102 protein-coding genes, 1 tRNA gene, 3 rRNA genes and 3 pseudogenes (1 of these 109 running past the window's edge) are annotated in these 115,343 nt (G+C 72.5%); 88 read left to right on the top strand and 21 right to left on the bottom strand.

Translation table 11 applies throughout. The features are described 5' to 3' along the window. Window positions 1-776 carry the 5' portion of a thioredoxin domain-containing protein gene (locus IPK37_00545; GenBank protein ID QQS01034.1) on the bottom strand. It extends 1,240 nt beyond the left edge of the window, so the window shows 776 of its 2,016 coding nt (coding positions 1-776); the start codon lies at window positions 774-776; its stop codon lies beyond the left edge, outside the window. Window positions 777-918: 142 nt separating this feature from the next. Here IPK37_00545 and IPK37_00540 point away from each other — a divergent pair, with 142 nt between their 5' ends. Both IPK37_00540 and IPK37_00535 read left to right on the top strand, forming a co-directional pair. Then, entirely contained in the window at window positions 919-1,140 is a 222-nt protein-coding gene (locus IPK37_00540; GenBank protein QQS01033.1) for an addiction module protein, read from the top strand. After that, complete coding sequence (locus IPK37_00535) at window positions 1,137-1,508, top strand: type II toxin-antitoxin system RelE/ParE family toxin (GenBank protein QQS01032.1); 372 nt, start codon at window positions 1,137-1,139, stop codon at window positions 1,506-1,508. Before IPK37_00540 ends, IPK37_00535 begins: the two co-directional genes overlap by 4 nt. A 6-nt stretch (window positions 1,509-1,514) precedes the next feature. Here the strand turns inward: IPK37_00535 and IPK37_00530 are convergent, their stop codons facing one another. From IPK37_00530 to IPK37_00495, 8 genes are all read right to left on the bottom strand, one after another. After that, window positions 1,515-2,843, bottom strand: a complete 1,329-nt coding sequence (locus tag IPK37_00530; protein ID QQS01031.1) for a serpin family protein — start codon at window positions 2,841-2,843, stop codon at window positions 1,515-1,517. 274 nt (window positions 2,844-3,117) lie between these two features. Then, window positions 3,118-3,462, bottom strand: a complete 345-nt coding sequence (locus IPK37_00525; GenBank protein ID QQS01030.1) for a hypothetical protein — start codon at window positions 3,460-3,462, stop codon at window positions 3,118-3,120. Between the two features lie 13 nt (window positions 3,463-3,475). Next, window positions 3,476-3,973, bottom strand: a complete 498-nt coding sequence (gene tpx, locus IPK37_00520; GenBank protein ID QQS01029.1) for a thiol peroxidase — start codon at window positions 3,971-3,973, stop codon at window positions 3,476-3,478. 48 nt (window positions 3,974-4,021) lie between these two features. After that, complete coding sequence (locus tag IPK37_00515) at window positions 4,022-4,978, bottom strand: hypothetical protein (protein QQS01028.1); 957 nt, start codon at window positions 4,976-4,978, stop codon at window positions 4,022-4,024. 36 nt (window positions 4,979-5,014) lie between these two features. Continuing rightward, window positions 5,015-6,388 carry a Dyp-type peroxidase gene (locus IPK37_00510; protein QQS01027.1) on the bottom strand — a complete coding sequence of 458 codons (1,374 nt, stop codon included), beginning with the start codon at window positions 6,386-6,388 and terminating at the stop codon, window positions 5,015-5,017. Window positions 6,389-6,390: 2 nt separating this feature from the next. Continuing rightward, window positions 6,391-7,038 (bottom strand): copper chaperone PCu(A)C, encoded by a 648-nt coding sequence (locus IPK37_00505; protein QQS01026.1) that lies wholly within the window; start codon window positions 7,036-7,038, stop codon window positions 6,391-6,393. 174 nt (window positions 7,039-7,212) lie between these two features. Continuing rightward, a complete protein-coding gene (locus tag IPK37_00500; protein QQS01025.1) occupies window positions 7,213-7,893 on the bottom strand; it encodes a hypothetical protein in 681 nt (226 codons plus the stop codon). A gap of 37 nt (window positions 7,894-7,930) precedes the next feature. Further along, on the bottom strand, window positions 7,931-9,055 hold the full coding sequence (locus tag IPK37_00495; protein QQS01024.1) for a hypothetical protein: 1,125 nt from the start codon (window positions 9,053-9,055) through the stop codon (window positions 7,931-7,933). Between the two features lie 252 nt (window positions 9,056-9,307). Between IPK37_00495 and rimP the strand changes: the two genes are divergently transcribed. The 13 genes from rimP to IPK37_00430 all read left to right on the top strand — a co-directional run bounded on the left by rimP (window position 9,308) and on the right by IPK37_00430 (window position 21,956). Further along, entirely contained in the window at window positions 9,308-9,925 is a 618-nt protein-coding gene (gene rimP / locus IPK37_00490) for a ribosome maturation factor RimP (GenBank protein ID QQS01023.1), read from the top strand. Further along, the gene (gene nusA, locus IPK37_00485) at window positions 9,925-10,980 is read left to right on the top strand and encodes a transcription termination/antitermination protein NusA (GenBank protein QQS01022.1); all 1,056 of its coding nucleotides are present in this window, start codon (window positions 9,925-9,927) and stop codon (window positions 10,978-10,980) included. The genes rimP and nusA overlap by 1 nt, the downstream gene beginning before the upstream one ends. Before the next feature lie 18 nt (window positions 10,981-10,998). Beyond that, complete coding sequence (locus tag IPK37_00480) at window positions 10,999-11,358, top strand: YlxR family protein (protein ID QQS01021.1); 360 nt, start codon at window positions 10,999-11,001, stop codon at window positions 11,356-11,358. A gap of 96 nt (window positions 11,359-11,454) precedes the next feature. Further along, complete coding sequence (gene infB / locus IPK37_00475; protein QQS01020.1) at window positions 11,455-14,478, top strand: translation initiation factor IF-2; 3,024 nt, start codon at window positions 11,455-11,457, stop codon at window positions 14,476-14,478. Between the two features lie 140 nt (window positions 14,479-14,618). Next, a complete protein-coding gene (gene rbfA / locus IPK37_00470) occupies window positions 14,619-15,053 on the top strand; it encodes a 30S ribosome-binding factor RbfA (protein ID QQS01019.1) in 435 nt (144 codons plus the stop codon). A 3-nt stretch (window positions 15,054-15,056) separates the two neighbouring features. After that, window positions 15,057-16,001: a tRNA pseudouridine(55) synthase TruB gene (truB, locus tag IPK37_00465; GenBank protein QQS01018.1), complete on the top strand. Its 945-nt coding sequence runs from the start codon at window positions 15,057-15,059 to the stop codon at window positions 15,999-16,001. Window positions 16,002-16,062: 61 nt separating this feature from the next. Then, window positions 16,063-16,593, top strand: coding sequence for an ASCH domain-containing protein (locus IPK37_00460; GenBank protein ID QQS01017.1), 531 nt, complete (start codon window positions 16,063-16,065; stop codon window positions 16,591-16,593). 45 nt (window positions 16,594-16,638) lie between these two features. Next, the gene (locus IPK37_00455; protein QQS01016.1) at window positions 16,639-17,631 is read left to right on the top strand and encodes a bifunctional riboflavin kinase/FAD synthetase; all 993 of its coding nucleotides are present in this window, start codon (window positions 16,639-16,641) and stop codon (window positions 17,629-17,631) included. Window positions 17,632-17,784: 153 nt separating this feature from the next. Further along, complete coding sequence (locus IPK37_00450) at window positions 17,785-18,216, top strand: hypothetical protein (protein QQS01015.1); 432 nt, start codon at window positions 17,785-17,787, stop codon at window positions 18,214-18,216. 95 nt (window positions 18,217-18,311) lie between these two features. Continuing rightward, complete coding sequence (locus IPK37_00445; GenBank protein QQS02574.1) at window positions 18,312-18,770, top strand: DUF4442 domain-containing protein; 459 nt, start codon at window positions 18,312-18,314, stop codon at window positions 18,768-18,770. Window positions 18,771-18,886: 116 nt separating this feature from the next. Further along, window positions 18,887-20,842 (top strand): TIGR03960 family B12-binding radical SAM protein, encoded by a 1,956-nt coding sequence (locus IPK37_00440; GenBank protein ID QQS01014.1) that lies wholly within the window; start codon window positions 18,887-18,889, stop codon window positions 20,840-20,842. Then, window positions 20,839-21,399: a GNAT family N-acetyltransferase gene (locus tag IPK37_00435; GenBank protein ID QQS01013.1), complete on the top strand. Its 561-nt coding sequence runs from the start codon at window positions 20,839-20,841 to the stop codon at window positions 21,397-21,399. The genes IPK37_00440 and IPK37_00435 overlap by 4 nt, the downstream gene beginning before the upstream one ends. Then, the gene (locus IPK37_00430; protein QQS01012.1) at window positions 21,396-21,956 is read left to right on the top strand and encodes a GNAT family N-acetyltransferase; all 561 of its coding nucleotides are present in this window, start codon (window positions 21,396-21,398) and stop codon (window positions 21,954-21,956) included. Before IPK37_00435 ends, IPK37_00430 begins: the two co-directional genes overlap by 4 nt. Here IPK37_00430 and IPK37_00425 read toward each other — a convergent pair. The 3 genes from IPK37_00425 to IPK37_00415 form a co-directional block, all read right to left on the bottom strand. Further along, the gene (locus IPK37_00425) at window positions 21,953-22,798 is read right to left on the bottom strand and encodes a chromosome condensation regulator (protein QQS02573.1); all 846 of its coding nucleotides are present in this window, start codon (window positions 22,796-22,798) and stop codon (window positions 21,953-21,955) included. The genes IPK37_00430 and IPK37_00425 overlap by 4 nt on opposite strands. 85 nt (window positions 22,799-22,883) lie before the next feature. Then, window positions 22,884-24,212 (bottom strand): hypothetical protein, encoded by a 1,329-nt coding sequence (locus IPK37_00420; GenBank protein ID QQS01011.1) that lies wholly within the window; start codon window positions 24,210-24,212, stop codon window positions 22,884-22,886. After that, window positions 24,209-24,919: an ABC transporter ATP-binding protein gene (locus IPK37_00415; GenBank protein ID QQS01010.1), complete on the bottom strand. Its 711-nt coding sequence runs from the start codon at window positions 24,917-24,919 to the stop codon at window positions 24,209-24,211. The genes IPK37_00420 and IPK37_00415 overlap by 4 nt, the downstream gene beginning before the upstream one ends. A gap of 132 nt (window positions 24,920-25,051) precedes the next feature. On the opposite strand from IPK37_00415, the gene IPK37_00410 reads away from it, so the two are divergent. The 8 genes from IPK37_00410 to IPK37_00375 all read left to right on the top strand — a co-directional run bounded on the left by IPK37_00410 (window position 25,052) and on the right by IPK37_00375 (window position 35,304). Continuing rightward, window positions 25,052-25,792, top strand: a complete 741-nt coding sequence (locus IPK37_00410; GenBank protein ID QQS01009.1) for a DUF2344 domain-containing protein — start codon at window positions 25,052-25,054, stop codon at window positions 25,790-25,792. A 173-nt stretch (window positions 25,793-25,965) separates the two neighbouring features. After that, a complete protein-coding gene (locus IPK37_00405) occupies window positions 25,966-29,193 on the top strand; it encodes a ribonuclease E/G (GenBank protein QQS01008.1) in 3,228 nt (1,075 codons plus the stop codon). A gap of 154 nt (window positions 29,194-29,347) precedes the next feature. Further along, on the top strand, window positions 29,348-29,656 hold the full coding sequence (gene rplU, locus IPK37_00400; protein QQS01007.1) for a 50S ribosomal protein L21: 309 nt from the start codon (window positions 29,348-29,350) through the stop codon (window positions 29,654-29,656). 48 nt (window positions 29,657-29,704) lie between these two features. Beyond that, a complete protein-coding gene (gene rpmA / locus IPK37_00395) occupies window positions 29,705-29,965 on the top strand; it encodes a 50S ribosomal protein L27 (protein ID QQS01006.1) in 261 nt (86 codons plus the stop codon). A 99-nt stretch (window positions 29,966-30,064) separates the two neighbouring features. After that, on the top strand, window positions 30,065-31,591 hold the full coding sequence (gene obgE, locus IPK37_00390) for a GTPase ObgE (GenBank protein QQS01005.1): 1,527 nt from the start codon (window positions 30,065-30,067) through the stop codon (window positions 31,589-31,591). A 183-nt stretch (window positions 31,592-31,774) separates the two neighbouring features. Continuing rightward, entirely contained in the window at window positions 31,775-32,128 is a 354-nt protein-coding gene (locus tag IPK37_00385) for a hypothetical protein (GenBank protein QQS01004.1), read from the top strand. 41 nt (window positions 32,129-32,169) lie between these two features. Beyond that, window positions 32,170-33,297, top strand: coding sequence for a glutamate 5-kinase (locus tag IPK37_00380; protein ID QQS02572.1), 1,128 nt, complete (start codon window positions 32,170-32,172; stop codon window positions 33,295-33,297). 126 nt (window positions 33,298-33,423) lie between these two features. After that, window positions 33,424-35,304, top strand: a complete 1,881-nt coding sequence (locus IPK37_00375; GenBank protein ID QQS01003.1) for a glutamate-5-semialdehyde dehydrogenase — start codon at window positions 33,424-33,426, stop codon at window positions 35,302-35,304. Here the strand turns inward: IPK37_00375 and IPK37_00370 are convergent. Next, window positions 35,289-36,353 (bottom strand): glycosyltransferase family 2 protein, encoded by a 1,065-nt coding sequence (locus tag IPK37_00370; GenBank protein QQS01002.1) that lies wholly within the window; start codon window positions 36,351-36,353, stop codon window positions 35,289-35,291. The two genes, IPK37_00375 and IPK37_00370, sit on opposite strands and share 16 nt — an antisense overlap. Window positions 36,354-36,465: 112 nt before the next feature. Between IPK37_00370 and IPK37_00365 the strand changes: the two genes are divergently transcribed. From IPK37_00365 to IPK37_00345, 5 genes are all read left to right on the top strand, one after another. After that, entirely contained in the window at window positions 36,466-36,717 is a 252-nt protein-coding gene (locus IPK37_00365; GenBank protein ID QQS01001.1) for a hypothetical protein, read from the top strand. Continuing rightward, window positions 36,665-37,360: a nicotinate-nucleotide adenylyltransferase gene (locus IPK37_00360; GenBank protein ID QQS01000.1), complete on the top strand. Its 696-nt coding sequence runs from the start codon at window positions 36,665-36,667 to the stop codon at window positions 37,358-37,360. The genes IPK37_00365 and IPK37_00360 overlap by 53 nt, the downstream gene beginning before the upstream one ends. Window positions 37,361-37,479: 119 nt before the next feature. Further along, window positions 37,480-37,881, top strand: coding sequence for a ribosome silencing factor (gene rsfS, locus IPK37_00355; GenBank protein ID QQS00999.1), 402 nt, complete (start codon window positions 37,480-37,482; stop codon window positions 37,879-37,881). Beyond that, window positions 37,878-38,534 carry a histidine phosphatase family protein gene (locus IPK37_00350; GenBank protein ID QQS00998.1) on the top strand — a complete coding sequence of 219 codons (657 nt, stop codon included), beginning with the start codon at window positions 37,878-37,880 and terminating at the stop codon, window positions 38,532-38,534. Before rsfS ends, IPK37_00350 begins: the two co-directional genes overlap by 4 nt. Before the next feature lie 133 nt (window positions 38,535-38,667). Further along, window positions 38,668-38,740: transfer RNA gene (locus IPK37_00345), tRNA-Ala, on the top strand. A gap of 52 nt (window positions 38,741-38,792) precedes the next feature. Here the strand turns inward: IPK37_00345 and IPK37_00340 are convergent. The 3 genes from IPK37_00340 to IPK37_00330 all read right to left on the bottom strand — a co-directional run bounded on the left by IPK37_00340 (window position 38,793) and on the right by IPK37_00330 (window position 44,227). Next, window positions 38,793-41,201, bottom strand: coding sequence for a transglutaminase domain-containing protein (locus tag IPK37_00340; GenBank protein ID QQS00997.1), 2,409 nt, complete (start codon window positions 41,199-41,201; stop codon window positions 38,793-38,795). After that, a complete protein-coding gene (locus tag IPK37_00335) occupies window positions 41,198-42,745 on the bottom strand; it encodes a DUF58 domain-containing protein (GenBank protein QQS00996.1) in 1,548 nt (515 codons plus the stop codon). The genes IPK37_00340 and IPK37_00335 overlap by 4 nt, the downstream gene beginning before the upstream one ends. A gap of 75 nt (window positions 42,746-42,820) precedes the next feature. After that, window positions 42,821-44,227 (bottom strand): AAA family ATPase, encoded by a 1,407-nt coding sequence (locus IPK37_00330; GenBank protein ID QQS00995.1) that lies wholly within the window; start codon window positions 44,225-44,227, stop codon window positions 42,821-42,823. Window positions 44,228-44,334: 107 nt separating this feature from the next. Here IPK37_00330 and mraZ point away from each other — a divergent pair, with 107 nt between their 5' ends. The 21 genes and pseudogenes from mraZ (at window position 44,335) to IPK37_00225 (ending at window position 66,567) form a co-directional block, all read left to right on the top strand. Next, window positions 44,335-44,766, top strand: a complete 432-nt coding sequence (mraZ, locus tag IPK37_00325; GenBank protein QQS02571.1) for a division/cell wall cluster transcriptional repressor MraZ — start codon at window positions 44,335-44,337, stop codon at window positions 44,764-44,766. Between the two features lie 205 nt (window positions 44,767-44,971). Then, the gene (gene rsmH, locus IPK37_00320) at window positions 44,972-46,042 is read left to right on the top strand and encodes a 16S rRNA (cytosine(1402)-N(4))-methyltransferase RsmH (protein QQS00994.1); all 1,071 of its coding nucleotides are present in this window, start codon (window positions 44,972-44,974) and stop codon (window positions 46,040-46,042) included. Continuing rightward, window positions 46,039-46,692: a hypothetical protein gene (locus IPK37_00315; protein ID QQS00993.1), complete on the top strand. Its 654-nt coding sequence runs from the start codon at window positions 46,039-46,041 to the stop codon at window positions 46,690-46,692. The genes rsmH and IPK37_00315 overlap by 4 nt, the downstream gene beginning before the upstream one ends. Window positions 46,693-46,776: 84 nt before the next feature. Next, window positions 46,777-48,597 (top strand): penicillin-binding protein 2, encoded by a 1,821-nt coding sequence (locus tag IPK37_00310; GenBank protein QQS02570.1) that lies wholly within the window; start codon window positions 46,777-46,779, stop codon window positions 48,595-48,597. A gap of 9 nt (window positions 48,598-48,606) precedes the next feature. Then, complete coding sequence (locus IPK37_00305; GenBank protein ID QQS00992.1) at window positions 48,607-50,190, top strand: UDP-N-acetylmuramoyl-L-alanyl-D-glutamate--2,6-diaminopimelate ligase; 1,584 nt, start codon at window positions 48,607-48,609, stop codon at window positions 50,188-50,190. After that, on the top strand, window positions 50,187-51,566 hold the full coding sequence (locus IPK37_00300) for a UDP-N-acetylmuramoyl-tripeptide--D-alanyl-D-alanine ligase (protein QQS00991.1): 1,380 nt from the start codon (window positions 50,187-50,189) through the stop codon (window positions 51,564-51,566). Before IPK37_00305 ends, IPK37_00300 begins: the two co-directional genes overlap by 4 nt. Next, window positions 51,563-52,678: a phospho-N-acetylmuramoyl-pentapeptide-transferase gene (locus IPK37_00295; GenBank protein ID QQS00990.1), complete on the top strand. Its 1,116-nt coding sequence runs from the start codon at window positions 51,563-51,565 to the stop codon at window positions 52,676-52,678. Before IPK37_00300 ends, IPK37_00295 begins: the two co-directional genes overlap by 4 nt. A gap of 5 nt (window positions 52,679-52,683) precedes the next feature. Further along, the gene (locus IPK37_00290; GenBank protein ID QQS02569.1) at window positions 52,684-54,189 is read left to right on the top strand and encodes a UDP-N-acetylmuramoyl-L-alanine--D-glutamate ligase; all 1,506 of its coding nucleotides are present in this window, start codon (window positions 52,684-52,686) and stop codon (window positions 54,187-54,189) included. A 51-nt stretch (window positions 54,190-54,240) separates the two neighbouring features. Further along, on the top strand, window positions 54,241-55,584 hold the full coding sequence (locus tag IPK37_00285; GenBank protein QQS00989.1) for a cell division protein FtsW: 1,344 nt from the start codon (window positions 54,241-54,243) through the stop codon (window positions 55,582-55,584). Beyond that, a pseudogene (gene murG, locus IPK37_00280) lies at window positions 55,581-56,788 on the top strand (undecaprenyldiphospho-muramoylpentapeptide beta-N-acetylglucosaminyltransferase). The gene IPK37_00285 and the pseudogene murG overlap by 4 nt, the downstream one beginning before the upstream one ends. Then, window positions 56,785-58,215: a UDP-N-acetylmuramate--L-alanine ligase gene (locus IPK37_00275; protein QQS00988.1), complete on the top strand. Its 1,431-nt coding sequence runs from the start codon at window positions 56,785-56,787 to the stop codon at window positions 58,213-58,215. The pseudogene murG and the gene IPK37_00275 overlap by 4 nt, the downstream one beginning before the upstream one ends. Before the next feature lie 82 nt (window positions 58,216-58,297). After that, complete coding sequence (locus IPK37_00270; GenBank protein ID QQS00987.1) at window positions 58,298-59,011, top strand: FtsQ-type POTRA domain-containing protein; 714 nt, start codon at window positions 58,298-58,300, stop codon at window positions 59,009-59,011. A 203-nt stretch (window positions 59,012-59,214) separates the two neighbouring features. Continuing rightward, the gene (ftsZ, locus tag IPK37_00265; protein ID QQS00986.1) at window positions 59,215-60,579 is read left to right on the top strand and encodes a cell division protein FtsZ; all 1,365 of its coding nucleotides are present in this window, start codon (window positions 59,215-59,217) and stop codon (window positions 60,577-60,579) included. Between the two features lie 148 nt (window positions 60,580-60,727). Then, window positions 60,728-61,456, top strand: coding sequence for a peptidoglycan editing factor PgeF (pgeF, locus tag IPK37_00260; GenBank protein QQS02568.1), 729 nt, complete (start codon window positions 60,728-60,730; stop codon window positions 61,454-61,456). Continuing rightward, complete coding sequence (locus IPK37_00255) at window positions 61,456-62,202, top strand: YggS family pyridoxal phosphate-dependent enzyme (protein ID QQS00985.1); 747 nt, start codon at window positions 61,456-61,458, stop codon at window positions 62,200-62,202. The genes pgeF and IPK37_00255 overlap by 1 nt, the downstream gene beginning before the upstream one ends. 74 nt (window positions 62,203-62,276) lie before the next feature. After that, window positions 62,277-62,813: a cell division protein SepF gene (locus tag IPK37_00250; GenBank protein ID QQS00984.1), complete on the top strand. Its 537-nt coding sequence runs from the start codon at window positions 62,277-62,279 to the stop codon at window positions 62,811-62,813. A 92-nt stretch (window positions 62,814-62,905) separates the two neighbouring features. Continuing rightward, window positions 62,906-63,184 (top strand): YggT family protein, encoded by a 279-nt coding sequence (locus IPK37_00245; protein ID QQS00983.1) that lies wholly within the window; start codon window positions 62,906-62,908, stop codon window positions 63,182-63,184. Between the two features lie 181 nt (window positions 63,185-63,365). After that, the gene (locus tag IPK37_00240; protein ID QQS00982.1) at window positions 63,366-64,466 is read left to right on the top strand and encodes a DivIVA domain-containing protein; all 1,101 of its coding nucleotides are present in this window, start codon (window positions 63,366-63,368) and stop codon (window positions 64,464-64,466) included. 127 nt (window positions 64,467-64,593) lie between these two features. Continuing rightward, a complete protein-coding gene (locus IPK37_00235) occupies window positions 64,594-65,037 on the top strand; it encodes a TraR/DksA C4-type zinc finger protein (GenBank protein QQS02567.1) in 444 nt (147 codons plus the stop codon). Window positions 65,038-65,108: 71 nt separating this feature from the next. Further along, complete coding sequence (gene lspA, locus IPK37_00230; GenBank protein ID QQS02566.1) at window positions 65,109-65,645, top strand: signal peptidase II; 537 nt, start codon at window positions 65,109-65,111, stop codon at window positions 65,643-65,645. Beyond that, on the top strand, window positions 65,638-66,567 hold the full coding sequence (locus tag IPK37_00225) for an RluA family pseudouridine synthase (GenBank protein ID QQS00981.1): 930 nt from the start codon (window positions 65,638-65,640) through the stop codon (window positions 66,565-66,567). The genes lspA and IPK37_00225 overlap by 8 nt, the downstream gene beginning before the upstream one ends. Window positions 66,568-66,661: 94 nt before the next feature. Here the strand turns inward: IPK37_00225 and IPK37_00220 are convergent, their stop codons facing one another. Then, window positions 66,662-67,519, bottom strand: a complete 858-nt coding sequence (locus IPK37_00220) for a hypothetical protein (GenBank protein ID QQS00980.1) — start codon at window positions 67,517-67,519, stop codon at window positions 66,662-66,664. Between the two features lie 24 nt (window positions 67,520-67,543). Beyond that, the gene (locus IPK37_00215) at window positions 67,544-67,738 is read right to left on the bottom strand and encodes a hypothetical protein (GenBank protein QQS00979.1); all 195 of its coding nucleotides are present in this window, start codon (window positions 67,736-67,738) and stop codon (window positions 67,544-67,546) included. Between the two features lie 268 nt (window positions 67,739-68,006). Between IPK37_00215 and dnaE the strand changes: the two are divergent. From dnaE to IPK37_00200, 3 genes and pseudogenes are all read left to right on the top strand, one after another. Continuing rightward, window positions 68,007-71,613 (top strand): annotated as a pseudogene (dnaE, locus tag IPK37_00210) (DNA polymerase III subunit alpha). 164 nt (window positions 71,614-71,777) lie between these two features. Continuing rightward, window positions 71,778-71,975 (top strand): type II toxin-antitoxin system VapB family antitoxin, encoded by a 198-nt coding sequence (locus tag IPK37_00205; protein ID QQS00978.1) that lies wholly within the window; start codon window positions 71,778-71,780, stop codon window positions 71,973-71,975. Further along, window positions 71,972-72,385, top strand: a complete 414-nt coding sequence (locus IPK37_00200; GenBank protein QQS00977.1) for a PIN domain-containing protein — start codon at window positions 71,972-71,974, stop codon at window positions 72,383-72,385. Before IPK37_00205 ends, IPK37_00200 begins: the two co-directional genes overlap by 4 nt. Before the next feature lie 58 nt (window positions 72,386-72,443). Here IPK37_00200 and IPK37_00195 read toward each other — a convergent pair whose 3' ends face one another. Continuing rightward, window positions 72,444-74,135: an SDR family oxidoreductase gene (locus IPK37_00195; GenBank protein QQS00976.1), complete on the bottom strand. Its 1,692-nt coding sequence runs from the start codon at window positions 74,133-74,135 to the stop codon at window positions 72,444-72,446. Between the two features lie 96 nt (window positions 74,136-74,231). Between IPK37_00195 and IPK37_00190 the strand changes: the two genes are divergently transcribed. The 4 genes and pseudogenes from IPK37_00190 (at window position 74,232) to IPK37_00175 (ending at window position 78,160) form a co-directional block, all read left to right on the top strand. Next, window positions 74,232-76,367: a S9 family peptidase gene (locus tag IPK37_00190; GenBank protein QQS00975.1), complete on the top strand. Its 2,136-nt coding sequence runs from the start codon at window positions 74,232-74,234 to the stop codon at window positions 76,365-76,367. An 87-nt stretch (window positions 76,368-76,454) separates the two neighbouring features. Further along, window positions 76,455-76,874, top strand: a complete 420-nt coding sequence (locus IPK37_00185; GenBank protein ID QQS00974.1) for a DNA-binding protein — start codon at window positions 76,455-76,457, stop codon at window positions 76,872-76,874. After that, complete coding sequence (locus tag IPK37_00180; GenBank protein QQS00973.1) at window positions 76,871-77,515, top strand: transcriptional regulator; 645 nt, start codon at window positions 76,871-76,873, stop codon at window positions 77,513-77,515. Before IPK37_00185 ends, IPK37_00180 begins: the two co-directional genes overlap by 4 nt. Beyond that, a pseudogene (locus IPK37_00175) lies at window positions 77,512-78,160 on the top strand (histidine phosphatase family protein). The gene IPK37_00180 and the pseudogene IPK37_00175 overlap by 4 nt, the downstream one beginning before the upstream one ends. Here the strand turns inward: IPK37_00175 and IPK37_00170 are convergent. Further along, window positions 78,093-78,998, bottom strand: a complete 906-nt coding sequence (locus tag IPK37_00170; GenBank protein QQS02565.1) for a VanW family protein — start codon at window positions 78,996-78,998, stop codon at window positions 78,093-78,095. The pseudogene IPK37_00175 and the gene IPK37_00170 sit on opposite strands and share 68 nt — an antisense overlap. 154 nt (window positions 78,999-79,152) lie before the next feature. Between IPK37_00170 and IPK37_00165 the strand changes: the two genes are divergently transcribed. Continuing rightward, the gene (locus IPK37_00165) at window positions 79,153-80,148 is read left to right on the top strand and encodes an SPFH domain-containing protein (protein QQS00972.1); all 996 of its coding nucleotides are present in this window, start codon (window positions 79,153-79,155) and stop codon (window positions 80,146-80,148) included. 25 nt (window positions 80,149-80,173) lie between these two features. Next, window positions 80,174-80,383, top strand: coding sequence for a hypothetical protein (locus tag IPK37_00160; GenBank protein QQS00971.1), 210 nt, complete (start codon window positions 80,174-80,176; stop codon window positions 80,381-80,383). 197 nt (window positions 80,384-80,580) lie between these two features. Here the strand turns inward: IPK37_00160 and IPK37_00155 are convergent, their stop codons facing one another. After that, window positions 80,581-81,372, bottom strand: coding sequence for an ABC transporter permease (locus IPK37_00155; protein ID QQS00970.1), 792 nt, complete (start codon window positions 81,370-81,372; stop codon window positions 80,581-80,583). A 35-nt stretch (window positions 81,373-81,407) separates the two neighbouring features. On the opposite strand from IPK37_00155, the gene hisD reads away from it, so the two are divergent. From hisD to rrf, 30 genes are all read left to right on the top strand, one after another. Then, on the top strand, window positions 81,408-82,745 hold the full coding sequence (gene hisD, locus IPK37_00150; GenBank protein QQS00969.1) for a histidinol dehydrogenase: 1,338 nt from the start codon (window positions 81,408-81,410) through the stop codon (window positions 82,743-82,745). Next, window positions 82,742-84,034, top strand: a complete 1,293-nt coding sequence (locus IPK37_00145; GenBank protein ID QQS00968.1) for a histidinol-phosphate transaminase — start codon at window positions 82,742-82,744, stop codon at window positions 84,032-84,034. The genes hisD and IPK37_00145 overlap by 4 nt, the downstream gene beginning before the upstream one ends. Continuing rightward, on the top strand, window positions 84,031-84,684 hold the full coding sequence (hisB, locus tag IPK37_00140) for an imidazoleglycerol-phosphate dehydratase HisB (GenBank protein QQS00967.1): 654 nt from the start codon (window positions 84,031-84,033) through the stop codon (window positions 84,682-84,684). The genes IPK37_00145 and hisB overlap by 4 nt, the downstream gene beginning before the upstream one ends. Window positions 84,685-84,772: 88 nt before the next feature. Continuing rightward, window positions 84,773-85,378, top strand: coding sequence for a hypothetical protein (locus IPK37_00135; GenBank protein ID QQS00966.1), 606 nt, complete (start codon window positions 84,773-84,775; stop codon window positions 85,376-85,378). 26 nt (window positions 85,379-85,404) lie between these two features. Next, a complete protein-coding gene (gene hisH / locus IPK37_00130; protein QQS02564.1) occupies window positions 85,405-86,031 on the top strand; it encodes an imidazole glycerol phosphate synthase subunit HisH in 627 nt (208 codons plus the stop codon). 45 nt (window positions 86,032-86,076) lie between these two features. Further along, window positions 86,077-86,817, top strand: a complete 741-nt coding sequence (gene priA / locus IPK37_00125) for a bifunctional 1-(5-phosphoribosyl)-5-((5-phosphoribosylamino)methylideneamino)imidazole-4-carboxamide isomerase/phosphoribosylanthranilate isomerase PriA (protein QQS00965.1) — start codon at window positions 86,077-86,079, stop codon at window positions 86,815-86,817. Continuing rightward, window positions 86,814-87,587: an SseB family protein gene (locus tag IPK37_00120; protein QQS00964.1), complete on the top strand. Its 774-nt coding sequence runs from the start codon at window positions 86,814-86,816 to the stop codon at window positions 87,585-87,587. Before priA ends, IPK37_00120 begins: the two co-directional genes overlap by 4 nt. Before the next feature lie 84 nt (window positions 87,588-87,671). Further along, window positions 87,672-88,880, top strand: coding sequence for an MFS transporter (locus tag IPK37_00115; GenBank protein ID QQS00963.1), 1,209 nt, complete (start codon window positions 87,672-87,674; stop codon window positions 88,878-88,880). A gap of 380 nt (window positions 88,881-89,260) precedes the next feature. Further along, window positions 89,261-90,454 (top strand): translation initiation factor IF-3, encoded by a 1,194-nt coding sequence (locus IPK37_00110; protein ID QQS02563.1) that lies wholly within the window; start codon window positions 89,261-89,263, stop codon window positions 90,452-90,454. Between the two features lie 74 nt (window positions 90,455-90,528). After that, window positions 90,529-90,723, top strand: a complete 195-nt coding sequence (gene rpmI, locus IPK37_00105; protein QQS00962.1) for a 50S ribosomal protein L35 — start codon at window positions 90,529-90,531, stop codon at window positions 90,721-90,723. Window positions 90,724-90,761: 38 nt separating this feature from the next. Further along, window positions 90,762-91,139, top strand: a complete 378-nt coding sequence (gene rplT / locus IPK37_00100; GenBank protein QQS00961.1) for a 50S ribosomal protein L20 — start codon at window positions 90,762-90,764, stop codon at window positions 91,137-91,139. 18 nt (window positions 91,140-91,157) lie between these two features. Next, window positions 91,158-92,063, top strand: coding sequence for an RNA methyltransferase (locus IPK37_00095; protein ID QQS00960.1), 906 nt, complete (start codon window positions 91,158-91,160; stop codon window positions 92,061-92,063). Beyond that, the gene (locus tag IPK37_00090) at window positions 92,060-93,160 is read left to right on the top strand and encodes a PAS domain-containing protein (GenBank protein QQS00959.1); all 1,101 of its coding nucleotides are present in this window, start codon (window positions 92,060-92,062) and stop codon (window positions 93,158-93,160) included. The genes IPK37_00095 and IPK37_00090 overlap by 4 nt, the downstream gene beginning before the upstream one ends. Window positions 93,161-93,367: 207 nt before the next feature. After that, window positions 93,368-93,817, top strand: a complete 450-nt coding sequence (locus tag IPK37_00085) for a DUF1648 domain-containing protein (protein ID QQS00958.1) — start codon at window positions 93,368-93,370, stop codon at window positions 93,815-93,817. Window positions 93,818-94,063: 246 nt separating this feature from the next. Beyond that, the gene (gene pheS, locus IPK37_00080; GenBank protein ID QQS00957.1) at window positions 94,064-95,188 is read left to right on the top strand and encodes a phenylalanine--tRNA ligase subunit alpha; all 1,125 of its coding nucleotides are present in this window, start codon (window positions 94,064-94,066) and stop codon (window positions 95,186-95,188) included. Beyond that, complete coding sequence (locus IPK37_00075) at window positions 95,188-97,779, top strand: phenylalanine--tRNA ligase subunit beta (protein ID QQS00956.1); 2,592 nt, start codon at window positions 95,188-95,190, stop codon at window positions 97,777-97,779. Before pheS ends, IPK37_00075 begins: the two co-directional genes overlap by 1 nt. Beyond that, entirely contained in the window at window positions 97,772-98,659 is an 888-nt protein-coding gene (locus tag IPK37_00070; GenBank protein QQS00955.1) for an SDR family oxidoreductase, read from the top strand. The genes IPK37_00075 and IPK37_00070 overlap by 8 nt, the downstream gene beginning before the upstream one ends. Before the next feature lie 65 nt (window positions 98,660-98,724). Next, a complete protein-coding gene (locus IPK37_00065; protein ID QQS00954.1) occupies window positions 98,725-99,768 on the top strand; it encodes an N-acetyl-gamma-glutamyl-phosphate reductase in 1,044 nt (347 codons plus the stop codon). 88 nt (window positions 99,769-99,856) lie between these two features. After that, window positions 99,857-100,306 carry an ACT domain-containing protein gene (locus IPK37_00060; protein ID QQS00953.1) on the top strand — a complete coding sequence of 150 codons (450 nt, stop codon included), beginning with the start codon at window positions 99,857-99,859 and terminating at the stop codon, window positions 100,304-100,306. Beyond that, window positions 100,303-101,454, top strand: coding sequence for a bifunctional glutamate N-acetyltransferase/amino-acid acetyltransferase ArgJ (gene argJ / locus IPK37_00055; protein QQS00952.1), 1,152 nt, complete (start codon window positions 100,303-100,305; stop codon window positions 101,452-101,454). Before IPK37_00060 ends, argJ begins: the two co-directional genes overlap by 4 nt. Continuing rightward, the gene (gene argB / locus IPK37_00050; protein ID QQS00951.1) at window positions 101,451-102,524 is read left to right on the top strand and encodes an acetylglutamate kinase; all 1,074 of its coding nucleotides are present in this window, start codon (window positions 101,451-101,453) and stop codon (window positions 102,522-102,524) included. Before argJ ends, argB begins: the two co-directional genes overlap by 4 nt. Beyond that, window positions 102,521-103,768, top strand: coding sequence for an acetylornithine transaminase (locus IPK37_00045; protein QQS00950.1), 1,248 nt, complete (start codon window positions 102,521-102,523; stop codon window positions 103,766-103,768). The genes argB and IPK37_00045 overlap by 4 nt, the downstream gene beginning before the upstream one ends. 5 nt (window positions 103,769-103,773) lie before the next feature. Continuing rightward, window positions 103,774-104,721: an ornithine carbamoyltransferase gene (gene argF / locus IPK37_00040; protein ID QQS02562.1), complete on the top strand. Its 948-nt coding sequence runs from the start codon at window positions 103,774-103,776 to the stop codon at window positions 104,719-104,721. A 13-nt stretch (window positions 104,722-104,734) separates the two neighbouring features. Then, window positions 104,735-105,232, top strand: coding sequence for an arginine repressor (locus IPK37_00035; protein ID QQS00949.1), 498 nt, complete (start codon window positions 104,735-104,737; stop codon window positions 105,230-105,232). Window positions 105,233-105,298: 66 nt separating this feature from the next. Then, window positions 105,299-106,744: an argininosuccinate lyase gene (argH, locus tag IPK37_00030; protein QQS00948.1), complete on the top strand. Its 1,446-nt coding sequence runs from the start codon at window positions 105,299-105,301 to the stop codon at window positions 106,742-106,744. Between the two features lie 52 nt (window positions 106,745-106,796). Next, window positions 106,797-107,498, top strand: coding sequence for a DNA-3-methyladenine glycosylase (locus IPK37_00025; GenBank protein ID QQS02561.1), 702 nt, complete (start codon window positions 106,797-106,799; stop codon window positions 107,496-107,498). A 90-nt stretch (window positions 107,499-107,588) separates the two neighbouring features. Beyond that, window positions 107,589-108,845 (top strand): tyrosine--tRNA ligase, encoded by a 1,257-nt coding sequence (locus IPK37_00020; GenBank protein ID QQS00947.1) that lies wholly within the window; start codon window positions 107,589-107,591, stop codon window positions 108,843-108,845. Window positions 108,846-109,442: 597 nt separating this feature from the next. Then, window positions 109,443-110,963: ribosomal RNA gene (locus IPK37_00015) — 16S ribosomal RNA — on the top strand. Between the two features lie 411 nt (window positions 110,964-111,374). After that, window positions 111,375-114,492, top strand: a 23S ribosomal RNA gene (locus tag IPK37_00010). 81 nt (window positions 114,493-114,573) lie between these two features. Beyond that, window positions 114,574-114,690 (top strand): 5S ribosomal RNA (gene rrf, locus IPK37_00005). Together the 16S, 23S and 5S rRNA genes form the textbook arrangement of a ribosomal RNA operon. The last annotated feature ends 653 nt before the right edge of the window (window positions 114,691-115,343 follow it).

Genomic DNA, 115,343 nt, shown 5'->3' with positions numbered 1-115,343 from the left:
CAGTCGGCGTCGGTGCTGTAGCGGGCGAAGCCCCCAGCCAGCTGATCGTTGATGCCGCCGCGGGCCATCGCCTCGAACGACCCCGCGGCCATCGCGCGCGCCGGGGCGGAGCCGGTGCGGCCGTGGTGCGCGAGCAGCCAGTCCAGCACCATGCTCGGCGGGAACTTGGGTGCGCCGCCGAAGCCGCCCCGCGCCGCGTCGTACGTCGTGGCCACGGCGGACAGCGCTTGCTCCAGCAAGCGGGTATCGATCGGCGTCGTCTCGGATCCGGTCCGCCCTCCGTCCTCGGCGCGCCCCGACTCGCGCAGCGCCGCAGCGATCTGGCCCGCGCTGGACTCGATATCGCCCCGCCGCTCGCGCCACGCCTGCCAGGCGGCGTCGAGCAGGCCGATGAGGTGGTTCTTGGGCAGATACGTGCCGGCCCAGAACGGCCGCCCGTCGGGCGTGAGCAGCACCGTCATCGGCCAGCCGCCGCGCCCGGTCAGGGCCACCGTGGCGGCCATGTAGACGGCGTCGATGTCGGGGCGGTCTTCCCGGTCGACCTTGATGGCGACGTACCGGTCGCGCAGCGCCTCGGCCACCTGCTGATCCTCGAACGACTCGTGCGCCATGACGTGGCACCAGTGGCAGGCGGCGTACCCGATCGACAGGAAGATCGGCAGGTCCCGCTCGCGGGCCTCGGCCAGCGCGGCGTCCTCCCACGCCCACCAATCGACCGGGTTGTCGGCGTGCTGGAGCAGGTACGGCGACGCGGCCCCGCGCAGTCGATTCATCACGCCCGCTAGCTACCCCCTTGCCAGCGAACCGAATCCGCCCAACCGACGGCCCTTGGGGGGTGCGGCGAAATCACTCGCGTGCCGATCGTGCGTGAACGCGGACCCCAGGGTCCCCTCTGGGCGCACGGATTAGACTTGCGGGATGACGACTGCCGAGCTGTTGGAGCAGGCACGCAAGCTCTCCCGCGAGGAGCAGCTCGAGCTTGCCCATGCTCTGTGGGTTGAGGCCGGCGGCCCTTACGAGGACGCTGGAGAGGTCGAGTCCGCCTGGGCGACCGAGATCGGGCGGCGTCTCGGGGGGATCGTGGACGGGACGACGAACGGGATCCCGGACGCCGAGGTCCGCCGCCGCTTCGGCCTGTGAATCAGGAACCTCGTTGGGTCCCCGAAGCCGTCGAGGATCTTCGGCGCGCCCGCGACTGGTACGACGAACGGGAGCCAGGTCTCGGCGGCCATCTCGCGACTGAAGCCTTCCGGGCCCTCGACTACGCTCTCGGCTTTCCAAAGACCGCTCGCCGGTACGAGTGGGAGGGGTCGCCGCGGGAGCCCGTGGTTCGCAAGGTTCCTTTGAAGCGATTTGACGAATACAGCCTCTTGTATGCGGTGGTGGACGACATCGTGTGGGTCGTGGCGTTGGCTCATGTGAAGCGGAAACCGGCCTTTTGGGCTGGCCGAGTCGTGCGCCTCCCCGGTGGCCAATCGGGCGAGGCGGCCGGTGGCGATCCGGTCTGACCTGAGTCAACGGCGCGAGGGGTCCGCGACATAGGTGAGGAAGAGGGGCGTCGCGGTGGGCGCGTCGTAGACGACGGCGTAGAACGGCCGGTCCAATCGGAGCACCGGCGGAGGGATCCGGGCGCTGACGGCCTGAGCTCCGACGGCGGATACCGCCGCCGCCTCGGTGCCCTCCTCGTCCACGACGATCGTCGCCTTCTGGATCGCGAAGGACAGCTCCAGCCGCTCCTGCGTCGTCAGGCCCGTCAGGTCGGCGGCACCCCCCTCGCCGAACGCCAGGCCGGCGCCCCGGGCGATCAGCGGCTTCGCGAGGTCGTGGGTCGACTCGATGCGGAACCGCGGCATGACGAGGTCCGCGGAGTCGGCCTGGTCCCAGCCGCGCAGCAGGTCGCCGAGGCCACCCGAGGTGACGAGCTTCGGGACCGTGGCCTCCGCCCCGGTGGCGCGGTCGGGCAGCACGACCAGCATCGCCAGCTTGCCCCCGACGTACGGGATCGAAGCCGCCTGCCACCCCGCGCCGGTGCGGTGGGGGACCGACTCGGCGCCGTACATCATCGGCACCCGTACCTCGCCCCCGGCGGCGCGAGCGAACGGTTCGTCGCGGGTGCGGGACTTCTCGAGGGGCACGTTCCAGTCGGCCTTGAGGTAGACCGCGTTGGCGAGGACCAGTCGGGTCTCCCGCGTGATCTGGTTCGGGCCGACGATGCGCTCGATGAGGCCCTGCGTCGCCGCCGCGCACCAGGCGTTGATGGCGGCGATCGCCGCGGCGGGGTCGGCCCGATAGTCGGCGAGGGTGAGGCCGGTGCCGAAGTACTCGGCCAGCGCATCGAGGAACGGCGCCTCCCAGGTCAGGTCGCGCTGGGCCCACACGGCGTTGGCCTCCGACCAGGCGAGGTGACCTGTGCCGCCGCGCTTCTTGGCATGGTCCCCTGCGCGCGAGGCGAGGTCGGCGGCGAGGGTGCCGAGTCCGGCGGCGAGCCGCTGGTGATCGGTCGTGGCGAGTGCGGCGTCGAGGCCGGCGCCCGTGGGCCCCTTGGCGCCGAAGCGGACCATCGCCAGGGCACGTTCCAGGGAGTAGGGGGAGAAGACGCTGTTCGCGGTCGGCTCGGCGGCGGTCAGCGCCGCCCAGATCGCGCCGCCCGCGGCGGTCAGGGCGGCGACGGCGGGCCCGACCGCGGTGGGGTCGGCCGGGCGGCGGGCGCGCGTCGAGGTGGCCATCGGTACGGCGGCGGCGGCCCCGGGGGAGCAGCGGGCGAGGGCCGGGGCGAGGGGAAGGACGAGGCCTGCAGCGAGGGCGGCGCGCAAGGCGGTACGGCGGGTGACGGCGGCGCTCATACCTCCCAGGAGCGCCTTGCGTCCCTCGTGGGTTGCCGCGCCGTATGGGCCGCCGCCGTCATGGGCCGCCGCGCCGTCATGGGCGACCGCGCCGTCATGGGCCGCCGCGTCCCCCGTGGGTTGCCGCACTACCATGGGTTGCCGCGCCGTCATGGGCCGCCGCCAGACGCCCAAGGCGTGGCATAACGCGATACGACCGTTCGTGACCTGCGCAAAGGGTGCCATGGCACCAAAAGGGCAGGTCGGGAACGGTCGTGCTGTGGATAACTCGCGCCTACAGCGCCTCGCGGGGGATCGTGGCGTACACGTGGTAGGCGGGTTCCTCGTAGGGATGCGCGGCCAGCATCGCCTCCAGCGCCGCTCGGGCCGCCGACCGCGGGCAGACCACCTCGATGCGCTGCTCGGCCACCACCTCCGGCGTACCGATCGCACCGATCGCCGGCGACGCCCCCGCCATCGGGAGGAACCGGCCCTCGCCGGCCGCCGAGAAGCTGCACGCCCGATAGCGACCGATCGCCCCGGCACCGGCGGAGGCCGCTGTGTCGCGGACGACGTCGGCGGCCTCCACCGGGGCGAACATCACGATGACGACAAGCGCATCGTCATCGCGGTCACTCATGACGGACCCGAGCTCACTTCAGCGCGGCGACCGCCGCGTCGTAGTTCGGCTCCTGCGTGATCTCGGGGACCAGCTCGGTGTAGACGACGTCGCCGGACTCGTTCACGACGACGACCGAACGCGCGAGCAGGCCCTTGAGGGGACCGTCGGTCATCGTCACGCCGTACGTGCTGCCGAAGTCGGACCGGAAGCTGCTCGCCGCGGTGACGTTCTCGATGCCCTCCGCGCCGCAGAACCGGCCGAGCGCGAATGGCAGGTCGGCCGAGACGCAGACGACCGCGGTGTTGTCCATCGACGCCGCGAGCTCGTTGAACTTGCGCACGCTCGCCGCGCAGACGCCGGTGTCGACGCTGGGGAAGATGTTGAGCACGACGCGCTTGCCCTTGTGCCCCGCGCCGGTCACGTCGGACAGGTCGGTGCCGGTCAGCGTGAAGTCGGGAGCGTCGGAGCCGGCCGCGGGCAGGTCGCCGGAGGTCTGGACGGGGGAGCCCTTGAATGCAGTGGTAGCCATGCGGCCTTGTCTAGCAGACCCCTTCGGCCCTGCGCGCCCCCGGGTCGCTCACCGGTCGCTGGCCATGGCCTTCATCGCGGCGACGAAGGCCGTCATGGGGGCGGGGCCGCCGTTCGGGTCGCCGGCCGCGGCGTACCAGTGCGCGACCGCGACCAGCCGGATCAGGCTCCACGCGCGGGCGCGGGCCTCGTCGACGCCCGCCGCCTCGGCCAGCCAGCCCAGCCGGCACTTGAGGTGCCAGTTCGGGTCGCCACTGGCCACGGCGTCGTGCCAGCGGTTCCACAGCGCGGGGGCGAGGGCGAAGGCGGACTCCGCGGCCAGCGGTTTGGGGTCGATGGCCAGCCACGGGCTGAGTTCGGCGGCCAGCACGTTCGCGTCGTGCAGGTCGGTGTGGACCAGGCGCCCGTCGATGCCGGGCTCGCCGGCCAGGTCGCGCGCCGATGATCGCGCCTGCTCGACGAAGCGCCGGGGCAGGCCCGCCGCCGCGACCGCGCGGACGTCGGCGGTGGCGGCCAGGAAGCCGCGCGTCCAGTCGGAGAGGCGGTCGAGCTGCGGGAAGGCCGGTACGTCGAGCCGGGCGAGCAGCCGCCCGATCACCGCACAGGACGTTTCGACATCCTCGGTGCCCAGGTCACGGGCGGCGTCGAGCCGCTCCAGCAGCAGGGCGTCGCGCGCCGGGTGGGCTGCCACCAGGTGCACCGCGCCCCGCCCTGCCCAGGCCCGCAGGGCCAGGTGCTCGTGGCGGGCCTCGGGGTGCGGCCAGCCGAGCTTGAGCACCAGGCGGTCCCCGCGGCGGCGTACCGGCAGGACCAGCGCGCAATAGCCGTGCATCGGTATGCCGTCCGGGGTGAGCTCCCAGCGGTCCAGGGCCTCCGCCGCGCGCGCCGGCAGCTCGGCCAGCCAATCGTCGCCGGGCAGCCCGCCGTCTCCCTCGGCGGGCCGCCCGGTCATGCGCGCGACGAGCCCCGGCGGGACGCCCAACCAGTCCTCGCCCATCAAGCGCACGGGCGCGACCGGCGAGCCGCAGGCGAGAACACGGGCTCAGCCCTCGAACAGCGTCTGGCCGACGTAACCGCCCGGCTTCGGGCCCGGCGGCACGGCGTACGACGCCGATCCGACGTGCGTCGCCCAGATGTTCAGCGCGTCCTTCTCGGCGAGCCGCTGCTGCACCGGGATGAACGCCTTCGCCACGTCCTTCTGGTAGCAGACGAAGATCAGGCCCGCGTCGGGCGTGCCGCTGGGCAGGTACCCGTCGTCGTAGTTGTAGGCCCGGCGGATGATCCGCTCGTCGGCGGTCCGTGCCTGCGCGCGGGCCGCGTGCGAACCGGGATCGACGACGTAGAAGCCCTTGTCGTCCTTCTTCTCCCGATCCACCACGTCGAACTCGGTCTTCCCGGTGAGCGGCGCACCGTTCCCGATCCGCCGCCCGAACGCGATCTCCTTGCCCTCGCCCTCCACGTCGTCCCAGAGCCCCAGGTCGATCCGCATCCGCCGAATGACCAGGTGTGAGCCGCCGACGAGCCAGCCATACGCCGGATCCGTGCACCACACCACCGCCGCGGCCTGCTCAGGGTCGCGCTCGTTGGCGGTGCCGTCGCGCATCCCCATGAGGTTGCGCGGGGTGGTCCCCGGCGGCTCGGTGCCCAGGGAGTTGACGAACCCCGCCTGCACCCAGGCCACCGTCGCGAACGGCTCGGCGTCGCGGATCAGCCGACGCTGCGCGTAGGACAGCGTCACCGGCTCCTCGCAGCAGATCTGCAGGACGAGGTCGGTCTGTCCCCACGCCGGTTCGAGCTTGTCCGTGGCGAACGCCGGCAGGGTGGCCAGTGCGGGCGGCATCGCCGCGGGCTTGCCGATGGCGGCGAACAGGCCGCGCCCGAACCCGAACGTGACCGTCAACCGGGCCGGGTTGGCCGCGATGTCCGGCTCGAGGGCCGTGAGCGGCTTCTCCCCGGCGACGAGGTGCGCCACGTCGTCAGACAGCATCTGCAGCATGATGCGGACCTTGTCCGCCCCCAGGCCGGGCCGCAGATTGAGCCCCACGAAGACGCCGTGGGCCTGCTGGCCCGTGAGGATGCCCGCCTGGTGGTCGCCGTAGAACGGGACCGTGTCCTTGCCGAACAGTGCGATCGCCTCCGCGGGGCGAGCGACCCCGACAGGACCGCCGCCGCTGGCCGTCGACCCGGCCGCCGACCCCGACCCGCCAGCGGCGGCACCGGTGGCGCCCGCCGAGCCGGCGGGAACCTGGGAGCAGGACGTCGCCCCGGCCAGCGCCGCCCCCGCGGCGAGGGCGCCCCCGCCCAGGAGCGAGCGGCGGGAGATCCCGCCGGCAAGCTCCTGGGCAGGGGGCCGGGACGACGCGCCCACGCCGGTGGTGCCCGAGCCGCGGGAACCGTCTGCGCGTGCGCGTCCCATGGTCACTTCGAGGTGCTCGCGGTGGCGGCGGAGGTGGCCGACATCGTGCCGGACGTGTTGGCGTACGGCTCGTTGCCACCGCCCGGGAACGCCCAGGCGACGGCGTCGAAGGCGAGGGTCTTGCCGTCCTTCGTGGTGAGCGTGACCTTCGCGGTCGAGCCGGCCGGGAGCGGCTTGGTCATGTCCATGATCATGACGTGGTTGCCGCCCGGCTTGAGCTCGAACGTGCCGCCGGCGGGGATCGTGTAGCCGCCCTGCACGGGGCGCATCTGCATGGAACCGTTGACCATCGCGGTCTCGTGCAGCTCGGTCCTGGCGGACTGGTCCTGGCTGCCGGAGACGATGACGATCTCCTTGTCGGACGTGTTCTTGATCGTCCCGAAGATGCCGGTCATCTTGCCCTTGGTCACGTCGGGGATGGCCTTCACCCAGGTCTTGGTGATCTCCAGGCCGTCCCCCTTGAACGTCTTGCCGTCCGGGGTGGGCGCGCCGGCCGTCCCGCTGGACGTGCCGGAGCCGGCGCTGCTGGAGCTGGCGGCCTTCGCCGTGGTCGAGCTGGAGGCGGCCGTCGAGCCGGACCCGCCGCAGCCCGCCAGGGCGAGTGCGGCGCAGCAGGTGGTGATGGCGAACAGGGTGGTACGTGTCGTCATATCGAGTGGTGTCCTCACGGAAAGGCCCGCGGGGTGCGGGCGGCAGTCGGGCTGCAGGGTGGGGGGGCGCCGGGCGAGCCGACGCCGGACGCGGGGGCCCAGGACGCGGTACGATGTCGCGCGGCCCCACCCGGCGTACCGCGAGGCGCGGTCCGGGGGAGGCGACGGCGGGTCCTAGGCGAGCCGCGGCTCCGCCGGAGGTCCGCGCACGGGAGCCAGGTACCGAAGGTCGAGAGACCGGAGCCGTCCCGGCGCCGCGGCGCAGCAGATCGCAACCACCGCACGCGGTACGGCGGGCGCCGCGGCAAGAACCGGGAGCAGGCGCCGCGCCGCGGCCCAGATGGACCGGTCACCCCAGCCCAGCGCCAGGGCTGTGAGGGCGATCGCCAGAAGATGCGCGGCCGCCATCGACGGCGAGGGGAGCAGGCTCAACGAATCGAGGGATTGGCCAGCGTGCCCGCCGCCGGCCAGACCGAGGGTATGGCCGGGGTCGGCGTGGCTCACCTGGCTCACCTGGCTCGCCGCGGCGGCACGTCCGTGCCCCGCGTGGCCCGTGAGCAGCGCAGCGTCTAGCCCCGAGTTCAGCGCTGGCGCACCGTGGGCGGCGAGGTGGAAGTACGCGTGCAGCGCGGCCTCGACGCCGACCAGCACCGCGAACAGGGTCGGGATCGAGCGCTCGCGGCGGGTGAACCACAGCGCGACGAGGCCCAGCGCGGGCAGGGTCAGCGCGAGGGTCGACGCCGACGGCAGGCCGCCCCCGCCGAGCGCGTGACCCCCGGCTGCGAGCCCCAGGCAGGCGGCGACGACCGCGCCCAGGCGCGCGCATCGAAGGCCCCCACGGGCTGGCTGCGGCATGCTCCCAGGCTACTGGCCTGGCAGGCGACCTCGCCTGTCAGCGTCCCGCCGGTGTGCTCTGGCTGGACAGGCCCGGAAACGCCCGCAGTTCGGCGCCGAGGTCTCGGGCCTGACCCTCGGCGACGGCCGCCAGCGACAGGACGGCGAGCAGGCCCGGGGTGCTGCCCGCCGCGGCGGGGGCGCCGCTGAGGACGCCATTGGTCAGGCCGGCGAGCACCGTCTGCGCCAGCCCGATCGCGGACGCGTCGTCCGTCACCGGGAACGGCAGGGCATACCCGGGCGGAACGTTCATGGGTTTCTCGCCCGCCTGCGGCTCCAGGATGAGGCGGGCCGCCGTGGTCCAGCTCAACGGCCCGAGCAGCCGGGTCCGGGTGGCGCCGGCGCTGCGGGCGGCCGCCACGCGCAGCCCGTATTCGGCAGCCCGGAACAGGCCCACGAGGCGGGCCGCTTCGCCTTGCGTGGCGATCGTCGGGGTGGCCCACGTCGGGGCGCTCCCGCCGACCAGCGGGAGCGCGACCGCGCGCTGGACGCGCAACGACAGCAGCAGCGGCGTCTCGTCGGGGGGCAGTCGATCGAGGGCGCCGAGATCGTCCGCCGCCAGCCCCGCCGCCTCGGCCGCCGCCATACTCACAGGCACCGGCGGTGGCTGGGTGGCGAGGGGAGACGCGGCAGAGGACGACCCAGCCGAGGACGCCGCAGGGGCGGGGGCCGACGACGGCGTAGCGACGGACGCCGATGGCGAGGCGGCGGACGCCGACCGTGACATCGCGCTGGACGCGCTGCTGCCGAGCGCGGCGTCGAGTCGGGCGGTGTCCTTCGGGTCCTCGCCCAGTTCGGTCAGCCGGCCGGTCAACACGCTCTCCTGCACGCGGTGCAGCCCCGCCAGGGTCGCGGCGATCCCGCCAGCGGCGCCGGTCGGGGCGGTCGGGCCAGCCCCCGCCGTACCCACCGCCGCGTTGGCCGCCGCCAGGGCCGTGCGGACGCGGCGCAGCTCGGCGTACACGGCGACCGCGCGCGGGTCCACCGCCCGTGGGGCGAGCAGGGGCAGGTCGGTCTCGCGGCGGTCCCAACGCACCCCGCACCCGGCGAGCGTGGCCGCGCCGAACGTCGCGCCGAGCAGGCCGAGGACCGTACGGCGCGTGGGCGCGCAGTCTTCGGCCACGTCGGCCGGGGCCCCGGAACGGGCCGGCAGGGAGCGCGGGGGAGGCGACGTGGATCCGGCGGAAGGAAGCGGCAACATCGCGGGTCATCCTCCCATCGCGCGCCGGCCGCCCCGCGCTGCCGCCCCGACCGGTGCCCGTCGATTCCCGTCCCGCGCACAGCTACAGTGGCCCAAGCGGCCGGCCTTCGTCCCGACCCGCCGCCCCGGCGCGCTGCCCGCAGCGCGCACATTCGAGAAGAGCAGGAGCACCCCATGGCCGCCAGCGATCGCCACGGTCGGGTCGCCGAGGTCATCGCCGGCCTGCTGGGGCCCCTGCTGACGCCCATGGGGCTCGTCGTCGAGGACGTCGCCGTGACGCCAGCCGGCAAGCGCCGACTCGTGCGCATCAGCGTGGACCGCGACACCGGCGCGCTGCCGCCGCAGGACGACAGCAGCCCGGTGCCCCCCATCAGCCTCGACGAGGTCGCGGAGGCTGCTCGCGTCATCGACGCGGCGCTGGATGAGCGCGAGCCGTTCGGCGACGCGCCGTACGTCCTGGAGGTCACCTCCCCCGGCGTGCAGCGCCCGTTGACCGAGCCGCGGCATTACCGCCGCAACGTCGGCCGACTGGTGGAACTCTCGCTGCGCGAGGGCACGATCGTCGCGGGGCGGCTGGTGGCGGCCGGGCCGGCGCAGCTCACGGTGGCGGGGGCGGACGACGTACGCCGCGTGCTCGAGCTCGCCGACGTCGCCCGGGGACGCGTCCAGGTCGAGTTCGCGCGGGCCGACGAGTCGGCGGATGACCTGGCCGAGGACCCGGACGAGGACCTGGCCGACGGCCTGGCCGAGGACGCGGCCCCCGGCGAACCCGCAGAAGACGAGGAGTTCTGATGGACATCGACCTTGCCGCGCTTCGCGCGCTGGAGCGGGAGCGCGACATCTCCCTCGACGTCATCATCCCGGCGATCGAACAGGCTCTCCTGCTCGCCTACCACCGCACGGAGGGGGCCTACAAGACGGCGCGGGTCGACCTCGACCGCAAGACCGGCCACGTCGTCGTCTGGGTCCGCGAGGACGCGCCGCTGTTGGAGGACGGCACCCGGGGTGACCCGGGCCCCGAATTCGACGACACGCCTGCGGGGTTCGGCCGCGTGGCCGCGTCGACGGCCCGCCAGGTGATCGTGCAGCGCCTGCGGGAGCTGGAGGACGACGCGGTGCTCGGCGACTTCCGCGGCCGCGAGGGCGACATCATCACGGGCGTCATCCAGCAGAGTCAGGGGCGCACGGTCCTGGTCGACCTCGGCACGGTCGAGGGCGCGCTGCCGCAGGCCGAGCAGGTGCCGGGGGAGACCTACAAGCACGGCGAGCGGATCCGCTGCTACGTGGTCAGCGTCAAGCGCGGCCCGAGCGGGCCGCAGATCGGGCTGTCGCGCACGCACCCCAACCTGGTCCGCAAGCTGTTCGCGCTGGAGGTGCCGGAGATCGCGGACGGCACCGTGAAGATCGAGGCGCTGGCCCGCGAGGCCGGGCACCGGACCAAGATCGCCGTCCACGCGAGCACCCCCGGCATCAACGCCAAGGGGGCCTGCATCGGGCCGATGGGGGCGCGGGTCCGGGCCGTCATGGCCGAGCTGCGGGGCGAGAAGATCGACATCGTCGACTTCTCCCCCGACCCGGCCGAGTTCGTCGCGGCCGCGCTCTCGCCCGCGCGGGTCTCCTCGGTCGAGGTGGTCGACCCTAAGTTGCGCTCGGCCCGGGTGGTCGTCCCCGACTATCAGCTCTCCCTGGCCATCGGCAAGGAGGGCCAGAACGCGCGGCTCGCGGCCAAGCTGACCGGCTGGCGCATCGACATCAAGCCGGACACGGGCGCGCCGCCGGCGGGGGACCGCGCAGGTCGTGCCGCCGAAAGCCCCGGCGGTCAGGGCGCGGACCCGGGTACGTCCTGACCCGTGGGAGCGGGTAGCATGGTCGAGGCCGATTTTCCTGGGCCCTCAGTCAGTCTGCGCACCTGCGTCGGTTGTCGTGCCCGGGGGGAGCGGTCACAGCTCCTGCGGGTCGTCGCACGCGACAGCGGGGACGGTCTCGTCCTCGTGCTCGACGTACGGCGCCGCCTGCCCGGACGCGGCGCGTGGCTGCACGCGCGGATCGAGTGCCTCGATCAAGCCGTACGCCGTAAGGCGTTCGGACGCGCCCTGCGGGTCGGCGCGGCCATGGACCCGGGCGACCTGGCGGCGCAGATCTCGGCCCTGGCCGAGGGGAGTGGCACGACACCGGAGCCGTCATCCACGGCGGCCTCGGCCGATGAGAACCGGAAGCGGGTTTGACGCTGATGAGCACGCGATGAGTACTCAGCAATGAGCACCGCCCAGCTTTAAGCATGGTTCGAGGCCTCGACGGCGCGGACCATAGACAGGAGAGATGTGGCTAAGGTCCGGGTCTACGAGCTCGCCAAGGAGCTCGGAGTCGAGAGCAAGGTCTTGCTCGACCATTTGAAGAGCAGCGGCGAATTCGTCCGATCGGCGAGTTCGACCATCGAACCCCCCGTGGTTCGCAAACTGCGTGAATCCTTCCCCGCGGAGCTGGCCGGCAAGTCCGGCGCGGCCGCCCCGGCGGCCCCCGCCGCCAAGGCGCCATCCGCGACGTCCGCGCGTCCCGGCCCGATGCCGCGCGCGCCGAAGGCGGCGGACCCGGCGCGTACGCCGAGCGCCCCCGCCACCCCGGCGGCCCCGCCAGCGTCGGAAGCTCCCGTGGAGTCGGCGCCGTCGGCTCCCGCGGCCGCGCCCGCCCCGAGCGACCCGCGGCCCCCGGTGTCCACCGAGCCGTTCTCGCCGGCCGCGTCGGCAGCGCCGGCGGCCTCGGACACCGCTGCGGCGCCGGCCGCACCGGCTCCGGCCAAGCCCGGGATGCCCGGTCCGCGGCCGGCCGGCAAGCCGGTCCCGAGCGCTCCCGAGTCCCGCGAGACGCCGGCGGCAGCCGCATCCGCGACGCCCTCGGCGGCCCCGAGCCGCCCCGCCGGGCCGACCCCCGGCCCGCGGCCCTCGGCCCCGCGTCCGGGTGGCGACGCCCGTCCCGGCCCGCGTCCGGGCGGCTCGCCTCGGCCCGGCAACAGCCCGTACGCACCTCAGCAGGGCATGCGCACCGGCCGCGAGGGTGGCCCTCGCCCCGGCAACAGCCCGTACGCCGCGCAGCAGGGGATGCCCCGACCCGGTCAGCCCCGGCAGGGCGCGCCCGGCACGGCAGGTCCCCGACCCGGCGCACCGCGCACCGGGGCACCCGGCGCGGGTGGCCCGCGTCCCGGGGCCGGCGGCCCCCGTCCCGGCGGTCCGCGTCCGAACCCCGGCATGATGCCCGACCGCGCGTCGGTGCCCAGGCCGGGCGAGCGTCCGGCGCGTCCCGGCGGTCGGCCGGGCCCGGGTGGCGCGGGCGGTCGGCCAGGCGCCGGTGGCGGCGGCTTCGGCAACCGCCCCGGTGGCGGCGGCGGACGTCCCGGCGGTCCCGGTGGTCGCGGCGGCACGCAGGGCGCGTTCGGTCGCGGCGGCGGCAAGAGCAAGCAGCGCAAGAGCAAGCGCGCGAAGCGGCAAGAGTTCGAGCAGATGCAGGCGCCGACGATCGGCGGCGTGCAGGTTCCCCGCGGGGACGGCTCGACGATCGTGCGGGTTCGCCGCGGCGCCTCGCTGACGGACTTCGCCGACAAGATCAACGCGAACCCGGCGAGCCTGGTCACCGTGCTTTTCCACCTGGGCGAGATGGCCACCGCGACGCAGTCCCTCGACGAGGACACGTTCAAGATCCTCGGCGAGGAGCTGGGCTACGACATCCAGGTCGTCTCACCGGAGGACGAGGAGCGCGAGCTGTTCGAGTCCTTCGGCATCGACCTGGAGGCCGAGGCCGAGGAGGAGGACGAGAGCCTGCTCGAGCCGCGGCCGCCGGTCGTGACCGTGATGGGCCACGTCGACCACGGTAAGACGAAGCTGCTGGACGCCATCCGGCACGCCAACGTCATCGACACCGAGGCCGGCGGCATCACCCAGCACATCGGTGCCTACCAGATCACCGCCGAGCACGAGGGCAACCAGCGGGCCATCACCTTCATCGACACCCCGGGTCACGAGGCGTTCACCGCCATGCGAGCCCGTGGTGCCAAGGTCACCGACATCGCGATCCTCGTGGTGGCGGCGAACGACGGCGTGATGCCGCAGACGATCGAGGCGCTGAACCACGCCCAGGCGGCCGACGTGCCGATCGTGGTGGCGGTCAACAAGATCGACGTCGACGGCGCGAACCCGGCGAAGGTGCGTCAGCAGCTCACGGAGTACGGCCTGATCGCCGAGGAGTACGGCGGCGACACCATGTTCGTCGACGTCTCGGCCAAGCAGCGCCTCAACATCGACGACCTGCTCGAGGCGGTCCTGCTCACGGCGGACGCCGCCCTGGACCTGCGCGCCAACCCCGACAAGGACGCGCGTGGTGTCGCGATCGAGGCCAACCTCGACCGTGGCCGTGGTGCGACCGCGACGGTGCTGGTCCAGTCGGGCACGCTGTGCGTCGGCGACTCGATCGTCGCGGGCAGCGCGCACGGCCGCGTGCGGGCCATGCTCGACGAGCACGGCAACAACCTCGACGTGGCGTTGCCCTCGCGGCCGGTGCAGGTGCTGGGTCTGTCCAGCGTGCCGCGCGCGGGCGACACGTTCATCGTCGCTCCGGACGACCGCACGGCCCGCCAGATCGCCGAGAAGCGCGAGGCGGCGGACCGGCAGGCGAGCCTGGCGAAGGCCCGCAAGCGGATCAGCCTGGAAGACCTCAACGAAGCCCTGGCCGCCGGCAAGGTCGAGACGCTCAACCTCATCCTCAAGGGCGATGTCTCCGGTTCGGTGGAGGCCCTGGAGGACGCGTTGCTGCAGATCGACGTGGGCGACGAGGTGGACCTGCGGATCATCGACCGCGGCGTCGGCGCGATCACGATGAACAACATCAACCTCGCGGTGGCCTCCAGCGCGGTCATCATCGGCTTCAACGTGCGGGCCGAGGGCCAGAACGCGGAGTACGCCGAGCGCGAGGGCGTCGAGATCCGCTACTACAGCGTGATCTACCAGGCCATCGAGGAGATCGAGGCCGCGCTCAAGGGCATGCTCAAGCCGGAGTTCGAGGAGCACGAGCTCGGCACGGCGGAGATCCGCGAGATCTTCCGGTCCAGCAAGTTCGGCAACATCGCCGGCTCGCTGGTGCGCTCCGGCGAGATCAAGCGCGGCGCCCGCGCCCGCATCACCCGCAACGGGGTGGTGGTCACCGAGAACCTGGAGATCGCCGGGCTGCGGCGCTTCAAGGACGACGTGACGGAGGTCCGCGACGGCTACGAGTGCGGCATCAACCTCGGATCGTTCAACGATCTGCAGGTGGACGACCTGATCACGACGTACGAGATGCGCGAGAAGCCGCGGGCCTGACCAGCGGAAGGCGCGCGGCCGACACCGCGCGCCTGACGAAGGCCCACGGACGAACGGTCGGCGGCCCCTCGGCGCAGCACGCGCCGTGGGGCCGCACCGTGCGGTAGCCCGCAGCAAGCAGCGAACGAAAGGAACTCGCCATGGCCGACCCGGCACGCGCCCGCAAGATCGCCGATCGGATCAAGGTCATCGTCGCGGAGACGCTGGAACACCGGACCAAGGACGAGCGGCTGGGGTTCGTCACCGTGACCGACGTACGGGTCACGGGCGACCTCCAGCAGGCCTCGATCTTCTACACGGTCCTCGGCGGCGAGGAGGAGCGGGCGGCGACGGCGGAGGCGCTGGAGGCCAACAAGGGGCGGATCCGCTCCGCGGTCGGGAAGGGCCTTGGCATTCGGTTGACCCCGAGCATCGCGTTCCACGCGGACGCGATCCCGGAGGGCGCGGCGCACCTCGACGAGCTGCTCCTGGCCGCGAAGGCGCGCGACGAGGAGGTGGCGGCGGCGGCGCGGGGCGCGAGCTTCGCGGGCGACGCCGACCCCTACAAGAAGCCCGCCGTCGACGACGAGGAGTAGGCCGTGGCTCGGCCGCCGGATCCCCTGGTGGGCGACGGCGTCCTGCTGGTCGACAAGCCGGCGGGGCTGAGTAGCCACGCGGTCGTGGGGGCCTGCCGGCGGATCTGCGGCACGCGCAAGGTCGGCCACGCGGGCACCCTGGACCCGATGGCCACGGGGTTGCTGCTGGTCGGGGTGAACCGGGCGACGCGCCTGTTGACGTTCCTGGTGGGCTGCGACAAGGCGTACAACGCCACGATCCGACTCGGCGTCAGCACCGTCACCGACGACGCGGAGGGCGAGGTGCGCGCCGTCGCCCCGGCCGGGCACCTGTCGGACGCGGCGATCGAGGCGGCGGTCGCCGACCTCACCGGCGACATCGAGCAGGTCCCCAGCGCCGTGAGCGCGATCAAGGTCGACGGTGTCCGGTCGTACGCGCGGGTGCGCGGCGGCGAGGAGGTGGCACTGGCGGCGCGGCCCGTGCGCGTCGACCGGTTCCTGGTGCGTCGCCGGCGCGACGTGGTGCTGCCGGACGGTACGTCGTCCGTGGACCTCGACGTCACCGTGGACGTCTCGTCCGGGACCTACGTGCGCGCCCTGGCCCGCGACCTCGGGGCGGCGCTCGGCGTCGGCGGGCACCTGACGGCGCTGCGGCGCACCCGCGTGGGCTGCTTCGACGTGGCCGCCGCCCACCCCCTCCCCGCGCTGGAGGAGGCCCGCCGGGTGGCGCCGCCCGGCGCCTCCGGGCTGCCGATGGTCGGGCCGGCGGAATTGACGCGGGCCGTCATGCCCGGCAGAGAGCTCGACGAGGTCGACGCCCGCCGCCTGGCGCACGGCGCCGCGCCCCCCGTGTCGGGCCCCTTTCGTGGCCTGCTGGCGGCCTATGATCCCGCGGGCAGGCTCGTCGCCGTTTTGGAGCAAACGGACCAAAAGGTCAATGTCAAGGCGGTATTCGCCAACGATTGGTAAAAGACGTCAGTTCTGTCGATGCCATTGTCATGCTTCTCGTCATGCCTGTTATGGTCCGAATATGGAGCAAGCCGAGGTCGAGGCGTTTTGGGCGGACGCGCGCCTGCGGACCCGGTTGGCCCGGCCCGTAGGCTCCGCGGACAGCCAGACCCTCGGCCCGATTCCCCCGCGGGCGTGGGCTTTCGGCGGGTCGCCGGAGCAGGCGGACGAGCTTCTCGACCTGGTGTTGCGGGGCCTGAAAACGGCGACGGCCTCGTCGCTGTGGGATTACGAGCATGAGGGCGAGGAGCTGCCCCAAGTCGGTCGCTTGACTATCATCCTCGACGGCGACGAACGCCCCCGGGCTCTCATCCAGACCACCTCGGTGGACATCGTTCCCTTCGATCAGGTCGGGCAGGAACACGTCGTCGCCGAGGCCGAGGGTGACCTTTCGGTGGCGCATTGGCGTGAAGTGCACGAATGGTTCTTCCGGGAAAACTCCTCGAGCCCGCGCCGATTCGAGCCGGACATGCCGGTGGTGCTGGAGCGGTTCGCGGTGATCTACCCGTCGGCGGCCGAGCGTGCCGCCGGAGGGCTGACTGCGAGCTGGTGAGCCTGCTGAAAGCGGCCACGCCTCGGCGTGGCTAGAGTGAGCCGCGTGTTGCGCTGGAATGCCGTGGACGAGATCCCCGATGACCTGGGTGGCTGTGCAGTCACCCTGGGCAACTTCGACGGGGTCCACCGCGGCCATCAGGCGGTGCTGGCCGAGCTGGTGATGCGGGCCCGAGCGGACGGCGTACCGGCAGTCGCCGTGACCTTCGAGCCGCACCCGCTCGCCGTGCTGCGTCCTGACGCGGCCCCCCCGATGGTGGGCACGCTGACGCAACGGCTCGAGCTGCTGGAGGCCGCGGACCTCGACGCGGTCCTCGTCATGGAGTTCACCCACGAGCTCGCGGCCTGGACGCCGGAGCAGTTCGTCCGGCGCGTCTTCTGTCGCGGCCTGCACGCGCGCGTGGTGGTGGTCGGGCAGGACACCCGGTTCGGCGCCCGCAACGCCGGGGACGTCACGACGCTGCGCGAGCTGGGGGCCGACTGCGGCTTCGACGTCGTCGTCGTCAACGACCGGGGGGATCGCGCCGACGCCACGGAGGCGACCCGATGGTCCTCCTCCCAGGTCCGCCGGCTCGTGGCCGAGGGGGACGTGGCGTTGGCCGCGCACGTGCTCGGCCGCCACCACGAGGTGGCCGGCGTCGTCGTGCACGGCGACCACCGGGGGCGCTCGCTGGGCTACCCGACCGCGAACCTGTGCCAGGACCCGGAGGGGCTGATCCCGGCCGACGGGGTCTATGCCGGGTGGCTGGTCCGGTGCGCCGCGCCCGCCGACGATCCGGACCGCAGGATGCCGGCGGCCATCTCGATCGGCACGAACCCGACGTTCGACGGGCACCAGCGCCGCGTGGAGGCGTACGTGCTGGACCGCCTGGATCTGGCCCTGTACGGCGAGCGGGTCTCGATGGAATTCGTGGAGCGGCTGCGCCCGACGTACAAGTTCTCGGGGGTCGAGGAACTGCTCGAGGTGATGGCCGGCGACGTGCGGCAGTCCCGACGCATCCTCGGCGTCGCCGACCCCGGACCGGCCCCGGGGCGCTGAGCCGTGCCGTCCCGCGGCTACGGGTCCTATGAGCCGCTGCGGCCAGCCCCACCATGGTGGCGCCGTCGGCCCCGCCCGGGCTGGCATTCCGCCTGGTTGCGGACGGCCATTCTCGGCCCGCTCGGCTGGGCGGCCTTGATCGGAGCGTGTCTGGTGGCCGGCGCCCTTGGCGCCCTGTTCGCGATCTGGCGGGGCTGGCCGGTGCCATGGGCCGCGCTTGCCGCAGCAGCGGCGGTCGTGGCGGGGCTCGTGCTGGCGGACCGGCGGAAGTGGGCCGGGATGACCACTCGCACGGGGTTCCCCGCGCCGGCGGGCAGCGGCGGGGCAGAGGTGTTCGCCGACCGGATCCGCCGCGGGCTGGAGGAGGCCCGGGTGGCCGCCGACGTGACAGTGGTGACCCCTCCCGGCCCGGGTCCGGAGATGATCGCCGGAGGCCACCCCGATCGACCCGGTGCGGGTGCCCACGTCCAGGTGTCCTACCGCCGCGCCGACCGTCTTGAGGTCGGCCGGGTCCTCCACGGGCTCGGCGTGCGCCTCCCCGACCCGGGGAACTCCCGCCTCCGTCACCGGCGTACCGGCGGGTAGGGCAGAATCGGGGCATGTCGCCACGACGCACGACCCAGGTCTCGCTCCCGCCCATCCCGCGCACCTGGCAGGACATCGCGGCCAGCCCGGCCGTGATGCGCCGGGCGCTCAACCTGTGGCCGCCGTACCTGGCCGCCGGGGTCCGGATCACGGAGCTGCTGCCGGGTTTCGCCGGCGCGACGGTAACGCTGCGGGTGCGGCCATGGAACGCGAACTACTTCGGGACGGCGTTCGGCGGCACCCTGTTCGCGATGTCGGACCCGTTCTGGGTCCTGCTGCTGATCAACCGGCTCGGGAAGGACTACTCGGTGCTCGATGCGAAGGCCGAGATCGAGTTCCTGGCGATGGGCCGGGGGGACCTGCGCACCACCTTCGAGGTGCCGCAGTCCCTCGTGGATGAGCTGCGCGCGGAGGCGGATTCGGGGGAGAAGGTGCTGCACTGGCTGACCAACGAGGTGGTCGACCGGCAGGGCACCGTGGTCGCTCGCATCCGCAAGCAGATCTACGTCAAGCACCGCCCGCGTCGCGCGTCGGTCACCCGGAACGATCAATAGGCCCCGATCCGGCCCGGACCCGGAGCGATTGCGAGGTATTGATCGCCGCGCGTGACGTCGCGCGGGGCGGCAGGGCGCTGCGGCCCGTAGGGAGAGGCTCGCCTAACCTGGGGGGCATGCCTGGAGAGAACCGGTTCGCCGACCTGGAGCCGCTGCTGGAGCGCGTGGCCAAGCCGATCCAGTATGTCGGGGGCGAGCTGAACTCCCAGGTCAAGGACTGGGACTGCGGCGGCGTCGGGCCGGGTGGCGAGGAACTGACCGTCCGGTGGGCGTTGATGTACCCCGACGCCTACGAGGTCGGCCTGCCCAACCAGGGCGTCATGATCCTCTACGAAGTCCTCAACGAGCGCGCGGACGCGCTGGCTGAGCGGTCCTACGCCGTGTGGTCGGACCTCGCGGCGCTGATGCGCGAGGCGGGGGTGCGGCAGCTCACGGTGGACGGGCACCGGGCGGTGCGCGACTTCGACCTGTTCGGGCTGAGCTTCCCGACGGAGCTCAACTACACGAACATGCTCGAGGCGCTCGACCTGGCGGGTATCCCGCTGCATTCCGCCGACCGCGCCGATGACGACCCGCTGGTCGTCGTCGGCGGCCACGCCAGCTTCAACCCCGAGCCGGTGGCGGACTTCGTCGACGCCGTCATCGTCGGCGACGGCGAGCAGGCCGTGCTGCGGGTGACCGACCTGGTGGGGGCCTGGAAGTCCGAGGGCCGACCGGGTGGCCGGCGGGAGATCCTGGAGCGGCTGGCCCGCGACGGGGTCGCCTACGTCCCGGCGATGTACCGGGTCGAGTACACGCGTGACGGGCGCATCGAGCGCGTGGTGCCCACGGCACCCGGCGTCCCGGCGCGGGTCGCCAAGCACACGGTCATGGACCTCGACGAATGGCCGTACCCGAAGACGCCGCTGGTCCCGCTCGCCGAGACCGTGCACGAGCGGATGAGCGTGGAGATCTTTCGGGGCTGCACGCGCGGCTGCCGGTTCTGCCAGGCGGGCATGATCACGCGGCCGGTGCGGGAGCGCTCGATCACGGGCATCGGCGCGATGGTCGAGCAGGGGCTGGGGGCGACGGGGTACGAGGAGGTCGGCCTGCTGTCACTGTCGTCTGCGGATCACTCCGAGATCGCGGAGATCACGCGGGGGCTGGCGGATCGGTACGAGGGGACGCAGACCGGGTTGTCGCTGCCGTCGACCCGGGTGGACGCGTTTAACATCGACCTGGCCAACGAGCTGTCCCGCAACGGGCGGCGGTCGGGGCTGACGTTCGCGCCGGAGGGGGGCTCTGAGCGGCTGCGCCGGGTCATCAACAAGCAGGTCAGCGAGCAGGACCTGATCGACACGGTGGCGGCGGCGTACGCGGCGGGCTGGCGGCAGGTGAAGCTCTACTTCATGTGCGGGCTCCCCACGGAGACCGACGAGGACGTGCTGGGGATCGCGGAGCTGGCCGCCAAGGTCATCGACACCGGCCGGAGGGTGAGCGGCCGCAAGGACATCCGCTGCACGGTCTCGATCGGGGGGTTCGTGCCCAAGCCGCACACCCCGTTCCAGTGGGCAGGGCAGCTGTCCGCGCCGGAGACCGACGCGCGGCTGCGCAAGCTGCGCGAGGCGATCCGGGCGGACCGGCGCTACGGGTCCAGCATCGGGATCCGCTATCACGACGGCGAGCCCGGCATCGTCGAGGGCCTGCTGTCCCGGGGCGACCGCCGGGTGGGCGGCGTCATCGAGGCGGTCTGGCGCGACGGCGGCCGGTTCGACGGGTGGAGCGAGCACTTCAGCTACGAGCGGTGGATGCGGTGCGCCGCGGAGGTCTTCGGCGAGCTCAACGCGGCGCATGGGTGGGAGCTGTCGGCGGACTGGTACACCACCCGCGAGCGCGACCGCTGGGAGGTCTTCCCCTGGGACCACATCGACAGCGGGCTGGACCGGGACTGGCTGTGGGACGACTGGCAGGAGGCGCTGGAGGAGGCCGGGCAGGAGGACTGCCGGTGGACGCCGTGCTTCAACTGCGGGGTCTGCCAGGAGCTCGGCACGCACATCCAGGTCGGGCCGACCGGCGGGTCGTTGCGGTCGTGAGCGCGCCGGACGACTGGGCGGATCCGCGGGGCGGGTATCCCCAGGCCTCGCCCCGCAAGACGGCCGGCGGGGTTCGGGTGCGGGCGGCCGACCTGCTGAATCTGGGCGATGTCGCGGACATCGCCCGGCTGCGGGGGCAGTGGTCGGAGTACCTGGGGTACGGCGCCGACCCGACGTACGAGGAGCGCGTCGCGGACTTCCTGGCGCGGCACCGCGACGTACGCCGGATCTGGCTGGCCGACGTCGCCCCGATGAGCGGGTTCGCCCCGATCGGCGGAGGGCGTCAGGCGGTGGGGATGACGAGCCTGGAGGTCTTCGAGCGGCTGCCGCACCGGGGGCGGCCGACGGCGCGGTGGGGCTACGTGGCCAACGTCTGGACCGACCCGAGCTATCGACGGTTGGGGATCGCCCGGGCGCTGATGGCGGCGTTGCTGGCGTGGTCGCGGGAGGAGCGCTTGGTGCGGCTGGTGCTGAACCCCAGCGAGATCTCCAAGGACCTGTATGCCGGGTTGGGGTTCCGTCCGGCGGACGACCTGATGCGCCTCGACCTGCGGTGAGGACGATCCATTACGAGTTGTCGCAGGCCCACCGGGAGCAGCTCTTCGCGTTCTACTTCGCGCAGTGGTGGTGCGCCGGCCGGACCCGCGAGCAGGCGGAGCGAGCGCTCGCGGCCAGCTATGTCGTGGTGGTTTGCGACGAATCGGATCGGCTGGTCGGCTTCGCTCGGATGCTGAGCGACGGGGCGCTCTTCGCCTGGCTGGGGGATGTGACGGTGCGGCCCGAGCTGCGCGGCACCGGCCTGGGCGCCACGGTCGTGGAGGCTGCGCTCGCGCACCCCGCGCTGCGCGCGGTGGGGAAATGGGACCTGACCTGCGTGCCGGACATGGACGCGTTCTACGCGCGCTGGGGATTCGCCGACCCGGCGCCGTCGCTCGCACACGCTGCGCCTGACGCGCCCCTGACGCGTGACGCGGCGGAGGCGCCGACCGACATCCGGCTCGGCATCTTTCGGCTGACGCCCGCGGCCAGACCAGCGAATACCGGTCGGATGCCGGCTGACCTGCCCCGGGGGACATGCTGCCGGAGCGACACGCCCCATCGCCCAACGGCCTAACCGCCCAACCGCAGGCCGGACCAGTAGGGCACGTCGCACTGACCGGCGTCGTTGAGTCCCGTAGCGAGGGCGGTGCCGTCCGCCCGAAGCCCGACCGTGTGGGCGGCGCCCGCGGCCACCGCCACGATCCCCGCCCACCCGGCCACGTCGCATTGGCCGTGGCTGTTGTCGCCGGTGGCCAGGACGCGCCCAGACGCCGTCACCGCGACGGTGTGGTGACTCCCGGCCGCTACCGCCGTCACCTCGCGCCAGTCCGCGACCGCGCAGGCCCCGGCGGCGCCCGCGGCGACGACGCGGCCGTCGCTCGTCACTCCGACCGAGTGCAACGAGCCGGCCGCCACCTGCACCAGTCCGGCCCACCCCGCGACGTCGCCCTGGCCGCGGCGGGTGAGGCCGGCGGCCACCGCCGTACCGTCGGCCCGCAACCCCAGGGAGTGCCAGTCGCCGCAGGCGACGGCGACGATCTCGCGCCACGAGTCGACGTCGCACGCGCCCTCGTCGGCCCGCCCGGCCGCGCGGACGCGGCCGTCGCGCAGCACGGCGAGCGTACGCCGCCACCCCGCGGCAACGCCGACGACGTCGCCCCAGGACCGTACGTCGCACTGCCCGGCACCGTTCCAGCCGGTGGCCAGGACCGTCCCGTCGGCGCGAAGGCCGACCGTATGCGAGCGCCCCGTGTTCGCGGCCGCGTGGACGTTGCCGGCGGCGACGGCCACTACCCCCGTCCAGCCGCCCACGTCGCACTCGCCGCCGGACCGGCGTGACCGGGTGGATGCGCCAGACCCGCCGGGCTCGCCGGACCCGCCGGACCCGCGGGGCCCGGCGCCGCAGGCGAGCACCATCCCGTCGGCCCGGATCCCCACCGTGTGCCGCCGCCCGGCGGCCAAGGTCTGACGGCGCACCCTCCGATCATGGCCCACCGTGCCCTCAGGCCGACGCGGCGTACCGGTTCACCAGCCCCCGGGAGAGCTGCACCGACCCGGCGAGCGCCAGGACCGACACCGCGATGGCCAGCGCCGCGCGGACCACCACCCACGGACCCAGCAGCGTCGCCATGGGCACCAGGATGAGGATCGGCAGCGTGGCCCCGAGGGCGACCGTGACGACGAGGGGGACCGCTAGCTCCAGCAAGCGCGCCCGGTGCAGGACCCCGAGGGGGGTGCCGGCGAGCGCCAACGCCCGGTAGGTCTCCCGCTGGTCGACGACGCGGGCCGCCTGCCCCACGCCGGTCGAGGTGACGCCCACGGCCAGCAGGATGACCAGGGCGACGAGCGCACCCGTGCCGAGGTCGGCGGCGAACTGGATCTCGCCGGGGTCGCCGGCTGGCGCCGCATCGGCAAACGACGACAGCGCCGCCACGCAGATCGCGAGGCCGAGAACGCTCACCGCCCGCCACGTCGCACGCGGGTCGTCGACGATGCGCCGCGCCGCGACGAGCCCGGCGGCCGACCTGGCCACCCGGGCGTACCCGCGCCCGGCGAGCTGGACGAACAGCGGCCCCACGAGGTTCACGCCAGCGACGACGCCCGCCAGCACCGCCAACAGCACGCCGAGGCCCGCCCGGCCCAGCAGCTGGGTGCCGAAGAGCCACAGCGCCAGCAACCCGCCCGCGAGCGCGAGCCGCCACAGGCGCAGCCGCCCGGGCGTGGTCCGGCGGCCCACCCCGAGCGGCCCCACCACGACCCCCGCCATGCTGATCAGGCCGGAGGCGACGGCGAGGGCCACCACCGAGAAACACGCGCCGAGCAGCGGCGCCGCGCCGAGCCACAGCTCGGCGGCCGCGAGGCGGCGGCCCTGGAAGCTCACGAGGGCCAGGCCCGGGATCGCCAGCGCGTAGCCGCCCACGCCGAGCACCGCCCCCAGCGCCGCCTGCGCCGCCGCGTCCGCGAGTGCCATGACGCCGACCTGGCCCGACGTGGCGCCGGCCAGCCGCAGCGCCGCGAGCCGGGCATCGCGTCGACCCAGCGTCAGCCGGGCCGCCACCCCGCCGAGGGTGAGGATGGGCACCACGAGCAGCGCGGTCGCCGTGGCCGCGAGGGCGACGTACGCCGAGGAGTCCGCGGTGGGCGCGGCCAGGTGTCGGATCCAGAACGCGTGCAACCCCCCGAGGGTGACGAGGAGGGCGGCGGTGGCGACCGCGTACGCCGTCACGGCCAGCGCCTCCACGCCCCGAACGGCCGACCCGTCGCCCGGCGTACCCGCCCGACGCAGCCGCCACCACAAGCGCAGCGCCGCGCGGGTCGTGCCCACCCTCATCGACGCGGACCGTCCGCGACGACCCGGCCGTCGCGCAGCCGGATCACCCGGGGGCACCACCCGGCGACCGCCTCGTCGTGCGTGACCACGACCAGCGCCGCCCCGGCCGCCGCGGTCGCGTCGGTGAGCAGCCGCATCATGGCGGTGCCGGTGTCCGAGTCGAGCGCGCCGGTCGGCTCATCGGCGAAGACGACCGCGGGGTTGGTCACGAGGGCCCGGGCGATGGCCACCCGTTGGGCCTGCCCGCCCGACAGCTCGCCGGGTCGCCTCCCCTCCAGGCCGTGCAGGCCCAGCGGCCCGAACAGCCGGCTCGCCGCGTCGATCGCCTGCGCGCGCCGCACGCCGCCCACCAGCAGCGGCAGCGCGGCGTTCTCCACCGCAGGCAGCTCGGGGAGCAGGTGACCCGACTGGAAGACGAACCCGAAGTCGGTGCGCCGCAACGTCGTCCGACGCCCGTCCCCGAGCCGGGCCAGGTCCTGGCCCGCCCACCAGACGGACCCCCGCGTCGGGCGGACGATCCCCGCCAGCACGTGCAGCAACGTCGTCTTGCCCGAGCCGGACGGCCCCATGATCGCGAGCTGTTCACCCCGTCGGATGGTCACGTCGACGCCGCGCAGCGCCGCCTCGGGGTCGCGCGGCGAGTACCACACGACCAGGTCCCGCCCCACCAGGGTGTCCTTGACTGCCTGCCCTACCAGTGTGTCCATGTGCGCCAGGGTCGCCGGCACCGGCGTACGGCCGCATCGGGCCACGGTCCGAGCCCGCGCCTGCGACCCGGGTCGTAGGCCTTGCTGTAGGCCGCGTCGTGGCGCGCGCCGGACGCCGTACCCTGTCGTCCCATGGCCCGTCAGCGCGTCCCCCCCGGTCCCCCCGCGGCCCCGCCCGTGCAGCGGCTGCGGTTGCGGTACGCCAAGCGGGGCCGGCTGCGGTTCTCCAGCACGCGCGACTTCCAGCGTGCCCTGGAGCGGGCGCTGCGGCGCGCCGCCGTGCCGATGGCGTTTTCCTCCGGGTTTCACCCGCACCCGCGGATCTCGTACGCCAACGCCGCGCCGACGGGGACGGCGAGCGAGGCGGAGTACGTCGAGATCGCGCTGGTCGAGCGCGTCGACCCCGAAGCCGTACGTCGTGCGCTGGACGACGCGCTGCCGGACGGGCTCGACATCCTGGAGATGCGCGACTGCGGGCCGTCGCCCGCCGCATCGCTGGCGGACCTGCTGCAGGCCAGCGAATGGCGCGTCGAGCTGCCCGGGGTGAGCGACGCGGCGGCGCGGGCGGTGCGGGCCGAGTTCCTCGGGCTCGACACGGCGGAGGTCCAGCGCATGACGAAGACGGGCGAGAAGACCCTCGACGTGCGCGCCGCGGTCGCCGCGCTGGACGTCGTGAGCACGGCCGATGCGGCGTGTGCGATACTGCGAGTGGTCGTGCGGCACACCACACCCGCCGTACGCCCCGATGATGTCCTCACCGCGTTGCGGTCGTACGCCCAGCTGACGCTCCTGGCGCCCCCCAAGGTGACCAGGCTCGCGCAGGGGCCGTTGACCGGCGCGGGGGTGGCCGATCCGTTGGCCGCTCTGGAGTGACGTCACCGGCGTCCGGCACGGTGCCGCGCGTGCGCGAGCCTTGCGGGACGCAATGACACGACTTCCGTACTCGACGCGACCTGCGTCGGTGACGAGCAGCGACTGCACACCGTGCGGCGGTGCGGATCCCCGGGTGTGGCCGCCGCCGCGATGGTGTGGGAAGGACGCCACCCATGGCCTCCGAACAAGACAACCCCCCGGGTCAGGAGAACACTCCGGCCGATACCCCGGCCGACACCGGGGTCGACGCCCCGCCCGCCGCAGAGGCCGCCGGCGCCCCGGCAGCCACCCGGACCCCGGCGCGCAAACGCGCCACCCGGCGGGTCGCCGCGCCGGCGGCGAGCCCGGCACCAGCCCCGGCCGCGGCAGCAGCACCGGCCGGACCGGCCGAGGCGACCGAATCCGACCAGTCGGCGACCGCTGCCGCCGGGCCGGACGCCCCCGCGGCGCCCGCGCCGCGCAAGCGCGCCACCCGCAAGAAGGCCGCGGCGCCCGCTCCTGCCGCCGAGCCTGATGCCGCCGCCGCTTCGCCGAACGCCGAGCCCGCGGCGACCGCCGAGACGACCCCGGCACCGCGCAAGCGCGCCGTGCGGAAGCGGGCCGCCGCCCCCGCGTCCGCCCCCGCCACGTCCGCCTCTGATCCCGCCGCGTCCGCGGGGCCTGGCGCCTCAGATGTCCAGGAGGCCCCGGTCTCCGACCTCGCCATCGCGGCACTGACCGACGAGGACGCCGAGGCCTTGCTCGCCGAGGGCGCCGCGCTCGCCGCCGCCGCCGAGGCCGAGGCAGCCGGCGAGCAGCCCGCCGCCCTGAACACGTTCGGGCTACTGTTCCAGGCGCCTGACCCAGCGGCCGTCCCGACCCCCCGGCGTCGGCGCGCGACCGCGCCCCAGCAGGCAGCCCCCGAGCCTGCCGCCGCCGAGACGGACGCCGAGGAGACGTCCGCATCGACCGAGGACGCCGCGGAGGCGCCGGCCCGCCCGACCCGCCGCACCCGCGCCACCCGCGGCGCCGCGTCCGCCCGCGCGCCGCAGGCCGACGACGAGGCCGCTCAGGAGATGGACGTCGCCGAGGACACCCCCGGTCAGGACGGCGACTCCGACGCCGAGGGCGGTCGCCGCCGACGCCGCCGGGGCGGCAAGGGGCGGCGCCGTACCGGCTCGGGCGACGACACCGAGCCCGGCACCGACGGCGACGCCGCCGACGACGGGGACGCGGGCCAGGAGCCCGCGGACGACCGCGATCGATCTGACACGGGCGACGATGACGCCGCGCCCAGCGGCCGGCGTCGGACGCGGCGCCGCCGCCGCAGCGGCTCGGCCGGCGAGGAGCAGGACCCGCCCGGCACCGTCACCCGCGTGCGGGAGCCCCGGCGCGAGCGCGACGAGGCCACCGGCATCAAGGGCAGCACCCGGCTGGAGGCGAAGAAGCAGCGCCGCCGCGAGGGTCGCGAGGCCGGTCGCCGCCGCACGATCATCACCGAGGCCGAGTTCCTCGCCCGGCGCGAGAGCGTCGAGCGGGTCATGGTCGTCCGCCAGGACGGCGAGCGCACCCAGATCGGGGTGCTCGAGGACGGCGTGCTCGTGGAGCACTACGTGAGCAAGGCCGACTCGGCGCAGTCCGGTTCGATGGCGGGCAACGTCTACCTCGGCCGCGTCCAGAACGTGCTGCCCAGCATGGAGGCGGCGTTCGTCGACATCGGCAAGGGCCGCAACGCGGTGCTCTACGCCGGCGAGGTCAACTGGGACGCCGCCGGGCTGGAGGCGCACAAGGCGCGCCGCATCGAGAACGCGCTGAGCTCCGGCCAGGGCGTCCTCGTGCAGGTCACCAAGGACCCGATCGGTCACAAGGGCGCGCGCCTGACCAGCCAGGTGAGCCTGCCGGGTCGCTACCTCGTCTACGTGCCCGAGGGCCGGATGACGGGGATCAGCCGCAAGCTGCCCGACGTCGAGCGCGCCCGGCTGAAGAAGATCCTCAAGGAGGTCGTGCCGCCGGACGCGGGTGTGATCGTCCGTACGGCGGCCGAGGGCGCCTCCGAGGCCGAGCTGCGGGCGGACGTCGAGCGGCTGGCCAAGATCTGGGAGAACATCGGCCGCAAGGCAAAGAACGGCAACGCCCCCGCGCTGCTGCACGGCGAGGTGGACCTGACCGTTCGGGTCATCCGGGACGTGTTCAACGAGGACTTCGCCTCGATGGTCGTCGCCGGAGACGAGGCCTGGGCGACGGTCAACGACTACATCGCCTCGGTGGCCCCGGACCTCGCCCCCAAGCTGACCCGCTGGACCGGCACGGGGGACGCGTTCGCGGAGTACCGCATCGACGAGCAGCTCGCCAAGGCCATGGACCGCAAGGTGTGGTTGCCGTCCGGCGGTTCGCTGGTCATCGATCGCACCGAGGCCATGACGGTCATCGACGTCAACACGGGCAAGTTCGTGGGCGCCGGGGGCAACCTCGAGGAGACCGTCACCAAGAACAACATCGAGGCGGCCGAGGAGATCGTGCGGCAGCTTCGGCTGCGCGACATCGGCGGCATCATCGTCATCGACTTCATCGACATGGTGCTGGAATCCAACCGCGACCTCGTCGTCCGGCGGCTTCTGGAGTGCCTGGGCCGGGACCGGACCAAGCACCAGGTCGCCGAGGTCACCTCCCTCGGCCTCGTGCAGATGACGCGCAAGCGGGTGGGCGCCGGGCTCATCGAGGTCTTCTCCGAGCCGTGCGAGCACTGCGCCGGCCGGGGCATCATCGTCTCGACCACCCCGGTCGACCGTCCCGCCGCGCCCGCCCCGGAGCAGGGGAACGGCCGGCGCCGCCGGGGCCGCGGCAACGGCACCTCCTCCGGGGGGACGTCGTCGGGGTCGGGCCCGTCGGGCGGCTCTGGTGAGCCGGTCGGCGGTTCGGCGTCGTCGGGACCTGGCGCCGCCGAGCCGGCCAAGGGTGGACCCACGCCCGCCCAGATCGCCGCGGCGGCGTACGCCGCCCTGCACCATGACCGCAAGCCCGCGCCCGTCGACGCTGAGGTCGAGGCCGGTGTTGATGCAGGCGCCGACGACGCGCCCGCAGCCGACGCGCCCGAAGCAGCTGACGCGGCGCTCGCGCCCGCGCCGGTGCCCGCCGGCGACGATGCCGCCGGTGTCGCTACCGAATCCGCTCGCATGGGGTGGCCGCAGGACGGCGAGGAGCACCTCGTCGCGGGCAGCCCGACCGGTCTGGGGTGGCCGCCCGCGGACGACGTACCGCTCGGGCCGCCCAGCCCGGCGCCGGCCACCGCGTCCCGGTCTCGGCGGCGCCGCGGCCGCGTCAGCGCCCCCGCGGGACCGCCGCCGCGTCTGGACGAGGAGACAGCGCAGGATGTCTCGCAGGCCGGTTCCGACTCGGGTCGCTACGAGGGCGACCAGGGCTGATGCGATTCGGACCGGGCGGTGCCGAGGGGATTTGGGTCTGCTCGGCGGCGTCCCGTAAGCTAGGTCGTCGGTGCGCTCACCGTGCCCCGCACGCGCCGGGCCGGTTCCGAAGAAGCGCCGAATCTAAAGCAGCGTCAAGGAGAGTGGGTTCAACGTGTACGCGATCGTTCGCGCCGGCGGCCGCCAGGAGAAGGTGTCCGTGGGGGACGTTCTCATCGTCGACAAGGTGGACGCCCAGCCGGGTGCCGCCGTTGACCTCACCCCGCTGATGCTCGTGGACGGTGGGACGGTCACCACCGAGGCGGCGAAGCTGGCCAAGGTGAAGGTGACGGCCGAGGTCGTGAAGGCGACCAAGGGCCCCAAGATCACCATCCTGAAGTACAAGAACAAGACGGGCTACCGCAAGCGCCAGGGGCACCGCCAGCCGACCACCCAGATCAAGGTCACCGCGATCGAGGCCTGAGGCCCGACGCGACGAGCCTGACCCACCAGAGCAAAGGCAGACACTGACATGGCACACAAGAAGGGTGCGAGCAGCTCGCGGAACGGCCGCGACTCCAACCCCCAGTTCCTGGGCGTCAAGCGGTTCGGCGGCCAGGTCGTCAACGCGGGCGAGATCCTCGTCCGCCAGCGCGGCACCCACTTCCACCCCGGCGAGAACGTCGGCCGCGGCGGCGACGACACGCTGTTCGCGCTGTCCGCCGGTGCGGTCCAGTTCGGCACCAAGCGGGGTCGCAAGACCGTCAACATCGTGCCGGCCGAGACGGCCTGAGCACGTCCGAGTTTCGCGCGCGAGGGGTGGGCGGCAACGCCCACCCCTCGGCGTTTTCCCCGGTAGTTCCGGCAGTTCCGACAGAGAGATCCTGACCTGATGGGCGCGAACTTCGTCGACCGCGTCGCGCTGACCGTGGCCGCCGGCAAGGGCGGGCACGGCTGCGCCTCCGTGCACCGCGAGAAGTTCAAGCCCCTGGGCGGCCCGGACGGCGGCAACGGCGGGCACGGCGGCGATGTCATCATCCGGGTGGACCCGCAGGTCACGACCCTGCTGGAGTACCACCACAGCCCCCACCGCCGGGCCGCCAACGGCCGCCCCGGCGAGGGCGAGGAGCGCAACGGCGGCGCCGGCGAGTCGCTGGTCCTGCCCGTGCCCAATGGCACCGTCGTCAAGGACCGCGCGGGCCGCGTGCTCGCGGATCTGGTGGGGGAGGGCACCGCGTACGTCGTCGCCCGCGGCGGCCGCGGCGGCCTCGGCAACAAGGCGCTCGCCAGCCCGCGCCGCAAGGCGCCCGGCTTCGCGTTGCTCGGCGAGCCCGGCGACGAGCTGGACATCGTGCTGGAGCTGAAGACCCTCGCCGACGTGGCGCTCATCGGCTTCCCCAGCGCGGGCAAGTCCTCGCTGGTCTCGGTGCTGTCCGCCGCCCGTCCGAAAATCGCCGACTACCCCTTCACCACCCTCGTGCCCAACCTCGGGGTCGTCACCGCGGGGGACGAGCGATTCACGGTCGCCGACGTCCCGGGCCTCATCCCCGGCGCGCACGAGGGCAAGGGCCTCGGCCTGGAGTTCCTGCGCCACGTCGAGCGGTGCTCCGTGCTCGTGCACGTGGTCGACTGCGCCACGCTGGAGCCCGGCCGCGACCCGCTCACGGACCTCGACGTCATCGAGCACGAGCTGCGCCAGTACGTCCCCGACGAGGCCCTCGGCGGCCGGCCCCTGGCCGAACGCACCCGCATCGTCGTGCTCAACAAGGCCGACGTCCCGGAGGCCCGCGAGCTGGCGGAGCTCGTCCGGCCGGACCTGGAGGAGCGCGGCCTGGAGGTGTACGTCGTGTCCGCGGTGGCCCGCACCGGGCTGCGGGAGCTGTCGTTCGCACTGGCCCGACACGTGGCGCAGGCGCGGGCGCAGCACGCCCTGGACCAGGACGACGCCCCGCGGCGCCGCGTCGTCGTCCGGCCGGTGGCCGTGGACGACGAGGGCTTCGAGGTCCGCCGCGTCGAGACGCCCGAGGGCACGGCGTACCGCGTTCTCGGCGAGCGCCCCTCGCGCTGGGTCCGGCAGACGGACTTCGCCAACGACGAGGCGGTCGGCTATCTCGCGGACCGCCTGGCCCGCGCCGGCGTCGAGGACGCGCTGTTCGCCGCGGGCGCCGTCGCGGGCTCGACGGTGCTCATCGGTCCCGAGGAGGACTCGGTCGTCTTCGACTGGGAGCCGACCCTGTCGGCGGGAGCCGAGCTGCTCGGCCGTCGCGGCACCGACCCGCGCCTGGACGACCACTCCCGCCCCACCCGGGGGGCCAAGCGCGAGGACTACGACGCCCGCCGCGCCGCCAAGCAGGCCGCCCGCGACGAGCTCGCCGCCGAACGCCAGGCGGGGCACTGGACGGACGCCGGCGAATCCTGACCGCTCGCCGCGCGCCAACGCACCGCCCGGCGCGCGGTGCTGCCGCCGATGTGAGCAAGGCCACGACGGGCGACCTTCGTCCCGGGCACACTTCGTGACGAACGTTCACCATAAAGGGGTTAGCCCTGTTTCCCAGCTCTCCAGTCCCCAGGGGAGGATGCGATGACCGTCACCGTTACTGAGGTGAACCAACGAAGTGTGCTGCGGGCGGACACCGCCGCTCGCGCCGCCCTCGTCCGCGAGGCGTTTCGCAGCGACCTCGATCACCTCACCGACGCCGATCGCGAGCTGATCCGGGCCGTGACGGGCGAGGGGATCCAGCGGGGCCAGACGCCCCAGGAGCGGCCCCTGTCCGCCTTCGCCATGCAGATCGCGGTGGATCGCCGTTCCGGCGTCCTCCCGGCCGAGCAGGCGATCTCGGTGGGCTACCTGCAGCGCACCCAGGTGCGGCTCGCGGCGCTGGGCGTCCCGGTCCACCCGTTCGCGGGAGCCAACTTCACCCGGGCCGTCGCCTACCTGTCCAGCCGGGGGCGCTGAGCGCAGTCCGCCGCGTCACCTATCCTGACCGGGTGACACTGCTGCAGGCCGGACCCGCTGCCGTACGAAGCGCAGTCGCCACCGCCCATCGCCTCGTCGTCAAGGTGGGCTCGTCCTCCCTCACCAACGCCGCCGGCATCCTCGACCGGGACCGGCTCGGCGCCCTCGCGGACGCCCTGGCGCACCGGCGGCTCGCCGGCGCCGAGGTCGTCCTCGTCTCCTCCGGCGCGATCGCCGCCGGCATCATCCCCCTCGGGCTGGCGGCGCGGCCGCGGGACCTCGCCACCCAGCAGGCCGCGGCCAGCGTGGGCCAGGGTGCCCTCGTCGCGGCCTACACCGAGGCCTTCGGCAGGCACGGCCTCACCGCCGGCCAGGTGCTCCTCACCGCGGCGGACCTCAACCGCGGCCAGCACTACGTCAACGCCCGGCGCGCCCTCGTGCGGCTGCTGCGCCTCGGCGTGGTCCCCGTCGTCAACGAGAACGATGCGGTCGCGACCGACGAGATCCGGTTCGGCGACAACGACCGGCTCGCCGCGCTGGTGGCGCACCTCGTCCGCGCCGACGCGATGGTGCTGCTCACCGACACCGACGCGCTGTACGACGGGCCGCCGGCAGAGCCTGGCAGCAGCCGGCTGCCCTTCATCGGCACGGAGGCCGACCTGGTCGGGGTGCGCATCGGCGGCACCGGCAGCGGCATCGGCACCGGGGGAATGGTCACCAAGGTCGAGGCGGCCCGGATCGCCACCGGCGCCGGCGTACCGACCCTGCTCGCCGCGGCCGCCGACGTCGCCGCGGCGCTGGCCGGCGCGAACGTGGGGACGCTGTTCGCGCCGCGCGGGCGGCGGCCCTCCAGCAAGCGCCTGTGGCTGGCCCACGCCAGCGAGCCCGAGGGCCGTCTCATCCTCGACGACGGTGCGGTGACGGCGGTGTTGGGCGGGCGGGCCTCGCTGCTGCCCGCGGGGATCGTCGCCGTCGAGGGCGAGTTCGGCGAGGGCGCGCCCGTGGAGCTGGTGGGGCGCAACGGGACGGCGGTGGCTCGCGGGCTGGTCGCGTACTCCAGCGACGAGCTGCCCAGGCTGCTGGGGCGCAGCACCCGGTGGCTGGGCGAGGTGTTGGGGCCGCAGTACGCCCGCGACGTGGTCAATCGGGACTACCTGGTGCTGTTGTAGCCGCGGGCCGCGGTCGACGGCCGCCCGGAGGCCGCCCCGAGGCCGCCCGGCGCACGCCCGGTGGTCTGGCCGCACGTGGCCGCACCCGCTCGCCCGGGGGCCGGGCGGCCAGGCTAGTTTCGTGCCATGTCGTACGTCATCGCCCGCGCGCACATCCGCGACCTGCCCAGGGTGAAGCCGTTCTGGAAGGCGATGCTGCAGTCCTACGTGCGGCTCGCCAGCGCCGACTTCCCGGTGCGCGATCCCAACGAGGCCTGGGCGCGGCGCCACGACGAATACCACATGTGGCTCAACGAGGGCGCGGGGATGCTCTTCCTCGCCACCGACCCCGAGCAGGACGACAAGATCGTCGGCTATGCCGCGGTGAAGTTCACCGCGTCCGGCTCGGCCTTCGACATGGGGGAGCGGTTCGGCGAGCTGGAGTCCCTGGCGGTCAGCGAGGAGGCCCGCGGGGAGGGGCTGGGCACCCAGCTCATCGAGGCCTGCCGCAAGGAGCTGGAGAAGCGCGAGATCTCGTACTGGTCGCTCGACGTGCTGGCCGTCAACGACGACGCGCAGCGGCTCTACGAGCGCTCCGGCTTCCACCCCTTCATGCTGCGGATGATCCGGCGCACCGATGCGCTCTCGACGGGCATGCCCGTGGACCCGTTGACCGCGCCCCTCATGGTGTCCACCGGCGAGGCGGCGGCGCAGGCGCAGCCGGCCGAGCCCGATGTGCCGCCGGCCCGCGCCGGCCTGACGGCCACCCTGGCCCCCGGCGTACGGCATGCCGGGGAGGCTGCCCGCGTCGCCGCGCGGCGGCTGGCCGTGGCCACGACGGGGGAGAAGGACCGCGCGCTGCACGCGATGGCCGATGCGCTGCAGGCCCACATGGGCGAGATCCTGGAGGCCAACGCCCGCGACGTCGAGCGCGCTCGCGCGGCGGGGACGTCCGAGAGCACGGTGGACCGGCTGAGCCTGACCGAGGACCGGGTGTGGGCGATCGCCGACGCCGTTCGCCAAGTCGCCGCGCTGCCCGACCCCGTCGGTCAGGTGGTCCGTGGTTCGACGATGCCGAACGGGTTGCAGATCAAGCAGGTCCGGGTCCCCTTCGGGGTGGTGGGCATGATCTACGAGGCCCGCCCCAATGTGACCGCGGACGCTGCGGCGCTGTCCCTGAAGAGCGGCAACGCGGTGATCCTGCGCGGCGGGTCCGCCGCCGCGGACAGCAACCGCGCGCTCGTCGCCGTCCTGCGCGCCGCCCTGGACCGGGCGGGCCTGCCGGCGGACGCGGTGGCGCTGCTCGACGGCGATCGCAGCGAGGCGACCTCGCTGATGAAGGCGCGCGGCCTGGTCGACGTCATCGTGCCGCGGGGCGGCGCGGACCTGATCGCCTCGGTCGTCACCAACTCCACGGTGCCGGTCATCGAGACCGGCAGCGGCAACGTGCACGTCTACGTGGACCTGCACGCCAACCTCGACAAGGCGCTCGACATCGTGCTCAACGCCAAGACCCAGCGGCCGAGCGTGTGCAACGCGGCGGAGACGCTGCTGGTGCACGAGGCCATCGCCGCCCGGTTCCTGCCCGAGGTGCTGCCGGCGCTGGCCGCGGCGGGCGTCGTGCTGCACGGTGACGCCGACGCGCGCGACGCGGCCGACGCAGCGGGGGTGTCGATGACCGAGGCGACGGACGAGGACTGGGCCACCGAGTACCACGGCCTGGAGATGGCCGTGCGCGTCGTCCCGTCGATCGACGCCGCGATGGAGCACGTCGCGCGCTGGTCGAGCGGGCACACCGAGGCGATCGTCACCGAGAACCGCGCGGCCGCGCGCCGGTGGACGGCCGAGGTCGACGCCGCCGTGGTGATCGTCAACGCCAGCACCCGGTTCACCGACGGCGGCGAGTTCGGGTTCGGCGCCGAGATCGGGATCAGCACCCAGAAGCTGCACGCCCGCGGGCCGATGGGTCTGCCGGAGCTGACCAGCACCAAGTGGATCGTGGACGGGGACGGTCAGATCCGCGGCTGACCGGCCGGGGCCTCGTCGGTGATCGCGGGGCGGGCGGCCGCTGCGGGCGTGCCGGGGCCCTCGTTCGCCCCGCCGCGGCCGGGCGGCTCGAGGGAGTCGTAGGCGACGTAGTACGACGGGCGCCGCTGCAGCATCGTGTACATCCGCCCGACGTACTCGCCCAACACCCCCAGGCAGAGCAGCTGCACGGCCCCGACCGCCGACACCGCGACCACCGTGGACGTCCACCCCGCAACGACCGCGCCCATCGCCCGCGCGATCAGCGCGTAGGCGAGCACGCCGAGCGCCGCGACCCCACCGAGCAGCCCGCACCAGGTCGCTAGCCGCAGCGGCGCCATCGAGTGCCCGGTCAGGGAGTCAACGGTGAGCCCGATCATCGTGCGCAGGGGGTACTTGGAGGTGCCCGCCGCGCGGGCCTCGCGCTCATAGGGGACCGCGGCGCTCGGAAAGGCGAGCGTCGGTACGACGAGGCGCAGCACCCGATGCTGCTCGGGCAGTGCGTTCACGGCCTCGACCGTGGCGCGGCTCATCAGCCGGAAGTCGCCGGCCTGGTCCATCACGCGACGCCCGGTCACGCCCCGCATCACCCGGTAGTAGGCCTGCGCGGTCGAGCGCTTGAACGCGGTGTCGGAGCTGCGGTCCGCCCGCACGCCGTACACGACGTCCACGTCCTCGTTCCGCGCCACCTCGAGCATCGTCGCGATCACCTCGGGCGGGTCTTGCAGGTCGGCGTCGATCGTGACGACGTACGCGCCCCGCGCCCGCCCCAGCCCGGCCGAGATCGCCGCCTGATGGCCGGCGTTCGCGCGCAGTCGCACGACCCGCAGCTGCGGCCACTCGCGCCGGTAGCGCTGCAGCAGCACCGGCGAGTCGTCCGTGGACCCGTCATCGACCGCCAGCACCTCGTAGCTCGCGCCGATCGCGGTCAGCACTGGCCGCAGCCGCGCCACGAGGAGCGGCAGCACCTGCTCCTCGTTGTAGACGGGGACCACGACGGTCAGCTCCGGGGCGGTCGCCGGCACGTCGTACGGCGGGTGCGGCGCGGACATGAGCCCAGGTTAGCCGCCGTTCGGCGCGCAAGGGACACCCCTCGGCGGCGGCGCGAGATCCCAGCGGAGCGCGAAGGGTTCGCCTTCCGGCCCGACCGGTAGGCTGACCCGCATGTCGTTGACGTCCTTTGCGTACCTCGTGGCCGAGGGCGGCGAGTCTGGCGGCCACATGGAGTGGCACCTGCCGATGCCGAACTGGCTGTACGGCGCCGTGGCGCTGGCCATCTTCATCATCCTGCTCGGCGTCGTGTGGTCGTTCCGCAACTCGGGGCACACCTACATGACGCAGCCGGACGTCGTGGACCACGGCCATGGAGCCGGGCAGGGCGGCGCGGCCACAGGCGGTCACGGTTCCGCCCACTGAGCCGAGGGCCCCGCGCCTCGGAGTGATGGGTGGCACGTTCAACCCGATCCACCACGGCCACCTCGTGGCGGCCAGTGAGGTGCAGCATCTCCTCGGCCTCGACGAGGTGGTCTTCGTCCCCACGGGACAGCCGTGGCAGAAGGACGTCGACATGCTCGCGCCGGCCGAGCATCGCTACCTGATGACGGTGATCGCGACCGCGTCCAACCCCCGATTCTCGGTCTCGCGGGTCGACATCGAGCGCGACGGCCCGACGTACACCATCGACACCCTGCGCGACCTGCGCCGCGAACGTCCCACCGCGGACCTGTACTTCATCACCGGCGCCGACGCCCTCGCGCAGATCCTGTCCTGGAAGGACGCCGACGAGCTGTGGGATCTCGCCCACTTCGTCGGGGTCACCCGGCCGGGCCACCACCTCTCCGACAAGGGTCTGCCCCAGGAGGGCGTCACGCTGACGGAGATCCCCGCCATGGCGATCAGCTCCACCGACTGCCGGCTGCGCGTGGCCCGGGGGGAACCCGTGTGGTACCTGGTCCCGGACGGTGTGGTCCAATACATCGGGAAGTACCGGCTTTATCGCAATCCGAGCAGGCCGGCGCCGACTCAGCCCGGTCTGATCGTGCCGAGCCCGGACCGTTGACCTGCTGGGATTCGCGTTGACTCGCCGTGGATCGCGTGCGATTCGCGGTGCGTTGATGGAGGCCCCGCACCAAGCTCACCAGCCCGACCCCCCCGCAGTCCCCAGGAGGACCGTCCCCCGTGCCTGCGCCCGAGCGCTCCCTCCAATTGGCCCAGGTGGCCGCCTCAGCGGCCGAAGACAAGCTTGCGACGAACATCGTGGCCCTCGACGTGAGCGAGCACCTCGCGCTCACCGACATCTTCCTCATCGCGTCCGCCCCGAACGACCGTCAGGTCTGGGCGATCGTCGACGGCGTCGAGGAGAAGATGCACGAGGCGGGCGTCAAGCGGGTCCGCCGCGAGGGCGACCGCGACGCCCGCTGGGTGTTGGTGGACTTCGGTGACCTCGTCGTCCACGTCCAGCACGAGGACGAACGCGCCTTCTACCAGCTCGAACGGCTCTGGCGGGACTGCCCGACCGTGCCCCTGGGGCTGGGCCCGCCCGAGGAGGACTCCGCGGTCGCGGACGGCACCGACCGATGACCGCCGCGCCACGCCGCCTGGTCATCCTGCGCCACGGGGTCACCGGCCACAACGCGGCGGGGATCTGGCAGGGCCACCTCGACACCGAGCTCACGCCGGACGGGTTGAACCAGGCGCGAGCCGCGGCGGAGGTGCTGGTGGGGTACGGCTTCGCCCGCATCCTCGCCAGCGACCTGCGCCGGGCATCCGCCACGGCGCGCATCATCGGGGAGCGGTGTGGGCTGCCCGTCGGCATCGACCCGCGGCTGCGGGAGATCCACGTCGGCGCGTGGCAGGGCCTGGACGCCGCCGGCGTCGAGGCGGCCTTTCCCGGAGCGCAGGCGCGGCTCTCGCTGGGGGAGGACTTGCCGCGCGGCGGCGACGGGGAGCGGGTGGCAGACGTCGTACGCCGGGCGCGGCCGGCTGCGGACGACCTGATCGAGGCCCTCGCGCCCGGGGAGACCGGGCTGATCGTCACCCACGGCGTGTGCGCGCGAGCGATCGCGGCCGACCTGGCGGAGGTGGATCAGCGCACCGCGTGGCTGTCCCTGGCCGGGCTCGGCAACTGCGCCTGGGCGGAGCTGACCCAGACGGCCGTCCGGTGGCGGATCTCGCTGTGGAACGGGCGTGCGTCGTCGCTGGCCAGGCCCATGCGGGAGGCGCACGGGTACTGACCTCTCGGGGTCTGTTGGGGACCTCGTCGAGGGGCTTTCGGGCGCCCGGCGGCGGCCGCTGGTGGGGGTGCCCGAGGATTTGGCTTGCGGGTGCCCGACCGATAAACTCGACCAGTCCTCGCGATGAGGACGCGGGGCTGTAGCGCAGTTGGTAGCGCACCTCCATGGCATGGAGGGGGTCAGGGGTTCGAATCCCCTCAGCTCCACAACGTAGAGAAGGGTCGGGCCCGAAGGGTCCGGCCCTTCTCTACGTTCTGCTCAGTGCCGTGGGGGTGGGCGGTTCTCCGGGACGGGCAGGTGCATGGCGCGCAGGCCCGCGCGGGGCAGCAGGGCGGCGCGCGCGCGCATCGTGCCCGACCGCAGGGACGCCGCACCCCGGACGACGGTGCGGGCGTCGGTCCTTAGCGCCCGCGCCGCCGCGCTCGACGTACTCGTCTCGCCGCCGGCCGCGCCCGACGTACCCGCTCTGCTCGACGTACCCCCTTGGTCGTCCGCAGCCCCCGCGGGCGACGAACCGGGGCGAGACGCGCCGCGGGGCGGCGCGTACCGCGCCGTCTCCACCGCGAGCAGCACCCGCTGCAGCGCGGTGGAGGCTTCCCGGTCGAGCACGGCCGTGTCCGTGACGCGCGCGTGCAGCTGGCGGGGGGTGGCGGCGGCCGGTACGTCCAACCCCAGGTCCTGCAGCCGCTCCGTGAGGATCAGCCATTCCGCCTCGGCCGCCTCGCTCGGGTCGCGGGCGCTGGCGCGGCGTCGGGCCCGCACCGCCGCCGCCACGGCGGGCACGATGGCCAGCAGGAGCACGAGGCCACCGCCGAGGCGCCACCAGAACGCCCAGACCGACTCGGCCGCTCCGGCGTCGACGGCGCCCGTGTCGGTGTCGGGCCGCTCCGTCGCCTGGCTGGGCGTGGGCGTGAGGGGGGCGGTGGAGGTCTGCGAGGCCGAGGTCGTCGTGGTCGCGCTGGGTGCGGCCGTGCCAGTCGCATAGCGCGGGACTGGTCCGCTGCGGTCGGAGGGCGTCGGCTCGAATCGGAGCCAGCCGGCACCCTCGAAGTACAGCTCCGGCCAGGCGTGGGCGTCGCTGGCGTGGACCACCCGCGTCGTGCCCTGCGAGGTCCCCGGCAGGAACCCCGTCGCGAGCCGCGCCGGGATGCCCTGCGCGCGGGCCATCATGACCATCGCCGTGGCGAACTGGACGCAGTAGCCCTGCTTGGTCTCTAGGAATCGGTCCAACGCGGTCCGCTTCGCCGTCGTCTCGTCCATTCCCGGGGGCGCCGGGGCCAGGTCGAGGGAGTAGCGGAAGCCGCCCGATGCGCGCAGCCACTGCTGGATGCGGACGGCCCGCTCGTACGGCGCCACGGCGTCCCCGATGGCCTCCTGCGTCGACGCCGCAAAGCGCGGGGTGAGCACCTCCGGCGCGGGCGTTGTGTACTCGCGGAAACCCCGACCCGCCGGCGGCGCGGCGGCGAGCGCCTGCGGGGTCGGGTTGAGGGCGAGGTAGGTGATGTCGTACGAGCGGGGCGTCGCGTCCACGACCGGGACGCCGGTGGGGTCGTCGACGGCCCAGCGAGCCCCGACGACCGTGCCCCAGACGATCGGCACCGGGCTCGCCAGATAGGGGAACCGCAAGGCGGTCTGGCTGACCTTGAGGTGGACCTCCGTGGTGGGCACCTGCTCGGTCAGCCCGAAGGGCCGGGGCAGGACGGGAGCCTGCGACGGCGTGGCGGCGGGCGTGCGGGGCGACCAGTGCCCGTCGCTATAGGCGCTGGAGACGATGACGCGCAGCGGCGGGCTCTCGGGGTCGTCCGAGGTGTACGTCAGGATCGGCGTCCGGTCACCGCTGCGCAGATCCTGCAGCAGATCCGTGTCGGGGGAGAAGCCCACCCGGTTGCCGGTCCCGAACTCCCCGCGCCCGAGCCCGTCGGCCAGGTAGCGCTGCGGCAGATGCGGCAGCGCGGCCGCCGCACCCAGGCCGCCCAGAAGCCCCACGGCGAGGACGGTCGCCCCGGCGAGGAGCCGGCGGCCCCGGGCGGGAAGCCGGTGGGCTCCGGCGAGGTCGGGCCGCCACGAGGCCAGCCAATCCCGCTCCTGTTCCAGGAGCATGGCCCCCCAGAGGAGCAGCGGCAGCGCCACGGCGCCCGCGTCGAGCGTCCCCGAGCTGTTGGCGACGGCCGTGAGCAGGGGCGTGAGCAGCGGCAGGCCCGCGACGGCCGGCATGCGCGAGCCGACCGCGACGACGTCCACGGCCCAGGCGACGAGGCCGATCGCGGCCGAAAGGAGGAAGGCGATCCCCGTCGGGGCGGGCGCCGGCGCGGCGTTCTCCATGATGGTCCGCCCGGCCGCGGCGGCGAGGTCGCGCCAATGGGTGAGCGTCGACCAGGTGGGGACCAGCCCGCCGAGGAGCGGCTCGCGGGGAGCGAACGCGACCGAATGGATGATGACCAGCAGCAGCAGCTGGGCCCCGGCCGTCCCGGTCGGCCCCACGCGGCGGGCCCGCAGGACCAGGCCGGCTATGGCCACGGCGGCGATCGCGACGAGCGCCGACGGCCACCAGGGCGACTCCTGGAAGAGGCGTCCCAGGGGCCACGAGGCCGCGACGAGGGCCAGGACCGCCAGCACGGTGGCGGTCGGCTGGGCGCCGGAGTGCATCGCGGGGTGAGTCTTGGTCACCACGTCGCCTCCGCTCGCGGCCGCGCTGCCTCCGGGCCGTCCGGCGCGGCCACCCAGGCCCGGGGCCCGCCGAGCAGCCTCGACCACGCGACGGCCGGCGTCGTCGAGGCCCCGGCCGGCACGGCGCGCCACCCGCCCGAGCGCGCGTAGGCGCACAGCCGGCGCGCCTCCTCGCTCGTCCCCTCGTCCCCGTGCGTGGTCGCCTCGCCGTCCGTGACCCGGGGTGCCGCAGCCGATCGGCCGGGCGCCGACCCGTCGGTCGCCGTCTCCTTCGGCAGCCACCAGTCGCGCCCCGCGGCCCGCGCGAACGCGCCGGTGTCGACGACCACGGCGAGACCCGCGAGTCCCGTGCGCAGCACCCCGAAGGTCTCGTGCGCCGCGTGCGGGGAGCGATCCCCGGTGACGAGTACCACGAGGCCGCCCGCCCCGGCGACCTCGCGGGCGGTGGCCGACAGCGATCCGGACAGGGGAGCCGCAGGGTGCTCGGTTCCCGCCGCTCGGTCCCCGGCCGCCGCGGGCGAGGCGGTTCCGCCGGGCATCGCCAGGGCCAACCGGGTCAGGACGTCATCGAGCAGCAGAGGCCGCGCCGGGTCCTCGGCACGGCCCGCCTCGCTCGGCGCGCCGCCCGCGACCACGAGGTGCAACGTGAAGCCCAGCCCGGCCAGGTGGGCCGCGATCGAGGCGAGGGTCTCGACGGCCCACTCGAAGGCGGCGCCCGGGTCGGCGTCTGCCGCGCGCCGAGCCGCCGCCGCGAGCTGGTCGGCCGAAGCGCCCGACGCGCCCGACCCTCCCGACTCGCCGGACTCGCCCGGCGGGCGCGGCCGCGCGTCGAGGGACAGGCCCCAGGTCGGCGCGGAGGCGTCCAGCAGCAGGACCGCGCGGCGCAGCCGCGGGAGCGCCTCGTGCCGCACCATCAGCCGGCCCCGGTGCGCGGTCACCCCCCAGTGGACCCGCCGAAGGTCGTCGCCCTGCCGGTACTCCCGCACCGACACGTCGTGCTCGCTCCCGGCCAGCACGCTCGCCGGCGCGTCGCCCTCGTGGCCCATGCCGAGACCGATGGGGTCCCCGCCGGACAGGTCGTGCACGGGCGGGAGCACGAGGACCTCCAGGGCCGATCCGACGGCCGTGCTCAGGTGCGTCAGGCCCAGGGCGTCCCGCCCCACCACGCGCAGCGGCCCGGCCAGGTGCCGGCCGCGTCGGGTGGGCCGTACGTCGTAGCTGCCGGTCGTCTCCTCGCCCGGCCGCAGCGGCGGCAACACGAGCCGCGCGGTCGACCCGAGCCACGGCGAGACCTGCTCGGCGGCCGCCAGCGGGTCGCAGCCGCGCGGGCCCACGTTGCGCACCGTGAGCGAGATGCGGCCCGGCCGTCCGGCCACCAGCGGCGCCGGCTCCAGCGAGCGCTCCACAGCCAGGCGCGGTCGGCGCCGCCAGGTCACGAACCGGGTGACGACGGGCATGGCCAGGCAGAACAACCCGATCCGGGTGAGGTCCAGGAAGCCCAGCAGCAGCCCGCCGGCGGCGAGCAGGACGCCCGCGCCGAGCAACGCCCGACCGCGATCCGTGAGCCCCCGCGATCGAGTCGGACGGGGCCGGGCCTGCCGGCCGAGGCGGCGCACCCGTCAGCCCCCGTGCACCGGCACTCGGCGCAGCAGATCGGCGAGGACGTCCCGCGGGGTCCGCCCCGCGAGCTGGGCCTGCCCCGAGGGCAGGACGCGGTGCTCGACGACCGGCGTGAAAAGGGCCTGGACGTCGTCGGGCAGCACATGATCGCGCCCGGCCATCGCCGCCCGGGCGCGTGCCGCGCGCAGCAGGTGCAGGGCCGCCCGGGGCGACGCGCCGAGGCGAAGCCCCTGGTCAGCACGGGTTGCGGCCACCAGGTCCACGACGTACCCCTTGAGCGCCGGGCTCGCGTGGACCTCTCGCGCGGCGACGATCGCCGCCAGCACCCCCGCCGCGTCGGTGACGGGGCGCAGCCGGGTCAGTGGCGAGGGGCCGCCGTGCACATCGAGCATTTCCAGCTCGGCGGCTCGGGCCGGGTAGCCCATCGACAGCCGGGCCATGAACCGGTCCCGCTGCGCCTCCGGGAGCGGGTAGGTCCCCTCCATCTCCAGCGGGTTCTGGGTCGCCACCACGAGGAACGGGGCCTCCAACGCGTACGTCGTGCCGTCGACGCTGACCTGGCCCTCCTCCATGCACTCCAGCACGGCGGACTGGGTCTTGGGGGAGGCGCGGTTGATCTCGTCGCAGACCACGACGTTGGCGAAGATCGCGCCCGGGCGGAAGTCGAACCGGTGGGTCTGGGTGTTGAAGATGCTCACCCCGGTGATGTCCGAGGGGAGCAGGTCGGGCGTGAACTGGATGCGCCGCATGGGGCAGTCGATCGAGGCCGCCAACGCCTTGGCCAGGGTGGTCTTGCCCACCCCGGGCACGTCCTCCAGCAGCAGGTGACCGCCGGCGAGCAGGACCACCAGGGCGGTGTCGATGACCTGGTGCTTGCCCTCGATGACGGTCCCGATGCTGGCGCGCAGCGCCTCGGCCAGGGTTGCGACGTCATCGAGCGAGGCGGTCGCGGCCGGCGCGGTCGCGGTCGGCGCCGGAGCGCCGGCGGCATCCGCGCGGGCGTCGCGCGCCGCCGCCCGGGGCGACGGCCGCGCGCTCGCTGCGGCGTCGGCTTCGCTCACGTCCACGGAACCCTCCTCGTTGCGGCGGTGCGGACATCCTCCCTCACATTGCTTGCAGTCGAGGGCTAACCGGCGGTTCCGGACCGGCCGGGATGCCGTCGCCGGCCCCGGGGGAGGGCCCCTCCACTGTCCTCCACTCGCCCTCCACTCGCCCTCCACTCGTCCTCCAGTCGTCCCGCCCGGCACGTTCGATCGCCCGGCATCGCCCGAGGTCAGCGCCTCTCGCCCGCTAAGCCCCCAGGCTTTGCCGTCGAGCGGGTGCCGCAGGGCCGTGGGGTTGCACCACCACAACCTCCACTTCCCACCACCGCAATTGACCAGCAGAAACGCCTCAGATGTCGCCATGACCGACCGATCCGAACGTTGACGGTGGAGGGAAGTGGAGTATCGTGGAGGAGTGGGGGGAGGCGTGGCGTCCCCCCGCCCGGTCAGGACGGGAGGTGGTGCCGGTCATGTTCCTCGGCACGCACACCCCGCGCCTGGACGAGAAGGGCCGGCTGATCCTGCCCGCCAAGTTCCGCGACCGGCTCGCCGCCGGCCTCGTGGTGACCCGCGGTCAGGAGCGCTGTCTCTACGTCTTCCCGATGGATGAGTTCGTGCGGTACGCCGAGGGCCTGCGGGCCGCCCCGGTGACGAACAAGGCCGTCCGGGACTACACGCGCGTCCTGCTCTCCGGGGCCTCCGACGAGATCCCCGACAAGCAGGGTCGCGTCACCATTCCCGCGAACCTGCGGGAGTACGCCGGCCTCGGTCGCGAGGTCACCGTCATCGGCCAGGGCAGCCACGTCGAGGTGTGGGACACCCCCTCCTGGGAGGCCTACCTGGCCGGCACCGAGCAGGCCTTCGCGGACCAGTCCGAGGAGGTGATCCCCGGCCTGCTCTGAGCCTGCTCGCCACGTCGGTGCCCCCGGCACCCGACGTACGCGCGACCGGCGTCGCCGCGGGTCCTGCCGTGCGGTCTCCTGCCGCCTCGATCGTCCCGGGATACTTCCCCGATCCCGGGCCGAAGGGGGCGGCGGGAGACCGGACGCCAGGACCCGTCGCCTTCCCCGGGTATCCCGTCCTCGCGGCCCTCGAAAGGAGGCCATCGTGAGCACGTCCGCCATCGAACGGCACGTGCCGGTCCTGCGCGACCGCATCGTGGCCCTTCTCGCTCCTGCGCTGGCCCAACCCGAAGCCGTCTGCGTCGACGGCACCCTCGGCCTGGGCGGGCACGCGCAGGCGATCCTGCAGGCCTGCCCGCAGGCTCGGGTCATCGGCATCGACCGGGACACCCAGGCGCTGGACCTGGCCCGGGAGCGGCTCGCGTCGTACGGCGACCGGTTCGTCGGGGCGCACGCGCGGTACGACGAGATCGGCGAGGTCCTCGCCGACCACGGCCTGGCGAGCGCCCAGGCGGTGCTGCTCGACCTCGGGGTGTCGTCCCTCCAACTGGACGAGCTCGACCGCGGATTCGCCTACCGCGTCGACGCGCCGCTCGACATGCGGATGGACCCCGACCTGCCGACCACCGCCGCGGACGTGCTCAACACCTACCCGCCGGCGGAGCTGGCGCGGATCCTGGCCGCGTACGGCGAGGAGCGCTTCGCCCGCAAGATCGCGGCGGCCGTCGCGGCGGAGCGGGACCGGGCGCCGTTCTCTTCCTCGGGGCGGTTGGTCGAGCTCCTGCAGCGCGTGGTTCCCGCGGCCTCCCGGCGTACCGGCGGGCATCCCGCCAAACGCACGTTCCAGGCCCTGCGCATCGAGGTGAACGGCGAACTGGACTCCCTCGCGGCCGCGTTGCCGCGCGTCATCGAGGTTTGCGCGCTCGACGGGCGTGTCGCAGTCCTGTCCTACCACTCCGGTGAGGACAGGATGGTCAAGAGGGTTTTCGCGGCGGGAACGACCAGCTCCGCACCGCCGGGGATGCCGGTCGAACTGCCCGAGCAGGCGCCGTACCTGGAGAACCTCACGCGGGGGGCCGAGACCCCCGACGAGGCGGAGGTCGCACGCAACTCTCGGGCCGCCTCGGCCAAGCTCCGGGCCGTACGCCGCATCGCGTCGACGCCGCCGCGGCCCGCGCACGCACCACCAGGCCCACCCGCACGACCCGCCAGATCCAGCAGAACCGCCACAGCGACCGGAACCACCCGAACCACCGGAAAGGGGCAGCGCCGATGAGTCAGAGCGCAGCGACGACCGCACGCCCGGCCCGTCGACCCGTGCCGCAGCGGCCCACGCTGCAACTCGTCACGCCGGTGGCCCGGGCGAGCAGCAACCTGCCGTTCGTGCTGCTCTGCTCGTTCGTGCTGGCGGCCGGCCTCATCGCCGTCCTGTTCCTCAACATGCAGCTCTCCGCGGGCTCCTATGAGATGGACCGGCTGCAGAAGCGGTCCGCCCTCGCCGCCGACCAGGAGGCCAAGCTGCGCGAAGAGCTGGCGGTGGAGTCCGCCACCGGCAAGCTTGCGCAGCGCGCGACGTCCCAGGGCATGGTCCCCGGCGTCGCCGCCATGTTCCTCTCCCTGCCCGACGGCAAGATCCTCGGCGTGGCACCCAAGGAGGCCGCCAAGGACCCTCTTACGGTGGTCGGGGACGCGGGAACGCCCGTCAAGCCGGGCGAGAACCCGACCGCGAAGCCGGGTGAGGCGGCATCCAACCAGCCGACGGCGACGCCGACGAACGTGGCGGGCGGGGCGCCGAGCCCGGCGTCCGCGGGGGAGCAGGCGCCGCGCGCGCCGCAGCCCACGACGACGCGGCAGGGGTCCGCCCAACCGACCCAGGCGCGCCCGTCGACCGCCCGCGCCACCGCCACCCAGACCAGCCGCCAGTAGACCGATCAGCCGACGAGGACCAGGGAGGCGACCCGCGTGACGCAGGACCGAAACCGGGGGGTCGCGGCCCGCCTCACGCCCGGCGTGCCCCACCGGCCCCGGCTGGCCAACGGCCGGCGCCGGCTGGCCAACGGCCGGCGCCGGGCCCGGGCGCTCTTCGTGGCGACGCTGTTCATCTTCAGCATCTTCGCGGCCCAGCTCGTCCGCCTGCAGGCCGTCGAGGCCAGCGCCATCGCCGAGAGCGCCCGCGACCAGCGGATGGGCGGCAAGCCCGCCATCCTGCCGGCGGTTCGGGGGCAGTTCACCGACGCCTCCGGCGTGGCGCTGGCCGAGAACGTCGACCGTTACACGGTGCTGGCCTGCCCGAAAGAGGTGGCCAAGTGGCTGAAGGACGGCACCGAGGTCGGCGTCGACGGGGCCGCCCGCGAGCTGGCGCCCGTGCTCGGCATGGCCGAGGGCGACCTCAAGGCGAAGCTCACGCCCAAGGACAGTAAGGACTGCTACCGCGAGCTGAAGAAGGGCCTGGAGCCGATGACCTGGCGGCGGGTCAGCGAGCTGCGCGTCAACGGGCTCTGGGGTGAGGCGACGCAGGAGCGGACCTACCCCGGCGGCGCGGCCTCCGCGCCCCTGGTCGGCTGGGTCGGCGTCAACGGGCAGGCGAAGGAGGGCGAGGGCGGCGGCGGGCTGGAACTCGTCCACAACGAGGCCCTGACCGGCAAGCCCGGCCAGATCACCGCGGAGTACTCCGTCACGGGCCAGGTCATCCCGATGGCGGACCGGGAGGTCATCAAGGCGGTGCCCGGCACCGGCGTACGACTCACGATCGACAACGACCTGCAGTGGTATGCCTACAACGCCATCGCCGCCAAGGTGGCCGAGCAGAAGGCCCGCTGGGGCGAGATCGTCGTCCTCGACAAGCAGGGCCGGATCAAGGCGGCCGCGCAATACCCCGCGTTCGACCCCAAGAACATCGGCAGCAAGGACATCACCGGGGCGCTGCCCTTCCAGGCCACCTTCGAGCCCGGCTCGACGGCGAAGGTCATGTCGATCGGCGCCAGCCTCGACCAGGGCGTGACGGAGCCGGAGGCGCAGTACACCGTGCCGAACGTGCTGCAACGCCCCGGCTTCGTCAACGGCATCAGCGACATGCACGGGCACGCGACGCTGTCCCTCACCGCGACCGGCATCCTGGCGCTGTCCAGCAACATCGGCACCACCCTGATCGCGGAGAAGCTCTCGGAGCAGACGCTGTACGACTACCAGAAGAAGTTCGGCCTGGGCTCGACCTCGGCCACCGACTTCCCCGGGGAGTCCCCGGGCCTCTTCTTCACACCGGACAAGATGAGCGGCAGCCAGCGCTACACCGTCATGTACGGCCAGGGCCTCGCCGTGACCGCCGTCCAGGCCGCCGGTGTCTTCCAGACCGTGGCGAACGGCGGCGTGCGCGTGCCGGCCACCCTCATCGCGGGGACCACGGACGCCGACGGCACCTTCCACCCGGCGAAGCTCCCCGAGAGCACCCGGGTGCTCAAGGAGGAGACGAGCAAGACCCTGCTGAAGATGATGGAGAACGTCACCAGCGAAGGCGGTACGGCGGTCGGGGCGGTGATCCCGGGCTACCGGGTGGCCGGCAAGACCGGCACCGCCGACATCGCCGAGAACGGCGGGTACGCGGGCAAGAACACCCTGTCGTTCATCGGCATCGCCCCCGCCGACGACCCCCAGCTCATCTGCGCGGTGATCCTGCAGGCCCCGGAGAGCAACAGCAGCGCGATCGTCGCCCCGCCGTTCAAGTCCGTCATGACCTATGCGTTGCAGAAGTTCAAGATTCCCCCCACCGGAAGCGCCCTCACCCCGTTCCCGAACTACTGGGGAGCCCAAGCTGACCGCAACCGGACGCGATAGGTTCGATCGGTGCGCACCACCCCCCGCCCGGCGCGGGCGCCCCATGCCTCCGCGCGCGATATCGCCGAGGTCGCGGGCGGTCAGCTCGCCTTCGTCGACGGCCCCGCCGGCCCCGCAGGGCCCGACGCGGCCGAAGCGGCCGACGCGGACGTCACCCTGAGCGGGGTGACCCTCGACAGCCGGCTGGTCGTCCCGGGAGACCTGTACGCCGCGCTGCCCGGCAGCAACGCGCACGGCGCCTCGTTCGGGACCGGTGCGGCGGCTGCGGGGGCCGCGGCGGTGCTCACCGATCCGGCCGGCGCCGACCTGCTCCGGGCCGCGGGCGTCCGGCTCCCGCGGATCGTGGTGCCCGACCCTCGCGGGGTCCTCGGCGCCGTCTCCGCCGCGCTCTACGGTCGCCCCGCGGATGACATGGTGCTCGTCGGGATCACCGGGACCAACGGCAAGACGACCACGGCGTACATCCTGGAGGCCGCGCTGCGCGCCCTCGGTCGGCGCACGGGCCTGATCGGCACCATCGAGATCCGGATCGCGGACGAGGCCATCCCGGCCGTGCGGACGACGCCGGAGTCCTGCGATCTGCACGGGCTGTTCGCCGCCATGCGGGAACGCGACGTGACCGCGTGCGTGATGGAGGTCAGCAGCCACGCGCTGGCGCTGCACCGGGTGGACGGGGTGCGCTACGACGTCGCGGTGTTCACGAACATGAGCCAGGACCATCTGGACTTCCACGGCACCATGGCGGACTACTACGCGGCCAAGGCCAGCCTGTTCACGCCGCAACGCGCGGTGCGCGGCGTGGTGTGCGTCGACGACGCGTGGGGCGCGCGGCTGGCGCAGGAGGCGACGATCCCGGTGACGACCCTGGCCACCCGCTCCGGGGCCGACGCGGACTGGACGCTGAGCACTCCTGATTCGGGCGGGGTCGGCGGCGAGTTCGACCTCGTGGAGGCCGCCACGGGCCGACGCCTGCGGCTGCGCGCGGCCCTCCCCGGGGACTACAACCGCGCCAACACGGCGATGGCCGCCCTCGTGCTGCTGGCCCGCGACGTGCCGGCGGACGACGTCGAGCGCGCGGTGGCCGCCGGGGCCACGGTGCCCGGGCGGATGGAGCGGGTCGACCTGGGCGCCGACGCCCCGACGGTGTACGTCGACTTCGCCCACACGCCCGAAGCGATCCGGGCCACCCTCGCGGCGCTGCGGCCGACCGTCGGCGGCGGGCGCCTGATCGCGGTCGTCGGGGCCGGCGGCAACCGGGATCGCGGCAAGCGGCCCCTGATGGGCGAGGCGGCCGCTCGTGGTGCGGACGTGGTCGTCGTGACGGATGACAATCCGCGAGACGAGGATCCGGCCTCGATCCGCGCCGACATAGCCTCGGGGGCGCGCGCGGCCGGCGGGGCGGACGCGCAGGTGTTCGATGTCGACCGCCGGGCGGAGGGCATCGCGACCGCCCTGCGAGCGGCGGCGCCGGGGGACGTCGTCGCGGTGTTGGGTCGCGGCCACGAGACGAGGCAGGAGGTCATGGGCAGCTATCGGCCCTTTGACGACCGGCAGGCGGTTCGGACGGCGTGGGCAGAGGTGAGGGGTTCATGATTCGGCTGGAGCTGGGGCGGGTCGCGCAGATCACCGGGGGGCGGCTGATGCCGCCGGACGCGGGCGGCCTGGTGATCGATGGCCCCGTGGTCACCGACAGCCGGGAGGCCGCGGCCGGGTCGCTGTACGTCGCCCGCATCGGCGAGCACGCCGACGGCCACGCCTACACCGGCGACGCGGTCCGTCGGGGAGCCGTGGCGGCCCTGGTCACGGCGCCGGTCGACGCGGCGCCGTACGTGCTCGTCCCCGACGTCCAGCAGGCGTTCGCCGCGCTGGCCACGGCCGTCATCGAGGACATCGACGGGCTGCTCGTGGTCGGCGTCACCGGCTCCTCCGGGAAGACGTCGACCAAGGACCTCATGGCCGCCGTGCTCGCCGAGCACGCCCCCACCGTCGCCAACGTCGGCTCCCTCAACAGCGAGGTCGGGGTGCCGCTCACGGTGTGCCGGGCCACCGCCCACACCCGGCACCTGGTCCTGGAGATGGGCGCGCGCGGGATCGGCCACATCCGCTATCTCACCGACATGACCCACCCCCGGGTGGGCGTCGTGCTCAACGTGGGCACGGCCCACGTCGGCGAGTTCGGCAGCCGGGAGGCCATCGCCGCCGCCAAGGGCGAGCTGGTCGAGGCGCTGCCCGCCGACGGTCTCGCCGTGCTCAACGCCGACGACCCGCTGGTCGCGGCGATGGCGAACCGTACGGCGGCGCGGGTCGTCCGCACCGGCCGCCGCAGCCCGCAGGCCGACATCGGGGGCGTCGACGTGCGGATGGGTGCCGACGGATGCGCCGCGTTCACCCTCCTCACGCCCGAGGGGTCGGCCCCCGTCCAGCTCGTGGTCCTCGGGGAGCACATGGTCGACAACGCCCTGGCGGTGGCCGCGGTGGCCCGCGAGGCGGGCATGTCGGTGGCCGCCATCGCGGCGGCCCTGTCGCGCGCCCACCTGGCCAGCCGCTGGCGCCTGGAGCGGCACGACCGGCCCGACGGGGTGACCGTGCTCAACGACGCCTACAACGCCAACCCCGACTCGCTGGCCGCCGCGCTGCGCACGCTGGTCGCGATGGGGTCGGGCCGCCGCACCTGGGCGGTCGTCGGCGAGATGCTCGAGCTCGGCGCCGGATCCGCCGCCGCGCACCGCGAGTGCGGGGCGCTTGCCGCATCGCTCGGGGTGGATCGCGTCCTCGCGGTCGGCGCGGGGGCCGGACCGGTGGCCGAGGGTGCCGGCGGGCGCGGCGCGACGACGCCGGACGTCGACACGGCGTACGACCTGCTGCGCGACGAACTCGCGCCCGGCGACGTGGTCCTGCTGAAGTCGAGCAACGCGAGCGGCCTGCGGCATCTCGGGGACCGCCTGGTGACATCGGAGGTCGGAGCATGAGGTCCGTCGTCGCGGCCGCGGCGCTGTCGCTGTTCCTGGCGTTGCTGGGAACTCCGCTCTACATCAAGTTCCTCGTCAAGCGCGGCTACGGACAGTTCATCCGGGACGACGGACCGACCACGCATAAGACCAAGCGGGGAACCCCGACCATGGGCGGCGTCGTCATCATCGGCGCCACGATCGTCGGATACTTCGGCTCGCACCTGCTGACGATGACCAAGCCGGACGGGACCGTGAGCCTCGGCCTGACGCCGAGCAGCCTGCTCGTGCTCGGCCTCATGACCGGCCTTGGCTTCGTGGGCTGGCTCGACGACTTCATCAAGATCAGCAAGCAGCGCAGCCTCGGCCTGCGCTCGGCGCAGAAGCTGTTCGGCCAGCTCCTCGTCGGCAGCGCCTTCGCCGTCGCCGCCGTCACCCTGACCAACGCGCGGGGCACGCCACTGGCCTCGACGAAGATCAGCTTCGTCCGCGACATCGGCTGGCTGGACCTGTTCGCCGCCGGGTCGGTCGTCGGGCTGATCCTCGTCGTGCTGTGGATGAACCTCATCGTGGCCGGCACCTCCAACGGGGTGAACCTCACCGACGGCCTCGACGGGCTGGCCACCGGGGCGTCCAGCATGGTCTTCGGCAGCTACGTCCTGATCGGGATCTGGCAGTCCAACCAGGCCTGCTATCCCGTGGCGACCTCGCAGCACTGCTACGACACGCCGTACCCCTACGACCTGGCCATCCTCGCCGCGGCCGTGGCCGGGGCGTGCTTCGGCTTCCTGTGGTGGAACGCCTCGCCGGCCAAGATCTTCATGGGCGACACGGGCTCGCTGGCCCTGGGCGGGGCGCTCGCCGGGCTGGCCATCATGACCCGCACCGAGCTGCTCGTGATCCTGCTCGGCGGCCTGTTCGTCATCATCACGCTGTCGGTCATCATCCAGGTCGCCAGCTTCAAGATGACCGGCAAACGGGTCTTCCGCATGGCCCCCCTGCAGCACCACTTCGAGCTCAAGGGCTGGAACGAGGTCACCATCGTCATCCGGTTCTGGATCATCGCCGGCGTCTGTGCCGCCCTGGCGCTCGGCCTCTTCTACGCCGAGTGGGTGGCCGGAGGCACGATTTGACCCCCATCGAACCGGTTGGTGCCGCGCCCGACCCGGCGTACGAACCCCGTCCCGGCCTGACCTGCCGCGAGGCGGACTGGTCCGGCCTGCGCGTCCTCGTCGCCGGCCTCGGCGTGTCCGGCTTCGCGGCCGCCGACGCCCTCCTGGACCGCGGCGCGTCCGTGATCGTCGTGGACGGCGCCAGCACGGGGGAGCAGCTGACCCAGCGCGCCGAGATCCTGCGGATGCTCGACGCCGATGTCCGGTTGGGTCCCGAGCACGTGGCGGCGCTGCCGACCGACGCCCCCGTCGAGCTCGTCGTGACCTCGCCGGGCTGGCGCCCCGACCAGCCGTTGCTCGCCGCCGCGGCGGCCGCGGGGATCCCGATCTGGGGTGAGGTCGAGCTGGCCTGGCGAATGCGCCCGCGGGAGGGCGCGGCGCCGTGGCTGGCGATCACCGGCACGAACGGCAAGACGACCACGGTGCGCATGGTCGCCGCGATCCTCGCGGCCGCCGGGTTGCGCGCGGTCGCCGCGGGCAACGTCGGCACGCCGATCATGGAGGTCGTCCTCGACCCCACGCCGTACGACGTGATCGCCGTCGAACTGTCGAGCTTCCAACTGCACTGGCAGCGCTCGCTGGCCCCGCTGGCCTCGGTCTGCCTCAACCTCGCGCCCGATCACGTGGACTGGCACGGGTCGGTCGAGGCCTACGCGGCGGACAAGGCCCGCGTCTATGCCCACACCAAGGTCGCCTGCGTCTACAACGTCCAGGATCCCGCCACCGAGCAGATGGTGCGCGACGCCGAGGTGCAGGACGGCTGCCGCGCGATCGGCTTCACCCTCGGGGTGCCGGCGGTCAGCATGGTGGGCCTGGTCGACGACGTGCTCGCGGACCGGGCGTACGTCGCGGAACGCCAGACGTCGGCCGCCGAGCTGGGCACCCTGGCGGATCTGCGCCGCGGCGCCACGGACCCCGCACCGCATTACGTCGCCAACGCCCTCGCCGCCGCCGCGCTCGCCCGCGCCGTGGGCGTCCCCCCGGCCGCGGTGCGCGACGGGCTGCGCGGCTTCCGCCCCGACGCCCACCGCATCGCCGAGGTGGCCACCCAGGACGGGATCACCTGGGTCGACGACAGCAAGGCCACCAACCCGCACGCGGCGGCCGCCTCGCTCGCGGCCTATCCCTCCGTCGTGTGGATCGCCGGCGGCCTGCTCAAGGGGGCCGACGTGGACGACCTCGTCCGGGACCGGGCCGATCGGCTGCGCGCGGTCGTCCTGATCGGCCGTGACCGTTCACAGATCGCCGCCGCGCTCGCTCGACACGCGCCGCAGGTCCCCGTGGTCGACGTCGCGGCGACGGACACTGGTGCCATGGACCTCGTCGTCGCGAGGGCGGCCGAGTTCGCCCAGGCCGGCGACGTGGTGCTGCTGGCGCCGGCCGCCGCGTCGATGGACATGTTCCCCCACTACGGGGCCCGGGGGGACGCCTTCGCGGGCGCCGTCCGCCACCACCTCGGTCTGGCGGACTGACCTGGCGGGCCGAGGGGAAGGCCCACCGCCGGACCGAGCGCAGGATCGAGCATGTCGAGCAACATCGAGCCGGATCGAGCACGCGAGGGGCGAGCTGACGTGACGACGAGTACCGATCGCCGCGAGGGGGCGTTGGCGGGGGCGACCGCGGCCCCCGCGCCCGACGCGGACCAGGCAGGGGGGCGGCCGCCGGAGCCGCATCCGCTGCTGGCACGCCTGGACAGCCCGCTATCGACGTACTACCTCTTAGTCGGCTCCATCTCCGCACTCCTCGGCATCGGCCTGATCATGGTGCTCTCGGCCTCCAGCGTGTCCTCGCTGCGGGACAACAACTCCATGTTCACGGTGGGCCTGAACCAGGCCAAGTTCGCGGCGATCGGCGTCGTCGGTGCCGTGGTCGTCAGCAGGCTCCCCGTGCGCACCTGGCAGCGGCTGGGCGTGGGGGTGATCGCCGGGGCCATCGTCATGCAGCTGCTCGTCTTCACCAGCCTCGGCCATGAGGTTCTCGGCAACCGCAACTGGCTGCGGTTCGGCGGCTTCAGCGTGCAACCGAGCGAGTTCGGCAAGCTCGGCATCATCCTCTACGGGGCGCACATCCTCACCGTCAAGCGGCGGTTGCTGGGCGATTGGCGACACGCGGTCATCCCCCTGGTCCCAGCGGCGGGCCTCGTCATCGCGCTGGTCCTTGCGGGAGGCGACCTCGGGACGACGATCGTGCTGATCGGGATCCTCTTCTCGATCCTGTGGACGTCCGGGTTATCGGCCCGGTTGTTCGGCTTCGCCGCCGCCGGCGGCGCGGTGCTCGTGCTCATCATGGCCCGCGCCAGCCAGAACCGCATGGCGCGCATCACGAGCTGGCTGAGCTGCGACACAAACTCGGACGACGCCCTGTGCTGGCAGTCCAAGAACGGCGCCTTCGCCCTCGCCGACGGAGGGCTGCTCGGCCAGGGTCCCGGCGCCAGCCGCGAGAAGTGGGGCTGGCTGCCCGAGCAACACAACGACTTCATCTTCGCGATCATCGGGGAGGAGCTCGGCCTGGTCGGTACGCTGACCATCCTGCTGCTCATCGGGCTCATCACCTACGCCTGTTACCGGGTGATCCTGCAGACCGACGACCGGTTCGTCCGCATCGCCACGGCCGGCGTGATGGGATGGATCGTCGTCCAGTCGGTGGTCAACATCGGCGCCGTGCTCGGCCTGCTTCCGGTCATCGGCGTGCCGCTGCCGCTCGTCTCCGCCGGGGGGTCCGCGTTGATCACCACGCTGCTGGGCCTCGGGATGGTCATCTCGTTCGCCCGCAGCGAGCCGGCCTGCGCCCGCGCCCTCGCCGGCCGGCCCCGCGTCCTGGCCCGGTCCCTGTCGGTCATGTCCCCGCTACGGAAGCGCACTCGATGACGCCGGCCACCCCCGACGTGCCCCCCGCGACCGCCGACGCGCCCGGACCCGCGCCGGAATCTGTGCCGGAACCCTTGCCCCTGAGCGCCGCCCGCGGGCCGCGCTCCGTCGTCCTGGCGGGGGGCGGCTCCGCGGGGCACGTCTCGCCGCTGCTGGCCCTCGCCGACTGCCTGCGCCGGCGCGATCCCCAGGTGCGGATCGTGGCGCTCGGCACCCAAGCGGGCCTGGAGGCTCGGCTCGTGCCCGAGCGCGGCTACGCGCTGGCGACGATCCCCAAGGTGGTCTTCCCGCGCAAACCCTCGGCGGCCGCGCTGCGGCTCCCCGGGGCACTCAAGGCCGCCGTGGACGCCGCCGGGGCGGCCCTCGACGAGGCCGGCGCGGAGGTGGTGGTGGGCTTCGGCGGCTACGTCTCCTCGCCCGCTTATCTCGCCGCCCGCGCCCGGCGCATCCCCATCGTCGTGCACGAGCAGAACGCCCGGCCCGGGCTGGCCAATCGGCTGGGGGCGCGGCTGACGCCGTACGTCGGGACGACCTTCGCGGGCACCGCCCTGCGGCACGCACGGGTCGTGGGGATGCCGCTGCGCCCCGAGATCGCGACCCTCGATCGCGCGGCCCGGCGCGCCGAGGCGCGGGCCGCGTTCGGGCTGCGCCCCGAGTCGCCGACGCTGCTCGTCACCGGGGGTCGCTGGGTGCGGCCCGGCTCAACGGTGCCTTCGCGGGTGCCGCGGCGGACCTGTCGGCCGCCGGGGTGCAGGTGATCCACGTCACCGGCCTGGGCAAGGAGTTCGTCCCCGAGACCGGCTCCGGGTCGGGGTCGGCGGGGGGCGCGCCGTACGTCGTGATCCCGTACGCCGACCGCATGGATCTCGCCTACGCCGCGGCCGACCTGGTCGTGTGTCGCTCGGGTGCCAACACGGTGTGCGAGGTGGCAGCGGTCGGCCTGCCGGCGGTCTTCGTCCCGCTGCCCATCGGCAACGGCGAGCAGCGGTTCAACGCGGCCGAGCTCGTCGCCGCCGACGCGTGCCTGCTCGTGGAGGACGCGCGGGTCACGCCCGACTGGGTCCGCGAGACGGTCCTGCCGCTCGCCGGCGACCCGGCGCGGCTGGCGCGGATGGCGAGCGCCACCGCGGCGCTGGGCCGTCGAGACGCCGACGAGGCGCTGGCCGACCTGGTCGCGGAAGCGGCCGCCGAGGGTCATCGATGAAGCCCCGGTTCGACCTCGACGCCCCGGTCCCGACCGCCGCCGAGCTGGGAAACGTGCACGTCCTCGCGGTGGGTGGGGCCGGGATGTCCGCGGTGGCCCGCCTCCTCGTGGTGGCCGGGGTACCGGTGTCGGGGGCCGACCAACAGGACTCGGACGTGCTCACCGCGCTGGCCGCGGAGGGCGTGCGGGTGTGGGTCGGGCACGACCCGGCCCACCTGGACGGCGTCGACACCGTCGTGGTGTCCTCGGCCATCCGCGAGGAGAACGTCGAGCTGGCCGAGGCGCGGCGGCGCGGGCTGCGCATCCTGCACCGGTCACAGGCCCTGGCGGCGCTCATGCGGGGGCGCCGGTCGGTGGCGATCGCCGGCGCCAACGGCAAGACCACGACGAGCGCGATGCTCGCCACGGCGCTGACCGCCGCGGGGGCGGACCCGTCGTACGCGATCGGCGGTGAGCTGCTCGCCACGGGGACCAACGCGGCCCTGGGGGGCGGCGACTCCTTCGTCGCGGAGGCGGACGAGAGCGACGGGACCTTCCTCGTCTACCACCCGCAGGTCGCCGTGGTCACCAACGTGCAGCCGGATCACCTCGACTTCTACGGCACGTTCGAGGCCGTGCAGGAGGCCTACGCCGCGTTCGCCGCCACCGTCCTGCCCGGGGGGCTCCTCGTCGCCTGCGCGGACGACGCGGGCTCGGCCCGGCTCGCCGAGCGCGCGGCGGCGACCGGGCTGCGCGTCGTGACGTACGGCGAGTCCCCCAGCGCCGACGTCCGCCTGGTGGAGCCCGCCTTCGACGGGCTGGCCTCGCGGGTGGACCTGGTGGAAGGCCAGGGGCGTCGGTCGCTGGCCCTCGACGTGCCCGGCATCCACAACCTGCTCAACGCCACGGCCGCCTATGTGGCGGCGACGCGCGGCCTGGGCGTCGACCCTGCGGCCGTCCTGGCCGGGTTGGGCTCGTTCCGGGGCGCCCGCCGCCGCTTCGAAGCCAAGGGCGCGGCCTCGGGGGTGCGGGTGGTGGACGATTACGCGCACAACCCGGGGAAGGTGGCCGCGGTCGTGTCCACGGCGAGTCGGCTGGCTCGGCCGGGGCGGCTGGTGGTGGCCTTCCAGCCGCACCTGTACTCCCGGACGCGGGACTTCGCCGACGCCTTCGGCGCGGCGCTGGCGCCCGCTGACGTCGTGGTCGTGACCGACGTGTACGGCGCGCGCGAGGAGCCCGTCGCGGGGGTGAGCGGAGCGCTCGTCGCCGATGCGGTACGCCGGCACGGGCGGGCGGCGGTCAGCTACGTGCCGGACAAGAATGACCTGGCCGAGCGACTCGAACACCTGACCGAGTCGGGCGACCTGGTGCTGACCGTAGGCGCCGGGGATATCACCGCGATTGGTCCGCAGCTCCTGCGTCGGCTGGAGGGCGCGCACTGTGGTTGACCAACGAGTCCGTCCGCACGACCGTTCGGCGCGAATAGCTCCCGGTCGGCGACCCGAGCGCCGCGCGCGTCCCGCTTTGCACGTGGTGGGCGCCTCCGTACGCGAGGGCGCCACGCGGGTCCGCCGGGGCGCGACCTTTCGGCGGGTCGTCGGGGTGTCCGTCGGCGTCGTCGTCGCCGCAGCGCTGGTGTTGTGGCTCTTCCTGGCGGGCCCCTGGCTGCGGGTGAACTCGGTCAACGTTGTGGGTGGGGACGCTGGCCAGCAGGCCGCGGTCCATCGAGTGGCGGACCGGGAGCTAGGTCAACCTCTGGTCAAGGTTGATAGTGCTGCGGTGCAGCGCGACCTGGCTGGGGTGCCGGCCTTCTCCCGGGTCGACGTGATCCGCGACTGGCCCGACCGGCTGACCGTTTCGGTGGTGGTGCGGACCCCCGTGCTGGCCTTGAAAATGGCTCAAGGTCCGCTTCAGCTTGTCGACGCTGACGGGGTCGTCTACGCACCGGTCGACGCCCCGCCCCAGGGGGTGCCGCCGGCCACGGTGGCGCACCCCGACAACGCGCGTGAGGTGCGCTCGGCTGCCGGGGTGCTGGCGGCCCTCGATGCTGGTCAGCGAGCCAAGGTGAGCAGCGTGACCGCGACCTCTCCGGATGATGTGCGGTTCGTGATCGACGGCGTCACGGTCCAATGGGGCGGCCCCTCGGACGGTCGCCGGAAGGCGGTCACGATGGCCGCGCTCCTGCATCAAAAGGGGATCAAGACCATCAACGTGAGTGCGCCCGATTCGCCCGTCATCTCGTGAATGGGGATGCCCTCAATCTCTAGTCGAAGGTGAGGCCACCCTTCGGGGTGGTCGACCGACTTGAGTCCCGCGGATCGTGACGTACGATGTTGCCGACCTTGAGCGTCCGTGCGCTCTTCGATGTGGCGTCCCTCCGCGAGCGCCCACGCAGCACCTCGCAGCAGCACCTCGCACCACCATCGATCAGGAATGAGGCTCCCGCCGTGGCAGCACCCCAGAACTACTTGGCCGTGATCAAGGTCGTCGGGATCGGTGGCGGCGGCGTCAACGCGATCAACCGCATGATCGAGGTCGGGTTGAAGGGCGTCGAGTTCATCGCCATCAACACCGACGCACAGGCCCTGCTCATGAGCGACGCCGACCTCAAGCTGGACGTGGGTCGCGAGCTCACCCGCGGCCTGGGTGCCGGGGCCGACCCCGAGGTGGGTCGGCGGGCGGCCGAGGATCACGCGGAGGAGATCGAGGAGGCCCTCAAGGGGGCCGACATGGTCTTCGTCACCGCGGGCGAGGGCGGCGGCACGGGCACCGGCGGCGCGCCGGTCGTGGCGAAGATCGCCAAGGGCATCGGCGCGCTGACCATCGGCGTCGTCACGCGCCCGTTCACGTTCGAGGGGCGGCGCCGGGCGAATCAGGCGGAGTCCGGCATCGGCACCCTGCGCGAGGAGGTCGACACCCTCATCGTCATCCCGAACGACCGGCTCCTGTCGATCAGCGACCGGGCCGTCAGCATGTTGGACGCGTTCCGCAGCGCCGACCAGGTGCTGCTCTCCGGCGTGCAGGGCATCACCGACCTCATCACCACCCCCGGTCTGATCAACCTGGACTTCGCCGACGTCAAGTCGGTCATGCAGGGCGCCGGGTCCGCGCTCATGGGCATCGGTTCCGCTCGCGGCGAGGACCGGGCGGTGCAGGCCGCGGAGCTGGCCATCTCGAGCCCCCTGCTGGAGGCCAGCATCGACGGCGCGCACGGCGTCCTGCTCTCCATCCAGGGCGGCAGCGACCTCGGCCTCTTCGAGATCAACGAGGCCGCCCGCCTGGTCCAGGAGGCCGCGCACCCCGAGGCCAACATCATCTTCGGTGCGGTCATCGACGACGCCCTCGGCGACGAGGTGCGCGTCACCGTGATCGCGGCCGGCTTCGACAGCGGCACCCCCCAGCGGGGCAGCGACCGCCAGCTCGGCGGCATCTCCCAGGTGCCCTCGCAGCCCCAGCAGCGCCAGATGCCCCCGCAGCAGCAGCGTCCCGCGCAGCAGCCGCCGCAGCGTCCGATGCAGCCGCCGACCATGCCGGTCACCCCGCCGCAGCGCATGCCCGGGCAGGTGGCCCCCGCGCCGCAGCCGGCCCGCCAGCCGGAGCCCGTGCCCGCCGCGGCGCCCATGCGCCAGGCCGAGCCCCCGCGCGAGCGCCCGGAGCGTCTCGAGCGCCAGCAGGAGCCGGTCCGCGTCTCCGACCCGGCTCGCCAGCCGGAACCCGCCCGGCAGCCGGCGCGCCAGGACGCCGTACGGCCGCCGCGCACCGTCACCTTCGACGACGCGGACGACCTGGACGTCCCGGACTTCCTGAAGTAACCCGCGCACCGACTGCGCGATGACCGACGCCGGGTCCCCGATCGACGGGGGCCCGGCGTCGTTGCGCTCTCCCGGGGCGGCGTCGCCGCCGTGAAGGCGCGCCCGGGGGCGACGTACAGTGGCCCGCGTGTGGGAATGGACGCTGACCCTGCCGGCCGAGGGCGGCCGCGCCGCGGTGCGGTGGGGCTTCACTCGTGCCCCGGGCGGGGTCAGCGTGGGCCCGCACGCGGGACTCAACCTCGCCGAGCATGTCGGCGACGACCCTGCCGCCGTTCGGGCCAACCGGGAGCTGCTCGCCGCCGACCTCGGGCTGGCTCCGGAGCGGCTGGTGTTCATGAATCAGGTACACGGCGCCCGGGTCGCGACCGTGTGCGGCCCGTGGGGTGCGGGGGCCGCGCCCGACGAAGCGGATGCCATGGTGACCGTCGAGCCCGGCCTGGCCTTGGCCGTCATGGTCGCCGACTGCGTGCCGGTCCTGCTCGCCGACCCCGCCGCGGGCGTGGTCGCGGTCGCGCACGCGGGCCGGCCGGGGATGATCGCGGGCGTGGTGCCCGCTGTGGTCGCGGCGATGCGCGCGGCGGGAGCGACCGACATCGTCTCGGCCGTCGGGCCCTCGGTGTGTGGGCGCTGTTACGAGGTGCCCGACACGATGCGGGCGCAGGGCGCGGCCGTCGCGCCGGTGAGCGCCACCGTCAGTTGGACAGGCACGCCGGCGCTGGACGTGGCCTCGGGTGTCGTGGCGCAACTGCGGGAGGCCGGCGTGGCCTCGATCGCGTGGGTCCCCGGCTGCACGCGCGAGTCCCCGCACCTGTATTCGTACCGTCGCACGCCCGTGACGGGCCGGTTCGCCGGCGTCGTCGTACGGAGTGCCGGGTGATGGCCGGCAGCGGAACCGCCCCCGACGGGGCCGCGCGGGAGCGGGCCGGCCAATTGGCCGCGGGACTCGCAGCCGTACGCCGTCGCATCGACACGGCCTGTGCGGCCGAAGACCGGGACCCGGCCACGATAACGCTGGTCGTGGTGACCAAGTTCTTCCCAGCGAGCGACCTGCGGCTCCTGGCTGAGCTCGGCGTCCGCGACATCGGCGAGAACAAGGACCAGGAGGCGGCCCGCAAGCTCGCCGAGCTCGGCGCCGCGGATCCGTCGGGCCGGGCCGCGCTGACCACTCACTTCATCGGCCAACTGCAGACGAACAAGGCGGGCTCGGTGGCGTCGTACGCCGACGTCGTGCACTCCCTCGATCGGGACCGGCTGGTCGCGGCGTTGGCCAAGGGCGCCCGGCGCGCCGCGCGGGAGCTCGACGTCCTCATCCAGGTGTCCCTGGACGGCACCGAAGGCCGCGGCGGCGTCGCGCCCGAGGGGGTCCTGGCGCTGGCGGGTGAGGTGGCGGCGACGCCGGGCCTGCGGCTGCGTGGCGTGATGGCGGTCGCGCCCCTGCAGGCCGATCCCGACGCCGCGTTCGCGCGGCTGGCCGAGGTGTCGAGCGAGCTGCGCGTCGCCCATCCGGAGGCCCGGGCGATCTCGGCCGGGATGTCGGCGGACCTGGAGCAGGCCGTGCGGCATGGGGCGACACACCTGCGTGTCGGGAGCGCAATCCTGGGTTCGCGCCCGCTGACCAGATAGTTTCGAGCCAACCGATCGGCGGCCTTGCCGCCCGGCGTCGATCGTGCGACCGGTGAGCTTAAAGGAGCAAGACCATGGGTTTCTTCCGCGAGGCGAGCGTCTACCTCGGGCTTCGTGACGACGACCGACGGTTCGAGGATGACGACGCTCGCGACCTGCCGCCGGTCCGCGCCGAGCGACCGATGAGCGGGGCGCCCGTGTCGCACGGCGCCACCGCGGTCGCGCTGCAGGATGAGGATCACGACCTGGAGCCCGTGCACCACGCCGAAGTGACCCCGCTGCGCCGGGCCCCGGTCGCTCAGGTGATCAACGAGGTGGAGGTCAGCGCAGTGAATCGCATTACCACCATTCACCCGCGGACCTACAACGACGCGCGCAGCATCGGGGAGGCGTTCCGCGAGGGCACCCCAGTCATCATGAACCTCACCGACCTCGACGACTCGGACGCGAAGCGGCTGGTGGACTTCGCGGCGGGCCTGGTGTTCGGATTGCAGGGCGCCATCGAGCGCGTGACCAACAAGGTGTTCCTGCTCTCCCCGGCCAACGTCGAGATCACCAGCGAGGACGGCGAGACCTCCAAGGCCGGCCGGGGGCTGTTCAACCAGAGCTGAGCCAGTGCTGGCACGCCGGACCAGGCAGACACGCCCGGGGCGCCCGGGGCCCGATGCCGGGCCCGGGCGCCCCGTCGTCGATACTTGAGGTCATGACCACCGCGCGTCTCTTGATTGCCTGGCTGCTCAACATCTATCTGATGCTGCTGCTGATCCGGCTCGTCTTCGACTGGATCCAGATGTTCGCGCGGGACTGGCGTCCCCGGGGGCCGCTGCTCGTGGTGGCCGAGGCGGTCTACAGCGCCACGGACCCGCCGCTGCGCGCCGTGCGCAAGGTGATCCCGCCCCTGCGCCTCGGCGGGGTCGCCCTCGACCTGTCGTTCATGGTGGTCATCTTCGCGGTCTATCTGCTGCGCGGGCTCGTGGCCTAGGCGGCTCGCCCGAGCCGTAGTTGGACACCCGTCCAAGTCCCCCGAACGTGACGACTGTCCAGATCAGAGCGCTATCCAGGCCCCGCGACACGCCCGGGCGAGTGCGTTGGGACTCGCTGTCCCGGGTACCCTGGCGAGTGTCCACCACCTGTCTACACACCGGTCCGAACGAGGGGACGACATGGCGCTCACGCCCGAAGATGTCCTGAACAAGAACTTCACAGCCACGCAGTTCCGGCGTGGTTACGACGAGCAGGAAGTGGACGACTTCCTTGACGAGGTCGTGGTGGAGCTGCGCCGGTTGTTGGGGGAGAACGCCGAGTTGCGCCGCAAGATCGACTCGGGTGGGGGCGTCATCCAGGACGTCGCGCGGCCGGCCCCCGGCGGCCCCGCGGGGGCCGACGACACGGCGGTCCTCGAGGCCGAGGCGGCGGCCAAGGCAGAGGTGGAACGGATCCAACGCGAGTCCGAGGAGCGCATCGCCAAGGCCCGCAGCGGCGCCGAGCAGGCCGAGAAGGAGGCCGCGGACCGGATCGCCAAGGCCAACGCCGACGCGGAGGACGCCGAACGAGCGGCCGCGGCCGCGGCGCAGGCGGCCGACGAGGCGCGGGCCTCGGACGCTGCCCCGGCGGCGGACGGTGCGGCGCCGGCACCGCTGGTGGCCCCGACGCCCGCGGGCGCTGCGGATGCGGCCGGGGTCATCGCCATGGCCCAGAAGCTGCACGACGAATATGTCTCCCAAGGCAAGGCCGAGCACGATCGTCTCCTCGGCGAGGCGACTCAACAGCGCGAGGCCATGCTCGCCGACGCGACGGGTCAGCGCGACCAGATGCTGGCCGAGGCGACCGACCAGCGCGACCGGTTGGTCGGCGAGGCGCAGAGCCGTCACGACGAGCTCATCGGCACGGCCGAGGCGCGCCACGCCGAGCTGCTCAGCACGGCGCAGAGCGAGCACGACCGGCTGGTCAGCGAGGCCAACGAGACCCACGAGCGGTTGATCACGGAGGCCCGCGAGCGTTCCACCGGGATGCTGGCCGAGGCTCAGCAGAAGCGTCAGACGATCGTGGAGGAGCTGGAGCGCACCCAGTCGGCGCTTACCGCGCGGATCTCGGAGCTGCGCCAGTTCGAGCAGGACTACCGCGCCCGACTGCGCACGTTCCTCGAGGGTCAGCTGCACTCGTTGACGACGGCGGATTCCGTCGCCCCCGACGACGCCGGCCGGCCGGACCAGGAGGGCGACAGCTCCGCTGAGGCCGCCGAGGCCGCGGAGGCGGGGGAGTAGGGCCGACCGAGGGGTACGTCGATCGGGGCGAGGACCTGCACGCTTGTCCGCACCAGCGGCCCCGAAGGTCTATCCTGTCCTCCACTGATCGAAACCGGTCAGTTGCGTAACGATGAGCGAGGTAGTGATGCCCGGGACCAAGCAACCGGCGACGGACGCGCCGCAGCACGACGATCTGTCGTGGCTGCCGCTTCGCGACGGCGAGGAGCCATGGACCGCGGCCGACTTGGATGAGGTCCGCACCGAACTCTTCGCCGAGAAGGAGCGCCTGGAACAGGACCTGGCCGAGTCGGAGATGGACCTGCAGGACCTGATGCGGGACTACGGCGGGGGCTCGGGGGACGACTCGGCAGATACCGGGGGCAAGGTCCTGGAGCGAGAGCAGGAACTGACGCTGACCAACAACTCGCGGACGCTGCTGGCACAGACCGAGCGGGCGCTGGAGCGGCTGGTGGACCACACCTACGGGTCGTGCGAGAGCTGCGCGCAGCCCATCGGGAAGCTTCGCCTGCAGGCATTTCCGCGCGCCACGCTGTGCGTCTCGTGCAAGCAGAAGCAGGAACGGCGCTGAACGTTAGCGACGCCGATCACGGCACCGCGGCGCGGGCCCACCCGCGGCGCCCCCGCGTCTCGCTCAGCTGGCTGTTCGGGGTCCTGGCGATCGCGGTGCTCGTCTACACGCTCGACCGAGTCACCAAGACCTGGGCCCTGGAGAATCTCACCCCCGGGGTGCGGCAACCCTGGCTGGGGGAGGTCCTGCAGCTGCACCTGATCTTCAACCCGGGCGCCGCCTTCTCGTTCGGGACCAGCGCGACCTGGGTGTTCACGATCATTCAGGCGACCGTAGCCGTCGGCATCCTCGCCGTGGCCCCCCGCCTACGGTCAAAGGCCTGGGCCGTCGGCGGTGGCCTGGCCCTCGGCGGCGCCCTGGGCAATCTCACCGATCGACTGACGCGGGAGCCGGGGTTCGGCGTGGGCCACGTCGTGGACTTCCTGGAGCTGCCGCACTGGCCCATCTTCAACATCGCCGACTCGGCGATCGTCGCTGCGGCCGTGCTGGTGGCGGGCGCCACGATGGCCGGTGTCGGCGCCTTCGGCCGCGACGAGCCCGGCGCGTCGCTGCGGCGTCCCACCGCGCCCGACGTACCGGCGGGCGAGACCGGCGGCCCGCGTGCCTGACGTGCGCACGCTGCCCGTGCCGGACGGGCTGGAGGGCGAACGCGTGGACGCCGCCCTCGCGCGGCTGTTCGGCCTGTCCCGCACGAAGGCGGCGGACCTGGCAGCGGACGGGAGGGTCCGGCTCGACGGCCGCTCGGTCGCGAAGTCGGACCGCCTGCGCGGGGGTGCCCTCCTCGAGGTGAGCCTGCCGGAGCCGGGGCAGCCCCCCGGGCTGGAGGTGATCGCCGAGCCCGTGCCGGGCATGCGGATCGTGCACGACGACGACCACATCGTCGTGGTCGACAAGCCGGTCGGCGTGGCCGCGCACCCCAGCGTGGGCTGGTCCGGGCCCACCGTCGTGGGTGGCCTGGCCGCGGCCGGCTACCGAATCTCGACCAGCGGCGCGAGCGAGCGCCGCGGCATCGTGAGCCGGTTGGACGTGGGCACGTCGGGGTTGATGGTCGTGTGCAAGAGCGAATACGCCTACACGATGCTCAAGCGGGCGTTCCGCAATCGCACCGTGGACAAGACCTACCACGCGCTGGTGCAGGGCCTCCCCGATCCGGTGGTCGGCACCATCGACGCACCGATCGGGCGGCACCCGGCGTACGACTACAAGTACGCCGTGATGAAGTCCGGCAAGCCCGCGGTCACGCACTACGAGGTGGTCGAGGCGTTCGGTCCCGCGAGCCTGCTGGAGGTCCATCTGGAGACGGGCCGGACCCATCAAATTCGCGTCCACTTCGCGGCCGTGCGGCACCCCTGTTGCGGGGACCCGCTCTACGGCTGCGACCCGGTGCTGAGCAAGCGGCTCGGGCTGGACCGGCAGTGGCTGCACGCCACCGGGCTCGGCTTCGAGCACCCCGGCTCGGGGGATTGGGTGACGTTCACCAGCACCTATCCCGAGGACCTCCAGCGGGCGTTGGACGTCTTGTCCGCCTGAGCCGCCTGCTCGCCCGGGTCAGGGCCTGGGGAAAGTCAGCGTGCCCTTGGTCGGGAAGTCCTCCGGCCGGGTTTCCGGCGCGGGGCGGTAACCGTCATGGAGCACGACCCGGTAGTCCATGGTCAGGGCGCCCTGGGAGGGGATGAACAGGCCCGTGAACTGCGGGCCGGGGATCGTCTCGAGCTTGGCGCGTCGGTAGCCCGCCAGGTCGCCCTTCAGCGCCGGGTCCGGGGGTGAAGGTCGCCCCCGCCGGCAGCCCGGTCAACCGGCAGTAGACGTCGAACGCGGGCGCGTTGCGCCAGGTCCGGTCCACCAGGTTGACGAGCACCGCTCCCGGTCGTCCCTGCGGAGCGCCGCCGGTGCCCACGGAGGGGAGCTGGGCGAGCTTGCGGCCGTCGACGGACAGCTGCTTGGGCGTGGCATCCGCGAGCGTGGCGCCGTTCCGGGCCACCGGAAACACGGTGACGCGCATGGGCGTGCTCGGCGCGGGCAGGTCGAGGACCCGCCAGAGCTCCCCGGCCTTCGCCCGCGGGACGCCGATCCCGCCGGCCCGCGAGGTCGGCCAGGGCTGGGTGGCCGGCACCGCGACGTAGTAGTAGTCGACGCCCCGCAGCGCCTCGATGCGGATCCGGGTGTCCCCGCGACCGCTGGCGTTGCTGGTCTGGCCCTGGTGGACGTGGTACTCCGAGTAGGAACACGTCCGGTTGGTGGCGTTGAGGATGAGGGTCGCCGCGGGCACGCCGAACCAGGGGTACGGCGCGCTGGGGTCGTTGCGGGTCTCGATGCGGGCGGTCCCCCGGTGGTACGCCGCGGCGGGGACGGCCACGATGAGCCGGCCGTTGCCGGGGTCCGACGCGGGCAGGTAGCCGTTGGCGGCGTCCGGGTTGGCCGCCTTCCAGGCGTCGTTGTGCCAGGTGACCTTGCCGGTCTCGGTGGTGTACTCGGCCACCATGTGGGCCTCGTCGGCGACGGTCTCTTAGATCTTGCCGGAGTACTCGCCGTGGATGGTGAAGGTGTCTTTCTTGCCGCACTGGTCGGTCGCGACGGCCCACTCGCCGGCCCAGGCCTGGGCGGCCGGCGGGGCGACGACAGCGAGCCCGGTAACCAGGCCGGCGGCGCTCAGGGCCAGCAGGCGGGAGGCGGCGGTACGGCGAAGAGGGAGGCTGGGCATGGCGCGGAATCCTTTGTCGTGTACAGGGTTAACAGGGGGGACGACCTCTCAGAGCCCCGGGCGGCGCGAAAAATACACCGCGGCAAGGAAATCGGTCAGGCCCCGCATTGCGGTCGCCCGGACGCCGGGGCCCGGCGGTCACGCGGGGGGAGGATTGGGCGGGCGGCGCGGATCCTGCCGAAGGGCGCCGCGCCGGCACGCCGTACGTCCTGGGACGGCTCCGCGGCGGACGGCCGCTGTCGGTCGCGCGACGTAGACTCGGCGGACCATGTCGAGCACGCCAGCCGCCCCCGCCAGCCCCACCTCGCTGATCGGTACGGGCTTCGCCCACCTGCACAATCACACCGAATACTCGATGCTGGACGGTGCCGCCCGCATCGACGACCTGTTCGCGGCGGCCGCCAGGATGGGGATGCCGGCCCTGGCGACGACCGACCACGGCTTCATCTTCGGGGCGTACGAGTTCTGGAAGAAGTCCGCCAAATACGGGGTGAAGCCGGTCATCGGCATCGAGGGCTATCTGACGCCGGGCACGCACCGCACCGACAAGACCCGGGTCAAGTGGGGCGACGGCACCCGGGACGACGTCTCCGGCGCCGGGTCGTACACCCACATGACGATGTGGGCCAAGGACAACGCCGGCATGCACAACCTCTTTCGGCTGTGTTCGCTGGCGAGCCTGGAGGGCTACTACTTCAAGCCGCGGATGGACCGCGCGCTCCTGCAGACCTACGGGCAGGGGATCATCGCCACCACGGGCTGCCCCAGCGGCGAGGTGCAGACGCGGCTGCGGCTCGGGCAGTACGAGCAGGCGCTCCAGGCGGCGAGCGATTTTCGCGACATCTTCGGCGCCGAGAACTTCTATTGCGAGGTCATGGACCACGGCCTCGACATCGAGCGGGCCGTCCAGCGCGACCTCTTGCGCCTGGCGAAGGAGCTGCAGCTGCCCCTGGTCGCCACCAACGACCTGCACTACACCAACGCCGAGGACGCCAAGTCCCACGCGGCGCTGCTGTGCGTGCAGTCCGGCAGCACGCTCATGGACCCGAACCGGTTCAAGTTCGACGCGGACGAGTTCTACCTCAAGAGCCCCGAGCAGATGCGCCACCTGTGGCGCGAACTCCCGCAGGCCTGCGACAACACCTTGGCCATCGCGGAGCGGTGCGAGATCGACTTCGTCGAGGAGACCGGCAAATACATGCCGCGCTTCCCCTGCCCGGACGGCGAGGACGAGACGAGCTGGTTCATCAAGGAGGTCGAGCGCGGCCTGCGCGCGGTTCCCGGCCGGGATCCCCGACTACGCCCGCAAGCAGGCCGAGTTCGAGCAGCAGGTCATCATCGGCAAGGGCTACGCCGGCTACTTCCTCGTGGTCGCCGACTTCATCAACTGGGCCAAGAACAACGGCATCCGGGTCGGCCCGGGCCGCGGCTCCGGCGCGGGGAGCATGTGCGCCTACGCGATGCGGATCACCGACCTCGATCCGGTCCCGCACGGCCTGATCTTCGAGCGCTTCCTCAATCCCGAGCGCCCCTCGATGCCGGACTTCGACGTCGACTTCGACGAGCGCCGGCGCGGCGAGGTCATCAAGTACGTGACGGACAAGTACGGCGCCGACCGCGTCGCCCAGATCGTCACGTACGGAACCATCAAGGCCAAGCAGGCCGTCAAGGACTCCGCGCGGGTGCTCGGCCATCCGTTCGCGGTGGGCGAGAAGCTCACGAAGGCGATGCCGCCCGACATCATGGGCAAGGGCATCCCGTTGGCCGGGATCTTCGATCCCGCGCACAAGCGGTACGCCGAGGCGCAGGACTTCCGGGACCTGCACGACAGCGACCCGGTGGCCCAGGAGGTGGTCGCCACCGCCCTCGGGCTGGAGGGCCTGAAGCGGCAGTGGGGCGTGCACGCGGCCGGCGTCATCATGTCGAGTGAGCCGCTGATGGACGTCATCCCGATCATGAAGCGGGAGCAGGACGGCCAGATCATCACGCAGTTCGACTACCCGAGCTGCGAGAACCTCGGCCTGGTCAAGATGGACTTCCTCGGGCTGCGCAACCTCACCATCCTGGACGATGCCCTGGCGAACGTGAAGGCCAACCGGGGCGAGGACATCGATCTCGATGTCCTGTCCAAGGACATGACCGACGAGGCGGCGTACAAGCTGTTGCAGCGCGGCGACACCCTCGGCGTCTTCCAGCTCGACGGCGGCGGGATGCGCTCGCTGCTGCGCCTGATGCAGCCGGACAACTTCGAGGACATCTCGGCGGCGCTCGCGCTCTACCGGCCCGGCCCGATGGGCGCCGACAGCCACACGAACTACGCGCTGCGCAAGACGGGCCGCCAGGAGATCGTGCCGATCCACCCCGAGCTGGCCGAGCCGCTGGCCGAGATCCTGTCGATGACGCAGGGGCTGATCATCTATCAGGAGCAGGTCCAGCAGATCGCCCAGAAGCTCGCGGGCTACAGCCTCGGCAAGGCCGACATGCTGCGGCGGGCGATGGGGAAGAAGAAGAAGGAGGTGCTCGACGCCGAGTTCGTCCCGTTCGAGCGGGGAATGCTGGAGAACGGCTATTCGAAGCAGGCGATCAAGACCCTGTGGGACATTCTGGTCCCGTTCTCGGACTACGCGTTCAACAAGGCGCACACCGCGGCGTACGGCCTCGTCTCCTATTGGACCGCCTATCTGAAGGCGAATTACCCGGCCGAATACATGGCCGCCCTGCTCACGAGCGTGGGCGACGACAAGGACAAGTCCGCCCTCTATCTCGGCGAATGCCGTCGGATGGGCATCAAGGTGCTGCCCCCGGACGTGAACTCGTCCATCGGGTTCTTCGCCGCGGTCGGCGAGGACATCCGGTTCGGGCTCCAGGCCGTCCGCAACGTGGGGGCCAACGTCGTCGAGGCGATCGTGCGCACCCGGGCGGAGAAGGGGGAGTTCACCAGCTTCGCGGACTTCCTCAACAAGGTCCCCGCCGTCGTGTGCAACAAGCGCACGATCGAGTCGCTGATCAAGGCGGGCGCGTTCGACGCCCTCGGGCATCCGCGGCACGGGCTGGTGCGGATCCACGAGCAGTACGTCGACGCGCTGGTCGACGTCAAGCGCAAGGAGGCGATCGGGCAGGACAGCCTCTTCGCCAGCTTCGGCTTCGGCGATGACGACGAGGCCGGGTGTGGCGTCGGGGTGATGGACGCCATGTCCGGGCTGCCGCCGGTCCCGGACGTGGAGTGGGACAAGGCCACCGAGCTGGCGTTCGAGCGGGAGATGCTCGGTCTCTACGTCAGCGACCACCCGCTGTTCGGCATCGAACACGTCCTCGCCCAGCACGCCGACTGCTCGATCTCCGCGCTCAACGTCCCGGTCGAGGAGGGCGGCCGCGGCGACGGGGCGACCGTGACCATCGCCGGGCTGATCACCGGCCTGCAGCTGAAGCGGACCAAGAACGGCGAGCTGTGGGCGATCGTCACGGTGGAGGACCTGGAGGGCGCCGTGGAGTGCCTGTTCTTCCCGAAGACCTACGTGACCGTCAGCACCATGCTGTCGACCGACGTGGTCTGCACGGTGCGGGGCCGGGTCAACCGACGCGACGACGCCACGAGCCTCTACGTCCAGGACTTCACGCTGCCCGACATCAAGGAGGGACCGCGGGGGCCGGTCGTGCTGTCGCTGCCGCTGGCCCGGGCCACCCAAGGCCTGGCCGAGCGACTCAAGGACGTCCTCGCCGAGCACCCGGGGGTGACCGAGGTGCAGGTCAAGCTCACCCAGCCGGGCCGCAGCGTGCTGATGCGCCTCGACGAGTCGCTGCGCGTCACCGCGAGCCCGGAGCTGTTCGGCGACCTGAAGGCCCTGCTGGGTCCGTCCTGCCTGGGCGTGCACTAGCCACCCTGCGCCGCAGACCACCCTGCCCGGCCCCCTTGCCCTCCCTCCAGCCGTGCGTCATGGGTGTAGCCGAACACGACGTACCGGAAGCGGTTGTCCACCCCGTCGCAGGCCGTGGCCAAGTCACACACCCGGATGTGTGGGCGGATGTGTAGAGTAGGCGCATGGCCACCAATCTCGCCATCGACCCCGCCTTGCTCGACCGCGCGCTCGCCGTCGGTGGCGAGCGCACCAAGAAGGCGACGGTGACCCGGGCCCTGGAGGAGTACATCGCGCGTCGCGAGCAGACCAAGCTCCTCGCACTGCTCGGGACGGTGGACTGGGATGAGAGTTACGACTACAAGGCCGAGCGGTCCCGGTGACGCTCTTGGTCGACACGAGCGTGTGGTCGCTGGCGCTGCGGCGGGACGAGGCTTCGACCGCGCCCGAAGTGGAGGAACTCAGGAGGGCGCTCGCTGGCGGAGACCTTGTCGCGACGACAGGCCTGATCCTGCAGGAGGTCCTGCAGGGCGCCGTGCCAGCGCGAGTCCGTGAGCAGATCGCCGACCGGTTTGCGGCGTTGACCCTCATCTCGCCCGATCGCGCGGACCATGTGGGTGCGGCGGAGCTGCGCAACACCTGCCGCCGCGCCGGGGTCCAGATCGGCACGATCGACGCGCTGATAGCTCAGCTGTGCCTCGGTCGAGGCCTGACGCTCCTCACCACGGACCGGGACTTCCGCCATGCGGCGCGGCACGTGCCCCTGCGGGTCTGGTCCGCCCCCGCGCACTGAGTAGTCCGGCGTGCCTGGCCGAGCCGTGACGGGCACCCGGTACGGACCCGGAGTCCGCTCAGCTCGCGCGCGTGTCGACCGCGGCGGCTGCGGGTGCGACCGTCGGTGCGGTGGTTGGTGCGGCTCGCGGCGCCGGGGCTGTGGGACGGGTCGTTGACTCGGTCATCAGCCGACGCACCGCGGGCAGGTGCACGCCGCCGAGGTAGTCCTCCCAGCGCCAGGCCGCCACGTCGAGCGGCTCGCGACGGCGTTCGGCCGCCGGCCGGGCCGTGTCGAGGGCCCGCAGGCCCGCGTCGTCGTACCGCGTCGATGAGCAGCTGTAGGGCTCGTACAGGACGACGAACTCGCGGGCCGAGGCGAGCCGCCGCGCGGTTCGCACGAGGCGCGCCCGGGCCGGGCCGCCTATGGCGCGGGGGAGACGCTTCGTCAGCGGCAGGATCCGCTCGGTCCACCGCGTCGTCCGGGTCAGATGGCGCCGCATCGCCGCCGGCGACACGAATCGGAAGGGGCGCGGCCGCACCGCCCGGCCGTCCCGGTCCGCCCAGGGATGCTCCGCGAAGTAGCGCTGCGTGATCCGACGCAGATCCTCCAAGCGCAGCGGATTGGACACGCTCGTGCCCACGTGCAGATAGCGCGGGCGGCCCGGGGTCGGCGGTCGGCGCGCCGCCGCGAGGATCGCGTTGACGACGATGTCGACGGGAACGATGTCGAGCACGAGCTCGGGAGCCCCGGGGAAGGCCGGCAATCGGCCCTTCGCGTAGGCGACGATCATCGGGTCCGTCACCTTGAAACCGTCGAGCCATCCGGGGAAGGGGTGGTGCAGGGCGCTCTCGATGATGGTGGGCCGCACGATCGTCACCGGCGCCGGCGCGCAGACCTGTTCCGCCACCCGCTCGCCCAGCGCCTTGGTGTAGGTGTAGGCGTCGGTCCAGCCGCGCTCCCGGGCCCGCTCCAGGCCCTCCGCGACGAGCCGGTCGCGGACCCAGCGGGAGCGCGCCGCGCCGAGCCGCGGGTGCGCGGGTCCCGCCCCGGCGACGGTCTGGAAGATGCGGCGAGCGTCGGCGGCCTGGCCGATGGCGGCGGCGCTGCGGGTGGCGTGCTCGAGTTCGGCGCGCCAATCCAGCTCGTGGGGCAGCCTCGTCTCCAGCCCGAAGGGCACCCGGTCGGTCCAGACGTAGGCCGTCGACACGTGCACGATGTGCGGCACCGGCCGAGCCGGCTGCCTGACGTCGGGCGCGGCCGCGGGCGCGGGCGCGGGCGCGGGTGCGGGTGCGGGTGCGGGTGCGGCGGCACCAACGGCACCGCAGAGTGCCTCGTAGAGGGCCTGCGGACCGGCCACGTTCGTCGCGAAGGCGTCGGTGAGACAGGGCCGGAACGTCACGTCGCCGGCGGCGTGCAGGACGACATCGTACGGCGGCCGGTTGGCCAGGAGGTCGGCGGCGTCGCCGAGGGATCCGGGCAGCGCCGTCACGCGATCCCGCAGGATCGCGTCGGCCCGGACGTCGCCGACCCGGGCGCGCCAGGGGGCGAACGCCGGCTTTCGGGTCAGCTCGTCGAGCCGGGCCTGCGCCGAGGCGCCCTGCGCTGGCCGGATGAGCACGTCGATCGCCGTGGCGGGATGCTCCGACAGCAGGCGTTCGAGGATCGCCTGGCCGAGGAATCCCGTCGCGCCGGTGAGCAGGACGCGTCCGTGCAGGAGTCGATGCGACGGAGCGGATGCGGAGCCGTCGAGCGTCGGTGCGTGGCGCACGGGCGACCTTCCTCGTTCAGGCTGAGCCGCCCGGCGGGCCGACCGAGACCGGCACGCCCGTGCGGGCATGGACGCGGCCCGTCGTAGCCTGCTGGCATGCCGACGCCCCCGAAGATCGCCGCTCGCCCCCACGAGCGTTGCCTCCACGGCGATCGCACCATCGATGAGTATGCATGGCTCGCAGCCAAATCCGGCAATCGCGTGGATCCCGAGGTGGTGGCCCATCTCGAGGCCGAGAACGCCTACTGCGCGGCGGTCACTGCGGATCAGGAGGAGCTGCGACGGGCGATCGTCGGCGAGATCAAGGCGCGCACGAAGGAGACTGACCTGTCCGTGCCGGTCGCCTACCGCGGCTGGTGGTACTACTCGCGCACCCAGGAGGGCAAGCAGTACGCCGCGGAGTGCCGGGTACGGGTCGAGCCGGGGCAGCCGCGGCCGGCGCCGGAGCCGGGGCAGCCCTGGCCCGGCGAGCAGGTGCTTGTCGACGGTGACGTCGAGGCGCGCGGTGGGGACTACTTCGCGCTTGGGGCCTGCGAGGTGAGCAGCGACGGCGAGCTGGTGGCCTTCGCGGTGGACCGCGAGGGCGACGAACGGTTCGACGTGGTGGTCCGCCGCATCGCCGATGGTCAGGTGGTCGACGAGGGCCTGCGCGGGGTCGGTTACGGCCTGGTGTGGTCCGCCGACTCGACGTACGTCGTCTACACCCGGGTGGACGAGGCCTGGCGTCCGTACCAGGTGTGGCGCCACGAGATCGGCGCCGATCCGGCGACGGACACGCTGCTGCTGCAGGAGGACGACGAGCGGTTCTGGCTGGGGATCGGCAGCTCGCGGGACGACCGCTGGCTCGTCGTCGCGGCGGGCTCGAAGACGACGAGCGAGTGCTGGCTGGGGTCGCTGGAGGCGACGGCGGCGGAGGGTCCAGTGCTGGTCTCGGTGGCGGGCCGGGTGAGCGGGTGGGAGTACGACGTGGAGCCGGCGGGCGACGGCCTGCTGGTGACGCACAACGCCGCCTCGCCCGACTTCGAGGTCAGCTGGGCGCCGGCGCCGGGCATACCGCGCGAGGACTGGCTGCCGTGGCTGGCCCCGGCCGACGGGGTGCGCTATCTCGGGGTGGAGGCCTTCGCCGGGCACGTCGTCGTGACCCTGCGGGAGGGTGGGCTGCCGCGGCTGCGCCTCGCCCGCCGCACCGGGCCGGGCCTGCCCGGGTTGGGCGAGCCGACGCCGCTGGTGCCGGACGAGGAGCTGTTCGCGATCGGCACGGAGTCGAATCCGGAGTGGTCGGCGGGCACGGTGCGGGTGCTGCACGAGTCGTTCGTGACGCCCAAGACGCTGGCCGAGGTCGACGTGGCCACCGACGCGTGGACGGTGCTGAAGCGGCAGGAGGTGCTGGGCGGGTACGACGCGACGGCGTACGTGCAGCGCCGCGAGTGGGTGCGGGCTGCGGACGGGGTGGCGGTGCCGCTCTCTCTTGTGCACCGGGCCGGGGTCGAGCCGGACGGGACGGCGCCGGTGATCCTCTACGGCTACGGCGCGTACGAGGCCAGCATGGACCCCTGGTTCTCCATCTTCCGGCTCTCGCTGCTGGACCGCGGGGTGGTCTTCGCCGTGGCGCACGTGCGCGGTGGCGGGGAGCTGGGGCGGGCCTGGTACGACGCGGGCAAGCTGGCCGCCAAGCCGACCACGTTCACGGACATGGTGGCCTGCGCGCGGCACCTGCACGAGCGGGGCTGGTGCGCGCCGGACCGGCTGGCCATCCAGGGCGGCTCCGCGGGCGGCCTGACGGTGGGGGCCACGCTGAACCTGGCGCCGGAGCTGTTCGTCGCGGCCCACGCGGACGTGCCTTTCGTGGACGCGCTGACCTCGATGTTGGACGAGTCGCTGCCGCTGACGGTGGCCGAGTGGGAGGAGTGGGGCGACCCGCTGCACGACGCCGCGGCGTACGCCTGCATGCGGTCCTACACGCCGTACGAGAACATCCAGCCCGTCGCCTACCCCACCATCCTCGCGACGACCAGCCTCAACGACACCCGCGTGCTGGTGGCCGAGCCGGCGAAATGGGTGGCACGGCTGCGCGCCGTGGCGACCCAGGACCAGGAGGCGCGGCCGATCCTGCTGCGCACCGAGATGGTGGCGGGGCACGGCGGCAAGAGCGGGCGGTACGACGCCTGGGAGCAATACGCGTTCGAGGCGGCCTTCCTGCTGACGGCGCTGGGAGCGACCGAGCTGCGGTGAGGTGAGCCGCTCGCTCATGGACCATAGCCAACAGATCGTTGACAACGTTCCATTGACAACAAGTTGTTGAGCCGGGAGGGTGGCGGCATGAACGCCATGCCTGCCCTTCATCACGAGCGTGCGGCCGCGCTGGCCGCGGCGCGCGAGCACCTCGCGCGGGCCGGGGCCGCGGACCTGCCCGACTTCCCGTGGACCCCGGGGCGGGTGCCGCACGCCGACGCCACACTGATCCGGTTCGCCCTGTGGCGGGCCGAGCAGGGCGGCCTCGACGTGCCCGCGGACCTGCACGCCGCGCTGCAGCTGGTCGACTCCGCGCGGGCCGAGCTCGACGCGCTGGAGGCAGGATTGCTGTTCCTGGCGCGCTCGGAGGGGCTGACCTGGCCGCAGATCGCCGACCATCTCGGAGTGCGCTCGCCGCAGGCGGCGCAACAACGGTTCGACCGTACGTCGTCGCGGGCCGGCGGCTCGGCGCCTTCGGATGACGCGCCCACCAGCGGCCGGCCGTGACCGCCTCACATCCCCACGCTTCGCCTCCCGAGCTGCTGGTGTTGCATGCGGTTCGGGTCGCCGGCATGACCAACGAGGGGGCCGTCGCACGGCGTACCGGCGTCGCCGCCGACCACGTGGTTGAGCTGTTGCTGGACGAGGAGGCCCGCGGGAACGTCTCGCGCGTCTCCTTCGCAGGCCACCGCGGCTGGGCGCTCAGCGATCGCGGTCGCGCCGAGGACGGGCGGCGGCTCGCGGCCGAGCTGGACGCAGCGGGGGTGCGGGACGTGGTGGCGGGCGCGCATGATGCGTTCGCGGCGCTCAACGACCGGGTCATGCGGGCCTGTACGGACTGGCAGCTGCGGCCCTTCGGGAGTGATCGCTTCGCCGACAACGACCACCTCAGCGCCGCCTGGGACGGGCGGGTGCTCACTGAATTGGCTCGGATCGCTCCGGAACTCGGCGCGCTGAATGGCGTGCTGGCGGGCGTCCTGGCGCGGTTCGCTGGCTATGACGTGCGGTTCGCCGAGGCGCTTCCTCGAGCACGCACCGGCGACGTGGACGCTGTCGCGGGCGTCGGCGTCGGGTCGTGTCACGCGGTGTGGATGGAACTTCACGAGGATCTGTTGTCGACGCTCGGGATCGGACGGGGGGAAGGATGACCGGCCGCGTGCTGTACCTGGCCCGCCACGGCGAGGCGGATGTGTTCGGGACCCTGTCGGCCGCGGGGCGAGCCCAGAGCGATCTGTTGGGCCGACGGATAGCGCACCTGCCGGTCACCGCGGTGTGGCACTCACCGCTCGCGCGGGCCGCGGACTGCGCGCGCGAGCTGGCGCGCCACCTGCCGGGCGTGCCGGTGGCCGAGGCGGCCGAACTGATCGACCACGTGCCCTATGTGCCCACCCCGGAGGAGACGCCTGCGTCGTGGCGGGGGTTCTTCGATGGGTACGACGAGAGCGAGGCCGCCGCCGGGCAGGCCGCGGCCGCCGCGCTGGTGGCGCGGTTCGGGACGGTGGCCGGGCAGGGGTCGCGACAAGGCCCGCCGCAAGCCGACGGTGGTGGCCGTGCGGAGGCGAGCAGACACGAGGTGCTGATCACGCACGCCTACCCCATCGCCTGGCTCCTCCGGGACGCGCTCGGCGCGCCCCCCGGATCGTTGGCTCGGCCTGTCGTCGGCAGCGAACGCCGCGCTGACGGTCATCGCGTACGGTCCGTCCGGGCCGCCCGCCGTGACGATGGTCAACGATCAGTGCCACCTGTCGCCGGAGCTGCGCTGGACCGGGTTCGGGGCGGGGTCGCGGCCCTGATCTGGGTCGATCCGGACGCGGCCGGCAGCCGGCCCTCGGCGACCGGGTGTTCGCATGGTCCGGCCGGGAGGAACGGGTGGTACATCATCAGCGCGTGGTTCTCGGCGACGACTTCGTCCCCGACGAGCGACCCGTCGGCCGCGTAGGAGCGCCGCGCCAGCCGGTTGCGGCGTACCCACCGCCCGGGCCCCTCGTGCGTGATCAGGTGGGCGTCCTCGTAGACCTCGTACCGGCATGCCGGCGCCAGCGTCGCCCGCCAGGCCCCCACGAGCTCGGTCCGGGTCACGGTCAACGACAGCCGGTACGGCGCCGCGGTCGGGTTGCGGATCTGCAGGTCCAGTGACGGATACGAGCAGGTCGCGCCGCTGGCGAACGGCTGGGTCCGACCGGCATCGGGGAACAGGTCGTACGTGTGCCGCCAGCGCTCCGTGACCTCCAGCGGCGTGTGCAGCGTCAGCCAATAGAGGAGGTTCGTGAGCTGGCACAGTCCGCCGCCCACCGCCTGCCCGAGGTGACCGTCGTGTAGGACCAGCCCGGGGAGATAGCCGCGCCGGGCGGTCGGCGCCCCCACCTGGCGCCACACCGACAGCGTGCGTCCCGGCGGGAGCACCACGCCGTCCAGGTGCGCCGCCGCGAGGCGAAGGTTCGTCACCTTGTTGAGCTGCAGTTGCTGGTCGAGACCGGACAGCGGCCGGAACAACGGGGTACGGTGTTCGGCCACCGCCACCGAATAGTCCCCCTCGGGGGCGGTCGCCAGCCGCCGTACGGCGTCGCGGTGCCACTGCAGTTCGCGGCGGAGGCGACGGTACGTCGGGGCCGCCACCGCCGTCCCCGCCAGGCGCTCGCGCCAGACCCCTCGTCGCTCCCAGGCGTCGACCACGACCCCCAGCCTGGCCCTCGCGGCGGCCACCGGCAAGCACCGGGCAGCTCTTCCTCGACGCCGGGAAATGTGATATCACTTAGCTATCACATCGCGCCTTCGGGAGGTCGTCATGAGCGAGCGCACCACCATCACCCCGGACCCTGGATCCGACGAGTCGACCGGCCCCGACCAGGCCGCCCCCGCCACGACGCCGGTCGGTCACGCGGGCACCCGCGTCGACGTCCGCGAACGCACCGCCTGGACCATCGACGGTTTCGTCGCGCTGCTGGTCGTGCTGCTGTTGTTCGCCGGCGTCGGCTACCTGCTCTACCTGATCATCCGCGACGGCGTGGCCGGCGGGCCGGTCTCGCCCGGGCAGGTCTTCGGCGTCGTCCTGCTCGTTCTGTTGGCGATCCTCGTGCTGTCCGCGCTGGCGATCGTGCAGCCGGGGGAGACGAAGGTGGTCCAGTTCTTCGGGCGGTACGTCGGGACGGCCCGGCGCACCGGCCTGCTGATGACCATGCCGCTGACGATCAAGCGCACGGTGTCGGTGCGGGTCAACAACTTCGAGACGTCCGCGCTCAAGGTCAACGACTACGACGGCAACCCCGTCGAGATCGCGGCGATCATCGTGTGGCAGGTGGCCGACACCGCCAAGGCGGTCTTCGCCGTGCAGGACTACGCGAACTTCATCCGGGTGCAGTCCGAGGCCGCGCTGCGGCACGTCGCGACGAGCCACCCGTACGACGACCCGGACGGCTCGGGGACGTCGCTGCGCGGCAGCTCCGATGTCGTCTCCGCGCAGCTCGCGCACGAGGTGGCGCAGCGGGTCACCGTCGCCGGCCTGGAGATCGTCGAGGTCCGGATCAGCCACCTGGCCTACGCCCCCGAGATCGCCGGCGCCATGCTGCAGCGGCAGCAGGCCGGCGCCATCATCGCCGCCCGGTCGCGCATCGTCGAGGGTGCGGTCGGGATGGTCGAGCTCGCGCTGGCGCGCCTGGAGGAGGGCGCCGTGGTCGAGCTCGACGACGAACGCAAGGCGGCCATGGTGAGCAACCTGCTGGTCGTCCTCTGCGGGGACCAGAAGACGACGCCGATCGTCAACACCGGCAGCCTGTACGCCTGACCCCGCGCCGAATCGAGCATCCGCCATGTCGCCACGAGCCGAGCGCAAGCAGGTGTTGCTGCGGCTCGACCCGGGCGTCTACGAGGCGGTCGCCAAGTGGGCCGCCGACGACGTGCGCAGCGTCAACGCCCAGATCGAGGTGCTGCTGCGCCGCGCGCTGGCCGAGGCCGGCCGTGCCCCGCGGGACGCGGCCCCGCTGCCCCGGCGGGGCCGCCCGCCGCGAGACCCCGGCTGACCGACGCGGCTGGTGGGGAGGTTCTGGACGCTCACGGGCGTGGTCGCGACAGCGCTGGCCACGGCAGGGCGTTGTCCACAGGCCGACCGTTCACGACCTGCGCAAAGGGTGCCATGGCACCCAAAGGCCTGGTCACGAACGGTCACCTTCGCGGCCCTGGCCTTCGTGCCTGGCTCAGTCACCAGGGTGTGCTCGGTTCACGCGTCCGGTCGCGCCCGGCGCAGCGCGCCGCGCGCGATCAGCTCCTGAGTGAGCGCGGTGGCGCCGGACTGACTGGCGAGGATCCCCGCCAGCACCACCAGCTGCAGGCCCGCGGCCTGCATCGGCGTGGCCCCGCCGAGCAGGGTGCCGACGAACGCCCCGGGCAGCGTGACGAGGCCCACGGTCCGGGTCTGGTCCAGCCCGGGGATCAGCGCCAGCTGCGCGGCGGGCTGCACGACGAGCAGCCGGGCGTCGCGGGGGTGCAGCCCCAGCGCCAGTGCGCCCTCCACCTCCCCGCGCTGGTCCTCCAGCGCGTCCAGCCCGCGCCGCCCGGCCAGGGTGGTGGCCGTCATCGCGTTGCCGATCAGAATCCCCGCCGTCGGGACCAGCGAGATCGGCTCCGCCGGCAGCAGCCCGATGGCGAGCAGCGCCGAGGTGACGGGCAGAGCGCCGACGGCGATCGGGAGCAGCGGCAGCACCCGCCGTACGGCCCGCATCCGCCCACCGGAGGTGTACGCCGCCACGGCCACCATCACCGCCACGAACAGCAGCGTCAGCGGCCACGACCCCAGGACCGCCGCGATGATCAGCCCCACCACGCCGAGCTGGACCGTGGCCCGGACGATGGCGACGATCTCGTCCCGCCCGTTGCCGAGGCCGACGGCGCGCCGCAGCGCCGCGGACACGATGGCCAGTCCCAACACCGCTACCACCAGCCGAACGACGTCCGTGCCGGTGTCGAGATGGATCAGGGCCTGCGAGGGGAGCGGGGGTCGCACGGACGCCATTCTTGCCCCACCTGCGTCCTCCCTAGAATGGCCCGGTGATTTCCCGCATCGACCTGCGTGGCTCCGAACTGGACGCCCGCGCCCTCCGCGAGGCCCTCCCACGGGCCGAGTACGACCTGGACGACGCGCTGGACGTCGTGCGGCCGATCTGCGACGACGTCCGCGACCGCGGCGCGGCGGCGGTGCTGGAGCATGGGGAGCGGTTCGACGGAGTACGCCCCGCACACCTGCGCGTCCCCGCCGAGGTGCTGCAGGCCGCCGCGGACGCCCTGGACCCGCAGGTCCGCGAGGCGCTGGAGGAGGCCATCCGCCGGGCCCGGATTGTGCACGCCGAGCAGTTGCGGGCCCCACACACGACGTACGTCGTGCCCGGCGGCACCGTCAGCCAACGCTGGCTGCCCGTCGAGCGGGTCGGCCTCTACGTGCCGGGCGGCCTGGCCGTCTATCCCAGCAGCGTCGTCATGAACGTCGTCCCCGCCCAGGTGGCCGGCGTCGCCAGCCTCGCCGTCGCCAGCCCACCGCAGCGCGACAACACCGGGGTATTCGCCGGCTACCCCGACCCGACGATCCTCGCCGCATGCGCGCTCCTCGGCGTGGACGAGGTCTACGCCACCGGGGGCGCGCAGGCGATCGCCATGTTCGCCTATGGCGCGCGCGACGACGCCGGGACCGTGGTGTGCCCGCCGGTCAGCCTCATCACGGGCCCGGGCAATGTGTACGTCGCCTCGGCCAAGCGCCTGCTCCGCTCGGTGGTGGGCATCGACGCCGAGGCCGGCCCCACCGAGATCGCGATCTTGGCGGACGACACCGCCGACCCCGAGCACGTCGCGGCCGACCTCATCAGCCAGGCCGAGCACGACCCGCTGGCGGCGTCCGTGCTGGTCACGCCCAGCGAACAATTGGCCGACGCCGTGGCCGCGGCGCTGGAACGGCGGGTCGCGCGCACGAAGCACCACGAACGGGTCTGTACGGCGCTCGCGGGCCGCCAGTCGGCGATCGTCCTGGTCGACGACCTGGCTGCCGGGCTGCGCACGGTCAACGCGTACGGCGCCGAGCACCTGGAGATCCAGACGGCCGCCGCCGCCCAGGACGCCGAGCTGGTGACCAACGCGGGGGCCATCTTCGTCGGCCCCTACAGCCCGGTGAGCCTGGGGGACTACGCCGCCGGCTCCAATCACGTGCTGCCCACCAGCGGCACGAGTGCGCACGCGTCGGGGCTGTCGGTGCTGAGCTTCCTGCGGTCGGTGCAGGTGATCGAGTACTCCGCGCAGGCCCTCGCCGACGTGGCTGACGCCGTCGTGACGCTGAGCCGCGCCGAGGACCTGCCCGGGCACGGCGACGCGGTGCTGGCGCGGCAGGGCGGCCAGCCGTGAGCGCCGCCGACGGTTCCTCCGCGCAGCTCGCGGCCCCGGGACAACTCGCCGATCCCGCCGCGCAGATCGCCGAGCTCATCCGGCCGGACCTGCGCGGCCGCAGCGCCTACGGGGCGCCGCAGCTCGACGTACCGGTGCAGCTCAACACCAACGAGAACTCTTATCCGGTCCCGCAGGTCGTCGTCGACGCCATGGTCGAGGCCCTGGTCAAGGCCGCGCCGGACCTCAACCGCTATCCGGACCGGGAATTCACCGCGCTGCGCGAGGATCTCGCCGGCTACCTGAGCCGGACGTCGGGGGTGCCGATCGCCCCGGAGCAGGTCTGGGCGGGCAACGGCTCCAATGAGGTCCTGCTGAACGTCGTGCAGGCCTTCGCCGGGCCAGGTCGCAGCCTGATGGCGTTCACGCCGTCGTACTCGATGTACCCCAACTACGCCCTGACGACGGGGACGCGGTGGATCGACGGCTTCCGCGGGGTGCGCAGCGCCGCGAGCGACGCCAGCCGCGACGACGCGGGCGCTGACAGGGGCGCCGTCGTTGGCGGTGACAAGGGCGACGACAGCCGCCGCTACGACCTGGCCCCGGAGATGGCCGCCGCCCAGGTGGCCGAGCACCAGCCGGACGTCGTGGCGATCGCCTCGCCCAACAACCCCACGGGCACGGCGGTGGGACTGGACGTGATCGAGGCCGTGTACGACGCCGCCCCGCGGGCGATCGTCGTGGTCGACGAGGCGTACGCCGAGTTCGCCCGGACCGGCACCGTCTCGGCGCTGAGCCTTCTGGCCGGCCGGCCCCGTCTGGTGGTGAGCCGCACGATGTCCAAGGCGTTCGCCCTGGCCGGCGGCCGGCTGGGGTACCTCGCCGCCGACCCCGCGCTGATCGACGCGCTGCGGCTGGTGCGGATGCCCTACCACCTGTCGACCCAGACCCAGGTGGTCGCCCGGGCCGCCCTGGCGCACGCGGACGTCCTGCTGGCCGAGGTGGAGGCCATCAAGGCCCAGCGCGACCGGATCGTGGCGGAGGTCGCGGCGATGGGCCTGACCGTGGTCCCCTCGGACGCGAACTTCGTCCTCGTCGGCGGGTTCTCCGACGCGGCGGCGACCTGGCAAGCTCTACTGGACCGGGGCGTCCTGGTCCGCGATGTCGGCCTGCCGGGCCACCTGCGGGTCACGGCCGGCACGCCGGCGGAGACCACGGCCTTCCTGGACGCTCTGCGTGGGGCGCTCGGCGACCTCGGCGCGGGTGGGACGACGGCACAGGTGGCGACGAAGGGGCGGGAAAGCGCATGAGCACCAGCGGGGCTGACGGCCGGCCGGCGGAGGCGGCGGGAGCCACGCCCGCCGCCCGTACGGCGCGGATCGAGCGCGCCACCTCGGAGAGCCGGGTCGAGCTCAGCCTCGACCTCGACGGCACCGGGGCGAGCCACGTCTCGACGGGCGTGCCCTTCTACGACCACATGCTCGCGAGCCTGGCCAAGCACAGCCTGATCGACCTGGACGTGTCGGCGACCGGCGACCTCGAGGTCGACGGCCACCACACCGTGGAGGACGTCGCCATCTGCCTCGGCGACGCGCTGCACCAGGCGCTGGGCGACAAGCGCGGGATCCGCAGGTTCGGCGACGCCCTCGTGCCGCTGGACGAAGCCCTGGTGCAGGCCGCGGTCGACGTCGCCGGCCGGCCGTACTGCGTGCACCTCGGCGAGCCGCCCGGTCAGGAGTACGTCGTGATCGGCGGGGCGTACGCCGGCTCGATGACCCGGCACGTCCTGGAGACGCTGGCCCACCACGCCCAGATCGCGGTGCACGTGCGGGTGCTGTCCGGTCGCGACCCGCACCACATCGTGGAGGCGCAGTTCAAGGCCCTGGCGCGCGCGCTGCGGGCCGCGGTCGAGAGGGATCCGCGGGTCAGCGGGGTGCCCAGTGCCAAGGGTCGCCTCTAAGCAGAGCGCGGCCGCCGTCGCGGCCGCGCGAGCCGCGGCGGCGGGGCGCCGCGCCAGCCGGGGTCGGTCGGCGAGCGGACGCGGCTTCGTGCTCTCGCAGTGCCGTCCCGAGGTCGCGATCGCCTGGGCGCGCCGCGGCCTGGGCTCCGTGCTCCTCGCTCAGCTCGACGGCTGGACCGTCGTCGCGCCGGACGGCCCCCCGAAGGCGCGCTTCCCGTACGACGACGCGGTCCGCACGCTCGCCGGTCGCCCGGTGGGCCTGCGCATGCGGCCCGCGCTGGGCTTCTTCCAGGTGGGGCGGCAGGCGGTCGTGACCTGCCACCCCCCGCAGTGGCGCGCCGTCGAACGGTGGGCGGTGTGGACCCCCCGCGACGCGTTCGTGTCCGTCCCAGGGTTGCCGACGGCCCGACCGAGCGACCTGACCAGCGCCGCCGGCCTCGACGTGGCCCGGTCGATCCGGGCCGAGTCCGCGTTGCACGACATCTTCGCGGACGGCGGGAGCGACGCCGCGGCCGTGCTCTCGGCCACGCTGCTGGAGCTCGGCCTCCCGGGCCGGGACCTCGTCGTCGGCGAGACCCGGGTCGCGGACCTGCCCGGCGTACGACGCATCGTCCCGAAGGACCGGCACGCCCGCTCGTTCGACAAGATCGTCCTCGAGGAGGAGCGCTACCGGATGGAGGAGGAGGGGCCGTGACCAGGACCGTTCCGGACGGCCCGGCCGTGGTCGTGCTCGACTACGGCAGCGGCAACGTCCGCTCGGCCGTGCGGATGCTGGAGCGGGTCGGCGCCCGCGTCGAGCTCACGGCGGACCCCGCGAAGGTGCTCGCCGCGGACGCGCTCTACGTGCCGGGCGTCGGGAACTTCCACGCGTGCCTCGCCGGGCTCGCCGCCGTGGACGGTCCGCGGCTGATCGAGCGGCGGCTGGCCGGCGGCCGCCCCGTCCTGGGCGTGTGCGTCGGGATGCAGGCCATGTTCGAGTCCTCCACCGAGCGTGCCCCGGTGCCGCGCCCGGGCCTCGGCGAGTGGCCCGGCGTCGTGGATCGGCTGCCCGCGGCCGTGGTGCCGCACATGGGCTGGAGCCCGGTGCGGACCCCGGCCGGGAGCAGGTTGTTCGCGGGGGTCGAGCAGGAACGGTTCTACTTCGTGCACAGCTACGCCGCGCTGGACTGGACCCTGCACCCGCACGGGTCGTTCGAGGTCGTCGCGCCGCTGGTCACCTGGGCCGAGCACGGGGCCCGCTTCGTGGCCGCCGTCGAAAACGGACCGCTCAGCGCAACCCAGTTCCATCCGGAGAAGTCCGGCGACGCCGGTGCCCGGCTCCTCGCCAACTGGCTCGCTACGGTGTAGGCCCGGCTCTTCGCCCGGCTGCACCTCGTCCGAAAGGCCCTCCGCATGAGCAGCGACACCCCCGCCCTGCAGTTGCTTCCCGCCGTCGACATCGTCGACGGCCAGGCGGTGCAGCTCGTCCAGGGGGTCGCCGGGTCCGGCGGACAGTTCGGCGAACCCTTCGAGGCGGCCAAGAAGTGGCAGGACCTCGGCGCCGAGTGGCTGCATCTCGTGGACCTGGACGCCGCATTCGGGCGCGGCAGCAACTACGACCTCATCGCCTCCATCGTGGGCCGCCTCGACCTGCAGGTGGAGCTTTCCGGCGGCATCCGCGACGAGGAGTCCCTTTCCCGCGCCCTCGCGACCGGCTGCCGCCGGGTCAACATCGGCACCGCCGCGCTGGAGAACCCCGCCTGGACTGCCCAGGCCATCGCGGTACACGGCGATCGCCTGGCCATCGGCCTCGACGTCCGCGGGACGACCCTGGCCGCGCGCGGCTGGACCCGCGAGGGCGGCGACCTGTGGGAGACCCTGGCGCGACTCGACGAACAGGGCTGCAGCCGGTACGTCGTGACCGACGTCACCCGCGACGGCATGCTCGCCGGCCCCAACGTGGAGTTGCTGCGCGAGGTCTGCGCCCGCACCGACCGGCCGGTGGTCGCCTCCGGGGGCGTGTCGACCCTGGCGGACATCGCGGCCTTGCGGGAGCTGGTCCAGGACGGCGTCGAGGGCGCCATCGTCGGGTCCGCGCTCTACAAGGGCGCCTTCACGCTGACCGCGGCCCTCGACGTCGCTGGGCGGCCGTGACCGACAGCGGCGGCGTGCCCTGGGCCGGGCGTCAGCTGGAACCGGCGACGTTCGCCGGGGACACCGGGGCCGCGGACGCGGCGGTCCTCGCTGCCCTGCGGGCCCTGGCCGAGGCGCCCACCGACCATGCATCGACCGCCGAGACGCACCTGATGGCGGAGCTGGCGGGCGCCCGGGTCCTGGTGCCGCTGGTCGCCGCGCCCGCCGACGACGGCTCCGAGGACGGCAGCTCGATGGCCACCGCCCTGCTGCGCGGCCCGGACGGCACGCGGGCGCTGCCCGTGTTCAGCAGCGTCGCCGCCCTGTCCGCCTGGGATCCCGCGGCCCGACCCGTGCCGATGCGCCTGCCGGAGGCGGCCCGGTCCGCCCTGGACGAGGGCTGCGCGGCCATGCCGATCGACCTTGCGGACCCTCACGCCGCCGTCCTGCGCGGCTCGCAGCTGTGGGCGCTCGCGCTGGGCGAGCGGTGGGCGCCCGCGCACACCGACCCCGTCGTCCGGCTGGCCGTCGCCGAGGCGTCGCAGGGCATCGACGGCCTGGTGAGCGCCCGCGTCGAAGACGGTGCGCTGCACGCGCCCGGAACGCTGCGGCTCGTCCTCACGCTGCGGCCCGGCCTCCCGGGGCCCGCCGTGGACGGGATCGTCACCCGGCTGGGGGAGCGGATCTCCGCCGACCCCGACGTACGGCGTCGCATCGACGACCTCGCCGTGGTCCTCCACCAGGCGAACGACCCGGAGGACCAGGTGCCCCCGGATGCCGCGTCGGACTAGCGGCGCCCGTAGCCGCGAAGGGTCGGGGCATGATAGCGGTACCCCGCCGTTCATGGGAAGAGTTCGCCTTGTCATGATGGGCGGATGTCCCTGTCTCCCTACCGTCGCGTCCTGGCCGAGGCCCCCCTGCGGTTGACCCTCCTCCTGGGCGTCCTGGTGCGCATCCCGGTCGCCGCGGGCGGCCTGATCTTGACCCTGCACGTGGTGGCGATGGGACGTTCGTACGGCGAGGCCGGCGTGGCCACGATGATCCTCACGACCGGGCTGGCCCTGTCGGGCCCGTGGCGCGGGCGGCTGCTGGACCGGCTCGGACTGCGCCGGGTCGTGCTGCCCTCGCTGGTGGTCCTGGCCGGCTGTTGGACGGTCGCGCCGCGACTGGACTACCTGCCGCTGCTGGCGGTGTGTGCCCTGGCCGGCCTCTTCACGATCCCGTCGTTCTCGATCATCCGCCAGGCCGTCATCGCGGCGGTCCCGGACCACGACCGACGGACGGCCCTCGCGCTGGACTCGGTGGCGGTGGAGATCTCGTTCATGCTCGGCCCCATCCTGGGCGTGTGGGCGGCGACGACGTGGCCGACGGGGACGGTCTTGATGGCGGTCGGGCTCGGGGGAGTGCTGGCCGGGGCGGTGCTGTGGCTCGTCAACCCGCCGATGCGGGGGCCGCAGGCGCCCGAGGACGACGCGGCCGATGTCGACGAGCAGGGCCGGCACCGACCCCGCACCTGGTTCACGCCAGGCGTCGCCGCCGTCTTCCTCGCCGCGGTGGCCACCACGTTGGTGCTCTCGGGCACGGACCTGTCGGTGGTGGCCGCGGCCCGCGACTTCGGGGCGACCGCGCAGGTCGGGATCGTGCTGGCGCTGTGGTGCCTCGGATCGCTGGTGGGTGGGCTGTGGTACGGCGCCCAGTCGCGCGCGATGTCGCCCCTGTGGCTGCTCTTCGGGCTGGGCGCGGTGACGCTGCCGGTCGCGTTCGCCCGCGACGTTCCGACCCTCACCGCGCTCGTCGTCGTGGCGGGACTGTTCTGCGCCCCGGTCACGACGGCCATGGTGGACCAGCTCAGCCGCCTGGTCCCGGAGGTCAACCGGGGCGAGGCCATGGGGTGGCAGGGCTCGTTCATGCAGATCGGTTCGGCGCTCGGGGCGCCCCTCGCCGGGGCCGCGATCGATCACGGCGGTTATGCGGCGGGCTTCGCCGTGGTGGCCGCCTCCGGCATGACGATGGCTCTGGCCGGGCTGGCCGTGGTCCGGCTGCGCCGGGCCGGCGGCGGGGGGCGCCGCGCGGCCCTGGCCTGATGGGCAGCCGCGCCGCCGTCGGGCCTTCGCGGGCGATCCTGCCGACCTGGTAACCTTGGCCGGGTAGACCACTGCCGTCCGCAGTCAACTGTGGGCGGCGACCCAAGAGAAGCGCAGTTCCATCAGCTTCCACCCGCGCCGGCCGTCGAGGTCGCCGGGTCACCCTGGTCGATCCGCCGGAGACGGCGAGCACGCCTGCACAGGGGCGCGCGCGTCCGTCACGTGGCGTGTCCCACCCCTTCGGTGCGGGCTCGCTTCGCGTTGGCGCTCGATCGGTGGGCCGATGGTGCGCCGGGCTTCTCGCGGACGATTCACGCGAGGAGCCCCTTTTCGTGGGAATGGTCCGCACCAGATCGACTGTCGAGTAGAAGGAGCGCACCATCAGCGAACCGCGCATCAACGACCGCATCCGCGTCCCGGAAGTGCGGCTCGTCGGGCCCAATGGGGAGCAGGTCGGCATCGTCCGCGTGGAGGACGCCCTGCGCCTCGCCGCCGAGGCGGACCTTGACCTCGTCGAGGTGGCACCGATGGCCAAGCCGCCCGTGGCGAAGTTGATGGACTTCGGCAAGTACAAGTACGAGGCCGCCCTGAAGGCGCGCGAGGCCCGCAAGAACCAGGTCAACACGGTCATCAAGGAGATCAAGCTCCGGCCGAAGATCGACCCGCACGACTACGAGACCAAGAAGGGTCACGTCGTGCGGTTCCTGTCGGCCGGTGACAAGGTGAAGGTGACCATCATGTTCCGGGGTCGCGAGCAGTCGCGCCCGGAGCTGGGTTTCCGCCTCCTGCAGCGCCTGGCGGAGGACGTGACCGAGCTGGGTTTCGTCGAGAGCGCGCCCAAGCAGGACGGCCGAAACATGATCATGGTGCTCGGCCCGACCAAGAAGAAGGCCGAGGCCAAGGCCGAGCTGCGCAAGCGCCGCGACCTCGCGTCCGATGCGGGCGCTCCCGGCGCCCGGCCGCCGCGGCACCACGCGGACGCCCCGATGGACGAGGCCCAGGACATCGACACGCCGGTGGCATCGGACGAGTCCCTGCTGGGGCAGCCGAGCGACGAGATCGTCGAGGCGGTCGAGATCGATGCGGCCGTCGACACCCCGGAGGCGGACGCCACCGTTGGTTCCGACGAGGCGCTCGGCACCGATGCGGCCCCCCACGCCACTGAGGCCACCGAGGCCACCGACCCCGGCCAGGATTCGGTCGAGCCGGTTGACCAGCTGGCTGCCGCGCCGCGGACCGACGCGGCGACTGACGAGGGCGCTCAGCCCAGCCAGCCCGCGGCCGAGGCCACCGAGGGCCAGGCGGCGGCGCAACCCGAGGCTGCCGCACCGCGGCCCGCCGCGAGGCCGCGTCCCGCCGCTCCGCGTCCGTCCGCCGCTGCTGCATCGAAGGCCGCGACCCCGGCCCCGCCGGCCGCAACGCCGGCTCCGAAGGCCGCCACCCCAGCCCCGCCCAAGGCCACCCCCGTGCCGTCCCCGCCCAAGCCGCGGCCGGCACCCCCCAAGGACACCCCGAAACCGCGGCCGGCCTCCGGCGCGGTGCCGGGACCCCCACGCTCGCGAGCCAAGGCCTGACCCGCCCCGGCGCTCACCCCCGACCGCCGCCGAGCAACGGCCCGGCGGCACGTAGCAGAAGGAGAATCGGCGCGATGCCGAAGAACAAGACGCACAGCGGCGCCAAGAAGCGTTTCCGCCTGACCGGCACCGGCAAGGTCATGCGCGAGCAGGCGAACGGTCGCCACCTGCTGGAGGGCAAGTCCAGCAAATACATGCGCAGCATCTCGGGCGACGTCGAGCTCGCCAAGCCGGACGCCAAGAAGATCAAGCGGCTGCTGGGCAAGTAAGCCCCCGACGAATCACGACGAACTGAAGGAGCACTCACGTGGCACGCGTGAAGCGGGCGGTCAACGCCCAGAAGAAGCGTCGCGTCGTCCTGGAGCGGGCGAGCGGCTACCGGGGGCAGCGCTCACGGCTCTACCGCAAGGCTAAGGAGCAGGTCCAGCACAGCCTCGGCTACGCCTACCGCGACCGCCGGGCCCGCAAGGGCGACTTCCGTCGCCTGTGGATCCAGCGGATCAACGCGGCGGCCCGCGCCAACGGCATGACGTACAACCGGTTCATCCAGGGCCTGAAGGCCGCCGAGATCGAGGTGGACCGCCGCATGCTGGCCGAGATGGCCGTCAACGACGAGGCGGCCTTCGCCGCCCTGGTCGAGATCGCCAAGAAGAACGTCCCCGCGCAGGCGACCACCGCCGCCTGACCGGTCCGCCAGCGAACGATGCCGGAACGCCGCGACGGCGCCGTCCTGACCAACCCCCGCAGTGAGCGGGTGAAGTCGGTACGAGCGTTGTCGCGGCGTTCCGCGCGTTCCCGGGCGGGGCTGTTCATTGCCGAGGGTCCGCAGGCCGTCCGGGAGGCGGTGCAGCACCGTCCCGACGTGGTCCAGGACGTGTACGTCGAGGCCGGCGCGGCCGACACCCCGCGGTGGGCCGAGATCCTCAGCGACGCGCGCGCTGCGGGACTGCGGATCCAGCACACCGATCCCGGCGTCCTCACAGCCCTGTCGGACACCCAGGCGCCGCAGGGGGGCCTCGCCGTGTGCCGGCGCCTGGACGTATCGCTCGACGACGTCCTGGCCGGGCAACCCCGGCTCATCTGCGTCCTGGCGCACGTCCGCGACCCCGGCAACGCCGGCACCGTCCTGCGCGGCGCGGACGCGACGGCCGCCGATGCCGTGGTGGTCACGACCGCCTCGGTGGACGTCTACAACCCCAAGGTGGTGCGCTCCACCGCCGGCTCGCTGTTCCACGTCCCGGTCGTCCTCGACGCCGATGTCCTCGCCGTCGTGGCGCGGCTGCGGGCGGCGGGGCTCACGACGTACGCCGCGGACGGCATCGGCCCCACGCTCTTGGGCGGTCCGGACCTCGATCTGTGCGGGCCGCACGCCTGGGTGTTCGGCAACGAGGCCTGGGGCCTGCCGGAGGAGACCCGGCAGGCCTGCGACCAGGTCGTCGCCGTTCCCATCCCGGGCCGCGCCGAGTCGTTGAACCTGGCGATGGCCGCCACCGTGTGCCTCTACGCCTCCGCCACCGCACGCACCGCGAGCGGGCCGGCGCCGACCGGAGACACTCCCGTCCCGGCGACCCGACGTACGGCCGGGATCCCGGGGAGGACCGCGACGTGACCGGCGACCTCGTAGACCCGGCGCACGTGTTGACGGCGCTGCCCGACGGCGTGGTGGTCGCCGATGCCGACCGCCGGGTGAGCTACGTCAACCCGCGGGCGGCCCGGCTGCTCGGCACCTCCGAGCAGGAGCTCCTCGGTCGGCCGGTCGCCGAGGCGCTGCCGTTCATCGAACCGGGCGGGAACCGCTGGTGGGAGTGCATCAACCCCTGGGACGGCCTCCCCACCCGGACCGGCCACCGCGAGCGGATGCTGCTGCTGCCCGGCCGCGGACACGTGCTCGTGACGATGAGCTTCGTGCGCGGCGGCCGGCTGGCCCCGGTGGAGCGGGTCATCGTCGTCCTGCGGGACACTGAGGCCCGGCGACGCAGCGAGGCGGGGACCGCCGAGCTGCTCTCGATCGTGGCGCACGAGCTCCGGTCGCCCCTGTCGAGCATCCGGGGGTTCTCGGGCACGCTGCGGCGCCAGTACGACCGATTCACCGACGCCCAGCGCCGCCTCATGATCGACACCATCGCCACCGACAGCCAGCGCCTGTCCCGGCTGCTGAACGAGCTGCTGGACGTGTCGCGGATCGACGCCAGCCGGCTCACCGTGCGGCCCAGCCCGCTCGACTTGCGCGCCGCGATCACGGCGCACATCGACGGGCTGGTCGCCGCCGGCCACGATCCCTCCCGCTTCGCGTGGGCCGAGGCGCGCCAGCCCCGGCTGGAGGTCTGGGCCGACCGGGACCGGCTGGACCAGATCCTGGCGAACCTGTTGGAGAACGCCCTGCGGCACGGTGCCGGCACGGTCACGGTGGCGACCAGCGCGGCGCCGGGCGCAGCGCCGACGATCGAGGAGGCGGGCGGGGACGGTACGCCGATGGTGGCCGTGACCGTGACCGACGAGGGCGACGGCATCGACCCGGAGCTGTACCCGCTGATCTTCGAGAAGTTCTGGCATGGCCAGGCCCGGGGGAGCACCGGGGTGGGTCTCTACCTGGTCAAGGGCCTCGTCGAAGCGCACGGCGGCCGAGTGAGCGTCGACCGCGCCCGGGCCGGCGGCGCGCAGTTCCGCATCACCCTGCCGGTCTCGGCACCGGCCGACCTTCGCTGACGCCCGCCCGCGCCCCCGAACCCCGGCACCCCGTCACCATGGTGATTGGTTATGTCAACCGGTGGGGGTCCGTGGTGATGCCTTCGTCACCATGGTGACGAAATCTGCGCACGGGTGGGCTCGCGTGGTGATGCGTCAGTCACCATGGTGACCAAATCTGCAGAGCGGTGCGGGCCTGTGGTGATGGTCCCGGCTTAGCGTGGAGACATGTCGCGGGCGCGCGTGTTCTACCTGCTGTCCCTCCTAGCGTTCTTCGCCACGACGGCCTGGGCGGTGACGGCGCTGCCGGACCGGGCCGCGACCCACTTCGGCCCGGACGGCGCCGCCGACGGCTGGTCGACGCCGGCGAGCTTCGGCGTGACCATGGGCGGCGTGGGGCTGGCGACGCTGGTCCTCATCCCGGCCCTGATGTGGCTCGGGGCCAGGGGCGACGGCCGGTTCATCAACATGCCGACGGCCCGGGCCAAGGAGTACTGGACCGCACCGGAGCGGATAAGCACCCTCCGATCGATCCTGGTCGACTGGGCCCTGGTGTTCAGCGCGGTCACGGCGCTGTTCCTGGCCGCGGCCCAGGTGGCCACGGTGCAGGCCAACCGCCTTGATCCGCCCCAGCTGGGCGCGTGGTCGTGGCTGGCCTGGCGGCGTACGTCGTCCTGACCGCGTGGCTCGTGATCCGGCTCTTCCGCCGCCTCAGGGTCCCGCCCGCGCTGCCCTGACTGCGGCGAACTGCGTTTCCTGGACCGCAGTTCGCCCCAAGTCGCGCGGCCGGGCCGCCCACGCCGTACGTCGTGCGCCCCCCGGCCCCGATCCGACCCGGCGCCACCCGCCATCCTGCCGCCGCGCCACGTTCGCCCGGCGATACCCTTTCGCCCCCGCCTGCGCGGCCTGACTAGGATCGCCAGCGTGTCAGGACCCAACACGCAGTACGACCCCGTGCAGGTGGCCGCCCTGGACGAGGCGCGGATCGACGGTCAGGTCGCCGACGCGCTCGCCGCCATCGCCGCCGCCGCCGACCTCGACGCCCTCAAGGCCGTCCGACAGGCCCACGCCGGGGACAAGAGCCCCCTGGCCCTCGCCAACCGCGAGATCGGCGCCCTGCCGCCCAGCGCGAAGGCCGAGGCCGGCAAGCGCGTCGGCCAGGCCCGCGGGCGGGTCGGCGAGGCGCTCAAGGCGCGCCAGGCCGCGCTGGAGGCCGAACGCGACGAGCGCATCCTCGTGGAGGAGGCCATCGACGTCACGGTCCCCTCGCCCTACCGCCGGCTCGGCGCGCGGCACCCGATCAACCTGGTGACGGAGCGAATTCAGGACATCTTCGTCGGGATGGGCTGGGAGATCGGGGAGGGACCCGAGGTCGAGGCGGAATGGTTCAACTTCGACGCCCTCAACTTCGCGCCCGACCACCCGGCCCGGCAGATGCAGGACACGTTCTTCGTCGACCCGCCGGACTCCGGCCTGGTGCTGCGCACGCACACCTCCCCGGTCCAGGCCCGCACGATGCTCAAGGTGGACACCTCCGGCCTGGAGCGCGAGCTGCCGATCTACGTCGCCGTACCCGGTCGCGTCTACCGCACCGACGAACTCGACGCGACACACACGCCCGTGTTCCACCAGGTCGAGGGCCTCGCCGTCGACAAGCACCTGACGATGGCGCACCTCAAGGGCACGCTCGACTATCTCGCGGCCGCCATCTTCGGTGCGGGCATCACCACCCGCCTGCGCCCCGCGTTCTTCCCGTTCACCGAGCCCAGCGCCGAGATGGACTTCCAGTGCTGGGTCTGCCGCGGCGAGAGCACGGGTAACACGCCCTGTCGAACGTGCGGCGGCACCGGCTGGATCGAGTGGGGTGGCTGCGGGATGGTCAACCGCAACGTCCTGCTCGCCGCCGGGGTCGACCCGGACGTCTACAGCGGCTTCGCCTTCGGCATGGGCATCGACCGCGCGATCCAGCTGCGCAACGGGGTGACCGACATGCACGACATCGTTGAGGGAGACGCGCGGTTCTCCGCGCAGTTCGGGATGGAGATCTGATGCTGGCCCCCACCAGTTGGCTCGCCGAACTCGTCGGGCTGGACCAGGCGCCGCCCGGCGCGCAGGTCGCCGCCGACCTGGTCCGCGTGGGCCTCGAGGAGGAGGCGCTGCACGGCGGCTCCGTCACCGGTCCCCTGGTCGTCGGTCGCGTCCTCGACAAGACCGACGAGCCGCAGAAGAACGGCAAGACGATCCACTTCTGCCACGTGGACATCGGCCGCGACCAGCCCCAGGAGATCGTCTGCGGCGCCCACAACTTCGCGGCCGGCGACCTCGTCGCCGTCATCCTGCCCGGCGGCCGGCTCGGCGAGTTCGAGATCGGCGCCCGAAAGACCTACGGGCACATGTCGGCCGGGATGATCGTCTCCGAACGCGAGCTGGGCATCGGCGACGACCACGACGGCATCATCGTGCTCACCGAGCGGTTCGCCGGCGACGAGGCCACCCTGGCCTCGCTGCAGCCGGGCCAGGACGCCATGCCCCTGTTCGGCCTGGGGGAGGAGGTCGTCGAGGTCAACGTCACGCCCGACCGCGGCTACTGCTTCTCGCTGCGGGGGATCGCCCGCGAGTACGCCCTCGCGATCGGCCGCCCGGAAGCCTTCCGCGACCCGGTCCGGGAGGACGCCGACGGTGCCGTCGTGGTCCCGGCCGCGAACGACGACGGGTACGCCGTGCGCCTCGTCGACCAGGCCCGCATCCATGGCGTGGCCGGTTGCGATCGGTACGTCGCCCGCATCGTCCGAGGCATCGATCCCACTGCCGCGTCGCCCGCGTGGATGAAGCGCCGCCTGACCCAGATGGGCATGCGGCCGATCAGCATCGCGGTGGACATCACGAACTACCTCATGCTGCTGACCGGCCAGCCGCTGCACGCGTTCGACCTCGACCGGCTCTCGGGGGCGATCGAGGTGCGCCGCGCTCGGCCGGGGGAGAAGCTCACCACCCTGGACGACGTCGAGCGCGTCTTGGACCCCGAGGACCTGCTGATCACCGACGACGGCGCCACCCCGCTGGCCCTCGCCGGCGTGATGGGCGGGGCGACCAGCGAGGTGACCCACGAGACCCGCGATGTGCTCATCGAGTCCGCGCACTTCGACGCCGTCACCGTGGCGCGCACCTCGCGCCGGCACCGGCTCTCCAGCGAGGCGAGCCGCCGGTTCGAGCGCGGCGTCGACCCCGCCATGGCCGCCGCCGTGGCGGAGCTCGCCGTCCGCATGCTCGTCCGGTACGCCGGGGGCACGGCCGACCCCGGCGTGACCGACGTCGATCGCCGCGAACCCGCCCACGAGATCTCCTTCGAGACCGGGCAGGCCTGGCGTCTCGTCGAACCCGGCAACGAGCTCACCGAGGCGGCCCCGGCGGGGCTGTCGCACGACGAGGTGGTGGCCGCCCTCCGCTCGCTGGGCTGCGAGGTCGCCGACGTCACGGAGCACGCCGCCGGCGGCTTCGGATTCGTCCGCGTGGCGGCCCCGTCTTGGCGTCCTGACCTGCGCAACGGGCCGGACCTCGTCGAGGAGGTCGCGCGGCTGCGGGGCTACGACAAGATCCCCTCGGTCCTGCCGACCGCCCCGGGGGGACGGGGGCTCACGGCGGGTCAGCGGGGGGTACGCCTCGCCAGCACGGCCCTCGCCGGCCTCGGCCTGACCGAGGTGTGGTCCTACCCGTTCGTCGGGCCGGAGGTCTTCGACCGGCTCGGCTACGACGGGGCGGACCCGCGGCGGTACGCCGTACGCCTGGCCAACCCGCTCTCCGACGAGGCGCCGCTGCTGCGCACGAGCCTGCTCGACACGCTGCTGGGCACCCTGCTGCTCAACGTGCGCCGCGGCGCCCGCGACGTCGCGCTCTACGAGCAGGGCTTGGTGTTCCGCCCGGACGGCCCGCTCGGCAAGGCTCCCGTGCCCGCGGTCGGCGTACGGCCCGACGACGCCACCCTCGCCGCCGTCCTGGCCGCCGTCCCCCACCAGCCGCGCCACGTGGCGATCGTCGCGAGCGGCGACGCGCAGCCGGCCGGACCCTGGGGACCGGCCCGGGCGTGGGCGGCGACCGACGTCATCGGCCTCGCGCTCGCCCTCGGGAGGGCCTTCGGCCAGGAGCTGACCGCTCGGGCCGACGCCGCGGCGCCGTACCACCCCGGCCGTTGCGCCGCGATCGCGCTGCCGGACGGGACCGTGCTCGGCCATGCCGGCGAGCTGCACCCCAAGGTGGTGACCGCGCTGGACCTGCCGCCACGCACCTGCGCCGCGGAGCTGGACCTCGACGCGCTGATTCGCGCGTCCGGCGAACCGGCGCAGCCGCGGCCCCTCTCGACGTACCCCGTCGCCCACTCCGACGTCGCCCTCGTCGTCGACGAGCCCACGCCCGCGGCGGCCGTCGAGGCGGCCCTGCGGCGGGGGGCGGGCGACGACCTGGAATCGGTGACCCTGTTCGACATCTACCGCGGCGACCAAGTGAGCGAAGGGAAGAAGTCCATGGCCTACCGGCTCTCGTTCCGGTCCTCGGAGCGCACCCTCAAGACCGAGCAGGTCAGCGCCGCCCGGGACGCCGCGATCGCGGCGGCGGCCGAGGCGACCGGGGCGGTGCAGCGTGCCTGACGCCACCCCAGAGCAGCAGGTCGCGGTAGTCACCGGCGCCAGCCGCGGCATCGGCGCGCACCTCGCGAACGCGTTCGCCGCGGCCGGGTACGTCGTCGCCGCCTGCTCCTACTTCGGCAAGCGCGCCGACGGCGCCGCCCCGGCGGATTCCGAACCCCCCGCGGCGGATGCCGCGCCCGAGACCCCTGCGGCCGAGCCCCCGGCGGGCCCCGCGGGGTCGGCTCCGCGGCGGCGACCCTACGACGTCGCCGCCGTCGACGTCACCGACGAGGCGGCCGTGCGGCGCTTCGTGGGCGACATCCTCACCACCCACGGCCGGATCGACGTGCTGGTCAACAACGCCGGCGTCATCGACGACGAGGTGCCGCTGGCCGAGTCCGATCCGCGCGACTGGTGGCGCTGCATCGAGGTCGACCTGCGCGGCCCCTACCTGCTCACCCGGATGGCGCTGCCGGGCATGCTCGCCCGCCGCTCCGGCCGGGTGATCAACCTCAACTCGGGCGCGGGCACGCGGCCGGACGAGGTGTTCTCCGCGTACGCCGTCGCCAAGGCCGGCCTCGCCCGGCTCACCGGGGCGACCCACCTCGCGGGCCGCGGCCGGGGTGTCTACGCCTTCGACCTCATGCCCGGCGTGGTCCGCACGGACATGACGGGCGGGATGGCCATCCACGAGGACCGGACCGACTGGACCGCCCCGGAGGCCGTCACGGACCTGGCGCTGGCCCTTGCCTCGGGGCGGCTCGACGCCTGGTCGGGCCGGTTCGTCCGGGCGGGCGCCGACACGGTCGAGGCCCTGGTGGCCGCGGCCGAGGGGGGACTGCCCCGCAAGGTGCGGACGCTGGCCTTGACGCCGTACGGCGTGACCGACCCCGTCGCCTGAGCGCTCCACGGCAGCCATCTGCCGCTGGGCTGCATACTCTTGCGGACTTGTGTATATTCATCCGCATGCCAACGATCGCCGTCGCCGGAGCCAGCGGGTACGCCGGGGGTGAGGTGCTGCGCCTGCTGCTCGCGCACCCGCAGGTCGAGATCGCTGCGCTCACGGCCTCGGCCAGCGCGGGAAGCCTTCTCGCGGAGCACCATCCGCACCTGTTTCCGCTGGCCGACCGGGTCCTGACGGACACCACGCCGCAGGAGCTGGCCGGTCACGACGCCGTCGTCCTCGCCCTGCCGCACGGTGCCTCCGCGGCGCTGGCCGCGCAGCTGCCGGACGATGTCGTGGTCGTGGACTGCGGCGCGGACTACCGGCTCACCGACGCCGGCGCGTGGGACCGCTTCTACGACACCCCGTACGCCGGGTCCTGGCCCTACGGCCTGCCCGAGCTGCCCCTGGGCGGCGGCGGCCGGCAGCGCGACGCGTTGGGCGGCGCGCGGAGGATCGCCGCGCCGGGCTGCTATCCCACGGCGATCAGCCTCGCCCTCGCGCCCGGCTTCGCCGCCGGCCTGCTCGACGGCTCCGATGTCGTCGTGGTCGCCGCGTCCGGCACCTCGGGGGCCGGCAAGGCGCTCAAGCCGCACCTGCTCGCCTCCCCGGTGATGGGCTCGATGAGCCCGTACGGCGTCGGCGGCGGCCACCGGCACACCCCCGAGATCGAGCAGAACCTCAGCCGTGCGGCCGGCCGGCCAGTGAGCGTGTCGTTCACGCCCACGCTGGCGCCGATGCCGCGCGGGATCCTGGCCACCTGCACGGCCCGGCTCGCCGCGGGGGCCGACCCGGCCGGGCTGCGGGAGGCGTGGGAGACGGCGTACGCCGACGAGCCCTTCGTCGTGCTCCTGCCGGAGGGCCGCTGGCCCGCGACCGGCGACGTGCTGGGCAGCAACGTCGTGGCGCTCCAGGTCGCCTACGACGCGCACGCCCAGCGGGTCGTGGCGGTCGCCGCCGTGGACAATCTCACGAAGGGTACGGCGGGTGCCGTCGTGCAATGCCTCAACATCGCCCTCGGCCTGCCCGAGACGGCGGGGCTGCCCACGACGGGGCTGGCGCCGTGACGCCCGACCTGTGGGGCCTGCGAGGCCGTGTCGGCCGGCTGTGCGGGCTGGGTCGGATTGGCCTGGCGAGGGTGCCCGGGGAGGGCCAGTGAGCACCGCCCATCAGTACTGGGCCCTCACCCTGCACCCGGATCCGGTCAAGATCGCCCGGCTGGCCCCCGGCAGCGACGTCCCGGACTGGGCCCGCGGCGGCGAGCCGCTGTCGTCGGTGACCTGGAACGCCGAGGAGACCTCGATCATCGCGCCTGCCGACCGGGTGCCCCCGGAACTGGCCCAGGCCGGGCCGTTCCACCCCTTCCAAATCGAGGGGCCGCTCGACATCACGCTCACCGGCGTGATGAGCGGCTTGCTCGCCCCACTCGCCGAGGCCCGGATCCCGGTCATCACGCTGTCCACGTTCGAGACCGACTGGATCCTGGTGCCCGCCGACCACGTGGAACGGGCCGCGAATGTGTGGCGCTACAACGGACATTCGGTCGTCATGGTGCCGAACACCGACCCGGTCGGGCCGACCGAGAACGAGGAGAAGCTGACGTGAGCATCACCTTTCCCGAGGGATTCCGGGCGGCGGGGGTGACCGCCGGGCTCAAGGCGTCCGGCCGCCCGGACGTCGCCCTGGTCGTCAACGACGGCCCGCGGTACGTCGCCGCCGGCGTCTTCACGACCAACCGCGTCGAGGCGGCCCCGGTGACCTGGAGCCGCCAGGTCCTCACCGACCACCGCGCGGACGCCGTCGTGCTCAACTCGGGGTGCGCCAACGCCTGCACCGGGCCGCAGGGCTTCCTCGACACCCACCGCACCGCCGAGCACACGGCGGCCCGCCTGGGCTGCTCGGCGGGCGACGTGGTGGTGTGCTCGACCGGCATGATTGGCGAGCGGCTACCCATGGACACCCTCCTGGCCGGCATCGACGCCGCCGCCGTCGACCTCAACTCCGACGGCGGCGCGGACGCTGCCGACGCCATCATGACCACCGACACGGTGCGCAAGGAGGCCAAGCACGTGGCCGACGGCTGGTCCGTCGGCGGAATGGCCAAGGGCGCGGGCATGCTCGCGCCGGGCCTGGCGACGATGCTCGTCGTCCTGACGACGGATGCGGTCGCCGAGCCCGCCGATCTCGACGCGGCGCTGCGCGAGGCCGCCCGGGTGACCTTCGGGCGGGTCGACTCCGACGGCTGCCTGTCCACCAACGACACCGTCGTCGTGCTCGCCTCCGGCGCCGCCGACATCACGCCGGGGCGGGAGGCACTGCAGGCGGCCCTGACGTCCGTCTGCGCCGACCTCGCCCGCCAGCTCGTCGCCGACGCGGAGGGCGCCAAGCACGACGTCGCCATCCGGGTCGAGCACGCCGCGACCGAGCAGGACGCCGTGGAGGTGGCCCGAGCCGTCGCCCGCAGCAACCTCGTTAAGTGCGCGATCTTCGGCAACGACCCCAACTGGGGACGCATCGTCGCGGCCGTCGGCACGACCGAGGCGGCCTTCGAACCCGCTCACCTCGACGTGACGATCAACGGCGTGCAGGTCTGCCGGGACTGCGGCGTCGGCGACGACCGCTCGGGCGTCGATCTGAGCGCCCGCGAGGTGCACATGACCATCGACCTCAAGGCCGGCGAGGCCGAGGCGACGGTGTGGACCAACGACCTGACCCACGATTACGTTCACGAGAACTCGGCGTACAGCACATGAACCCCACGACCCCGAACCCCGACCTCGCGACCGGCCCCCTCGGGACCGTCGGCGCTCCCGGTGTCGCCGCCACCGGCGCCGCCGCCGCTGCCGTTTCCGGCGGTGCCGGAAACGGCCTGAGCGACGAAGACCGGCACCGGGCGGCCACCCGGCACCTGCGCACCCTGCGCGACCAGACGAGCCTGGCCGCAGCGGCTGACAAGGCCCAGGTCCTCGTCGACGCGCTGCCGTGGCTGGAGCGGTTCCGCGGCTCACTCATCGTCGTCAAGTACGGCGGCAACGCCATGACCGACGAATCGCTCAAGCGCGCCTTCGCTCAGGACATCGCCTTCCTGCGGTACGCCGGGTTGCGGCCCGTCGTCGTGCACGGCGGCGGCCCGCAGATCGGGGCCATGCTGAAGCGGCTCGGGATCACCAGCGAGTTCCGCGCCGGCCTGCGGGTCACCACCCCGGAGGTCATGGACGTCGTCCGCATGGTGCTCATGGGCCAGGTCGGGCGGGAGCTCGTCGGCCTGCTCAACGAGCACGGCCCGATCGCCGTGGGCCTGTCCGGCGAGGACGCGAACCTTTTCGGCGCGCGGCGCCGCGGCGCCGTCGTCGACGGCGAGGAGGAGGACATCGGGCTGGTCGGCGATGTGGTCCAGGTCAACCCCTCGGCCGTCCGGGACATCCTGGCCGCCGGCCGAGTGCCCGTCGTGGCGACGATCGCCCCCGATCTCGACGGCGACGGCGTCCTCAACGTCAACGCCGACACCGCCGCCTCCGCCCTCGCGGTCGCCCTGGACGCCCGCAAACTCGTCGTCCTCACGGATGTCGAGGGCGTGTACGCCGCCTGGCCGGACAAGTCGACCCTGCTGTCCGGCCTGAGCGTGTCGGAGGCCGAGGAGCTGCTGACCACGGTGGACTCCGGGATGGCGCCCAAGCTCGAGGCGTGCGTGCGCGCCGTGCGCGGCGGCGTACCGCAGGCGCACGTCATCGACGGGCGCGCCCCCCACTCGCTGCTGCTCGAGGTCTTCACCGGCGAGGGCATCGGCACGATGATCCTGCCCGACGAGGAGAGCGACGCATGACCCCGGACCCCACGGCCGAGACGACGGCCCCGCCGCCCGAGGGCGACACGGCGCAGAGCCGGCTCCTGGACCGCTACGCCCACTCGCTGCTGCCCGTGTTCGGCCGGCCGCAGCTCGTGCTCACCCATGGCTCGGGGAGCCACGTGTGGGACGCCGACGGCCGGCGCTACCTCGACCTGCTCGCCGGGATCGCCGTCAACGCGCTCGGGCATGCGCACCCGGCCCTCGTGGCCGCGGTGCGTGCCCAGGCCGAGCGGATGATCCACATCAGCAACTTCTTCACCAGTGCCCCGCAGATCGAGCTGGCCGAGACGTTGCTGCGGCTCGCGGGCGCGCCGGAGGGGTCGGCGGTCTTCTTCACGAATTCGGGCACCGAGGCCATCGAGGCGGCCATCAAGCTCTCGCGGCGTACCGGCCGGACCCGCCTCCTGGCCGCCGAGGGCGCGTTCCACGGGCGGTCCACCGGGGCGCTGGCGCTGACCCACAAGGCCGCCTACCGGGAGCCCTTCGCGCCGCTGCTCGGCGACGTGACACACCTGCCCTACAACGATGGCGCCGCACTGCGCGCCACGTTCGAGCGGGACGGCGCGGCCATCGCCGCTCTGGTGCTGGAGCCCACCCAGGGCGAGGCGGGCGTCGTCCCGGCCTCGGCGGACTACCTGCGCCTGGCCCGCGAGCTGTGCACTCGCCACGGCGCCCTGCTGATCCTCGACGAGGTGCAGACGGGCGTCGGGCGGACCGGCCGTTGGTTCGACCACGAGCGCGCCGGGATCCGCCCGGACGCGATGACCCTGGCGAAGGGGCTCGCCGGGGGAGTGCCGATCGGCGCCATGATCACCTATGGGCCGGCCGTGACGGGGCTGCTCACCGCCGGCCAGCACGGTTCGACGTTCGGGGGGAACCCGCTGGCCTGCGCCGCCGGGCTGGCCGTGTGTCAGACGCTGGAGCAGGAGCACGTGCTGGACGACGTCCGGCTCGTCGGCGACAAGATCGCGGCCGGCGTTCGCGGCCTGGCCCACCCCAGGATCGCCGAGGTCCGCGGGGAGGGGCTGCTGCTCGGCATCAGCCTGCGGGACGAGGGGGCCACCGCCCTCGCCGCCGGGCTGCTGCAGGAGGGCATCATCGTCAACGCCCCGAACCCGGCCACCCTCCGACTTGCGCCATCCTTGCTGCTCAGCCCGGATGAGGCGGATACCTTCGTGGAGGCACTCCACTCCCTGCTCGACGAAAGGGCGGCCCCATGACGGGCATGACCGGCAACGCCGTACGGCACTTCCTGCGCGACGACGACCTCACGCCGGCCGAACAGGCCGAGCTCATCGACCGCGCGATCGCGCTGAAACAGAACAGGTTCGGGGCCCGCCCCTTCGAGGGTCCGCAGGCGGTCGCGATCATCTTCGACAAGCCGACGCTGCGCACCCAGGTCTCGTTCATGGCGGGCATCGCCGAACTCGGCGGGTTCCCGTTCGTGGTGGACGGGAACCTGGCGCAGATCGGTGTGCGCGAGTCCATCGCCGACTCGGCCAAGGTGCTGACCCGGCAGGTCTCCGCCATCGTGTGGCGCACCGGGGCCCAGGAGCGGATCGAGGAGATGGCCGCGAATTCCACCGTCCCCGTGGTCAATGCGCTGACCGATCAGTTCCACCCGTGCCAGATCCTGGCTGATCTGCAGACGATCAAGGAGCACAAGGGCAGCCTCGCCGGGCTGACCTTCGCCTACCTCGGCGACGCCGCCAACAACATGGCCAACTCCTACGCCCTGGGGATGGCGATGGCGGGGATGCACGTGCGGATCGCGGGTCCCGGCGGCCACCAGCCCGCCCCCGAGATCGTTGCCCGCGCCACCGAACTCGCGGCCCAGACCGGGGGCTCGGTGACCGTCACCGGCGACGGCCGGGAGGCGGCAGCCGGCGCGGACGTCGTCGTGACCGACACCTGGGTCTCGATGGGCATGCAGGCGGAGAAGGCGCAGCGTCGCGGCGAGGGCAATCCGTTCGCCTCGTTCCAGGTCAACGACGCCGTCATGGCGGTGGCCCAGCCGGACGCCATCTTCCTGCACTGCCTGCCGGCCTACCGCGGCTTCGAGGTCTCCGCCTCCGTGATCGACGGTTCGGCCTCCGTGGTCTTCGACGAGGCCGAGAACCGACTCCACGCCCAGAAGGCGCTCCTCGCCTTCCTGGTGGAGGCCAGTCGCTGACCCAGGAGGTCCCGTGACCGTCGCCCAATCCCGCACCGCGCGACACGCGCGGATCGTGGAGATCCTGTCGCGCACGTCCGTCCGGAGCCAGGGCGAGCTGCTGGAGCTGCTCGCCCAGGACGGTCACGAGGTCACCCAGGCGACCCTGTCGCGCGACCTCGTCGAGATCGGTGCGGTGAAGGTGCGGCAGGGAAAATCCCTGGTGTACGCCGTGCCGGGCGAGGGCGGCGATCGCACCCCGCGCCCCGCGGAGCTGGATGGCGAGATCGACGCGCGGCTGCGGCGCCTCTGCGAGGACCTGTTGTTGACGGCGACAGCCTCGGCCAACCTGGTCGTGCTTCGCACCCCGCCGGGGGCGGCGAACTACCTGGCCTCCGCGATCGACCGCGCCGGCGGGGACGACATCGTCGGCACGATCGCTGGGGACGACACGGTGCTGGTGATCACCACGTCCCCGTCGGGCGGCGAGGCCGTCGCCGACCGACTCCTGGCCCTCGCGGCGGGTGAGTGAGCGCTCCTGGCCACCGCAGACCCACCGCCCCCCGACGTACCGACCTACCTGACGTAAAGGACTGCCGTGACGCACGATTCGAGCACCGATCGCCCCCTGGCTCTCTGGGGGGGTCGGTTCACGGGCGGCCCGGCCGAGGCCTTGGCCGCCCTCAGCAAGTCGACCCACTTCGACTGGCGCCTCGCGCCCTATGACCTCGCCGGGTCCCGCGCCCACGCCCGCGTGCTGCACGCCGCCGGGCTGTTGGACGAGCAGAGCCTCGCCACGATGCTCGCCGGCCTGCGTGACCTGGGCCGCGACGTGGCCGACGGCACTTTTGTGCCGGCCCCCGACGACGAGGACGTCCACACGGCGCTGGAGCGCGGACTCATCGAGCGCGTCGGCGCGGAGGTGGGCGGTCGGCTCCGGGCGGGCCGGTCCCGCAACGATCAGGTGGCCACGCTGTTTCGGATGTACCTGCGCGACCACGCCCGCAGCTGCGCCGGCCTGCTGTTGGACGTGGTGGACGCCCTGACCGGCCAGGCCGCGGCGCACGCGAATGCGCCCATGCCGGGCCGCACCCACCTGCAGCACGCCCAGCCGGTGCTCCTCGGGCACCACCTGCTCGCCCACGCGTGGACCCTGCTGCGCGATGTCGACCGGTGGCGCGACTGGGATCGTCGGGCGGCCGTCTCGCCGTACGGTTCCGGGGCGCTCGCGGGGTCCTCTCTCGGCCTGGATCCGGTCGCCGTGGCGGCCGACCTCGGGTTCGAGTCCGCCTGCGAAAACTCGATCGACGGTACGGCGAGCCGCGACTTCGCCGCCGAATTCGCCTTCGTGGCAGCGATGTCGGCCATCGATGTCTCACGGTTCGCCGAGGAGGTGTGCCTCTGGGCGACCAAGGAGTTCGGCTTCGTCACCCTGGACGACGCGTACTCCACGGGGTCGAGCATCATGCCCCAGAAGAAGAACCCGGACGTGGCGGAGCTCGCCCGCGGCAAGGCCGGCCGGCTGGTCGGCGACCTGGCCGGACTGCTCGCCACGCTGAAGGCCCTCCCGCTGGCCTACAACCGCGACCTCCAGGAGGACAAGGAGCCCGTCTTCGACGCGGTCGACACGCTGGAGCTGCTTCTGCCCGCGGTCGCCGGCATGACGACGACTCTGGTCTTCCACGTCGAGCGCCTCGCCGAGCTCGCCCCGCAGGGGTTCGCGCTTGCCACGGACGTCGCGGAGTGGCTGGTTCGGCAGGGCGTCCCGTTCCGCGTCGCGCACGAGGTCGCCGGCGCCTGCGTGCGCGTGTGCGAGCAGCGGGGCATCGAGCTGTGGGATCTCAGCGACGCCGACCTGCAGGACATCTCACCGGACCTGACGGCGGGCGTGCGCGCGGTCCTGTCCGTCGAGGGATCGGTCTCCTCGCGGGACGCGCAGGGCGGCACGGCACCCGCGCGGGTCGCCGAGCAGCTCGCGCGGGCGAAGGCGGCCGCGGCGGCGGCCCGGGCGTGGGCCGACGATCGGGTCGTGGTGCGTGACTGAACCGGGCGGCGTAGAGGGGCTGGCCGGGCCGCGCGGGCCGGATGGGCCGTCAGTGTGGCGTGGTCCGGATGGTCCGGCGGAGCCGGTCGGCCCTGGCTACGGCCCGCGGCTGCCCGCGGCCTTCTTCGACCGGCCGGTGCTGCAGGTGGCGCGGGAGCTGCTCGGGTGCGTCGTCGTGCACGCCGGGGTGGCGGTGCGGCTGGTGGAGGTCGAGGCGTACGACGGTGAGCGCGACCCGGGCTCGCACGCCTACCGCGGGCGCACTCCCCGCACCGAGGTGATGTTCGGTCCGCCGGGGGGCCTGTACGTCTACTTCACCTACGGGATGCACTACTGCGCGAACCTCGTGTGTGGCCCCGCGGGCACGGCGGCCGCCGTGTTGTTACGGGCCGGTGAGGTCGTCGAGGGTACGGACCTCGCGGCACAGCGGCGGCTTCCGCGGCGGGCAGGCGGGGCGGGGTCGGCCGCCGGGCGTCCCATGCCCGCGCGGGATCTGGCCCGCGGCCCCGCGCGCCTGGCCACCTGCCTGGCGCTGGGCCGATCCGAGAACGGGCTGCGCCCGACCGAGCGGGACTGTCCGGTCGCGGTGTTCGGGGGCGCCGCGGTGGACCCGGGTCTGGTGCAGTCCGGGCCGCGCGTGGGCGTCGCCGGACCCGGCGGGGACGCCCGCGAATTCCCCTGGCGATTTTGGGTGGCCGGCGCCCCGCACGTCTCGGCGTACCGGCCCGCCGTTGCCCGGCGCCGGCGGTCCTGAGGGAAGATGACCCTGCACTGCGGGGGAACCGCCCCGTTCGGCGACCGTCGGTCGCCGGCGGTTCCCCGCATCGACGGAAGGTGACGCGACGTGGGGAACGTTCTGGACGAGTTGACCTGGCGCGGCCTGGTGGCACAGTCCACCGATGAGGCCGCCCTGCGGGAGGCGCTCGGCGGACAGCTCACGGTCTATTGCGGGTTCGACCCCACGGCGCCGTCGCTGCACTTCGGCAACCTGGTCCAGCTGGTCGTCCTGCGCCATCTGCAGCGGGCCGGGCATCGGGTGATCGGCCTGGTGGGGGGCTCGACCGGGCTCATCGGGGATCCGCGCCCCAGCAGCGAGCGGGTGCTGAAGACCAAGGTGCAGACGGCCGCCGACACCGAGCGAATCGCGGCCCAGGTCCGCCGGATCCTCGGGGCGGACGCGGCTTCCACGACCTTCGTGAACAACCTGGACTGGACCCAACCGATCTCGGCGCTGGACTTCCTGCGCGACTACGGCAAGCACTTCCGGGTCAACCAGATGATCCGCAAGGACGCCGTCGCCGCCCGGCTCACCTCCGAACAGGGGATCAGCTACACGGAGTTCAGCTACCAGATCCTGCAGGCGTTGGACTACCTGCACCTCTACCGGGAGCACGGCTGCACGCTGCAAACCGGCGGCAACGATCAGTGGGGCAATCTCACCGCCGGGGTGGACCTGATCCACCGGGTCGAAGGCGCCACCGTGCACGTGCTGACCACACCGCTGCTCACCGACTCCTCGGGCGAGAAGCTCGGCAAGTCGATGGGCAACAGCCTGTGGCTGGACCCCGACATGACCTCGCCGTACGCGTTCTACCAGTACTTCCTCAACGTCGAGGATGCGTCCGTCATCACGCTCGTCAAGGTCTTCACCGAACGCTCCCGCGAGGAGATCCAGGAGCTGGAGCGGCAGGTCGCGGAGGAGCCGTTCAAGCGCACGGCGCAACGCACCCTGGCGACCGACATCACCCGACTCGTCCACGGGTCGGCGGCGGTGGATGCCGTCCAGGCCGCCTCCGAAGCGTTGTTCGGCAAGGGCGACCTGCGCGGCCTGGACGAACGCACCCTGCGCGACGCCACGGCGACAGTGCCCAGCGGCGACCTGCCGGTGGGGGCGACGGTCGTGGAGGCATTGGTCGCGACCGGGCTGGTCGACTCGCGCAACGCCGCACGCCGCGTCCTTGCCGATGGCGGGGTGTCGCTCAACAATGCCAAGGTCGTCGACGCCGAGGCGGTGCTGGGGGAGGACGACTTCCTGCATGGGCAGGTAGCGGTCCTCAAGCGCGGCCGAAAGTCGATGGCGACCGTACGTCGGGTGGGCTGACGCGCCGTCTTGGCGTGCTTGGCCGGGCGAGGCGTGCTTGGCCTGCTCGGGGCGGGCCGCTCTGGACGCGTCCGGGGAGCCTCGGCGGGCGCACGCAGCGCTCCGTCCGGCCTCGGTTCGGTCGCCTTCGGTGCGTGACAACGCCGTGACCAGCCGATTTGGTAGCTGGCCGCAGGGTGTCTACAGTATTCCGAGTCAGCCCGACCGGGAGGAACGAACACCGCAGCGGTGGTCGGTCCCGAAGGCTGGCAGCCCACCTCAGCACCGTCGACCTCGCGTCGACCGCCTCGCTGCGAACAGCGGCAAGTTGAGGAGCGGATCTCGAATCTGCTACAGTGGTGGGCCGGTTCGTGAGTCGCAGGGACGTTAAGTTCCAGACGATCGACCAAAACCTCGCAGCGTGCGACGCCGGGTCATTCGTGACTCGGTAGCGGACGTGCAGCCGATTCTTGAGAACTCAACAGCGTGCCGAAAATCGATGCCAATTGTTTGTTGGTTTCAAGTCAATTTTGCACCCTGTTTTGGGGTGTGTGTTGGTTTGGGGTCAGGGTTTTTCCTGGCTTGGCGCCTTTTGGGTGTTGGGTTGGGGTTTGTTTGTTTATGGAGAGTTTGATCCTGGCTCAGGACGAACGCTGGCGGCGTGCTTAACACATGCAAGTCGAACGATGAAGCCCTTTCGGGGGTGGATTAGTGGCGAACGGGTGAGTAACACGTGAGTAACCTGCCCTTCACTTCTGGATAACTCTCGGAAACGGGGGCTAATACAGGATATGACTCGAGCCTGCATGGGTTTGGGTGGAAAGATTTTTTGGTGGGGGATGGGCTCGCGGCCTATCAGCTTGATGGTGGGGTGATGGCCTACCATGGCGACGACGGGTAGCCGGCCTGAGAGGGCGATCGGCCACACTGGGACTGAGACACGGCCCAGACTCCTGCGGGAGGCAGCAGTGGGGAATATTGCACAATGGGCGAAAGCCTGATGCAGCGACGCCGCGTGAGGGATGAAGGCCTTCGGGTTGTAAACCTCTTTCGTCAGGGAAGAAGCCTTTCGGGGTGACGGTACCTGGAGAAGAAGCACCGGCTAACTACGTGCCAGCAGCCGCGGTAATACGTAGGGTGCGAGCGTTGTCCGGAATTATTGGGCGTAAAGAGCTTGTAGGCGGTTTGTCGCGTCTGCCGTGAAAATCCAAGGCTTAACTTTGGACGTGCGGTGGGTACGGGCAGGCTAGAGTGTGGTAGGGGAGACTGGAATTCCTGGTGTAGCGGTGAAATGCGCAGATATCAGGAGGAACACCGATGGCGAAGGCAGGTCTCTGGGCCATAACTGACGCTGAGAAGCGAAAGCATGGGGAGCGAACAGGATTAGATACCCTGGTAGTCCATGCCGTAAACGTTGGGCGCTAGGTGTGGGGCTCATTCCACGAGTTCTGTGCCGCAGCTAACGCATTAAGCGCCCCGCCTGGGGAGTACGGCCGCAAGGCTAAAACTCAAAGGAATTGACGGGGGCCCGCACAAGCGGCGGAGCATGCGGATTAATTCGATGCAACGCGAAGAACCTTACCAAGGCTTGACATACACCGGAAAAGTGCAGAGATGTGCTCCCCGTAAGGTCGGTGTACAGGTGGTGCATGGTTGTCGTCAGCTCGTGTCGTGAGATGTTGGGTTAAGTCCCGCAACGAGCGCAACCCTCGTTCCATGTTGCCAGCACGTGATGGTGGGGACTCATGGGAGACTGCCGGGGTCAACTCGGAGGAAGGTGGGGATGACGTCAAATCATCATGCCCCTTATGTCTTGGGCTTCACGCATGCTACAATGGCCGGTACAAAGGGCTGCAATACCGCGAGGTGGAGCGAATCCCAAAAACCGGTCTCAGTTCGGATTGGGGTCTGCAACTCGACCCCATGAAGTCGGAGTCGCTAGTAATCGCAGATCAGCAACGCTGCGGTGAATACGTTCCCGGGCCTTGTACACACCGCCCGTCAAGTCACGAAAGTCGGTAACACCCGAAGCCGGTGGCCTAACCCTTGTGGGGGGAGCCGTCGAAGGTGGGACTGGCGATTGGGACTAAGTCGTAACAAGGTAGCCGTACCGGAAGGTGCGGCTGGATCACCTCCTTTCTAAGGAGTCAACACGTTGGTGCTGCGCCCGTTGGGGGCGTGGGCTGGTGTTGCTGGGTGGAACATCGATTTTTGGCTGCGCCTGGTTCTGGTGCGCGTGTGAGTACGACCTCCTGCTGTGGTGGGGGGTGGGGAAAGCGGTGCGTGTCAGGGGGTGGGTGTGGTCGTGGTGCGCTGTTGGGTTTTGAGGGCTCGGCTGCTCTGCCTGCGTCCTGCAGGGTCATCACCGGTGGTGGTGGGTCTGGGGGTGTGTGGGTGGGTGGTGGGGTGCTTGTGGTGGGGTCTGCCGGTCGTATACCCGGTCTCTTCCTCCGGTGTGGGGGTGGGGTTGTGTGGTGCGGCGTGGGGTGGGTTTTGCTGGTGGGTGGTGTTTTGAGAACTGTATAGTGGACGCGAGCATTTTTGCTTTTTGGTCAAGTTTTTAAGGGCATACGGTGGATGCCTTGGCACCAGGAACCGATGAAGGACGTGGGAATCTGCGATAAGCCTCGGGGAGTTGATAACCGGACTGTGATCCGAGGATGTCCGAATGGGGTAACCCGGCTGGAGGCAAGTCCAGTCACCTGCACCTGAATGTATAGGGTGTGTGGAGGGAACGCGGGGAAGTGAAACATCTCAGTACCCGCAGGAAGAGAAAACAAGAGTGATTCCGTGAGTAGTGGCGAGCGAAAGCGGATGAGGCTAAACCAGGCGTGTGTGATACCTGTCAGGGGTTGCATGTTTGGGGTTGTGGGAGTTTTCTTTGTCGATGCTGACACGTCGGCGCGCAGTGAGAAATCCATGCTGTAGGCGAACGGTCTTGAAGGGCCGGCCAGAGACGGTGGTAGCCCGGTAGCTGAAATGGTGTGGACTGCGTGGGGAATTTCCCGAGTAGCACGGGGCTCGAGGAATCTCGTGTGAATCTGGCGGGACCACCCGCTAAGCCTAAATATTACCTGGTGACCGATAGCGGACGAGTACCGTGAGGGAAAGGTGAAAAGTACCCCGGGAGGGGAGTGAAATAGTTCCTGAAACCGTGTGCCTACAATCCGTCGGAGCCTCTTTGTGGGGTGACGGCGTGCCTTTTGAAGAATGAGCCTGCGAGTTAGTGCTTCGTGGCGAGGTTAACCCGGGTGGGGTAGCCGTAGCGAAAGCGAGTCTGAATAGGGCGTTTGAGTCGCGGGGTCTAGACCCGAAGCGGAGTGATCTACCCATGGCCAGGTTGAAGCGCCGGTAAGACGGCGTGGAGGACCGAACCCACTTAGGTTGAAAACTGAGGGGATGAGCTGTGGGTAGGGGTGAAAGGCCAATCAAACTCCGTGATAGCTGGTTCTCCCGAAATGCATTTAGGTGCAGCGTTGCGTGTTTCTTGCCGGAGGTAGAGCTACTGGATGGCTGATGGGCCTTACCGGGTTACTGACGTCAGCCAAACTCCGAATGCCGGTAAGTGTAAGCGTGGCAGTGAGACTGCGGGGGATAAGCTCCGTAGTCGAGAGGGAAACAGCCCAGATCACCAGCTAAGGTCCCTAAGCGTGTGCTAAGTGGAAAAGGATGTGGAGTTGCGATGACAACCAGGAGGTTGGCTTAGAAGCAGCCACCCTTGAAAGAGTGCGTAATAGCTCACTGGTCAAGTGATTCCGCGCCGACAATGTAGCGGGGCTCAAGCACACCACCGAAGCTGTGGCAGTGACATATTTCCCGAGCCTTCGTGGTTCAGGGGTGTTGCTGGGTAGGGGAGCGTCGTGTGGCGGGTGAAGCGCCGGAGTGATCCAGGTGTGGACGCTACACGAGTGAGAATGCAGGCATGAGTAGCGAATGGCGAGTGAGAAACTCGCCCGCCGAATGACCAAGGGTTCCAGGGTCAAGTTAATCTGCCCTGGGTAAGTCGGGACCTAAGGCGAGGCCGACAGGCGTAGTCGATGGACAACGGGTTGATATTCCCGTACCGGCGAAGAACCGCCCATATCGAGGCCAGGGATGCTAAGCACCTGAAGCTTGCTTTAACCCCGCTTTCGGGTGGGGAGGGCAAGGGGAGCGTGTGACCCGATCTGGTAGTAGGTAAGCGATGGAGTGACGCAGGAAGGTAGCCTCCGCGTGGCGATGGTTGTCCACGTCCAAGCAGGTAGGACGAGGCCTAGGCAAATCCGGGTCTCATAGTGTCTGAGATGTGATGGTGACACCGTTTGGTGGAAGTAGGGTGATCCTATGCTGCCGAGAAAAACTTCTAGCGAGGTTTGAGCCGCCCGTACCCTAAACCGACTCAGGTGGTCAGGTAGAGAATACTAAGGCGATCGAGTGAATCGTGGTTAAGGAATTCGGCAAAATGCCCCCGTAACTTCGGGAGAAGGGGGGCCTTACCCTTGAAGCAGCTTCGCCTGCTAGGGGGGAGGGCCGCAGAGACCAGGGAGAAGCGACTGTTTACTAAAAACACAGGTCCGTGCGAACACGTAAGTGGAGGTATACGGACTGACGCCTGCCCGGTGCTGGAACGTTAAGGGGACTGGTTAGTGCCCTTTGGGTGCGAAGCTGAGAACTTAAGCGCCAGTAAACGGCGGTGGTAACTATAACCATCCTAAGGTAGCGAAATTCCTTGTCGGGTAAGTTCCGACCTGCACGAATGGCGTAACGATTTCTCCACTGTCTCAACCGCGAACTCGGCGAAATTGCATTACGAGTAAAGATGCTCGTTACGCGCAGAAGGACGGAAAGACCCCGGGACCTTTACTATAGCTTGGTATTGGTGTTCGGTACGGCTTGTGTAGGATAGGTGGGAGACTGTGAATCTCATGCGCCAGCATGGGTGGAGTCAACGTTGAAATACCACTCTGGTTGTACTGGATGTCTAACTTCGGACCATGATCTGGTTCAGGGACAGTGCCTGGTGGGTAGTTTAACTGGGGCGGTTGCCTCCCAAAAGGTAACGGAGGCGCCCAAAGGTTCCCTCAGCCTGGTTGGCAATCAGGTGTTGAGTGTAAGTGCACAAGGGAGCTTGACTGTGAGACAGACATGTCGAGCAGGGACGAAAGTCGGGACTAGTGATCCGGCCATGGCTTGTGGAAGCGTGGTCGCTCAACGGATAAAAGGTACCCCGGGGATAACAGGCTGATCTTGCCCAAGAGTCCATATCGACGGCATGGTTTGGCACCTCGATGTCGGCTCGTCGCATCCTGGGGCTGGAGTAGGTCCCAAGGGTTGGGCTGTTCGCCCATTAAAGCGGTACGCGAGCTGGGTTTAGAACGTCGTGAGACAGTTCGGTCCCTATCCTCTGTGCGCGTTGGAAACTTGAGAAGGGCTGTCCCTAGTACGAGAGGACCGGGATGGACGAACCTCTGGTGTGTCAGTTGTTCTGCCAAGGGCACCGCTGATTAGCTACGTTCGGAAGTGATAACCGCTGAAAGCATCTAAGCGGGAAGCACGCTTCAAGATGAGGTTTCCGTGACACTTCGAGTGTTGAGAGGCTCCCAGCTAGACGACTGGGTTGATAGGCCAGATGTGGAAGCACAGTAATGTGTGGAGCTGACTGGTACTAATAGGCCGATGACTTGACTAAACCTTCAGCATGTAATGTTCGCGTCCACTGTACGGTTCCCGGAACACCAACCAAGTTTTGTGGTGGTTAGTACGATAAGGTTACGGCGGTCATAGCGAAAGGGAAACGCCCGGTCCCATTCCGAACCCGGAAGCTAAGCCTTTCAGCGCCGATGGTACTGCACTGGTGACGGTGTGGGAGAGTAGGACGCCGCCGGACAACACTTCAGTGGAAGGGGTCCACCCGCGAGGGTGGGCCCCTTCCTGCATTCCGCCCCCTCTTCCCTCGGCGCTGCCGCCCGCAGGGCAGGCTTTCGCTAGGGTGGTGCGGAACGTGCGAAACGTCAGGATTGAAAAGGGGAAACCGGTGGCTCCAGACGGGCCTGGGAGCGACGCGAGCCGCTGGACTCGGGTAGAGGCGAACGCGCAGACAGCTCCGCCGCAGGATGATGCGCTCACGGGGTCTGCCGCAGACGCAGCTCCTCGGCAGGACGCGGCCCCGACGAGCCCTCCTGCCGACGCAGCTCCAACGCACGATGCGGTCCCGGCGGACTCTGCCGCGTCGGCACCTGCGGAGCATCGAGGTCGTGATGAGCGGCCCGCGCGACAGGGTCGACGTGATCGTGAGGGTGGCGGCGATCGTCGAGACGGACGGCCGGATCGTGGTCGCGGGCGGTCCGACCGCGACCCGCGGGGCGAACGCGGCGGCCCCCGGGGCGATCGCAGCGGATCCCGGGGCGCTCGGCGGGATGGACCATCGGAATCCCGAGCCCGCGGGGCCGGCCTCCCGACGGGGGAAGGATCCGGTGGCGCAGCGCTATCCCGCGCCCAAGGGGACGAAAGCGCGATGTCGGTGCCTGGAGCACACGGCGA

It is taken from the genome of Austwickia sp. (genome assembly GCA_016699675.1).
Classification (GTDB): domain Bacteria; phylum Actinomycetota; class Actinomycetes; order Actinomycetales; family Dermatophilaceae; genus Austwickia.
This window is presented reverse-complemented; position numbering and strand designations above follow the sequence as displayed.

What these genes read in the sequence shown, in the direction of transcription:
- IPK37_00540 (QQS01033.1), top strand. Translation starts at nt 919, where the DNA reads ATGACGACTGCCGAGCTGTTGGAGCAGGCACGCAAGCTCTCCCGCGAG.
- IPK37_00530 (QQS01031.1), bottom strand. Translation starts at nt 2,843, where the DNA reads ATGAGCGCCGCCGTCACCCGCCGTACCGCCTTGCGCGCCGCCCTCGCT.
- IPK37_00525 (QQS01030.1), bottom strand. Translation starts at nt 3,462, where the DNA reads ATGAGTGACCGCGATGACGATGCGCTTGTCGTCATCGTGATGTTCGCC.
- tpx (QQS01029.1), bottom strand. Translation starts at nt 3,973, where the DNA reads ATGGCTACCACTGCATTCAAGGGCTCCCCCGTCCAGACCTCCGGCGAC.
- IPK37_00510 (QQS01027.1), bottom strand. Translation starts at nt 6,388, where the DNA reads ATGGGACGCGCACGCGCAGACGGTTCCCGCGGCTCGGGCACCACCGGC.
- IPK37_00505 (QQS01026.1), bottom strand. Translation starts at nt 7,038, where the DNA reads ATGACGACACGTACCACCCTGTTCGCCATCACCACCTGCTGCGCCGCA.
- IPK37_00500 (QQS01025.1), bottom strand. Translation starts at nt 7,893, where the DNA reads ATGCCGCAGCCAGCCCGTGGGGGCCTTCGATGCGCGCGCCTGGGCGCG.
- rimP (QQS01023.1), top strand. Translation starts at nt 9,308, where the DNA reads ATGGCCGCCAGCGATCGCCACGGTCGGGTCGCCGAGGTCATCGCCGGC.
- nusA (QQS01022.1), top strand. Translation starts at nt 9,925, where the DNA reads ATGGACATCGACCTTGCCGCGCTTCGCGCGCTGGAGCGGGAGCGCGAC.
- IPK37_00480 (QQS01021.1), top strand. Translation starts at nt 10,999, where the DNA reads ATGGTCGAGGCCGATTTTCCTGGGCCCTCAGTCAGTCTGCGCACCTGC.
- rbfA (QQS01019.1), top strand. Translation starts at nt 14,619, where the DNA reads ATGGCCGACCCGGCACGCGCCCGCAAGATCGCCGATCGGATCAAGGTC.
- IPK37_00460 (QQS01017.1), top strand. Translation starts at nt 16,063, where the DNA reads ATGGAGCAAGCCGAGGTCGAGGCGTTTTGGGCGGACGCGCGCCTGCGG.
- IPK37_00445 (QQS02574.1), top strand. Translation starts at nt 18,312, where the DNA reads ATGCGCCGGGCGCTCAACCTGTGGCCGCCGTACCTGGCCGCCGGGGTC.
- IPK37_00440 (QQS01014.1), top strand. Translation starts at nt 18,887, where the DNA reads ATGCCTGGAGAGAACCGGTTCGCCGACCTGGAGCCGCTGCTGGAGCGC.
- IPK37_00425 (QQS02573.1), bottom strand. Translation starts at nt 22,798, where the DNA reads ATGGTGCTCGCCTGCGGCGCCGGGCCCCGCGGGTCCGGCGGGTCCGGC.
- IPK37_00420 (QQS01011.1), bottom strand. Translation starts at nt 24,212, where the DNA reads ATGAGGGTGGGCACGACCCGCGCGGCGCTGCGCTTGTGGTGGCGGCTG.
- IPK37_00415 (QQS01010.1), bottom strand. Translation starts at nt 24,919, where the DNA reads ATGGACACACTGGTAGGGCAGGCAGTCAAGGACACCCTGGTGGGGCGG.
- IPK37_00410 (QQS01009.1), top strand. Translation starts at nt 25,052, where the DNA reads ATGGCCCGTCAGCGCGTCCCCCCCGGTCCCCCCGCGGCCCCGCCCGTG.
- IPK37_00405 (QQS01008.1), top strand. Translation starts at nt 25,966, where the DNA reads ATGGCCTCCGAACAAGACAACCCCCCGGGTCAGGAGAACACTCCGGCC.
- rpmA (QQS01006.1), top strand. Translation starts at nt 29,705, where the DNA reads ATGGCACACAAGAAGGGTGCGAGCAGCTCGCGGAACGGCCGCGACTCC.
- obgE (QQS01005.1), top strand. Translation starts at nt 30,065, where the DNA reads ATGGGCGCGAACTTCGTCGACCGCGTCGCGCTGACCGTGGCCGCCGGC.
- IPK37_00375 (QQS01003.1), top strand. Translation starts at nt 33,424, where the DNA reads ATGTCGTACGTCATCGCCCGCGCGCACATCCGCGACCTGCCCAGGGTG.
- IPK37_00370 (QQS01002.1), bottom strand. Translation starts at nt 36,353, where the DNA reads ATGTCCGCGCCGCACCCGCCGTACGACGTGCCGGCGACCGCCCCGGAG.
- IPK37_00365 (QQS01001.1), top strand. Translation starts at nt 36,466, where the DNA reads ATGTCGTTGACGTCCTTTGCGTACCTCGTGGCCGAGGGCGGCGAGTCT.
- IPK37_00360 (QQS01000.1), top strand. Translation starts at nt 36,665, where the DNA reads ATGGAGCCGGGCAGGGCGGCGCGGCCACAGGCGGTCACGGTTCCGCCC.
- IPK37_00350 (QQS00998.1), top strand. Translation starts at nt 37,878, where the DNA reads ATGACCGCCGCGCCACGCCGCCTGGTCATCCTGCGCCACGGGGTCACC.
- IPK37_00330 (QQS00995.1), bottom strand. Translation starts at nt 44,227, where the DNA reads ATGGCGACATCTGAGGCGTTTCTGCTGGTCAATTGCGGTGGTGGGAAG.
- mraZ (QQS02571.1), top strand. Translation starts at nt 44,335, where the DNA reads ATGTTCCTCGGCACGCACACCCCGCGCCTGGACGAGAAGGGCCGGCTG.
- IPK37_00315 (QQS00993.1), top strand. Translation starts at nt 46,039, where the DNA reads ATGAGTCAGAGCGCAGCGACGACCGCACGCCCGGCCCGTCGACCCGTG.
- IPK37_00300 (QQS00991.1), top strand. Translation starts at nt 50,187, where the DNA reads ATGATTCGGCTGGAGCTGGGGCGGGTCGCGCAGATCACCGGGGGGCGG.
- IPK37_00295 (QQS00990.1), top strand. Translation starts at nt 51,563, where the DNA reads ATGAGGTCCGTCGTCGCGGCCGCGGCGCTGTCGCTGTTCCTGGCGTTG.
- IPK37_00285 (QQS00989.1), top strand. Translation starts at nt 54,241, where the DNA reads ATGTCGAGCAACATCGAGCCGGATCGAGCACGCGAGGGGCGAGCTGAC.
- IPK37_00275 (QQS00988.1), top strand. Translation starts at nt 56,785, where the DNA reads ATGAAGCCCCGGTTCGACCTCGACGCCCCGGTCCCGACCGCCGCCGAG.
- IPK37_00255 (QQS00985.1), top strand. Translation starts at nt 61,456, where the DNA reads ATGGCCGGCAGCGGAACCGCCCCCGACGGGGCCGCGCGGGAGCGGGCC.
- IPK37_00250 (QQS00984.1), top strand. Translation starts at nt 62,277, where the DNA reads ATGGGTTTCTTCCGCGAGGCGAGCGTCTACCTCGGGCTTCGTGACGAC.
- IPK37_00245 (QQS00983.1), top strand. Translation starts at nt 62,906, where the DNA reads ATGACCACCGCGCGTCTCTTGATTGCCTGGCTGCTCAACATCTATCTG.
- IPK37_00240 (QQS00982.1), top strand. Translation starts at nt 63,366, where the DNA reads ATGGCGCTCACGCCCGAAGATGTCCTGAACAAGAACTTCACAGCCACG.
- IPK37_00235 (QQS02567.1), top strand. Translation starts at nt 64,594, where the DNA reads ATGCCCGGGACCAAGCAACCGGCGACGGACGCGCCGCAGCACGACGAT.
- IPK37_00220 (QQS00980.1), bottom strand. Translation starts at nt 67,519, where the DNA reads ATGGTGGCCGAGTACACCACCGAGACCGGCAAGGTCACCTGGCACAAC.
- IPK37_00215 (QQS00979.1), bottom strand. Translation starts at nt 67,738, where the DNA reads ATGCCCAGCCTCCCTCTTCGCCGTACCGCCGCCTCCCGCCTGCTGGCC.
- IPK37_00205 (QQS00978.1), top strand. Translation starts at nt 71,778, where the DNA reads ATGGCCACCAATCTCGCCATCGACCCCGCCTTGCTCGACCGCGCGCTC.
- IPK37_00190 (QQS00975.1), top strand. Translation starts at nt 74,232, where the DNA reads ATGCCGACGCCCCCGAAGATCGCCGCTCGCCCCCACGAGCGTTGCCTC.
- IPK37_00185 (QQS00974.1), top strand. Translation starts at nt 76,455, where the DNA reads ATGAACGCCATGCCTGCCCTTCATCACGAGCGTGCGGCCGCGCTGGCC.
- IPK37_00165 (QQS00972.1), top strand. Translation starts at nt 79,153, where the DNA reads ATGAGCGAGCGCACCACCATCACCCCGGACCCTGGATCCGACGAGTCG.
- IPK37_00160 (QQS00971.1), top strand. Translation starts at nt 80,174, where the DNA reads ATGTCGCCACGAGCCGAGCGCAAGCAGGTGTTGCTGCGGCTCGACCCG.
- IPK37_00155 (QQS00970.1), bottom strand. Translation starts at nt 81,372, where the DNA reads ATGGCGTCCGTGCGACCCCCGCTCCCCTCGCAGGCCCTGATCCATCTC.
- hisB (QQS00967.1), top strand. Translation starts at nt 84,031, where the DNA reads ATGAGCACCAGCGGGGCTGACGGCCGGCCGGCGGAGGCGGCGGGAGCC.
- priA (QQS00965.1), top strand. Translation starts at nt 86,077, where the DNA reads ATGAGCAGCGACACCCCCGCCCTGCAGTTGCTTCCCGCCGTCGACATC.
- IPK37_00115 (QQS00963.1), top strand. Translation starts at nt 87,672, where the DNA reads ATGTCCCTGTCTCCCTACCGTCGCGTCCTGGCCGAGGCCCCCCTGCGG.
- rpmI (QQS00962.1), top strand. Translation starts at nt 90,529, where the DNA reads ATGCCGAAGAACAAGACGCACAGCGGCGCCAAGAAGCGTTTCCGCCTG.
- IPK37_00095 (QQS00960.1), top strand. Translation starts at nt 91,158, where the DNA reads ATGCCGGAACGCCGCGACGGCGCCGTCCTGACCAACCCCCGCAGTGAG.
- IPK37_00085 (QQS00958.1), top strand. Translation starts at nt 93,368, where the DNA reads ATGTCGCGGGCGCGCGTGTTCTACCTGCTGTCCCTCCTAGCGTTCTTC.
- IPK37_00075 (QQS00956.1), top strand. Translation starts at nt 95,188, where the DNA reads ATGCTGGCCCCCACCAGTTGGCTCGCCGAACTCGTCGGGCTGGACCAG.
- IPK37_00065 (QQS00954.1), top strand. Translation starts at nt 98,725, where the DNA reads ATGCCAACGATCGCCGTCGCCGGAGCCAGCGGGTACGCCGGGGGTGAG.
- argB (QQS00951.1), top strand. Translation starts at nt 101,451, where the DNA reads ATGAACCCCACGACCCCGAACCCCGACCTCGCGACCGGCCCCCTCGGG.
- IPK37_00045 (QQS00950.1), top strand. Translation starts at nt 102,521, where the DNA reads ATGACCCCGGACCCCACGGCCGAGACGACGGCCCCGCCGCCCGAGGGC.
- argF (QQS02562.1), top strand. Translation starts at nt 103,774, where the DNA reads ATGACCGGCAACGCCGTACGGCACTTCCTGCGCGACGACGACCTCACG.